Origin of the sequence: Burkholderia sp. LS-044 (assembly GCF_004803625.1) — a bacterium.
GTDB classification, from domain to species: domain Bacteria; phylum Pseudomonadota; class Gammaproteobacteria; order Burkholderiales; family Burkholderiaceae; genus Burkholderia; species Burkholderia cepacia.
The window spans coordinates 168,381-278,902 of the sequence record NZ_SSWO01000010.1 but is presented as its reverse complement, the minus strand read 5'-3'; the positions used below and the strand labels follow the sequence as shown (position 1 = coordinate 278,902).

109 protein-coding genes, 1 tRNA gene, 1 other RNA gene and 1 riboswitch (2 of these 112 cut by a window edge) are annotated in these 110,522 nt (G+C 68.1%); of the genes, 55 read left to right on the top strand and 56 right to left on the bottom strand.

All coding sequences use genetic code 11. The features are described 5' to 3' along the window. The 4 genes from nadB to radC form a co-directional block, all read right to left on the bottom strand. Positions 1–431: the 5' end (the start) of an L-aspartate oxidase gene (gene nadB / locus E9536_RS25755; RefSeq protein ID WP_027786671.1), read on the bottom strand. 1,156 nt of this gene lie to the left of the window's left edge; 431 of the gene's 1,587 nt are visible here — the first part of the coding sequence; its start codon is at positions 429–431; its stop codon lies off the left edge, out of view. A 160-nt stretch (positions 432–591) separates the two neighbouring features. Continuing rightward, complete coding sequence (gene rpmG / locus E9536_RS25750; RefSeq protein ID WP_006478046.1) at positions 592–759, bottom strand: 50S ribosomal protein L33; 168 nt, start codon at positions 757–759, stop codon at positions 592–594. A gap of 17 nt (positions 760–776) precedes the next feature. Further along, positions 777–1,010: a 50S ribosomal protein L28 gene (gene rpmB / locus E9536_RS25745; protein WP_004186391.1), complete on the bottom strand. Its 234-nt coding sequence runs from the start codon at positions 1,008–1,010 to the stop codon at positions 777–779. Between the two features lie 237 nt (positions 1,011–1,247). Next, a complete protein-coding gene (gene radC, locus E9536_RS25740; protein ID WP_124534904.1) occupies positions 1,248–2,021 on the bottom strand; it encodes a DNA repair protein RadC in 774 nt (257 codons plus the stop codon). A gap of 135 nt (positions 2,022–2,156) precedes the next feature. On the opposite strand from radC, the gene E9536_RS25735 reads away from it, so the two are divergent. The 8 genes from E9536_RS25735 to E9536_RS25700 all read left to right on the top strand — a co-directional run bounded on the left by E9536_RS25735 (position 2,157) and on the right by E9536_RS25700 (position 9,399). Continuing rightward, positions 2,157–2,612, top strand: coding sequence for a peptidylprolyl isomerase (locus E9536_RS25735; protein WP_027786673.1), 456 nt, complete (start codon positions 2,157–2,159; stop codon positions 2,610–2,612). A gap of 2 nt (positions 2,613–2,614) precedes the next feature. Continuing rightward, entirely contained in the window at positions 2,615–3,595 is a 981-nt protein-coding gene (gene ispH, locus E9536_RS25730) for a 4-hydroxy-3-methylbut-2-enyl diphosphate reductase (RefSeq protein ID WP_021160756.1), read from the top strand. Between the two features lie 204 nt (positions 3,596–3,799). Beyond that, a complete protein-coding gene (locus E9536_RS25725; protein ID WP_230947263.1) occupies positions 3,800–4,543 on the top strand; it encodes an amino acid-binding protein in 744 nt (247 codons plus the stop codon). 211 nt (positions 4,544–4,754) lie between these two features. Next, positions 4,755–5,705: a branched-chain amino acid ABC transporter permease gene (locus E9536_RS25720; RefSeq protein WP_006478051.1), complete on the top strand. Its 951-nt coding sequence runs from the start codon at positions 4,755–4,757 to the stop codon at positions 5,703–5,705. Positions 5,706–5,723: 18 nt separating this feature from the next. Then, the gene (locus E9536_RS25715) at positions 5,724–6,893 is read left to right on the top strand and encodes an ABC transporter ATP-binding protein (RefSeq protein WP_027786675.1); all 1,170 of its coding nucleotides are present in this window, start codon (positions 5,724–5,726) and stop codon (positions 6,891–6,893) included. A gap of 24 nt (positions 6,894–6,917) precedes the next feature. Continuing rightward, positions 6,918–7,694, top strand: coding sequence for an ABC transporter ATP-binding protein (locus tag E9536_RS25710; protein WP_021160760.1), 777 nt, complete (start codon positions 6,918–6,920; stop codon positions 7,692–7,694). Next, entirely contained in the window at positions 7,694–8,410 is a 717-nt protein-coding gene (locus E9536_RS25705) for an ABC transporter ATP-binding protein (protein ID WP_027786676.1), read from the top strand. The genes E9536_RS25710 and E9536_RS25705 overlap by 1 nt, the downstream gene beginning before the upstream one ends. Positions 8,411–8,727: 317 nt before the next feature. Beyond that, entirely contained in the window at positions 8,728–9,399 is a 672-nt protein-coding gene (locus E9536_RS25700; protein WP_059686583.1) for a DUF2278 family protein, read from the top strand. Positions 9,400–9,423: 24 nt separating this feature from the next. Here E9536_RS25700 and E9536_RS25695 read toward each other — a convergent pair whose 3' ends face one another. The 3 genes from E9536_RS25695 to E9536_RS25685 form a co-directional block, all read right to left on the bottom strand. Continuing rightward, positions 9,424–9,879, bottom strand: coding sequence for a GNAT family acetyltransferase (locus E9536_RS25695; RefSeq protein WP_124534902.1), 456 nt, complete (start codon positions 9,877–9,879; stop codon positions 9,424–9,426). 13 nt (positions 9,880–9,892) lie between these two features. After that, the gene (locus tag E9536_RS25690; RefSeq protein WP_136471108.1) at positions 9,893–11,077 is read right to left on the bottom strand and encodes an acetylornithine transaminase; all 1,185 of its coding nucleotides are present in this window, start codon (positions 11,075–11,077) and stop codon (positions 9,893–9,895) included. Between the two features lie 293 nt (positions 11,078–11,370). Continuing rightward, entirely contained in the window at positions 11,371–12,402 is a 1,032-nt protein-coding gene (locus E9536_RS25685) for a CDP-6-deoxy-delta-3,4-glucoseen reductase (protein WP_021160764.1), read from the bottom strand. Between the two features lie 107 nt (positions 12,403–12,509). On the opposite strand from E9536_RS25685, the gene E9536_RS25680 reads away from it, so the two are divergent. Next, entirely contained in the window at positions 12,510–13,547 is a 1,038-nt protein-coding gene (locus E9536_RS25680) for an NAD-dependent epimerase/dehydratase family protein (protein ID WP_059686585.1), read from the top strand. Here E9536_RS25680 and E9536_RS25675 read toward each other — a convergent pair. Both E9536_RS25675 and E9536_RS25670 read right to left on the bottom strand, forming a co-directional pair. Next, positions 13,530–13,718 carry a hypothetical protein gene (locus E9536_RS25675; RefSeq protein ID WP_027786681.1) on the bottom strand — a complete coding sequence of 63 codons (189 nt, stop codon included), beginning with the start codon at positions 13,716–13,718 and terminating at the stop codon, positions 13,530–13,532. The genes E9536_RS25680 and E9536_RS25675 overlap by 18 nt on opposite strands. A 105-nt stretch (positions 13,719–13,823) precedes the next feature. Next, positions 13,824–14,540, bottom strand: coding sequence for a 16S rRNA pseudouridine(516) synthase (locus tag E9536_RS25670; RefSeq protein WP_027786682.1), 717 nt, complete (start codon positions 14,538–14,540; stop codon positions 13,824–13,826). 114 nt (positions 14,541–14,654) lie between these two features. On the opposite strand from E9536_RS25670, the gene copC reads away from it, so the two are divergent. The 4 genes from copC to E9536_RS25650 all read left to right on the top strand — a co-directional run bounded on the left by copC (position 14,655) and on the right by E9536_RS25650 (position 17,689). After that, positions 14,655–15,029 (top strand): copper homeostasis periplasmic binding protein CopC, encoded by a 375-nt coding sequence (copC, locus tag E9536_RS25665; protein ID WP_136471106.1) that lies wholly within the window; start codon positions 14,655–14,657, stop codon positions 15,027–15,029. Between the two features lie 68 nt (positions 15,030–15,097). Continuing rightward, positions 15,098–15,598, top strand: coding sequence for a DinB family protein (locus E9536_RS25660; protein ID WP_124534898.1), 501 nt, complete (start codon positions 15,098–15,100; stop codon positions 15,596–15,598). Between the two features lie 179 nt (positions 15,599–15,777). Beyond that, the gene (locus E9536_RS25655) at positions 15,778–16,551 is read left to right on the top strand and encodes an SDR family oxidoreductase (protein ID WP_021160770.1); all 774 of its coding nucleotides are present in this window, start codon (positions 15,778–15,780) and stop codon (positions 16,549–16,551) included. A gap of 199 nt (positions 16,552–16,750) precedes the next feature. After that, complete coding sequence (locus E9536_RS25650) at positions 16,751–17,689, top strand: LysR family transcriptional regulator (RefSeq protein ID WP_124815392.1); 939 nt, start codon at positions 16,751–16,753, stop codon at positions 17,687–17,689. A gap of 38 nt (positions 17,690–17,727) precedes the next feature. Here E9536_RS25650 and E9536_RS25645 read toward each other — a convergent pair whose 3' ends face one another. After that, a complete protein-coding gene (locus E9536_RS25645) occupies positions 17,728–18,624 on the bottom strand; it encodes a LysR family transcriptional regulator (protein ID WP_124815389.1) in 897 nt (298 codons plus the stop codon). A gap of 106 nt (positions 18,625–18,730) precedes the next feature. Between E9536_RS25645 and E9536_RS25640 the strand changes: the two genes are divergently transcribed. After that, a complete protein-coding gene (locus tag E9536_RS25640) occupies positions 18,731–19,621 on the top strand; it encodes an alpha/beta hydrolase (protein ID WP_136471104.1) in 891 nt (296 codons plus the stop codon). Between the two features lie 22 nt (positions 19,622–19,643). Here E9536_RS25640 and E9536_RS25635 read toward each other — a convergent pair whose 3' ends face one another. Together E9536_RS25635 and E9536_RS25630 are read right to left on the bottom strand one after the other, a co-directional pair. Next, positions 19,644–20,543, bottom strand: a complete 900-nt coding sequence (locus tag E9536_RS25635; RefSeq protein WP_136471102.1) for an SDR family oxidoreductase — start codon at positions 20,541–20,543, stop codon at positions 19,644–19,646. Positions 20,544–20,584: 41 nt separating this feature from the next. Beyond that, positions 20,585–21,322, bottom strand: coding sequence for an SDR family oxidoreductase (locus E9536_RS25630; protein WP_060206978.1), 738 nt, complete (start codon positions 21,320–21,322; stop codon positions 20,585–20,587). Between the two features lie 117 nt (positions 21,323–21,439). Between E9536_RS25630 and E9536_RS25625 the strand changes: the two genes are divergently transcribed. Further along, positions 21,440–22,342 carry a LysR family transcriptional regulator gene (locus E9536_RS25625; RefSeq protein ID WP_119336924.1) on the top strand — a complete coding sequence of 301 codons (903 nt, stop codon included), beginning with the start codon at positions 21,440–21,442 and terminating at the stop codon, positions 22,340–22,342. A gap of 36 nt (positions 22,343–22,378) precedes the next feature. Here E9536_RS25625 and E9536_RS41565 read toward each other — a convergent pair whose 3' ends face one another. The 4 genes from E9536_RS41565 to E9536_RS25610 all read right to left on the bottom strand — a co-directional run bounded on the left by E9536_RS41565 (position 22,379) and on the right by E9536_RS25610 (position 25,044). Continuing rightward, entirely contained in the window at positions 22,379–22,546 is a 168-nt protein-coding gene (locus E9536_RS41565) for a hypothetical protein (protein WP_021160775.1), read from the bottom strand. A 147-nt stretch (positions 22,547–22,693) separates the two neighbouring features. Then, positions 22,694–22,778 (bottom strand) — tRNA-Leu (locus E9536_RS25620). A gap of 96 nt (positions 22,779–22,874) precedes the next feature. Next, the gene (locus E9536_RS25615; RefSeq protein ID WP_136471100.1) at positions 22,875–24,032 is read right to left on the bottom strand and encodes an ABC transporter substrate-binding protein; all 1,158 of its coding nucleotides are present in this window, start codon (positions 24,030–24,032) and stop codon (positions 22,875–22,877) included. 70 nt (positions 24,033–24,102) lie between these two features. After that, positions 24,103–25,044: a CysB family HTH-type transcriptional regulator gene (locus E9536_RS25610; RefSeq protein WP_014896306.1), complete on the bottom strand. Its 942-nt coding sequence runs from the start codon at positions 25,042–25,044 to the stop codon at positions 24,103–24,105. Between the two features lie 214 nt (positions 25,045–25,258). Between E9536_RS25610 and E9536_RS25605 the strand changes: the two genes are divergently transcribed. The 6 genes from E9536_RS25605 to cobA all read left to right on the top strand — a co-directional run bounded on the left by E9536_RS25605 (position 25,259) and on the right by cobA (position 31,475). After that, positions 25,259–26,938: a nitrite/sulfite reductase gene (locus E9536_RS25605; protein WP_027786705.1), complete on the top strand. Its 1,680-nt coding sequence runs from the start codon at positions 25,259–25,261 to the stop codon at positions 26,936–26,938. Positions 26,939–26,963: 25 nt separating this feature from the next. Further along, positions 26,964–27,515: a DUF934 domain-containing protein gene (locus E9536_RS25600; protein ID WP_027786706.1), complete on the top strand. Its 552-nt coding sequence runs from the start codon at positions 26,964–26,966 to the stop codon at positions 27,513–27,515. Then, the gene (locus E9536_RS25595) at positions 27,512–28,261 is read left to right on the top strand and encodes a phosphoadenylyl-sulfate reductase (protein ID WP_027786707.1); all 750 of its coding nucleotides are present in this window, start codon (positions 27,512–27,514) and stop codon (positions 28,259–28,261) included. The genes E9536_RS25600 and E9536_RS25595 overlap by 4 nt, the downstream gene beginning before the upstream one ends. A 76-nt stretch (positions 28,262–28,337) precedes the next feature. Further along, positions 28,338–29,300 carry a sulfate adenylyltransferase subunit CysD gene (gene cysD, locus E9536_RS25590; protein WP_027786708.1) on the top strand — a complete coding sequence of 321 codons (963 nt, stop codon included), beginning with the start codon at positions 28,338–28,340 and terminating at the stop codon, positions 29,298–29,300. 22 nt (positions 29,301–29,322) lie between these two features. Next, positions 29,323–30,639 (top strand): sulfate adenylyltransferase subunit 1, encoded by a 1,317-nt coding sequence (locus tag E9536_RS25585; protein ID WP_021160781.1) that lies wholly within the window; start codon positions 29,323–29,325, stop codon positions 30,637–30,639. A gap of 86 nt (positions 30,640–30,725) precedes the next feature. Continuing rightward, the gene (cobA, locus tag E9536_RS25580; protein ID WP_027786710.1) at positions 30,726–31,475 is read left to right on the top strand and encodes a uroporphyrinogen-III C-methyltransferase; all 750 of its coding nucleotides are present in this window, start codon (positions 30,726–30,728) and stop codon (positions 31,473–31,475) included. 105 nt (positions 31,476–31,580) lie between these two features. Here the strand turns inward: cobA and E9536_RS25575 are convergent, their stop codons facing one another. The 3 genes from E9536_RS25575 to lptF are packed head-to-tail and all read right to left on the bottom strand — an operon-like array spanning position 31,581 to position 34,235. Then, entirely contained in the window at positions 31,581–31,964 is a 384-nt protein-coding gene (locus tag E9536_RS25575; RefSeq protein ID WP_027786711.1) for a CbiX/SirB N-terminal domain-containing protein, read from the bottom strand. A 27-nt stretch (positions 31,965–31,991) separates the two neighbouring features. Then, positions 31,992–33,140 (bottom strand): LPS export ABC transporter permease LptG, encoded by a 1,149-nt coding sequence (gene lptG / locus E9536_RS25570; protein ID WP_027786712.1) that lies wholly within the window; start codon positions 33,138–33,140, stop codon positions 31,992–31,994. A 3-nt stretch (positions 33,141–33,143) separates the two neighbouring features. Beyond that, complete coding sequence (gene lptF / locus E9536_RS25565) at positions 33,144–34,235, bottom strand: LPS export ABC transporter permease LptF (RefSeq protein ID WP_021160785.1); 1,092 nt, start codon at positions 34,233–34,235, stop codon at positions 33,144–33,146. Positions 34,236–34,357: 122 nt separating this feature from the next. Here lptF and E9536_RS25560 point away from each other — a divergent pair, with 122 nt between their 5' ends. Genes E9536_RS25560 through E9536_RS25550 form a run of 3 tightly spaced genes read left to right on the top strand, consistent with a single transcriptional unit; the run spans position 34,358 to position 37,128 of the window. Beyond that, entirely contained in the window at positions 34,358–35,869 is a 1,512-nt protein-coding gene (locus E9536_RS25560; RefSeq protein ID WP_021160786.1) for a leucyl aminopeptidase, read from the top strand. A 34-nt stretch (positions 35,870–35,903) separates the two neighbouring features. Beyond that, positions 35,904–36,320, top strand: a complete 417-nt coding sequence (locus E9536_RS25555; RefSeq protein ID WP_021160787.1) for a DNA polymerase III subunit chi — start codon at positions 35,904–35,906, stop codon at positions 36,318–36,320. A gap of 25 nt (positions 36,321–36,345) precedes the next feature. Beyond that, positions 36,346–37,128: a DUF2486 family protein gene (locus tag E9536_RS25550; RefSeq protein WP_136471098.1), complete on the top strand. Its 783-nt coding sequence runs from the start codon at positions 36,346–36,348 to the stop codon at positions 37,126–37,128. Between the two features lie 141 nt (positions 37,129–37,269). On the opposite strand, the gene E9536_RS25545 is transcribed toward E9536_RS25550, so the two are convergent. Both E9536_RS25545 and ilvD read right to left on the bottom strand, forming a co-directional pair. Beyond that, positions 37,270–37,596, bottom strand: coding sequence for a c-type cytochrome (locus E9536_RS25545; RefSeq protein ID WP_136471096.1), 327 nt, complete (start codon positions 37,594–37,596; stop codon positions 37,270–37,272). Between the two features lie 127 nt (positions 37,597–37,723). Then, complete coding sequence (gene ilvD, locus E9536_RS25540) at positions 37,724–39,397, bottom strand: dihydroxy-acid dehydratase (protein WP_136471094.1); 1,674 nt, start codon at positions 39,395–39,397, stop codon at positions 37,724–37,726. A 135-nt stretch (positions 39,398–39,532) separates the two neighbouring features. Here ilvD and E9536_RS25535 point away from each other — a divergent pair, with 135 nt between their 5' ends. Together E9536_RS25535 and lgt are read left to right on the top strand one after the other, a co-directional pair. Then, on the top strand, positions 39,533–40,447 hold the full coding sequence (locus E9536_RS25535) for a LysR substrate-binding domain-containing protein (protein ID WP_136471092.1): 915 nt from the start codon (positions 39,533–39,535) through the stop codon (positions 40,445–40,447). Between the two features lie 89 nt (positions 40,448–40,536). Further along, positions 40,537–41,427: a prolipoprotein diacylglyceryl transferase gene (gene lgt, locus E9536_RS25530; RefSeq protein ID WP_027786718.1), complete on the top strand. Its 891-nt coding sequence runs from the start codon at positions 40,537–40,539 to the stop codon at positions 41,425–41,427. Between the two features lie 110 nt (positions 41,428–41,537). On the opposite strand, the gene E9536_RS25525 is transcribed toward lgt, so the two are convergent. The 5 genes from E9536_RS25525 to E9536_RS25505 form a co-directional block, all read right to left on the bottom strand. Further along, positions 41,538–42,278, bottom strand: a complete 741-nt coding sequence (locus E9536_RS25525; RefSeq protein ID WP_048022579.1) for an SIMPL domain-containing protein — start codon at positions 42,276–42,278, stop codon at positions 41,538–41,540. 180 nt (positions 42,279–42,458) lie between these two features. Further along, the gene (locus E9536_RS25520) at positions 42,459–42,920 is read right to left on the bottom strand and encodes an EVE domain-containing protein (protein ID WP_136471090.1); all 462 of its coding nucleotides are present in this window, start codon (positions 42,918–42,920) and stop codon (positions 42,459–42,461) included. Between the two features lie 71 nt (positions 42,921–42,991). Continuing rightward, positions 42,992–43,173, bottom strand: a non-coding RNA gene (gene ssrS / locus E9536_RS25515) — 6S RNA. Positions 43,174–43,254: 81 nt separating this feature from the next. Beyond that, the gene (locus tag E9536_RS25510; RefSeq protein ID WP_011352906.1) at positions 43,255–43,569 is read right to left on the bottom strand and encodes a cell division protein ZapA; all 315 of its coding nucleotides are present in this window, start codon (positions 43,567–43,569) and stop codon (positions 43,255–43,257) included. Further along, positions 43,566–43,916, bottom strand: a complete 351-nt coding sequence (locus E9536_RS25505) for an ATPase (RefSeq protein WP_136471088.1) — start codon at positions 43,914–43,916, stop codon at positions 43,566–43,568. The genes E9536_RS25510 and E9536_RS25505 overlap by 4 nt, the downstream gene beginning before the upstream one ends. Positions 43,917–44,070: 154 nt before the next feature. After that, a riboswitch (cobalamin riboswitch) is annotated at positions 44,071–44,325 on the top strand. A 64-nt stretch (positions 44,326–44,389) separates the two neighbouring features. On the opposite strand from E9536_RS25505, the gene E9536_RS25500 reads away from it, so the two are divergent. Genes E9536_RS25500 through cobC form a run of 6 tightly spaced genes read left to right on the top strand, consistent with a single transcriptional unit; the run spans position 44,390 to position 48,861 of the window. Next, positions 44,390–44,611, top strand: a complete 222-nt coding sequence (locus E9536_RS25500) for a hypothetical protein (protein WP_136471086.1) — start codon at positions 44,390–44,392, stop codon at positions 44,609–44,611. Next, positions 44,608–45,606: an iron ABC transporter permease gene (locus E9536_RS25495; protein ID WP_060372177.1), complete on the top strand. Its 999-nt coding sequence runs from the start codon at positions 44,608–44,610 to the stop codon at positions 45,604–45,606. Before E9536_RS25500 ends, E9536_RS25495 begins: the two co-directional genes overlap by 4 nt. Further along, positions 45,603–46,418, top strand: coding sequence for an ABC transporter ATP-binding protein (locus E9536_RS25490; RefSeq protein WP_060372178.1), 816 nt, complete (start codon positions 45,603–45,605; stop codon positions 46,416–46,418). The genes E9536_RS25495 and E9536_RS25490 overlap by 4 nt, the downstream gene beginning before the upstream one ends. Positions 46,419–46,470: 52 nt before the next feature. Continuing rightward, positions 46,471–47,526 carry a nicotinate-nucleotide--dimethylbenzimidazole phosphoribosyltransferase gene (gene cobT, locus E9536_RS25485; RefSeq protein ID WP_059697712.1) on the top strand — a complete coding sequence of 352 codons (1,056 nt, stop codon included), beginning with the start codon at positions 46,471–46,473 and terminating at the stop codon, positions 47,524–47,526. Beyond that, a complete protein-coding gene (locus tag E9536_RS25480; protein ID WP_136471120.1) occupies positions 47,516–48,292 on the top strand; it encodes an adenosylcobinamide-GDP ribazoletransferase in 777 nt (258 codons plus the stop codon). Before cobT ends, E9536_RS25480 begins: the two co-directional genes overlap by 11 nt. Next, on the top strand, positions 48,277–48,861 hold the full coding sequence (gene cobC / locus E9536_RS25475; protein ID WP_136471084.1) for an alpha-ribazole phosphatase: 585 nt from the start codon (positions 48,277–48,279) through the stop codon (positions 48,859–48,861). Before E9536_RS25480 ends, cobC begins: the two co-directional genes overlap by 16 nt. Positions 48,862–48,953: 92 nt before the next feature. Here cobC and E9536_RS25470 read toward each other — a convergent pair whose 3' ends face one another. Genes E9536_RS25470 through cobU form a run of 4 tightly spaced genes read right to left on the bottom strand, consistent with a single transcriptional unit; the run spans position 48,954 to position 52,372 of the window. Further along, positions 48,954–49,871 (bottom strand): cobalamin-binding protein, encoded by a 918-nt coding sequence (locus E9536_RS25470; protein WP_124534872.1) that lies wholly within the window; start codon positions 49,869–49,871, stop codon positions 48,954–48,956. Next, entirely contained in the window at positions 49,868–50,887 is a 1,020-nt protein-coding gene (gene cobD, locus E9536_RS25465) for a threonine-phosphate decarboxylase CobD (RefSeq protein WP_136471082.1), read from the bottom strand. The genes E9536_RS25470 and cobD overlap by 4 nt, the downstream gene beginning before the upstream one ends. Continuing rightward, a complete protein-coding gene (gene cbiB, locus E9536_RS25460) occupies positions 50,880–51,824 on the bottom strand; it encodes an adenosylcobinamide-phosphate synthase CbiB (protein ID WP_027786727.1) in 945 nt (314 codons plus the stop codon). The genes cobD and cbiB overlap by 8 nt, the downstream gene beginning before the upstream one ends. After that, on the bottom strand, positions 51,818–52,372 hold the full coding sequence (gene cobU / locus E9536_RS25455) for a bifunctional adenosylcobinamide kinase/adenosylcobinamide-phosphate guanylyltransferase (protein ID WP_027786728.1): 555 nt from the start codon (positions 52,370–52,372) through the stop codon (positions 51,818–51,820). The genes cbiB and cobU overlap by 7 nt, the downstream gene beginning before the upstream one ends. Before the next feature lie 74 nt (positions 52,373–52,446). Between cobU and E9536_RS25450 the strand changes: the two genes are divergently transcribed. From E9536_RS25450 to E9536_RS25440, 4 genes are all read left to right on the top strand, one after another. Further along, positions 52,447–53,958, top strand: a complete 1,512-nt coding sequence (locus E9536_RS25450) for a cobyric acid synthase (protein ID WP_136471080.1) — start codon at positions 52,447–52,449, stop codon at positions 53,956–53,958. Between the two features lie 81 nt (positions 53,959–54,039). Further along, positions 54,040–54,180: a hypothetical protein gene (locus tag E9536_RS41560; RefSeq protein ID WP_166741928.1), complete on the top strand. Its 141-nt coding sequence runs from the start codon at positions 54,040–54,042 to the stop codon at positions 54,178–54,180. Positions 54,181–54,329: 149 nt separating this feature from the next. Continuing rightward, complete coding sequence (locus E9536_RS25445; protein WP_027786730.1) at positions 54,330–54,743, top strand: DoxX family protein; 414 nt, start codon at positions 54,330–54,332, stop codon at positions 54,741–54,743. Between the two features lie 145 nt (positions 54,744–54,888). Further along, positions 54,889–55,557: a ParA family protein gene (locus tag E9536_RS25440; RefSeq protein ID WP_136471078.1), complete on the top strand. Its 669-nt coding sequence runs from the start codon at positions 54,889–54,891 to the stop codon at positions 55,555–55,557. Positions 55,558–55,700: 143 nt separating this feature from the next. Here E9536_RS25440 and panD read toward each other — a convergent pair whose 3' ends face one another. The 4 genes from panD to E9536_RS25420 form a co-directional block, all read right to left on the bottom strand. Then, positions 55,701–56,087 (bottom strand): aspartate 1-decarboxylase, encoded by a 387-nt coding sequence (panD, locus tag E9536_RS25435; RefSeq protein WP_021164250.1) that lies wholly within the window; start codon positions 56,085–56,087, stop codon positions 55,701–55,703. Positions 56,088–56,131: 44 nt separating this feature from the next. After that, on the bottom strand, positions 56,132–56,971 hold the full coding sequence (gene panC / locus E9536_RS25430) for a pantoate--beta-alanine ligase (protein ID WP_136471076.1): 840 nt from the start codon (positions 56,969–56,971) through the stop codon (positions 56,132–56,134). Between the two features lie 285 nt (positions 56,972–57,256). Further along, entirely contained in the window at positions 57,257–58,129 is an 873-nt protein-coding gene (locus E9536_RS25425) for a ScpA family protein (protein WP_021164248.1), read from the bottom strand. Between the two features lie 4 nt (positions 58,130–58,133). Next, a complete protein-coding gene (locus E9536_RS25420; RefSeq protein WP_006478107.1) occupies positions 58,134–58,322 on the bottom strand; it encodes a DUF3460 family protein in 189 nt (62 codons plus the stop codon). A gap of 266 nt (positions 58,323–58,588) precedes the next feature. Here E9536_RS25420 and E9536_RS25415 point away from each other — a divergent pair, with 266 nt between their 5' ends. Together E9536_RS25415 and E9536_RS25410 are read left to right on the top strand one after the other, a co-directional pair. Continuing rightward, complete coding sequence (locus tag E9536_RS25415) at positions 58,589–60,403, top strand: autotransporter assembly complex family protein (RefSeq protein WP_060083238.1); 1,815 nt, start codon at positions 58,589–58,591, stop codon at positions 60,401–60,403. 25 nt (positions 60,404–60,428) lie between these two features. Continuing rightward, the gene (locus tag E9536_RS25410) at positions 60,429–64,520 is read left to right on the top strand and encodes a translocation/assembly module TamB domain-containing protein (protein WP_136471074.1); all 4,092 of its coding nucleotides are present in this window, start codon (positions 60,429–60,431) and stop codon (positions 64,518–64,520) included. Between the two features lie 67 nt (positions 64,521–64,587). On the opposite strand, the gene metG is transcribed toward E9536_RS25410, so the two are convergent. Together metG and E9536_RS25395 are read right to left on the bottom strand one after the other, a co-directional pair. Next, positions 64,588–66,741 carry a methionine--tRNA ligase gene (gene metG / locus E9536_RS25405; protein ID WP_059686614.1) on the bottom strand — a complete coding sequence of 718 codons (2,154 nt, stop codon included), beginning with the start codon at positions 66,739–66,741 and terminating at the stop codon, positions 64,588–64,590. A gap of 376 nt (positions 66,742–67,117) precedes the next feature. Beyond that, positions 67,118–67,762: an OmpA family protein gene (locus E9536_RS25395; protein WP_021163796.1), complete on the bottom strand. Its 645-nt coding sequence runs from the start codon at positions 67,760–67,762 to the stop codon at positions 67,118–67,120. Between the two features lie 351 nt (positions 67,763–68,113). Between E9536_RS25395 and apbC the strand changes: the two genes are divergently transcribed. The 5 genes from apbC (at position 68,114) to E9536_RS25370 (ending at position 73,745) form a co-directional block, all read left to right on the top strand. Then, positions 68,114–69,205, top strand: coding sequence for an iron-sulfur cluster carrier protein ApbC (apbC, locus tag E9536_RS25390; RefSeq protein ID WP_021163794.1), 1,092 nt, complete (start codon positions 68,114–68,116; stop codon positions 69,203–69,205). Between the two features lie 133 nt (positions 69,206–69,338). Next, complete coding sequence (gene sodC / locus E9536_RS25385) at positions 69,339–69,875, top strand: superoxide dismutase [Cu-Zn] (RefSeq protein ID WP_027786736.1); 537 nt, start codon at positions 69,339–69,341, stop codon at positions 69,873–69,875. A 112-nt stretch (positions 69,876–69,987) separates the two neighbouring features. Further along, entirely contained in the window at positions 69,988–70,557 is a 570-nt protein-coding gene (dcd, locus tag E9536_RS25380; protein WP_006398615.1) for a dCTP deaminase, read from the top strand. 81 nt (positions 70,558–70,638) lie between these two features. Next, a complete protein-coding gene (locus E9536_RS25375; RefSeq protein WP_021163792.1) occupies positions 70,639–72,918 on the top strand; it encodes an arginine/lysine/ornithine decarboxylase in 2,280 nt (759 codons plus the stop codon). Then, the gene (locus E9536_RS25370) at positions 72,918–73,745 is read left to right on the top strand and encodes a lysozyme inhibitor LprI family protein (RefSeq protein ID WP_059590462.1); all 828 of its coding nucleotides are present in this window, start codon (positions 72,918–72,920) and stop codon (positions 73,743–73,745) included. The genes E9536_RS25375 and E9536_RS25370 overlap by 1 nt, the downstream gene beginning before the upstream one ends. Positions 73,746–73,827: 82 nt before the next feature. On the opposite strand, the gene E9536_RS25365 is transcribed toward E9536_RS25370, so the two are convergent. From E9536_RS25365 to E9536_RS25355, 3 genes are all read right to left on the bottom strand, one after another. Next, positions 73,828–74,511: an HAD family phosphatase gene (locus E9536_RS25365; RefSeq protein ID WP_124815311.1), complete on the bottom strand. Its 684-nt coding sequence runs from the start codon at positions 74,509–74,511 to the stop codon at positions 73,828–73,830. Positions 74,512–74,605: 94 nt separating this feature from the next. Then, a complete protein-coding gene (gene argH / locus E9536_RS25360) occupies positions 74,606–76,015 on the bottom strand; it encodes an argininosuccinate lyase (RefSeq protein WP_027786739.1) in 1,410 nt (469 codons plus the stop codon). A 138-nt stretch (positions 76,016–76,153) separates the two neighbouring features. Beyond that, entirely contained in the window at positions 76,154–76,963 is an 810-nt protein-coding gene (locus E9536_RS25355; RefSeq protein WP_136471072.1) for a helix-turn-helix transcriptional regulator, read from the bottom strand. A gap of 218 nt (positions 76,964–77,181) precedes the next feature. On the opposite strand from E9536_RS25355, the gene E9536_RS25350 reads away from it, so the two are divergent. Then, positions 77,182–77,934: a class I SAM-dependent methyltransferase gene (locus tag E9536_RS25350; protein WP_060083242.1), complete on the top strand. Its 753-nt coding sequence runs from the start codon at positions 77,182–77,184 to the stop codon at positions 77,932–77,934. Positions 77,935–78,069: 135 nt separating this feature from the next. On the opposite strand, the gene ppc is transcribed toward E9536_RS25350, so the two are convergent. Further along, complete coding sequence (ppc, locus tag E9536_RS25345) at positions 78,070–81,096, bottom strand: phosphoenolpyruvate carboxylase (RefSeq protein WP_136471070.1); 3,027 nt, start codon at positions 81,094–81,096, stop codon at positions 78,070–78,072. A gap of 207 nt (positions 81,097–81,303) precedes the next feature. On the opposite strand from ppc, the gene hemC reads away from it, so the two are divergent. From hemC to E9536_RS25325, 3 genes are read left to right on the top strand one after another with little or no spacing between them, the layout of a single operon-like run. Then, positions 81,304–82,308, top strand: coding sequence for a hydroxymethylbilane synthase (hemC, locus tag E9536_RS25335; RefSeq protein ID WP_027786743.1), 1,005 nt, complete (start codon positions 81,304–81,306; stop codon positions 82,306–82,308). Beyond that, positions 82,308–84,278, top strand: coding sequence for a fused uroporphyrinogen-III synthase HemD/membrane protein HemX (gene hemDX, locus E9536_RS25330; protein ID WP_136471068.1), 1,971 nt, complete (start codon positions 82,308–82,310; stop codon positions 84,276–84,278). The genes hemC and hemDX overlap by 1 nt, the downstream gene beginning before the upstream one ends. Before the next feature lie 2 nt (positions 84,279–84,280). After that, complete coding sequence (locus E9536_RS25325) at positions 84,281–85,468, top strand: heme biosynthesis protein HemY (protein WP_011352869.1); 1,188 nt, start codon at positions 84,281–84,283, stop codon at positions 85,466–85,468. Positions 85,469–85,582: 114 nt separating this feature from the next. On the opposite strand, the gene E9536_RS25320 is transcribed toward E9536_RS25325, so the two are convergent. The 5 genes from E9536_RS25320 to E9536_RS25300 form a co-directional block, all read right to left on the bottom strand. After that, on the bottom strand, positions 85,583–86,809 hold the full coding sequence (locus E9536_RS25320) for an alpha/beta fold hydrolase (RefSeq protein ID WP_136471066.1): 1,227 nt from the start codon (positions 86,807–86,809) through the stop codon (positions 85,583–85,585). Continuing rightward, complete coding sequence (locus E9536_RS25315; RefSeq protein ID WP_136471064.1) at positions 86,806–87,219, bottom strand: helix-turn-helix domain-containing protein; 414 nt, start codon at positions 87,217–87,219, stop codon at positions 86,806–86,808. The genes E9536_RS25320 and E9536_RS25315 overlap by 4 nt, the downstream gene beginning before the upstream one ends. A gap of 228 nt (positions 87,220–87,447) precedes the next feature. Beyond that, on the bottom strand, positions 87,448–88,752 hold the full coding sequence (locus E9536_RS25310) for an MFS transporter (protein WP_027786748.1): 1,305 nt from the start codon (positions 88,750–88,752) through the stop codon (positions 87,448–87,450). A 125-nt stretch (positions 88,753–88,877) separates the two neighbouring features. After that, positions 88,878–89,636, bottom strand: coding sequence for an SDR family oxidoreductase (locus E9536_RS25305; protein WP_027786749.1), 759 nt, complete (start codon positions 89,634–89,636; stop codon positions 88,878–88,880). 91 nt (positions 89,637–89,727) lie between these two features. Then, positions 89,728–91,167 (bottom strand): aldehyde dehydrogenase family protein, encoded by a 1,440-nt coding sequence (locus tag E9536_RS25300; protein ID WP_027786750.1) that lies wholly within the window; start codon positions 91,165–91,167, stop codon positions 89,728–89,730. Between the two features lie 233 nt (positions 91,168–91,400). On the opposite strand from E9536_RS25300, the gene ppa reads away from it, so the two are divergent. Then, the gene (ppa, locus tag E9536_RS25295) at positions 91,401–91,928 is read left to right on the top strand and encodes an inorganic diphosphatase (protein WP_027786751.1); all 528 of its coding nucleotides are present in this window, start codon (positions 91,401–91,403) and stop codon (positions 91,926–91,928) included. 56 nt (positions 91,929–91,984) lie between these two features. On the opposite strand, the gene E9536_RS25290 is transcribed toward ppa, so the two are convergent. Together E9536_RS25290 and E9536_RS25285 are read right to left on the bottom strand one after the other, a co-directional pair. Beyond that, the gene (locus tag E9536_RS25290) at positions 91,985–92,869 is read right to left on the bottom strand and encodes a GIY-YIG nuclease family protein (protein WP_136471062.1); all 885 of its coding nucleotides are present in this window, start codon (positions 92,867–92,869) and stop codon (positions 91,985–91,987) included. 49 nt (positions 92,870–92,918) lie between these two features. After that, complete coding sequence (locus E9536_RS25285; protein WP_124839275.1) at positions 92,919–93,953, bottom strand: AraC family transcriptional regulator; 1,035 nt, start codon at positions 93,951–93,953, stop codon at positions 92,919–92,921. 150 nt (positions 93,954–94,103) lie between these two features. Between E9536_RS25285 and E9536_RS25280 the strand changes: the two genes are divergently transcribed. Continuing rightward, positions 94,104–96,362 (top strand): glycoside hydrolase family 3 C-terminal domain-containing protein, encoded by a 2,259-nt coding sequence (locus E9536_RS25280; RefSeq protein WP_059697669.1) that lies wholly within the window; start codon positions 94,104–94,106, stop codon positions 96,360–96,362. 85 nt (positions 96,363–96,447) lie between these two features. Here E9536_RS25280 and E9536_RS25275 read toward each other — a convergent pair whose 3' ends face one another. Next, positions 96,448–97,626 (bottom strand): GNAT family N-acetyltransferase, encoded by a 1,179-nt coding sequence (locus E9536_RS25275; RefSeq protein WP_027786755.1) that lies wholly within the window; start codon positions 97,624–97,626, stop codon positions 96,448–96,450. 110 nt (positions 97,627–97,736) lie between these two features. On the opposite strand from E9536_RS25275, the gene E9536_RS25270 reads away from it, so the two are divergent. Beyond that, positions 97,737–99,446 carry an NAD+ synthase gene (locus E9536_RS25270; protein WP_136471060.1) on the top strand — a complete coding sequence of 570 codons (1,710 nt, stop codon included), beginning with the start codon at positions 97,737–97,739 and terminating at the stop codon, positions 99,444–99,446. 83 nt (positions 99,447–99,529) lie between these two features. Beyond that, positions 99,530–99,868 (top strand): P-II family nitrogen regulator, encoded by a 339-nt coding sequence (locus tag E9536_RS25265; protein ID WP_006398637.1) that lies wholly within the window; start codon positions 99,530–99,532, stop codon positions 99,866–99,868. 136 nt (positions 99,869–100,004) lie between these two features. Here the strand turns inward: E9536_RS25265 and E9536_RS25260 are convergent, their stop codons facing one another. Both E9536_RS25260 and E9536_RS25255 read right to left on the bottom strand, forming a co-directional pair. Continuing rightward, the gene (locus E9536_RS25260) at positions 100,005–101,084 is read right to left on the bottom strand and encodes a porin (RefSeq protein WP_034195856.1); all 1,080 of its coding nucleotides are present in this window, start codon (positions 101,082–101,084) and stop codon (positions 100,005–100,007) included. Between the two features lie 563 nt (positions 101,085–101,647). After that, the gene (locus tag E9536_RS25255) at positions 101,648–102,574 is read right to left on the bottom strand and encodes a LysR family transcriptional regulator (RefSeq protein ID WP_060174821.1); all 927 of its coding nucleotides are present in this window, start codon (positions 102,572–102,574) and stop codon (positions 101,648–101,650) included. Positions 102,575–102,707: 133 nt separating this feature from the next. Here E9536_RS25255 and E9536_RS25250 point away from each other — a divergent pair, with 133 nt between their 5' ends. Beyond that, positions 102,708–103,205, top strand: a complete 498-nt coding sequence (locus E9536_RS25250) for a GNAT family N-acetyltransferase (RefSeq protein WP_021158490.1) — start codon at positions 102,708–102,710, stop codon at positions 103,203–103,205. 76 nt (positions 103,206–103,281) lie between these two features. Here E9536_RS25250 and E9536_RS25245 read toward each other — a convergent pair whose 3' ends face one another. The 4 genes from E9536_RS25245 to E9536_RS25230 all read right to left on the bottom strand — a co-directional run bounded on the left by E9536_RS25245 (position 103,282) and on the right by E9536_RS25230 (position 106,503). Next, positions 103,282–104,061, bottom strand: coding sequence for an ABC transporter ATP-binding protein (locus tag E9536_RS25245; protein ID WP_027786759.1), 780 nt, complete (start codon positions 104,059–104,061; stop codon positions 103,282–103,284). 18 nt (positions 104,062–104,079) lie between these two features. Further along, positions 104,080–104,793, bottom strand: coding sequence for an ABC transporter permease (locus tag E9536_RS25240; protein WP_027786760.1), 714 nt, complete (start codon positions 104,791–104,793; stop codon positions 104,080–104,082). Then, on the bottom strand, positions 104,790–105,479 hold the full coding sequence (gene hisQ, locus E9536_RS25235; protein ID WP_027786761.1) for a histidine ABC transporter permease HisQ: 690 nt from the start codon (positions 105,477–105,479) through the stop codon (positions 104,790–104,792). Before hisQ ends, E9536_RS25240 begins: the two co-directional genes overlap by 4 nt. Positions 105,480–105,720: 241 nt before the next feature. Beyond that, a complete protein-coding gene (locus E9536_RS25230; RefSeq protein WP_021158492.1) occupies positions 105,721–106,503 on the bottom strand; it encodes an ABC transporter substrate-binding protein in 783 nt (260 codons plus the stop codon). A gap of 369 nt (positions 106,504–106,872) precedes the next feature. On the opposite strand from E9536_RS25230, the gene E9536_RS25225 reads away from it, so the two are divergent. Beyond that, positions 106,873–107,568, top strand: coding sequence for a pirin family protein (locus tag E9536_RS25225; RefSeq protein WP_060083252.1), 696 nt, complete (start codon positions 106,873–106,875; stop codon positions 107,566–107,568). 73 nt (positions 107,569–107,641) lie between these two features. On the opposite strand, the gene E9536_RS25220 is transcribed toward E9536_RS25225, so the two are convergent. After that, positions 107,642–108,193 carry a periplasmic heavy metal sensor gene (locus E9536_RS25220; protein ID WP_027786763.1) on the bottom strand — a complete coding sequence of 184 codons (552 nt, stop codon included), beginning with the start codon at positions 108,191–108,193 and terminating at the stop codon, positions 107,642–107,644. Positions 108,194–108,417: 224 nt separating this feature from the next. Here E9536_RS25220 and E9536_RS25215 point away from each other — a divergent pair, with 224 nt between their 5' ends. Together E9536_RS25215 and E9536_RS25210 are read left to right on the top strand one after the other, a co-directional pair. Next, on the top strand, positions 108,418–109,143 hold the full coding sequence (locus E9536_RS25215; RefSeq protein WP_021158495.1) for a response regulator: 726 nt from the start codon (positions 108,418–108,420) through the stop codon (positions 109,141–109,143). Continuing rightward, the gene (locus E9536_RS25210; RefSeq protein ID WP_059697659.1) at positions 109,127–110,443 is read left to right on the top strand and encodes an ATP-binding protein; all 1,317 of its coding nucleotides are present in this window, start codon (positions 109,127–109,129) and stop codon (positions 110,441–110,443) included. The genes E9536_RS25215 and E9536_RS25210 overlap by 17 nt, the downstream gene beginning before the upstream one ends. A 42-nt stretch (positions 110,444–110,485) precedes the next feature. Here E9536_RS25210 and E9536_RS25205 read toward each other — a convergent pair whose 3' ends face one another. Further along, positions 110,486–110,522 carry the end of a hypothetical protein gene (locus tag E9536_RS25205; protein ID WP_027786765.1) on the bottom strand. 230 nt of this gene lie beyond the right edge of the window, so only the last 37 of its 267 coding nucleotides appear in the window; its start codon lies beyond the right edge, outside the window; it ends in the stop codon at positions 110,486–110,488.

Sequence of the window (110,522 nt, the reverse complement as noted above, 5' to 3'; positions counted from 1 at the left end):
GGATGCTGGCGCGCCCGCGCCGACAGCGTCGCGAGCACCGCGTGGCCGGTCGCGTCGGCCGCGTGGATGATCCGGCGGTGGCTGTGGCCGCCTTCGCGCGTGAGGTGGAAGCCGAGCTCGGCTGCGTCGTCCTTCGTGAACGGCACGCCCTGGGAGATCAGCCATTCGATCGCTTCGCGGCCGTGCTCGACGATGTAGCGCGTCGCGCCTTCGTCGCACAGCCCGCCGCCGGCGACCAGCGTGTCGTCGACGTGGTTCTCGATGCTGTCCGCCGAATCGAGGACGGCCGCGATGCCGCCTTGCGCGTTATCGCTTGCTCCCTCCATCATCGAACGTTTCGCGATCAGCGCGACACGTCGCGTGCTGGCCAGGTTGAGTGCGACCGACAGCCCTGCCAGGCCGCTGCCGACGATCGCCACGTCGAATTTCATGCTGCATCTCCATCGTTACGCTTTTGATCTTGTGCGTTCCGGCGGCCGCAGCCGCGGAAAGGGGAGAGCATACCGCGTCGCGCCGGAGCGTGCGCGCAAAACAAAAAGCCCCGCATGTGCGGGGCTTTTCGGTCGCCGTCAGGCTGGCAGAAACCGGAGATTACTTGATCTTGGTTTCTTTGTATTCCACATGCTTGCGGACGACGGGATCAAACTTCTTGATCGCCATCTTTTCCGGCATGTTGCGCTTGTTCTTCGTGGTCGTGTAGAAGTGACCCGTACCAGCGGTCGACTCGAGCTTGATCTTGTCGCGTGCGCCTTTTGCCATGATTGTGCTCCTTGGGCTTAGGCTTCGCCGCGTGCGCGCAGGTCAGCGAGCACGGAATCGATGCCGTTCTTGTCGATCAGGCGCAGGCCGGCGTTCGAGACGCGCAGGCGCACCCAGCGGTTTTCGCTCTCCACCCAGAACCGGCGGTTTTGCAGGTTCGGCAGGAAGCGGCGCTTCGTCTTGTTGTTGGCGTGGGAAACGTTGTTGCCGCTCATCGGCGCTTTCCCAGTTACTTGGCATACGCGTGCCATGAGAGCACTCCTAATACGCTAAATTCGGGGTTCGATCGCCGATGAAGGTTCCATCGTACCGCCACGTGATCCATGGCTGCACTCAGAACGCCGAAGCCCTTACAGACAAGGCCCTTCGATGGCTAGAACTGGTTGGAAAAAAGACAGACGGCGATTCTAGCAGAAAAAGTTCAGAAAAATCAAACCTAATTTCGCATCGCCGTTGCGGCGCCCTCAGGCGGGCCGCAACCGCACAGTCTACAGCCAACCGGCCCGTGCGAACGAAAAAGTATCACTGGTGCCGATGACGACGTGATCGAGCAGCTGAACGTCGACGAGCGCGAGCGCGTCGTGCAGCACGCGGGTCAGGCGCCGATCCTCCGCGCTCGGCTGTACCGCGCCGGACGGATGGTTGTGCGCGACGATCAGCGCCGCGGCGTTGTGCACCATCGCGCGGCGTACGATCTCGCGCGGGTAGACGGCCATGCGCGTCAGCGAGCCGCGCGTGATTTCCTCGGTGTCGATCAGGCCATGGCGCGCGTCGAGGTAGACCGCGGCGAACACTTCGTGCGGGCGCGCACCGATCTTCATCCGCAGATAGTCCTCGACCGCGCCGGGCGAATCGATCAGCCTCTTCTCGCGCGCTTTCTCCTTCAGCACGCGCCGCGCGATCTCGGTGACCGCAACCAGCCGCGCGGAGCGCGCGGGGCCGATGCCGGGGTGCGCCTCGAAATCGTCGGCGGTTGCCTCGAGCAGCCCGCGCAACGTCTTGAACTGCCCGACCAGCGCGCGGGCCGTGACGAACACGTCGTGCCCCGGCTTGCCGGTGCCGAGCAGCAGGGCGATCAGTTCGTCGTCGGTCAGCGCGGCCGACCCGCGCTCCAGCAATCGCTCGCGCGGCCGCTCGGGCCGCCAGTCGCGCGGGCGGCGCTTGCGCCGGCGGATCGGGAGGCCGCGGCCGGGCGGAGCGGCAGGCAGATCGGCGGTGTCGCGGCATTCGACGGGCGACGGGGTGAGGCAGGGTGACAGCATGCTCGAAACTCCATTGGCGGCGGGCGGTGTGCGCGACGTCGTCGCACTTTCCGCCTTGCGCGCTCAGGTGACTTACAATATTGGCTTTGCGCCGGGCCTTTCGGCCGTATCGGGCGCCGACCGAACGAGTAATTCATGAGCCTCATCGATCTATCCGAAGTGAAGCCCGGTTCCCACGTCACGTTGCATTACCGGCTGGCACTGGCCGACGGCGCCGACATCGTCAACACCTTCACCGACAAGCCGGCCACGCTGCTGCTCGGCGCGGGGCAACTGGCGCCGTCGCTGGAACAGATTCTGATCGGGCTCAGGGTCGGCGACCATTCGACTTTTCAGCTAACGCCCGAACAGGGGTTCGGTCCCCGCAATCCCGACATGCTCCAGCGCGTCACGCTGTCGACGCTGCGCGAGAACGGGATGGTCGGCGACGATTTCACGCCGGGCGAACTGATCGAGTTCAATGCGCCGGACGGCGGCCGGTACGCGGGGGTGCTGAAGGAAGTCAGCGAAACCTCGGCACTGTTCGACTTCAATCATCCGCTCGCGGGCCAAGCGCTCACGTTCGAAGTGAAAATCATCGGAATCCTGTAATCATGAGCACCACCGATACGCTGTCCGGGCAGACCGTCGCAGCCGACGCCGAAATCCTGTTGGCCCAGCCGCGCGGTTTTTGCGCGGGTGTCGATCGCGCGATCGAGATCGTCGAGCGCGCAATCGCGATGCACGGTGCGCCGATCTACGTTCGTCACGAAATCGTCCACAACAAGTACGTGGTCGAGGATCTGAAGAAGAAAGGCGCGATCTTCGTCGAGGAACTCGAGGAAGTGCCGGCCGGCAATACCGTGATCTTCAGTGCGCACGGCGTGTCGAAGGCCGTGCGCGACGAGGCCGACGTGCGCGGGTTGCGCATTTACGACGCAACCTGCCCGCTCGTCACGAAGGTGCACGTCGAAGTGGCGAAGATGCGCCAGGACGGCGTCGACATCGTGATGATCGGCCACAAGGGCCATCCGGAAGTCGAAGGCACGATGGGGCAGGTCGAACGCGGCATGCATCTCGTCGAGAGCGTCGAGGACGTGCAGAAGCTCGAGCTCGCCGATCCCGAGCGCATCGCGCTCGTCACGCAGACGACGCTGTCCGTCGACGATGCAGCCGAGATCATCGGCGCGTTGAAGGCCAAGTATCCGAAAATCCGCGAGCCGAAGAAGCAGGACATCTGCTACGCGACGCAGAACCGCCAGGACGCAGTGAAGTTCATGGCGCCGCAATGCGACGTCGTGATCGTCGTCGGCAGCCCGAACAGCTCGAATTCGAGCCGCCTGCGCGAAGTGGCCGAGAAGCGCGGCGTGGACGCCTACATGGTCGATGCACCCGACCAGATCGACCCGGCATGGGTCGCGGGCAAGCGCCGCATCGGCGTGACGGCCGGCGCGTCGGCACCCGAAGTGCTCGCCCAGGCCGTGATCGCGCGCCTGCGCGAGCTCGGTGTGCGCAACGTCCGCGCGCTCGAAGGCATCGAGGAAAACGTGTCGTTTCCGCTGCCGCGCGGGTTGAACCTGCCGCCCGCCGCGTGATTGACGCAGCGCACCTGCGGACACACCGAAGCGCGCCTCCCGGCGCGCTTTTTTTTACCCGTCGGAATTGCAATCGCAACCATTCTCCGCATTCATGGTGCAACCGGGTTGCTCCTGTCGTTTTCAAGCGTCTCTCAAAATTGGTTGCAATGCAGGAAAACCCCATCGAATCAGGATTATTGGCGTCCTATAAATGGAGTTACAATGCGCCCGTTTTCAGGCCTGAATGGCTTTGAAATCGGGTTTTGGCAAGGCGCGGGAGACCATTCGATGCATGTGAAGTTGGCTTACGCCGTGTCCGTCGCCGCACCGGTTGCAATGCTTGCCGGCTGCAGCAAAAAGAGCGACGGCGGGGCGGGGAGGGAGGCTGCGGTGTTCGCGGCACCGCCGGCCAGCGGCGTGCGCGTCGCCGGAACCGTTCGTGCGGCACCGTTCGCGTGCCGCATCGCGCAATTGGGCAAGGACAAGGAAAACGGGGCACGTTTGGCGATCGAGGAAATCAACGCGCTTGGCCTGGCGAACGGTCAGGCAGCGGGCACGCAGGTTGCAATGCAGCAAGCCGCCGGTCGTGGCGTGACAGCGACCGTGCGCGCCGATCGACGCAGGCCGGCCATGGTGCCCGGCGCTGCGGGCAGCGTGCCGATGTCGCCGGCCCCCTTTCATTTCGATTCGACGAAACAGCGCGTTGCCGCGAGCAATGGTGTCGCGGCGCGCGGCCTGATTCGTACGATGGATTCCGACGCAGTCCTGACGAATGTCGGGCACGGCGTTCGCGGTGCCTCGCGGGGCGGCGCGACACGGAATCCGATCTGCCCGGATGCGGGGCTCGCCTCGCACCGGACGGGAAAAGGCACGGATGCCGGGCAACCGGACGATGGCCGTCTCGGCATGCTGCCCTACGACTTCAAGGAGGCCACGAACACCGTCCTCGATGTCGTGACGATTTAGCGACGGGACTCATGACGGCACCGGAACAGTGCGGTGCCGTTTCTGTATCCGCTCCGGCGGCAAGTCCGGCCGTACAGGCCGGGCGGCGCGCGCCGGGACGATCCACCCTTACCGGTATCGACTAGTACCCGCAGTGTCGCCGAGAAGGCGCGATTCCTCGCTTACCCGCGGGGCGCACCGTCCTCCGGCAGCACGGGCCAAGGAGCTTTAAATGGATATTTTCGTCCAGCAGGTTCTCAACGGGCTGGTGCTCGGCAGTGTCTACGCCATCATCGCGTTGGGCTACACGATGGTGTACGGCATTCTCGGCATCATCAACTTCGCGCACGGCGACGTGCTGATGATCGGCGCGATGGTCGCCTTGTCGGCCATCACCGTGCTGCAGAACCATTTCCCCGGACTCGGCAACGTCGCGACGCTGACGATCGGCCTGGGCATCGCCGCCGTCGTCTGTGCGTTCGTCGGCTTCACGATCGAGCGGGTCGCATACCGGCCGCTGCGCCGCGCACCGCGCCTCGCCCCGCTGATCACCGCGATCGGCGTGTCGATCCTGCTGCAGACCGCCGCGATGATCATCTGGTCGCGCAACCCGCTGCCGTTCCCCCAATTGCTGCCGACCGATCCGATCAACGTGATCAAGGCGACCGACACGACGCCCGGCGCCGTGATCTCGGTTACTGAAATCGTGATCATCGCGGTGGCGTTCATCGTGATGGGCGGCCTGCTGCTGCTCGTGCACAAGACCAAGCTCGGCCGCGCGATGCGCGCGATCGCCGAAAGCCCGAACACCGCGAGCCTGATGGGCGTGAACCCGAACTTCGTGATCTCGGCGACGTTCATGATCGGCTCCGCGCTCGCCGCGCTGGCCGGCGTGATGATCGCGTCCGAATACGGCAACGTGCACTTCTACATGGGCTTCATCCCCGGCATGAAGGCATTCACGGCCGCGGTGCTGGGCGGGATCGGCAACCTCGGCGGCGCAATGGTCGGCGGCGTGCTGCTCGGCCTGATCGAGCAGCTCGGGGCCGGCTACATCGGCAACCTCACGGGCGGTGTATTCGGCAGTAACTACCAGGACGTGTTCGCCTTCGTCGTGCTGATCATCGTGCTGGTGTTCCGTCCGTCCGGCCTGTTGGGCGAACGTGTCGCGGATCGCGCGTAACGGAAGGGAGCAAACAACATGACATCCATTCAACCGATTGAATCCTCGACGTCGCTCGTCGAAGAGCGCAACACCGCCAAGACCGTCATCATCGGCATCCTGACCGCTGCGTTCGTGATCGCCGCGCCGATCATCATCGGCTCGGCCGGCGGCAACTACTGGGTCCGCGTGCTCGACTTCGCGATGCTGTACGTGATGCTCGCGCTGGGCCTGAACGTGGTGGTCGGCTTCGCCGGCCTGCTCGACCTCGGCTACATCGCGTTCTACGCGGTGGGCGCGTACACGGCGGCATTGCTGAGCTCGCCGCACCTGACCTCGCAGTTCGAGTGGATCGCGGCGCTCGCGCCGAACGGCCTGCACATCCCGTTCCTGATCATCGTGCCGATCGCGATGGCGCTGGCGGCGACCTTCGGGATCCTGCTCGGCGCGCCGACGCTGCGCCTGCGCGGCGACTACCTGGCGATCGTGACGTTGGGCTTCGGTGAAATCGTCCGGATCTTCATGAACAACCTCGACCGTCCGGTGAACATCACCAACGGCCCGAAGGGGATCACGGGCATCGATCCGGTGCACGTCGGCGGCTTCAACCTGTCGCAGACGCACTCGCTGTTCGGCCTGCAGCTGCCGTCGGTCTACATGTATTACTACCTGTTCGTGCTGTGCTCGCTGCTGGTGATCTGGGTGTGTACGCGCCTGCAGCACTCGCGTATCGGCCGTGCCTGGGCAGCCATCCGCGAAGACGAAATCGCGGCGAAGGCGATGGGCATCAACACCCGCAACGTGAAGCTGCTTGCGTTCGCGATGGGCGCGTCGTTCGGCGGCCTGTCGGGCGCGATGTTCGGTGCGTTCCAGGGCTTCGTGTCGCCCGAGTCGTTCACGTTCTGGGAATCGATCGTCGTGCTCGCCTGCGTGGTGCTCGGCGGCATGGGCCACATCCCGGGCGTGATCCTGGGCGCGGTGCTGCTCGCGATCTTCCCGGAATTCCTGCGCTCGACGATGAGCCCGCTGCAGCATGCGCTGTTCGGTCACGACGTCGTCGATACGGAAGTGATCCGTCAGGCGCTGTACGGCCTCGCGATGGTGGTCATCATGCTGTACCGCTCGGAAGGCCTGTGGCCCGCGCCGAAGCATGAGGACAAGATCGCGAAACTGGCGAAGCGCAACAGCAAGAAGCCGGTGCGCGCTTAACCTACGGACACAGGGGATATACACATGAGCGACAAGCAAATCCGACTGTCCGTCAAGGGCGTGAACAAGCGCTTCGGTGGCCTGCAGGCGCTGTCCGACGTCGGCCTCGAGATCAAGGAAGGCGAGATCTACGGGCTGATCGGCCCGAACGGCGCCGGCAAGACGACGTTCTTCAACGTGATCACGGGCCTCTACACGCCGGACTCCGGCGAGTTCAAGCTCGACGGCTCGGAATACAAGCCGACCGCGGTGCATCAGGTCGCGAAGACGGGCATCGCGCGCACGTTCCAGAACATCCGCCTGTTCGGCGGGATGACGGCCCTCGAGAACGTGATGGTGGGCCGCCACGTGCGTACCAAGCACGGGCTGCTCGGCGCGGTGTTCCAGACGCCGGCCGAACGCCAGGAAGAGCGCGAGATCAAGGAACGCGCGATCGAGCTGCTCGAATACGTCGGTGTGCTGCAGTACGCCGACTACACGTCGCGCAACCTCTCGTACGGCCACCAGCGCCGTCTCGAGATCGCGCGCGCGCTGGCGACCGACCCGAAGCTGCTCGCGCTCGACGAGCCGGCGGCCGGGATGAACGCGACCGAAAAGGTCGAACTCACGCGCCTGCTCGACAAGATCCGCTCGGACGGCCGCACGATTCTGCTGATCGAGCACGACGTGAAGCTCGTGATGGGGTTGTGCAACCGGATGACGGTGCTCGATTACGGCAAGGTGATCGCCGAGGGTCTGCCGCAGGACGTGCAGAAGAATCCGAAGGTGATTGAGGCATATCTCGGCGCAGGGGTGCACTGATGGCAGCGGCAATGTTGAAAATCAAGGGCTTGCAGGTCAACTACGGCGGCATCCAGGCCGTCAAGGGCGTTGACATGGAAGTCCGTCAGGGCGAGCTCGTGACGCTGATCGGCGCGAACGGCGCAGGCAAGACCACGACGATGAAGGCGATCACGGGTCTCAAGCCGTATTCGGCGGGCGACATCGAGTACGACGGCAAGTCGATCAAGGGCGTGCCGACCCACGAGCTGCTCAAGCGCGGCCTCGCGATGGTGCCGGAAGGTCGCGGGATCTTCGCGCGGATGTCGATCGTCGAGAACATGCAGATGGGTGCGTACCTGCGCAATGACACCGAGCAGATAAAGAAGGACGTCGACCGCATGTTCGGCTTCTTCCCGCGTCTGAAGGAGCGTGCGACGCAGCTCGCGGGCACGCTGTCGGGCGGCGAGCAGCAGATGCTGGCGATGTCGCGCGCGATCCTGTCGAAGCCGAAGCTGCTGCTGCTCGACGAGCCGTCGATGGGCCTGTCGCCGATCATGGTCGAGAAGATCTTCGAAGTGGTGCGCGAGATCTCGAAGGAGGGCATCACGGTGCTGCTCGTCGAGCAGAACGCACGCCTCGCGCTGCAGGCGGCCGACCGCGGCTACGTGATGGATTCGGGCACGGTCACGATGGAAGGCGATGCGAAGCAGATGCTCGACGATCCGAAGGTGCGTGCCGCGTATCTCGGTGAATGAGTGAGTGAATGAGCGGGCCCGGTGGCGCGCGACGGCAGGTGCCGGGCGCGTCGCGCACGGGCTATCGAAAGGCTGTCACGGGATGCCGTGACAGCCTTTTTTTTCGTGTCATGCGATCCGGGGCGAACTTGTGCGTGCGGGCGCGACTCCATTCGACTGTTGCGCCGCGCACGCGACGCGGGAACGATGGGGCAGGGCCGCCCGAAGCCGGTCGCCCGAAGCCGGTCGCCCGACGCCGGTCGCCCGACGCCGGTCGCCTGCAAACCGACACACGGGCCGTGTAGCATCGACGGCCCATCGGGACACGGAGAGCACGCATGAGTCTGGACTACGGTTTCGTGAAGGCGAAGGTGACATCGGTGGCGAAGCTGAAGGGCTCGCCGCACGGCAGCGAGATCCAGTATCACATCCACCTGACGCTGGCGTTGCCGGGCGGCAACTGGGACGTCGCGATCAACGTCGGCACCAGCGACGCGGACGACTTGCTGAACTACAAGCTCGTCTACGATTTCCACCACCCGATCACGCAGACGCTCGCGGCCGCGGCCGAAGGCTATACCGACCTGACGGGGCAGGCCGCATTGCCCGCGCTCGACTACCTGCGCAGCGACATCCTGAACGAAACGGGAGCGTGGCGCGCGAGCGCCGTGATGGACGGCACGGAGAATCCGGAGCCGATCCCGTCGCTGCTGCGGCTCGTGAACGCCGCGCAGTCGCAGGGGCTCGACGTCGTCGTGTTCGGCCGCTCGTATGCCGAAGGCAACGGCATCCACGACACGCACATGAACCAGGGTTCGACCGGCTCGAACTACGTGCACCGTGCGGGCGACGACCACAACGACCACAACGACATCTGGCAGGACGGCGCGCTGATCGTGCGCGTGAGCGACACGCAGTGGGCCGCATATTTCGCCGCGTTCGAGCAGCAGGCCGTGCCGACCGACGCGCTCGGCAATCCGCTGCCGGGCGCGGGGCCGATCACGCGCTGAGATCGCCGGCGGCCGGCTTTCGCGTCATGCGGCCGGCAGCGTCTTGCCGAACGAGATGCGTTCCTCGACGCGGTAGCCGAGCGCCGCGTAGAAGCGGCACGCATCGTCGTTGCCCGGCAGCACCTGCAGGTTGATCTTCAGGCAGCCGCGCGCGGCGAGCGCGCGTTCCGCATGCGCGATCAGCGCGCGGCCGATGCCGAGCCGCCGCGCGTCGTTCGATACGCCGAACGAGTAGAGCCAGCCGCGATGTCCGTCGAAACCCGCCATCAGCGTGCCGACGACGCGTGCGCCGCTGGTCGCGACGAAAAACAGCTCCGGCTGCGTCGCGAGCTTCAGCTCGATCGATCGCATCGGATCGCGGTGCGGCGGCGCACTGGCTTCGTCGTACTGCGGGAACGCGTCGCGCCATACCGCGAGCACGGCATCGGTGTCGGCGCGTTCGAACGGGCGGATTGCGACAGCATCGGCGGCGGCATCCATCGGCGGGCTCTCCTCAGAGCGTGTCGAGAACCGACCGCAGCATCGCCATCATCTGGTCGATCTCTTCGGTCGTCACGTTCAGTGCGGGCATGAAGCGCAGCAGGTTCGGCCGCGCGGCGTTCAGCAGCAGGCCGTCGGGCTGCATGTCGCGTGCCTTCTCGACGATCTGCAGGCCGATGTCCTTGCCGAGCAGCAGCGCGCGCAGCAGGCCTTCGCCGCGTTCGCCTTCGAAGCCGCGCTCTTCCGACAGCTCGAGCAGCTTGCGCTTCAGGTATTCGCTGCGCGCGCGCACGCCTTCGAGGAAGCCGGGCGCGACGAGCTGCGAGATCACCGAATAGCCGACCGCCGTCATCAGCGGGTTGCCGTTGTACGTGCCGCCCTGGTCGCCGGCCTCGAACACCGCGACCTCGGCCTTCGACAGCAGCGCGCCGAGCGGAGCGCCCCCGCCGATGCCTTTCGCGAGCGTCATGACGTCCGGCTCGATGCCGGACAGCTCGTACGCGAACAGCGTGCCCGCGCGGCCGCAGCCGCTTTGCACCTCGTCGACGATCAGCAGCAGGTTGTGCTGCTTCGTCAGCGCGCGCAGCGCCTGCATGAATTCGCGCGTCGCCGGAATCACGCCGCCTTCACCCTGGATCGGCTCGAGCATCACCGCGACGGTCTTGTCGGTGATCAGCCTCTCGACCGAGTTGATGTCGTTGAGCTCGGCCTTCGGGAAGCCCGGCACCTGCGGTGCGTAGATCGTGTCCCAGCCCGGCTTGCCGCTGGCCGACATCGTCGCGAGCGTGCGGCCGTGGAAGCTGTGGTCGAACGTGATGATCTCGTAGGCGCCGTTCTTGAACTTGCGGCCCCACTTGCGCGCGAGCTTGATCGCGCCTTCGTTTGCCTCCGCGCCGCTGTTCGTGAAGAACACCTTGTCGAACACGCTGTGCTGCGTGAGCAGGCCCGCGAGCTTCGCCATCGGTTCGTTGTAGAACGCGGGCGACGGGTTCAGCAGCTTTTCCGCCTGCGTCTTCAGTGCTTCGACGATGCCGTCGTTGCAGTGGCCGAGGCTGTTGACGGCCCAGCCCTGGATGAAGTCCAGATAGCGCTTGCCCGTGTGATCGTAGAGCCACGAACCCTTGCCGTGCGTAAACACGATGTCGGGGCGGTTCGTGATGTACATCAGCGAGTCGATCGGATAATCGTTCAGGGGCATGGCAGCAGACTCCAGCGGGCGTTGAAAGGGAAACAGGCAATAAAAAAGCCACGGAAGGCCGTGGCTGGTGGGTCGAACAGCTTGTGCGTAACCGGTGAGGCGGTGTGGGGGTTACGCGCGAGTCCGTGACGAGTCTGCGGCATCCGGGCGGAGCGGCGAGCGGCGACGTCGAAGGGCGGACAGGAAGCAGTTCATGTGCGCAAGCATAAGGCATCCCGCGCCTCACTGTAAACCGCCGCGATGCCACGGATGTGACATCGCGGTGCGCAACGCGGGACGCGGGTGCGCGGGTGTCAGACCGGATGCGCGAGATCGGCGGCGCTCGTGAACGAGTCGGCGTAGAACTCGTCAGCCGGCAGCGCGTGGTGCTGCGTGAAGTCGCGCTGCGCGGATTCGACCATCACCGGCGCGCCGCACGCGTACACCTGGTAGCCCGACAGGTCGGGCAGATCCTCGATCACCGCGCGATGGACGAAGCCGGTGCGGCCCGTCCACTGGTCGCCGGCGTCCGGCTCGGAGAGCACCGGCACGTACTTGAAATTCGGGATCTCGCGTGCCCACTGCTCGGCGAGCTCGTCGAGGTAGATGTCCTTCTTGCGGCGCGCGCCCCAGTAGAGCGTCATCGGGCGCGTGATGCCCGTGTGCTTCACGTGCTCGATGATCGCCTTGATCGGTGCGAAGCCCGTACCGGATGCGAGCAGCACGATCGGCTTGTCGGAATCCTCGCGCAGGAAGAACGTGCCGAGCGGGCCCTCGAAGCGCAGGATGTCGCGCTCCTTCATCGCGCCGAACACGTGGTCGGTGAACTTGCCGCCCGGCATGTGGCGGATGTGCAGCTCGATCGGGCCTTCCTCGTGCGGCGCGTTCGCCATCGAGTAGCTGCGGCGCGAGCCGTCCTTCAGGATGAACTCGACGTACTGGCCCGCGAGATACTGCAGGCGTTCGTTGGCGGGCAACTGCAGCTTCACGACCATCACGTCGTCGGCCTTGCGTTCGAGCGCGGCGATCCGGCACGGCAGCTTCTTGACCTGCACGCCGTCGACGCCGGCGATTTCGCGCACGTCGATTTCGAGATCGCACTGCGCCTTCGAGCAGCACAGCAGCGCGAGGCCGCGCGTGCGCTCGTCGTTGGACAACGCCGACGCGGCGTGCGGGCCCTGTTCGATCTGGCCCGACACGATCTGGCCCTTGCAGGAGCCGCACGCGCCGTTCTTGCAGCCGTACGGCAGATGGACGTTCTGGCGCAGCGCAGCCGCCAGCACGGTTTCATCCGACTCGACCTGGAATTGCCGGCCGCTTTGCTTGAGAGTGACGTTGAATGCCATAGAACCAAACTAGAACAAAATGTGGGGACCGTGCATGTCGAGCACGGCAGCTACAATGCAAGCCCGTTGCGCGTCGCGCAACGGTGGCTACTGATTTCGCAACCAACATGATCGCGACTCGAATCCTGCGCCGGCCGCGCGCATTGATCGTCGGCTGCGGCGACGTCGGCATGCGCTGCGTCGCGCAATGGCGCGACACGCATCGCAACCTGCGGATCTTCGCGCTGACGAGCCACCCGGCCCGCCGCGACGAACTGCGTGCCGCGGGCGCGACGCCGATCGTCGGCGACCTCGATCGCCGGGCGACGCTCGGCCGCCTCGCGGGCCTGGCCCGCACGATCCTGCATCTCGCGCCGCCGCAATCCGACGGCCGCGACGACCGGCGCACGCGTGCGCTGATCGCCGCAACGACCGTGCCCGCACGTCGTCCATCGACTCCGCCGGCACCGGCGGTCGGCCGGCTCCGAACGCTGCGCACCGCTGCACGGCAGGCCGGCGCACCCGTTCGGGGAGCGCGTATTGTACCCGACGGCCTTCGCGCGCCGAGGCTCGTCTACGCGAGCACGACGGGCGTATACGGCGACTGCGGCGGCGCGCGCATCGACGAGACGCAGCCCTTGCGCCCCGCGAATCCGCGCGCGTTCCGACGCGTGTCGGCGGAGCGGCAACTGCGCGCGGCGACGGTGCGCGGCGTGCTGTCCGCGCGCATCGTGCGCATTCCGGGCATCTACGCGGCGAACCGCCTGCCGGTCGCACGGCTCGAGCGCGGCACGCCGGCACTCGAGCCGGCCGACGACGTCTACACGAACCACATCCACGCGGACGATCTCGCGGCGATCCTGCGCCGCGCGGCCGAACGCGGCAAGCCGGCGCGCGCCGTGCACGCGTCGGACGACAGCGAACTGCGGATGGGGGAGTATTTCGACCGGGTCGCGCAGGCGCTGGGCCTGCCGAGGCCGCCACGCGTCAGCCGCGCCGACGCCGAGCGTCAGCTCGAACCGACCCTGCTGTCGTTCATGCGCGAGTCGCGGCGCCTGTCCAACGCACGGCTCAAGGCCGAATTGTGCGTGACGTTGCGGTATCCGACCGTAGACGATTTCCTTCAAACGCTCGCGCCGGGCAGCGCGTCAGGTCAGCGCCGGTAATGCCTCGATCAGCAGGAAGCACAGCAGCGCGCCGATCAGCGCGCCAATCAGGTTCGGATGATATTTGTGCTTCAGGTGCATCGCGGCCAGCAGGCCGCCGATCACGATGACACCGATGACCGCGAACGCGATCATCATGTACGACAGTTCGAAAGTATGGTTGATGTTCATGATGTCTCCCCTGCATCGCTGCTCGTACAGCTTGTCATTTCAGTATAGCGGGGGAACATGCGGCAGGGATGCGGCCGGACGTCGAACGGTCGTGCGGATTTTCCCTTACAGGGTTTCGACGGAATTGCGCAGCGCTGAAAGGTCGGCGTCATCGAGCCAGCGCCACGCACCTGGGGCGAGATCGCCCGGCAGCGCGAAGCCGCCGATGCTTTCGCGATGCAGCGCTTCGACGCGATTGCTCGCCGCCGCGACCATGCGCTTGACCTGGTGATACTTGCCTTCGAGGACGGTCAGCGCGAGCGCGTGCGGTGCGCGCGCGTCGGCGGCGACCGCCGCGATCGGCTTCGGCTCGCCGTGCAGCTGCACGCCGGTGCGCAGCGCATTCAGCTGCGCATCGTCGAGCGGATGGCGCACGGTGGCCACGTAGGTCTTCGGCACCTTGCGCTTCGGCGACGTGTACGCGTGCACGAACTGGCCGTCGTCCGACAGCAGCAGCAGGCCCGTCGTGTCCTGGTCGAGACGTCCGACGCACTGCACGCCGCGCGCGACGAGCGGCGCGGGCAGCAGGCTGAACACGCTCGCGTGGTGTTGCGGATCGCGCGAACACTCGTAGCCGGCCGGCTTGTTGAGCGCGAGATACGCGCGCGCGTGGAACGGCCACGCCGTATCGTCGACCGAGAACACAAGGCCGTCGGTATCGAACGCGGCGTCGGGGTCGGCCGCGCGCGCGCCCGCCACGCTGACGCGGCCCGCTTCGATCAGGCCGCGGCACTGGCGGCGCGAGCCGAAGCCCTGGGTGTAGAGAATGCTTTCGAGATCCATAGCGCGCGCATTCTATCAAGCGGCGGCGCGCGGCCGGCGTGAACCCGCATGCGCTGGTAAGCTGCCGGTACGCCGCGCGGGGTGCGGCGCCCGTTCATTCTTCACGGAAAGTCCATGCCTTTCGCTTCGTTCCCGTTCGGCCGCAAGGCTGCCGCCGTCATCCTCGCCGCAACCGTCTCGTCGGTTGCGTTCGCGCACGCGCATCTCGCGAAGAGCGACCCGGCGGCAGGCGCGGCAGTGGCCGTCGCACCGGCTGCCGTCACGATCGACTTCACCGAGCCGCTGGAGCCGGCGTTCAGCTCGATCGTCGTCGTCGACGGCAACGGCAAGACGGTGTCGGACGGCCGTGCGCGCATCGACGCGTCGAACCGCAAGCGGATGACGGTGCCGCTCACGGCGGTCGGCACGGGCGCCTATACGGTGAAATGGGTGGCCGTCGCGACCGACGGGCACCGCACGCAGGGCGCGTACGGCTTCAGCGTGAAGTGACGTGACGCAACGGCGGCGGCAGGCCCGTGCCAGGGCTGCCGTCGCTTCCATTCGACAGGGAGTCCCGCATGAATCCGACGACGCTCGACGCACTCGCCGATTTTCCCCGTCAGCTCGAAGCTCATTTCGCGGCCGTCCCCGACGGCTACGCGCGCTGGACGCCCGACGACTGGACCGGAATCCCGAGCGAGCACTTTTCGCCGCTCGGACAGCTCTGCCACGTGCGCGACATCGAGACCGACGGTTATCACGTGCGGCTGCGGCGGATGCTCGAGGAAGACCGGCCGCTGCTCGTGTCGATCGATGGCGACGCGCTCGCGATCGAGCGCCGCTACAACGACGCGTATGCGTCCGACGTGCTCGCGGCGATCCGCGAAGCACGGCGCGAGACGCTGGACCTCGTGGCGCGCCTCACGCCCGAGCAGCTCGCACGCACCGGGGCGTTCGACGGTTACGGCTCGCTGACCGTGCGCGGGCTCGTCCACTACCTGTGCAGCCACGACCAGCAGCATCTGGCCGGCATGCAATGGCTGCTCGGCAAGATCGACGCGGCGCTGTACGCGCGCTGAGCCGGCCGGCATCCGCGGAATCGAGTGGCGATTCCGGAAATTTTGTCGGTGCGGCAGGCCACATTGCCTTGCGGCGATTGGACCGATTTTCTGGATAATCCATCCAGCCGCGACCGGCTGACCGGTGCGTCGCGCGTGCCTACACTCCAGGATTCGTTCATCGAGAAAAGGAGTCCACCGTGGCAATTCATACGCTCGCAGACAAGGTCGTCCTGATCGCAGGCGGCGCAAAGAATCTCGGCGGCCTGATCGCCCGGGATTTGGCGAGCCACGGCGCGAAGGCAGTGGCAATTCATTACAACAGCGCCGCATCTCAGGCACAGGCCGAGGAGACGGCCGCCGCGGTGCGCGCGGCCGGCGCGGAGGCTGCCACGTTCCAGGGCGACCTGACGACGGCCGCCGCGGTCGAGAAGCTGTTCGACGACGCTAAACAGCGCTTCGGCAAGATCGACATCGCGATCAACACGGTCGGCAAGGTGCTGAAGAAGCCGTTCACCGAGATCAGCGAGGCCGAGTACGACGAGATGTTCGCGGTCAACAGCAAGTCGGCGTTCTTCTTCATCAAGGAAGCGGGGCGGCACCTCGAGGATCACGGCAAACTCGTCACGCTCGTGACGTCGCTGCTCGGCGCGTTCACGCCGTTCTATGCGGCGTACGAAGGATCGAAGGCGCCGGTCGAGCATTTCACGCGTGCGGCGTCGAAGGAATACGGCGCGCGCGGGATCTCGGTGACGGCCGTCGGGCCGGGTCCGATGGACACGCCGTTCTTCTATCCGGCCGAGGGCGCCGATGCGGTCGCGTATCACAAGACGGCGGCCGCGCTGTCGCCGTTCAGCAAGACGGGCCTGACCGACATCGAGGACGTCGTGCCGTTCATTCGCCATCTCGTCACCGACGGCTGGTGGATCACGGGCCAGACGATCCTGATCAACGGCGGCTACACGACCAAGTAATCGACCAAGTAATCGTTCGGGCAACGCGCCGCTTCGGCGGACGTCGCGGGGTGCGGCGTGCACCGCAATGGCGCGTTTGCGTGGACAATGGACGGGCGCGCGGCCTCGCGGCTGCGCGCCCGTTTTTCTGTGCCGCCGGACCTTGCCGCGACGCGCGACATCCGGCGACGACGCGCTTCCGAACCTACGCTCCCTGCCGATGGACAAGCTGGATCAGGTCAGAATCTTCCTGCAGGTTGCCGAGATGGGCAGCTTCATCAAGGCCGCACACGCACTCGACGTGCCGCGCGCGACCGTGTCGGCGGCCGTCCAGCAGCTCGAGACGGGGCTCGGCACGCGCCTCCTGCATCGCACGACGCGCCAGGTGCAGCTGACTGCCGACGGCGCGTTGCTGCTCGAACGCGGCCGGCGCCTGCTCGCGGAAGCCGACGAACTCGACCGCCTGTTCCGCCGCCGCGACCGCGACGTGATCGGCCGGCTGAACGTCGACGTGCCGAGCCGGATCGCGCGGCGCATGGTGGCGCCCGCGCTGCCGTCGCTGTTTCGCCGTCACCCGAAGCTGCAACTGTCGCTCGGCTCGACGGATCGGTCGATCGATCTGGTGCAGGAGGGCGTCGACTGCGCGATCCGCGTCGGGCGGCTCGCGGACAGCAGTCTCGTCGTGCGGCCGCTCGGGCAGTTCACGCTGATCAACTGCGCGAGCCCCGACTACCTGCGCGAATGCGGCGTGCCCGAGCATCCGGATGCGCTCGCGCACGGACACTGGGCGATCGGTTATGCGTCGCCGACGACCGGGCGTGAACTCGACTGGGAATACTGCTCGGACGGCCAGCGGTACACCCTCACGCTGCCGAGCCGCGTGATCGTCAACAACGCCGAAACCTATATCGCCAGCTGCATCGCCGGGATGGGGCTGATCCAGATTCCGCGCTTCGATGTCGAGCATCTGCTCGACAGCGGGGCGCTGGTCGAGGTGATGCCGGGCCATCGGGCCGCGCCGATGGACGTGTCGGCCGTGTATCCGCACCGGCGCCATCGTTCGCGCCGGCTCAATGCATTCGTCGAGTGGTTCGGCGAGCTGATGGCGAGCGCGCTGACGAGAGGTGGGGAGGGCCGGGAGGACGGAGAGGGCGACTGACCGGCGCGCGGTTCGCGTCGCGTGCCGCCGCGCCGGGTTCAGCCGGGCGGCGCCGCGAACCGCCGGCTGCGCCCGGTATCCCGCACCGCATCGATCAACGCCGCACCCGCGCCGTCCGGTTTTGCCGCGAACGCGTAGAAGCGCGCGGCCGGGAGTGCCGGCAGACCGTCTTGCGGCCCGCATTCGCGCAAGCCGTCGCGCAGCTGGCTGCGCGCCAGCGCGGTGACCGCGAAGCCGGCGAGCGCGGCGGACACGCAGCCGGCCATGCTGCCGCTCTCGAACAGCACGCGAAACGGGCGCAGCGAGGCGGCGAGTGCCGCGACGGCGGCTTCGCGATAAACGCACGGCTGCGGAAACAGCGCGAGCGGCACCTCACCTTCGGCGTCGAGCGTGCGATCCGACGCGAACGCCCACACGAGCGGCTCTTCCCACAGCAGTTCGCCCGGCGTGTCGACCTGCCGGCACTGCTTGCCGAACACGACGTCGAGCCGGCCGAGCGTCTGCTCGCGCAGCAGCGACGCGGTGATGCCGACCTTCAGTTCGATCGACGTGCGCGGGTGGCGGTCGCGAAACGTGCGCAGCACGTGCGGCAGCCACGCACCCGCGAAATCCTCCGACGCGCCGACCCGCAGCGGCCCGTGCGCCGGCGCGCCGCGCAGCCTCGCGCGCACTTCGCGCTCCATGTCGACGATGTTGCGCGCGTACGCGTACAGCGTGTCGCCGGCCGGCGTGAGCGCGATGCGGCGCGTCGTGCGCGCGAGCAGCACCGTGCCGGCTGCCTGCTCGAGCCGCTTGATGTGGCCGCTGACCGCCGACGGCGTCAACGCAAGCCGTTCCGCGGCCGGCGCGAACCCGCGGCTGTCGACGACTTCGAGGAAGGTGCGCAGCAGCGTGATGTCGAGCGCGGTCGACGCGGGATCGGTCAGCGGTTCCATGGTTCGATTCAACACAATACGCGAAGAGTGAACAATGATACTCCGCGAATCGTGATGAACGACCGGCCTACCATCGTGCACTCGGATCGACCCAACGGAGTGCACGATGACGACCTACGCACATGCGACGACCGCGTCGCTCGATATTGCCTATCTCGAATGGAACCCGCGCGGCGAGCGCGTGGCGGTACTGCTGCACGGCTGGCCGGACAGCCCGATCGGCTGGGACGCCGTGGCGGCGACCCTTGCCGCGCGCGGCTACCGCGTGCTCGCGCCTGCGCTGCGCGGCTTTGCGCCGACGCGCTTTCGTGACGCATCCGTGCCGCGCAGCGGCCAGCTCGCGGCGCTCGGACGAGATGTGCTCGACTTCGTCGATGCGCTCGGTCTCGAGCGGCCCGTGCTGGTCGGGCACGACTGGGGCGCCCGGGCGGCCGCGAACGCGTGCGGGCTGCGCGATGACGCCGCATCGCATCTCGTGATGCTGTCGGTCGGATACGGCACCAACGACCCCGGGCAGCCGCTGTCGCTGCAGCAGGCGCGCAATTACTGGTATCACTGGTTCATGGCGACGCCGCGCGGCGAGCAGGCGTTGCGCGACGATCGCCGCGCGTTTGCCCGTCTGATGTGGGACACGTGGTCGCCACCGGGCTGGTATCGCGACGGCGATTTCGAGGCGGCGGCAGACGCGTTCGACGGGCCCGACTGGATCGACGTCGTCCTGCATTCGTATCGGCATCGGTGGGGATTCGTGCCGGGCACGCCGGCCCATGCCGATGACGACGCGCGCCTGAATCCCGCGCCGGTGCTGGCATTGCCGACGCTGGTGCTGCACGGCGGCGCGGATACCTGCAATCACCCGGACAGCTCGGCCGGGCGTGAGCGCTTCTTCGCGGGCCGCTACGCGCGGCAGGTGCTGGACGGCGTCGGCCACTTTCCGCAGCGCGAGGCGCCGGCGGCGGTTGCGGAAGCGATCCTCGGGTTCTGCGAGCCGCGCTGATGCGCGCCGGGCGCGCACCGGATCAACTGCCGACGCGGGCGGCCAGCAGGTCGGCGAGGCCGATGTTCCTGAACATCTCGCGGCGGACGCGATCGCCGACGCGGAACACTTCCTCCGCGCCGTCCTGCGACGGATCGACGAATACGCGGTACGGGCGCTTGCCGGCGGGTGCGGCGACGATGTCGGCAATCGCCGTCGCGACGGTGCCGGCATCGGCGTCTGCCGGTTCGAGCGCGGCGAGGCCCTGCAGTGCCTGCCCGGCGACGCCCGCATAGGGGCCGTCGTCGTAGGCGGCCTGCACGGCCGCATCGGCCGGCTTGCCCGCGTGGGCGAAGTGATTCGTGCCCTGGGTGAAGGCGCCCGGCACGACGATCGACGTCTCGATACCCCAGCGGGCGAGTTCGGCGGCATAGGACACCGCGAGCGAATCCATCGCGGCCTTCGCGGCGAAGTAAGGGGCGAGGAACGGCGGCGTACCGCCGCGTGCGGACGACGACGACACCCAGACGAGCAGGCCGCGGCCCTGACGGCGCAGGTGCGGCAGCGCCGCGCGGTTGACGCGCTGGGTCGACACGACGTTGATGTCGTAGAGCTGGGCGATCTGCTCGGGCGTGAACGCTTCGGCCGGACCGAACACCATGTGGCCGGCATTGTGGACGATGACGTCCAGGCGGCCGTTGTCCGCGATCACGCGATCGATGGCGGCACCGACGGACGCGTCGTCGCCGACGTCGAGCTCGACGGTGCGCAGGTCGACCCCGTGCTCCTGCGCGTAGGCGGCAATGGAGGCGACGCGCGGCGCGTTGCGGCCGGTGCTTTCGCGCATCGACGCGTAGACGGTATGGCCGGCGCGGGCGAGCGCCTGGGCCGTCAGCAGGCCGAAGCCGCTGGACGCACCCGTGACGAGAATGACTTCCTTCATGATCGATCTCCGGTAAGCGGGGGGGCGAGGCAGGCGGCCCGTCAGCACATGCCGCCGTTGGCGCGCAGGATCTGGCCGTTGATCCACGCGCCGTCGGGGCCGGCGAGGAATGCGACGACGCGCGCGATGTCGTCGGGCTGGCCGAGCCGCTCGAGCGGGTTCAGCTTCGCGAGCCGATCGACGAGTTCGGGACTCTTGCCCTGCAAGAACAACTCGGTCGCGACCGGTCCCGGCGCGACGGCATTCACGCGGACGCCGCGCCCGCGCATTTCCTGCGCGAGCACCTGCGTCAGGCTTTCGACTGCCGCCTTGCTGGCGACGTACACGCCGTAAGTCGGCATGCGCATGCCGATCACGCTGGTCGACAGGTTGATGATGCGTCCCCCGTCGCGCACCCGCCTGGCCGCTTCGCGGCATACGTTGAACGTGCCTTTCACGTTGGTGGCGATCGTTTCGTCGAAGAGCGCATCGTCGCAGTCGGCGATGGTCGCCAGCTTCATCACGCCCGCGGAATTGACCACGACATCCACGCCGCCGAATGCAGCTTGCGCGGCGTCGAACAGCGCGGCGACGGCCGCCGGGTCGGCGACGTTCGCCTGCACCGCGACGGCATGGCCGCCGTCGGCGACGATCGCGTCGACCACTTCGCGGGCCGGGCCGGCGCTCCCGGCATAGTTGACGATGACCCGGAAGCCGTCCCGGGCGAGCTGGCGCGCGATTTCCGCGCCGATGCCGCGCGATGAACCCGTGACGAGGGCGACCTGTTCCGATGTGCTCATGTCCTGCTCCTTGGTTCGTGAGTGCCGAGCGATCCGGCGACAGGACTAATGTAGGCTTCCTCGGTCAATAAAAATAATGAATAATGAGAAGATCAAGAATGACTAAAAGTATGTCTTATGGCATTCGACAGCAGGCTTTTGAGCGGGATCGGCGTGCTCTCCGCGGTGATCGAGGCCGGCACCTTCGCGCGGGCCGGCGAAGCGATGGGATTGACGCAGCCGGCGGTGAGCCGTGCCGTCGCCCGGCTGGAAGAGCGCGTCGGCATCCGGATCTTCAACCGCACGGCGCGCGCGATCACGCTGACCGACGAGGGCCGGCGTTTCTATGAGGCGGTCGCGCCGCTGCTGGCCGGCATCGAGGAGGCGGCGATCGACGCCGGCCAGTCGAAGGCGCGTGTCAGGGGGCGGCTGCGCGTCAATGTCGACGCGACCTTCGGCCACTACGTGCTGGCGCCGAAGATGGCCGAGTTTCTCGAGCGCTTCCCCGACCTGTCCGTCGAGATCAGCGTGCGCGACCGGATGGGCGACCTCGTCGCCGACGGGTTCGACGTGGCCGTGCGATTCGGCATTCCGGAACCGTCGTCATATCGTGCGCGGCTGCTGCTGGAAACGCGCGTGCTCACCTGCGCGTCGACCGCCTATGTCGCGCGTCATGGCGAACCGCGGCATCCGCGCGACCTCGCGGACGGGCACCGTTGCGTGCTGATCCGCGACCCGGTGACGGGGCGGCCGTTCGAATGGGAATTCCATCGCGGCAAGGAAGTGGTGCCGTTCGATGCCGCTGGCCGGCTGATGGTCAACGATACGGGCATGCTGCTCGGTGCGTGCCTGGGCGGCGCGGGGATTGCGCAATTGCTGGAGCTCTATGCGCGGGACATCCTGGCTGAAGGGCGGCTGGTGCTGCTGTTGCCGGAATGGGCGGACGAGACGTTTCCGCTTTACGCGTATCACCACGCGTCAAACCTCGTCTCGGCGAAGGTGAGGGTGTTTCTCGACTTCGTTCGCGAACTGATGGCCTGAGCGCGAGACGCGGCCGGCGGCAGGACGGCCGGCGCTTCATTCGGTGCGATGCGGGATGTTGTCCGGGAACGGATACGGTGCGTGCGGACCCGGCCAGTCAGGCACCGGCGGCGCGGTGAGGACGTCGCATCCGCCCAGCACGAGCACGAGCGCCACGGCGAGCACGCGGCGGCGGAGCGGGGATGAAATCGTGCGCATGGACATGGCGCGCCTCCGTGCCGCGCATCCTCATGATGCTTGGACTGTTGCGCGGGCGCGCGCGTTGCGGCGCGTGCGGCAAAAACAAAAAACCCGCGAAGCGGCGAGCTTGCGCGGGTTTCGACAGATGCAGCGCACGACGCTGCGAAATACTGGTGCCCAGGGCCGGAATCGAACCGGCACGCCTTGCGGCGGGGGATTTTGAGTCCCCTGCGTCTACCAATTTCACCACCTGGGCTTGATCCTGGCCGCGCATGCGATTGTGCGCGGCGAAACGCGAATTATGTCTGAAATCCCGGCGCCGGGCAAGCTGCCCCGGTGCCGGTCGTGCACGTCACTGGCTCAGATAGACGAACCGGCCCTGCTTGACGATCCCCATCACGCTCGCGCGCTGATCGAGCCCCACATGATCCTTGTCGCTGGTATTGACGACGCCGTTCGGCACGACGAGCTCGTGCGCGCGTTCCAGTTCGCGCCGCAGCGCCGTGCGGAACGCGGGCGTGCCGGGCTGAGCGGCCTTCAGCGCGCGGCCGACCGCATCGGCAAGGCGCGGGTACACGCCCGCCGCGTCGCCCGCGAACTGCGTGACCGTGCCGGCGCCGTATTTCGCCTCGTACGCGTCGACGAACACGAGCGCGGCCTTGCGGGCCGGATGATCGGCCGGCAGCGTGCGCGCGACGACCACCGGCTGGGTCGGGAACAGCGTCCCGTCGACGTCCTTGCCGCCGAGCTTGATGAATTCCGGCGTCGCGATCCCGTGCGTCTGGTAGACCGGGCCCTTGTAGCCGCGCTCGATCAGCGTGCGCTGCGGCAGGACGGCCGGCGTGCCCGAGCCCGCGATCAGGATCGCGTCGGGCTTTGCCGCGATCAGCTTCAATGCCTGACCCGTGACGCTCGCGTCGGTGCGGTTGTAGCGCTCGGTCGCGACGACGCGGATCTTGCGCAGGTCCGCGAAGCGCGTGAACTCGTTCAGCCAGCTGTCGCCGTAGCTGTCCGCGAAGCCGATGAAACCGACCGTCTTCACGCCGTGGTTGGCCATGTAGCGCGTCATCACGTCGGCCATCGCGCGGTCGCTCTGCGCCATCTTGAACGCCCAGGTCCGCGCGCCTTCCTGCGGCTCGACGATCGCGCCGGAGCCGACCAGCGTGATCATCGGCGTCTGCCCGGCCGCGACCGCGTCGAGCGCCGCGAGCGCGGCCGGCGTGATGTTCGGCCCGACCACGACGTCGACGTGATCCTCGTCGACCAGCTTGCGGATGTTGCGCACCGCGGTGCCCGGGTCGGATGCATCGTCGAGCACCGTCACCTGCACGGGCTGCCCGGCGATCGTCTTCGGCCACATCAGGATGGCGTTCTTGCTCGTGATGCCGATCGCGGCGGCCGGGCCGGTCGACGACAGGTCGACGCCGACCTTCAGGTCGGCATGGGCGGCGGCACAGGCGAGCGCGAGCGCGCCGGCGGCGGCGCGGCGCAACAGGGCGGGAAGCGTCATGCGGGATTCTCCGTCGGGCAACGAAAAGGGGCGCGGTTCAGATTCGCGCCCCTGTGTTTATACAGGCCGGTCAAAGCTCGTACGATTCGGATTCGCCCTTGAGCGCCTGTTCGATCAGCTTGCGGTTCAGCGTCGGCGACAGCAGTTCGACGAGCGTATACACATAGCTGCGCAGGTAGGCGCCCTGCTTGAGCGCGACACGCGTCACGTTGCTGCCGAACAGGTGGCCGACCGGGATCAGCCGCAGGTTGCGGTCGCGCTCGGGATTGAACGCGATGTCGGCCATGATCCCGACGCCCAGGCCGAGTTCGACGTAGGTCTTGATCACGTCGGCGTCGATCGCCTCGAGCACGATGTCCGGCGACAGCCCGCGCAGTGCGAACGCATGGTTGATCTTCTTGCGGCCCGCGAACGCGTCGTCGTACGTGATCAGCGGGTACTGGGCGAGATCGTCGAGCGTGACCGGCTTGCGTTCGAGCAACGGGTGGTCGGCCGGCACGACGGCCGCGTGATGCCACTGGAAGCAGGGCAGCGACACGAGCTCCTTGTAGTCGGAGATCGCCTCGGTCGCGATCGCGAGATCGGCCTGGTCGTGGATCACCATCTCGGCTACCTGCGTCGGGCTGCCTTGCAGGATCGACAGGTGCACCTTCGGAAAGCGCTTCTTGAATTCGGCGATCGCGGCCGGCAGCGAGTAGCGGGCCTGCGTGTGGGTCGCGGCGATGGTCAGGTTGCCCTGATCCTGTGCTGCGTAATCTTTCCCGACCCTTTTAAGGCTTTCAACCTCCTGAAGAATCCGCTCGACCGACGCGAGGATGATCCTGCCCGGCTCGGTGAGCGAGCGCACGCGCTTGCCGTGCCGCGTGAAGATCTCCACGCCGAGCTCGTCCTCGAGCTCGATGATCGCCTTCGATACCCCCGGTTGCGACGTGTAGAGCGCCTTGGCGGCCTCGGTGAGGTTGAAATTCTGCCGGACGGCCTCGCGCACGAAGCGAAATTGGTGCAGGTTCATTTATAACCCTTCCGCATATCAACAGAATTTTTTAGTCGTTTGAAATATAAGGCGAGTTTATTACGATTCACCGGAGTTTTTCAAATATGGATATCTGTTTTCGTCATTAGCAATCCAGCCGCCAGCGGTTGGGGGCGGTGACGGCGGAACGGAGATTCGGGCGCGACGTGGCTAGGACGTCGCGCGGTCACCACGAAAACCCTGGGGTCCCCGAATGTATCAGTACGACCAATACGACCAGACGATCGTCGACGAGCGTGTCGCGCAGTACCGCGATCAGGTGCGCCGCCGGCTGTCGGGCGAGTTGAGCGAAGAAGAATTCCGTCCGCTGCGCCTGCAGAACGGCCTGTACATGCAGCGCCACGCGTACATGCACCGCATCGCGATTCCGTACGGCAACCTGCGCAGCGACCAGCTCCGGATGCTGGCGCGCATCGCCCGCGAACACGACCGCGGCTACGGCCACTTCTCGACCCGCTCGAACATCCAGTTCAACTGGATCCAGCTCGAGGAAACGCCCGAGATCCTCGCGAAGCTCGCGTCGGTGCAGATGCACGGCATCCAGACGTCGGGCAACTGCATCCGCAACATCACGGCCGACCAGTTCGCCGGCGTCGCCCAGGACGAAGAGATCGATCCGCGCCCGTGGTCGGAAATCCTGCGCCAGTGGTCGACGTTCCATCCCGAATTCGCGTGGCTGCCGCGCAAGTTCAAGATCGCGGTGTCGGGCTCGAAGGACGACCGCGCGGCCGTGCAGATTCACGACCTCGGCGTGTACCTGAAGAAGAACGCGCAGGGCGAAGTGGTCGCGAGCATCCTCGCGGGCGGCGGCCTCGGCCGTACGCCGATCATCGGCGCGGTGATCAAGGAAGACCTGCCGTGGCAGCACCTGCTGACCTACTGCGAAGCCGTGCTGCGCGTGTACAACCGCTACGGCCGCCGCGACAACCTGTACAAGGCGCGCATCAAGATCCTCGTGAAGGCGCTGTCGCCCGCGAAGTTCGCGCAGCAGGTCGAGGAAGAGTGGCAGCACCTGAAGGACGGCCCGTCGACGCTCACGCAGGCGGAAGTCGATCGCGTGTCGCAGTACTTCCAGCCGCCCGTCTACGAGAAGCTGGCCGACACCGACGCATCGTTCGAACAGCACCTGCTCGAGAACAAGGCGTTCGCGCGCTGGGTCGAGCGTAACGTCGCACCGCACAAGGTGGCCGGTTATGCAGCCGTCACGCTGTCGCTGAAGGATCACCGCATCGCGCCGGGCGATGCGACCGACCAGCAGATGGACCTGGTGGCCGACTGGGCCGACGCCTATTCGTTCGGCGAGCTGCGCGTGTCGCACGAGCAGAACCTGATTCTCGCGAACGTGAAGAAGCGCGACCTGTTCGAGGTCTGGGAAAAGGCGAAGGCGGCCGGTTTCGCGACGCCGAACATCGGCCTGCTGACCGACATCATCGCGTGCCCGGGCGGCGACTTCTGCTCGCTCGCGAACGCGAAGTCGATCCCGATCGCGCTGGCGATCCAGCAGCGTTTCGACGATCTGGACTACGTGTACGACCTCGGCGACCTGTCGCTGAACATTTCCGGTTGCATGAACTCATGCGGTCACCACCACGTCGGCAACATCGGCATCCTCGGCGTCGACAAGGACGGCGCCGAGTGGTACCAGGTGTCGCTCGGCGGCGAGCAGGGCACGGGCCGCAACGGCGCGCGCCTCGGCCGCGTGATCGGGCCGTCGTTCTCGGCGGAGGAAGTGCCCGACGTGATCGCGAAGCTGATCGACACGTTCGTCGAATCGCGCGTCGACGGCGAGCGCTTCGTCGACACGTACGACCGCATCGGCATCGCGCCGTTCAAGGAGCGCGTGTATGCGGCGCGCCAGGCAGTGAACGCGTAACCAACCGGGTAGAAGGAATTAGCAGATGGCTTCGATTATCAAGAACCGCGCAGTGATCGACGATGCATGGCAGGTCGTGCGCGCGGCGGAAGACGGTGCACTGCCCGCGGTCGACGCGTTGCCGGCCGGCAAGGTGCTGGTGCCGTTCGCGTTGTGGCAGGCCGAGCGCGCGGCGCTCGTCGCCGCGAAGACGAAGGACGAGCTCGGCGTGTGGCTCGCACCGGACAGCGAGCCGGCCGATCTCGTGGCCGACTTCGGCGCGATTTCGCTGGTCGCCGTCGACTTCCCGCGCTTCGCGGACGGCCGCGGCTACAGCATCGCGCGCCTGCTGCGCGAGCGCCACGGCTGGACGGGCGAACTGCGCGCGATCGGCGACGTGCTGCGCGACCAGTTGCTGTACATGTCGCGTTGCGGCTTCGACGCATTCGCGGTGCGCGCCGACAAGGACATCCACGACGCGCTGAACGCGTTCACGGAATTCACGCAGCGTTATCAGGGCGCGTTCGACCAGCCCGAACCGCTGTTCCGCCGCCGTGCCGCGGCGGCCGGCGTGGCGCAAGCGAAGGTGGGCGCATGAGCACCGCCGCCGCCACCGCGCTGAGCCCGGAACTCGCCGCGAAGGTCGAGCGCCTCGACGCGCTGCTCGCGCAGATCGGGGCGCGTCACGAGAAGGTGAAGTTCGCGAGCAGTCTCGCGGCGGAAGACATGCTGCTGACGCACGCGATCCTGTCGAAGGGCGTCCGGATCGGCATCTTCTCGCTGAACACGGGCCGCCTGCACGCGGAAACGCTCGGCATGATCGACCGCGTGCGCGAGCGCTACGGCTACGAGATCGAGCAGTTTCACCCGCAGCAGGACGCGGTCGACCAGTACGTCGCCGAGCACGGCCTGAACGCGTTCTACGAAAGCGTCGAGCTGCGCAAGTCGTGCTGCCACATCCGCAAGGTCGAGCCGCTGAATCGCGCGCTGGCCGACGTCGGGGCATGGGTCACGGGCCAGCGCCGCGAGCAGTCGGTCACGCGTGCCGAGCTGCACGAGGAAGAGCAGGACGAAGCGCGCGGGATCGCGAAGTACAACCCGCTCGCCGACTGGACGGAAAGCGACGTGTGGGCGTACCTTAACGCGTTTGACGTGCCGGTGAACCCGCTGCATGCGCGCGGCTATCCGAGCATCGGCTGCGAGCCCTGTACGCGGGCGATCCGCCCCGGCGAGGACAGCCGCGCGGGCCGCTGGTGGTGGGAGTCGCGCGACACGAAGGAATGCGGCCTGCACATCACGATCACGCCGATTCCCGCGGACGCCGTTGCCGGCGCCACGCACTGAAAGCCTGACAAGAAACTGAATATTGCGCCGCCCGCGACAGCGGGCGGCACGAACCCAGAAGAGAAGGACTGAAATCATGAGCACGACGCTCGAGCAATCCGCCTTTGCCCCGCCCGCCGGTGCCGACAAGCGCATGGGCCACCTCGACTGGCTCGAAGCCGAGTCGATCCACATCCTGCGCGAATTGGTCGCCGAATGCAGCAAGCCGGCGCTGTTGTTCTCGGGCGGCAAGGATTCGGTCGTCGTGCTGCATCTGGCACTGAAGGCGTTCGGCCTCGGCGCGAACCGCAAGACGACGCTGCCGTTCCCGCTCGTGCACATCGACACGGGCCACAACTACGAAGAAGTGATCGACTTCCGCGATCGCCGCGCGAAAGAACTCGGCGCCGAGCTGGTCGTCGGTCACGTCGAGGATTCGATCAAGCGCGGCACGGTCGTGCTGCGCCGCGAAACCGATTCGCGCAACGCCGCACAGGCCGTCACGCTGCTCGAGACGATCGAACAGCACGGCTATACGGCGCTGATCGGCGGTGCGCGCCGCGACGAAGAGAAGGCACGTGCGAAGGAGCGGATCTTCTCGTTCCGCGACGAATTCGGCCAGTGGGATCCGAAGGCGCAGCGCCCGGAACTGTGGAGCCTGTACAACGCCCGCCTGCACAACGGCGAGCACCTGCGCGTGTTCCCGATCTCGAACTGGACGGAACTCGACGTGTGGCAGTACATCGCGCGCGAGAACCTCGAACTGCCGTCGATCTACTACGCGCACCAGCGCGAGATCGTGCGCCGCAACGGCCTGCTCGTGCCGGTCACGCCGCTCACGCCGATGCGTGACGGCGAGACGAGCGAGCTCGCGCAGGTGCGCTTCCGTACCGTGGGCGACATCAGCTGCACGTGCCCGGTCGAGAGCGACGCGGACGACGTCGAGAAGATCATCGCCGAGACGGCGGTGACCGAGATCACCGAGCGCGGCGCGACCCGGATGGACGACCAGGCCTCCGAAGCCGCGATGGAACAGCGCAAGAAGCAAGGTTATTTCTGAAGCACACGAGGACATTCACATCATGAGCATCATCGAGAACACCGAAGACCTCGGCGTGTTGCGCTTCATCACCGCAGGCAGCGTCGACGACGGCAAGAGCACGCTGATCGGCCGCCTGCTGTACGACAGCAAGGCCGTGCTGTCCGACCAGCTGTCCGCGCTGTCGCGCGCGAAGAACAAGCGCACGGTCGGCGACGAGCTCGACCTCGCGCTCCTGACCGACGGTCTCGAAGCCGAGCGCGAGCAGGGCATCACGATCGACGTCGCGTACCGCTACTTCGCGACCGCGAAGCGCAAGTTCATCATCGCCGATACGCCGGGCCACGAGCAGTACACGCGCAACATGGTGACGGGCGCATCGACCGCGCATGCGGCGATCATCCTGATCGACGCGACGCGCGTGACGGTCGAGAACGGTGTCGCCGACCTGCTGCCGCAGACCAAGCGTCACAGCGCGATCGTCAAGCTGCTCGCGCTGCAGCACGTGATCGTCGCGATCAACAAGATGGACCTCGTCGACTACAGCGAAGCGCGCTTCAACGAGATCCGCGACGCGTACGTCACGCTGGCGAAGCAGCTCGGCCTCACCGACGTGCGCTTCGTGCCGGTGTCGGCGCTGAAGGGCGACAACATCGTCGGTGCGAGCGAACGCATGCCGTGGTACGCGGGCGAACCGCTGCTCGACGTGCTCGAATCGCTGCCGGTCGAGACGCAGGCGCATGACGCGCTGCGCTTCCCGGTGCAGTGGGTTGCGCGCCAGGACGGCAGCTCGGCCGACGATTTCCGCGGCTACATGGGCCGTATCGAGTCGGGCGAAGTGAAGGTCGGCGACGAGATCGCCGTGTTGCCGTCGAACCGCACGGCAACGGTCGCCGAGATCGTCGCGCCGGTGCCGGGCGGCACCGCGTCGGTTGCGCACGCGTTCGCGGGCCAGACCGTGACGATCCGCCTCGCGGAAGACGTCGACGTGTCGCGCGGCGACATGTTCGTCACCTCCGGCGAGCCGGTTGCACCGGCGAAGAAGCTCGAAGCCGATCTGTGCTGGTTCGACGAGACGCCGCTGTCGCCGCAGCGCAAGTACCTGCTGAAGCAGACCACCAGCACGGTGTTCGCGAAGATCGGCGGCGTCAAGCAGGTGCTCGACGTGCACACGCTGTCGCATGCGACCGACCGTCACGACCTGAAGATGAACGACATCGGCCGTGTCGCGCTGACGCTGCAGAAGCCGATCGTCTGCGACACGTACGACGCGCATCCGGGTACCGGTGCGTTCGTGCTGATCGACGAGGCGACGCATCACACGGTCGCCGCGGGCATGATCCGGGCGTTCTCGGCGTAATCGTCAATCTGCGCGGCAAACCGCGCTGCCACACGGCGGCGCGGGCCGTATGCAAACGTCCGCATGGACGAAGCGAAGCGACAAACATGGGCAAGGTGTATCTGATCGGAGCAGGGCCGGGCGCGGCGGACCTCATCACGGTGCGCGGCGCGCGGCTGCTCGCGCAGGCGGATGTCGTGCTGCACGACGCGCTCGTCGAGCCCGCGATGCTCGACTACGCGCCGAACGCGCACCGGATCGCGGTCGGCAAGCGCTGCGGGCAGCGCTCGACCGCGCAGCACTTCATCAACAAGCAGATCGTCGATGCGGCGCGCGAGCACGCGTGCGTCGTGCGGCTCAAGGGCGGTGACCCGATGCTGTTCGGTCGTGCCGAAGAGGAGATGCGCGCGCTGGAAGCGGCCGGCATCGACTACGAGGTCGTGCCGGGCATCACCGCGGCACTGGCCGGCGCGGCGACGCTGAAGCGTTCGCTGACGCTGCGCGGCGTGTCGCGCAGCGTCGCGTTCGCGACGCACAGCCGCGCGCCGGGCAGCGACGAGATCCGCGAAGCCGCGCGCGCCGATTCGATCGTGTACTACATGGGCCGCGACAGCGCGCCCGGCATCGCGCAGGAACTGATCGACGCAGGCCGTGCGCCGGCGACGCCCGTGGCGATCGTCGAGGCGTGCAGCACCGCGCGCGAGCGCACGCTGACGCTGACGCTCGCGCAGATGGCGGCGGGCGACGCGCAGGCGTGGCTCGATCCCGCGGAACCGAGCCTGCTGATGATCGGCGATGCGTTCGCCGAGCGCGCCGGACAGGCGAAAGAGGGCGATTCGCTGCGAAATGCGGCCTGAGCGGGGCGGCCTGAGCGGGATCCCGCCGCAGTCCGAAACAAAAAAGCGCCGGCTTCATCAAGCCGGCGCTTTTTCTTTGTGCACGCTAACCGCTAACCGCGCGGCTTACGCGTTGCCGTCGATCTGGTCGATACAGTAGCGCGCGATCGCGTCGAGCACGCCGTCGTCTTCGCCGACGGCCGTCGCGCAACGGATCTCGATGCCCGGATGCGCGGCGCGGCACGCATCGACGAGTTGCGGCAGATCGCGGCGGACATGGCCGCCCTGGCCGAAGAACACGGGCACCACGGTGATGTGCGAGCAGCCGGCCGCGACCTGCGCGGCGACCGCGTCACCGAGCGTCGGCGTCATCAGTTCGAGGAACGCGAGCGATACGTGGGCCGCGGGGGAGGCGGCGCCGCGCAGCCGCGTGGCGAGCCGCTCGAACGGCTCGGCCCAGCGCGGGTCGCGGGCGCCGTGGCCGAACAGGACGATGCCGTGCGAACTCATGTCGAAGCCTCCGTCGTGACGCGGCGCTCAGTGCCGGTCGACCCACTTGAGCGCAAACAGGCCGAGCGCGAGATAGATCAGGCCCGGCGTCGCGGCAGTGAGCGGCGCGGGCCACGTGTTCAGCGTGCCGATGTGCGAGAACAGCGTGTTGAGGAGCTGGAAGCTCATGCCGAGCATGATGCCGCCGAACACCTTCACGCCGACCACGCCAGCCCGCGTGTGCAGGTAGGCGAACGGCAGCGACAGCACGAGCATCACGAACACGGCGAACGGATACAGCAGCTTGCGCCACAGTGCGATGTCGTAGCGCTGCGTGTCCTGCTGGTTCTCGCGCAAGTGCTGGATGTAGCGGAACAGGTTGATGAGCGACATGCGCTCCGGCGACACGAGCAGCACCGACAGGATCTGCGGCGTCAGGTCCGAACGCAGCCGGTATTCGGGCAGCGATACCTGCTGCGACCGGTACACCGGGTTGAGCGCGTCGGCCGGCTGGCCGCTGATCGGCTTGATCGGCGTCAGCTCGGTTTCGGAGACGCCCTTCAGCAGCCAGTGGCCGGGCGGCTCGTAGCGCCCCGTCTGCGCGATCCGTACATTCTGCAGCTGGAATTTCGAGTCGAATTCGTAGATGCGCACGTTGCTGATCGTCGAGTCGGGCGACAGGCTGCCGACGTTGACGAAACGCGTGACCTGCTCGCCGTTTTCGCGGGCCGCGAGCGTGTCCTTCACCCACACGCCCGACTGGAAGTTCGACGATACCGATGCGCCGAGCGCCTGCAGCCGCACGCGCTCGGACAGCTGATCGGCGTACGGGCCGACGAATTCGCCGATCAGGTAGGTGACGATCACGAGCGGAATGCCGATCTTCAGCAGCGAGCGCAGCGCCTGGTTGGTCGCGAGACCCGACACGCGGAAGATCGTGAATTCCGAGTTCGCGGCCATCTGCGCGAACACGTAGATCGCGCTGATCAGCGCGGCGACCGGGATGATCTCGTAGAAGCGCGACGGGGTCTGCAGCGCGACGCGCAGCACCGCGTAGCCGAACTTGTAGTTGCCGTGCCCGACCGAGTTCAGTTCGCTGATCAGGTCGAAGAAGAAGAACAGGCCCGAGAACGCGAACAGGATGAAGACGAACGTGACGTAGATCTGTCGCGCGAAGTACTTTTCATAGAGCCGCATCGATCATGCTCCCGAGCGGCCGAACAGCGCGCGTGTAAACAGCGGACGATTGCGCACGCGCAACCAGAAGATGAACGCGACGATCGCGGCGACGACGAGGTGCAGGCCGACCAGGCCGACGCCGAACGACATCTTGCCCTGCTCGATCTGCGCCTGCACGACGTTCAGCAGGTTCGAGTACGTGAGGTAGATCAGCACGGCCATCACGAGGTTGATCGTGCGGCTGCGGCGCGGGTTCTGGTACGACAGCGGAATGCCGAGCACCAGCAGGTTGATCGCGATCAGCGGCAGCCCCGCGCGCCACGCGAATTCCGCGAGGTTGTCGCGCGTCGGGTTGCGCAGCAGGTCCGGCGTCGGCGTGCTGTTCGTGGTCGGCACGTTGGTGACCGGCGTGCTCGTGATCTTCACGCCGTAGCGCTCGAACTCCATGATCTTGAAGTTCGGCTGGCCGGGCGTGCCGTCGTAGCGGCGGCCGTCTTCCAGGACGACGAAGCGGCTGCCGTCGCGCGTTTCCGTGTGACCCGTCTGCGATACGACCACGTTGACCTTGCCGTTCTCGGTCGACGTGACGAACACGTTCTGCACCTTGCTCTGGTCGGGCGTCATCTTCTCGATGAAGAACACGCGGTGGTTCGTGGCCGACTCGCGGAACTGGCCCGGCGCGAGCAGCGAGATCTCGTCGCGTTGCTGGAAGCGTGCCTTGATCATCTTGCTTTGCTGGTTCGACCACGGCCAGCCGACGAACGCGAAGAAGGCGATCAGCAGGATGATCGGCGTGGCGAACACGCCGATCGGCTTGATGAGGCGCGTGAGGCTTACGCCCGACGCGAGCCACACGACCATTTCGGAGTCCCGGTACCACCGGGTCAGCACGAACAGGATCGACACGAACAGCGTGACGACGAGCATCACGGCGAGGTAGCCGATCACGGTGAGGCCGATCAGCACGAGGACATCCCGCGGATCGATTTCACCGGACGCGGCGTAACCGACGATGCGGATCATCATCGTCGTGAGCATGATCGTGAGCAGCACCATGAACACGGCGCCAGCCGTATACGCAAGCTCGCGCTGGAGGGAGCGTTCGAAGATCATTCTTGATGAGAAGAGGGCGGGAGGCTGCGCACGCGTAGCGGAGCGCTCGCGCCGCCACGGGAAAAATAGCGGATAATTGCGGCTTTCATCCTTAGCCCAGATTTTATCCGAGGACAAGCGCGATGGACTTTAGCATAAAAGGCTGTGATTGGAGCAAAGGCGAGGCGAAGGGGTTCCTGACCGGGAAGTCCGATTGCATCGTGCTCGGCATCTTCGAGGCGCAGACCCTCTCGGGCGCGGCGCTCGACATCGACACGGCCACCAAGGGACTGATTTCGCGCGTGGTGAAGGCCGGCGACATGGACGGCAAGCGCGGCAAGACGCTGTTCCTGCACGAAGTGTCGGGCATCGGCGCGTCGCGCGTGCTGCTCGTCGGCCTCGGCAAGCAGGATGCTTTCAACCAGAAAGCCTATAACGACGCAGCGACGGCCGCGTGGCGCGCGCTGCTGGCGACCAAGGTCGTCCAGGTCACATTCACGCTCGCGCAACTGCCGGTCGACGAGCGCAGCTCCGACTGGGGCGTGCGCGCGGCGATTCTCGCGCTGCGCAACGAGACCTACCGCTTCACGCAGATGAAGAGCAAGCCGGAACCGGCGTCGCACACGCTCAAGCGCGTCGTGTTCAGCGTCGATCCATCCGACGAAAAGGCCGCGAAGGTCGCGGTCAAGCAGGCCGTCGCGCTTGCGAACGGGATGGATCTCACCCGCGACCTCGGCAACCTGCCGGGTAACGTCTGCACGCCGACCTACCTCGGCAACACCGCGAAGAAGATCGCGAAGGATTGGGGCCTGAAGGCGGAAGTGCTCGGGCTCAAGCAGATCCAGGCGCTGAAGATGGGCTCGTTCCTGTCGGTCGCGCGCGCGTCGGTCGAGCCGCCGCAGTTCATCGTGCTGCACTACCAGGGCGCCGCCGCGAAGGCCGCGCCGGTCGTGCTGGTCGGCAAGGGCATCACGTTCGACACGGGCGGCATCTCGCTGAAGCCGGGCGAGGGCATGGACGAGATGAAGTACGACATGTGCGGCGCCGGTTCGGTGCTCGGTACGATGCGTGCGGTCGCCGAGATGGGCCTGAAGATCAACGTCGTCGCGATCGTGCCGACCTGCGAGAACATGCCGGGCGGCAACGCGACGAAGCCGGGCGACATCGTCACCAGCATGAAGGGCCTGACGATCGAGGTGCTGAACACCGACGCCGAAGGGCGCCTGATCCTGTGCGACGCGCTCACGTATGCCGAGCGCTTCAAGCCGGCCGCCGTGATCGACGTCGCAACGCTGACGGGCGCGTGCGTGATCGCGCTGGGCGGCCACAACAGCGGCCTGTTCTCGACGAACGACGCGCTCGCGGGCGAACTGCTCGACGCGTCGCGCGAGGCGAACGACCCGGCATGGCGCATGCCGCTCGACGACGAGTACCAGGATCAGCTGAAGTCGAACTTCGCGGATCTCGCGAACATCGGCGGGCGCCCGGCCGGCGCCGTGACCGCCGCGTGCTTCCTGTCGCGCTTCACCGACAGCTATCCGTGGGCCCACCTCGACATCGCGGGCACCGCGTGGAAGGGCGGTGCGGCGAAGGGGGCGACGGGCCGTCCGGTGCCGTTGCTCGCGCAGTTCCTGATCGACCGCGCCGGCCAGTGATGGCGGTGTTGACGACGCTGCGGGTACGCGGGCAATGACGCGGATCGATTTCCACTCGAACGTCGGCGATTCGCTCGCGTACGCGTGCCGGCTGCTGCGCAAGGCCTACCAGGCCGGGCAGCCGGTCGTCGTGCTCGCCGAGCCCGCGCGCCTGCGCGCGCTCGACGAGCGGCTCTGGACGTTCTCGCCGCTCGATTTCATCCCGCATTGCGGTGTCGACAGCGAGCACGCAGCCGGCACGCCGATCGTGCTGGCCGCGGATCTCGACCGCGCACCGCATCATCACGTGCTGCTGAACCTCGGCGCGGCCGTGCCCGCGCAGTTCGCCCGCTTCGAGCGCCTGCTCGAAGTGGTCGGCAACGCGCCGGACGAGCTGGCCGCGGGCCGCGACCGCTACCGGTTCTACCGCGACCGCGGATACGCGCTGAACAACTACAAGCAGGGCAGCTAGCCGCAACCGTCGACGGAGTGTTCCCGTGACAGAAGCCGATTCATCCTCGATCCCGACGCTGACCGACGTGCTGGTGCCGGGCAAGCCGGTGCCGGCGCGCGCGCCCGCGCCCGACGCTCCGCAGCCGCTTGCCGGCGCGGCGATTCCGGTGCTGACCGACGTGGTCGCGCCACGCACCACGGGTGCGGCGCCGGCCGATTCCATGCCCGACGCACTCGACCCCGATTCCGTCGTGGTCGAACCCGTGCCGACGCCGCACGTGCCGGCGGTCGAACTGCCCGGAGACGAGGCGGTGGTGACTGCGACTGTCGTCGCCGCCGCGCTTGGCGAGACCGATGCGCCGGCGGAGCCCGGCGCTGCGGAGCACGTGGTTGCCGAAGACTCGGCGGCGATGAGTGCGCCGCTGCGCTCGTCGCTGGCCGACGACGATGTGCTGCCGCATGCGTTCGCCGCGGGGGCGCGTGAGGCGGTCGGGCACGCGCGTGAAGCACACATGCCGGAGGCCGCCGCAGTGGCCGCAGCGGCCGCCGCGCCGCAGCAGGATGCGCAGGCCGTGGCCGGGCTGACGCCGGAAGATGCCCAGCACATCGCCGAGCGCCTGCGCAATCGCCTGACGAACTATCTGACCGGGGAAGGGCGCGACGCCATCGAGGCCCGTTGTCGCGACGCGCTGCATGAGCATTCGGCCTGGCTGGTCGGCCAGATCACGCGCGAAGTGGCGCTGGCGCTGGAAACCGAGGTGATGGACTGGGTTCGCGACGCGGTCGACGAAGAAATCGCACGCCGCCACGCCGGTCATGCCGGTTGAGTGCGCGACCGTTCAGGTGAAAAACAGGGTGCGATTCCAGTAAGGGCCGGCCAAGCGGCCGGCGAGGTGCGGGTCAGCCTCGGCGGGCCCGCCTGCCGGTGGAACCCCGCGCGACGGCGGTTTCCGCCCGTTGCGCCCGGATCAGCGCACCGACAGCGCCCATTGCGCGAGCGTGTGGGCTTCGGCGCTCGTCAGTTGCGTATTGGCGGGCATCGGCACACTGCCCCATACGCCGACGCTGCCTTTCACGATCGATTGGGAGAGGTAATCGACGGCGTCGCCGCGCGCCGCATACTTGCCGGCGATGTCGCGGAACGACGGACCCATCAGCGGTTTGCCGATCGCGTGGCAGGCCATGCAGTTCTTGCGCTGGGCAAGCGCGAGCCCGTCGGCCTGGTCGGCGCGCGCCGCCGCCCCGCTGCCGATCAGCAGCGTGGCGAGCAGGACGCGCAATATCGAGTGTTTCATGCGGTTCTCCGCCGGCGGGGACGGCCGGCTTCATGACCCGCGCATTATAAAAGCAAAGGGAAAGCGCGTTTTGCGCGTTCCCCCGGCGGCCATGTTTAACGGGGTCGCATGCGGCGATGCACCCGTGTCAACCCGTGACGGCACCCTGGTTCGCGGGCCGGGCGAGGGCCGCGAATTTCGCGAGCACGCCTCGCGTGTAGCGCGGTGCCGGCTGCTGCCACGCGGCGCGGCGGCGCGCGAGTTCCGTGTCGTCCACGTTCAACTGCAGCAGCAGCCGGTGCGCGTCGATCGTGATCGAGTCGCCTTCCTGCACGAGCGCGATCGTGCCGCCGACGAACGCCTCCGGTGCGACATGGCCGACCACCATGCCCCAGGTGCCGCCCGAGAAGCGGCCGTCGGTGATGAAGCCGACCGATTCGCCGAGCCCCTTGCCGATGATCGCGGACGTCGGCGCGAGCATTTCGGGCATGCCGGGGCCACCCTTCGGGCCGAGATAACGCAGCACGAGGATGTCGCCTGCCTGGATCCGGTCGCCGAGAATCGTATCCATCGCGCTCTGCTCGTCGTCGAACACGCGCGCCGGGCCCGTGATCACGGGGTTCTTCAGGCCGGTGATCTTCGCGACCGCGCCGTCTTCCGCGAGATTGCCTTTCAGGATCGCAAGGTGGCCTTCCTTGTACAGCGCGCGGTCGATCGGGAAGATCACGTCCTGGTCCGCGCGCGGCACGGCGGGCACGTCCTTCAGTTCGTCGGCGATCGTGCGGCCGGTGATCGTCATGCAGTCGCCGTGCAGCAGCCCCGCGTCGAGCAGGATCTTCAGCACCTGCGGAATCCCGCCGGCCCGGTGCAGGTCGGTCGCGACGTACTTCCCCGACGGCTTGAGGTCGCAGATCACGGGCACGCGCTTGCGGATGCGCTCGAAGTCGTCGATCGTCCAGTCGACCTCGGCCGCGTGCGCGATCGCGAGATAGTGCAGCACGGCATTGGTCGAACCGCCCGTCGCCATGATCACCGACACCGCGTTCTCGATCGATTCCTTCGTGATGATGTCGCGCGGCTTCAGGTCGCGCTTCACGGCCTCGACCAGCACGCGCGCCGACTCGGCGGCCGAATCGACTTTCTCCTGGTCGGGGTTGGCCATCGTCGACGAGTACAGCAGCGACATCCCGAGCGCCTCGAACGACGAACTCATCGTGTTCGCGGTGTACATCCCGCCGCACGAACCCGACGTCGGGCATGCGTTCTGCTCGACCCCTTCGAAATCCTCCTGCGACATCCGGCCCGCGGTGAATTCGCCGACGGCCTCGAACGACGAGACGATCGTCAGGTCCCGGCCTTTCCAGTTGCCGGGGCGGATCGTGCCGCCGTACACGTAGATGCCCGGCACGTTCAGGCGCGCGAGCGCGATCATCCCGCCCGGCATGTTCTTGTCGCAGCCGCCGACGACGACCACGCCGTCCATCCATTGCCCCTGCACGCAGGTCTCGATGCAGTCGGCGATCACCTCGCGCGACACGAGCGAGTACTTCATGCCTTCGGTGCCCATCGACATGCCGTCCGAAATCGTCGGCGTGCCGAAGATCTGCGGGTTCGCATCGGAAGCCTTCACGGCCGCGACGGCTGCGTCCGACAGGCGCTGCAGGCCCGAATTGCACGGCGTGATCGTCGAATGGCCGTTCGCGATGCCGATCATCGGCTTGTCGAAATCGTCCTTCTGGTAACCGAGCGCGTAATACATCGAGCGATTCGGCGATCGGGCCACGCCTTGCGTGATGTGCCTCGAGCGGCGGTTGTAAGCCATGGGGGACTCCATCGTTGTCTGGGCGGCGCCGGTGAACGGCGCGCCGGTTCGGATCAGTCAAGCATGGAGTTTCCGGATTGGGATGTCCAATATATTATTTGTCGCCTATTAAGTCGTTTCCTGAATGAAAGACGCATGGCTGATCCGACTCCCGACCTGCGCCAGTGGCGCTATTTCGCGACCGTTGCGGACGAGCGCCATTTCGGCCGCGCGGCCGAACGCCTGTCGATGACGCAGCCGCCGCTGTCGCAGGCGATCCGCGCGCTCGAGGACACGCTCGGCGTCGCGCTGTTCGTGCGCAGCAAGCGTTCGGTGGCGCTGACGGCGGTCGGGGCCGCGCTGTTGCCCGATGTGCGCCGGCTGCTTGCGGCGGCCGATGCGTTGCCGCCGCTGGCGCGACGGCTCGCGCGCGGCGAGGCCGGCTCGTTGTCGCTCGCGTTCGTGTCGACCGCCGATTACGGGCTGCTGCCTTCGCTGCTGCGAGCGTTCGGCGCGCGTTATCCGCAGGTGCGCCTGCAACTCGCGGAGGCGACGAGCGACGTGCAGATCGACGAACTCGTCGCCGGCCGCATCGACGCGGGGCTCGTCATTCCGCCCGTGCCGCCGCGCCACGCGGCCGGGCTGTCGTACCTGCCCGTCCTGCGCGAGCCGCTGGTGATCGCGATGCCGGCGGCCGCGAGCGACGCGCCTGAAGACGAGCCCGTCCATCTCGCGGAAGTCGCCGCGTTGCCGCTCGTGATCTTTCCGCGTCGTTTGGCGCCCGGCTTTTATGACATCATTACGGGCTGCTACGGCGCGGCGGGGGAAACCCCGTGCATCGGCCAGGAGGCGATCCAGATGCAGACGATCGTCAGCCTCGTGTCGGCCGGCATGGGCGTCGCACTGGTGCCGCAATCGCTGCGTAACTTGCGGCGCACCGGCGTGGTCTACCGGCCGCTCGCCGGTCACGCGCCGGTCGTCGAGACGGGCCTCGTGTGGCGTACCGGCGACGTGAGCCCCGTGCTGGCCGGCTTCCTCGACGTCGTGCGCGCGCAGGGGCTCGCCCCGTGACGTGAACGATGGCGCGCCGGTGCCGTCCAACGCGCGGTGCTGCGCGTGTGCGACGGCCGCACCGCATTCGAAAACTTCTTCGCTAACCCATGATCATTCACCCGAATTTCGACCCCGTTGCGATCCATCTCGGGCCGCTGGCCGTGCGCTGGTACGGGCTCATGTATCTCGTCGGCTTCATCGCGGCGATCGTCGTCGGCCGGATCCGCCTGAAGCTGCCGCACGTCGCGGCGCAGGGCTGGACCGTGAAGGACATCGACGACATGATGTTCTACGGCGTGCTCGGCACCGTGCTCGGCGGCCGCCTCGGCTACGTGCTGTTCTACAAGGCCGATTTCTACTTCTCGCATCCGCTCGACGTGTTCAAGGTGTGGGAGGGCGGCATGTCGTTTCACGGCGGCTTCCTCGGCGTGACGCTCGCGATGGCGCTGTTCGCGTGGCAGCGCAAGCGCCATTGGCTGCAGGTCACCGATTTCGTCGCGCCGATGGTGCCGACGGGGCTCGCGGCCGGGCGGCTCGGCAACTTCATCAACGGTGAACTGTGGGGCCGCGTGACCGATCCGTCCGCACCGTGGGCGATGCTGTTCCCGGGCGCGATGCGCGACGATGCGGCATGGTTGCCGAAGCACCCGGAACTCGTCGAGAAGTGGCATCTCGCCGACGTGTTCATGCAATACCAGATGCTGCCGCGTCATCCTTCGCAGCTCTATGAAATTGCGCTCGAAGGCATCGTGCTGTTCTTCGCGCTGTTCTTCTTCGCGCGCAAGTCGCGGCCGATGGGCGCCGTGTCCGCGCTGTTCTTGATCGGCTACGGGCTCGCGCGCTTCACGGTGGAGTTCGCGCGCGAACCCGACGACTTCCTCGGCCTGCTCGCGCTCGGCCTGTCGATGGGGCAGTGGCTGTCGCTGCCGATGATCATCGCGGGCATCGCGTTGATGGTCTGGGCGTATCGCCGCCGCGCGGCGAATGCCGTTGCGTGATGTGATGACGATGCACGCGCGATCGACGCGTGCATCGGCCCACGCATTGAAATGAAAAACGCCGGCTCGAAGGCCGGCGTTTTTCATTTCGGACTGCCGCGCGCTGCGCGTTACTTCATCTGCACGGAACCGTTGACGGTGACCGACACGGTGGCCTTGCCGCCTTCGACCGCGATCGGCGCACTCATCTTTGCGCTGTCCATCGGTGCCGCGGCCATCGCCATCATGCGCGGATACGGCTGCACGTTGCGGCCGCCGCCGACGTTCACGTCGCGGATCGTGTAGCTGCTGTAGCCGAATGCCTTCGCGGCTTCGTCCGCGCGGGCGCGGAACGACTTGATCGCCTCGGTCGTCAGCTTCTGCTCGGCTGCGCGCTGCGCTTCGGGCGACAGCGAGAACTCGACGTTCGCGACCTGCATCAGGTTCGACAACTGGCCGGCCAACTTCGACGCCGCGGCGAAATCGCGCGATTCGAGCGCGACCTCGGTGCGGCCGCGCCATGCGGAAATCTTGCCGTCGCGATCGGTGCTCGGATAGACGGAGAATGCGCCCGTGTGTGCCGTGACGCCCGATACGCTTTTCGCTTGCGACAGGGCGGCGTCGGCGCGCTGGTTCAACTGCGCGGTGAGGCTGCCCGGATCCTTGGCCTGCTGCTCGTAGAACAGCGTGATGTGGATGATGTCCTGCGGCACGTCGGCGCTGGCTTGCGATGACAGCGACAGCACGCCTGCCGGCTCCGGAAAGTGCGGGTTCGCGGCCTGCGCGTGCGCGGCGGGTGACGCGAGCGTCAGCGCGACGGGAACGGCGGCGGCAAGGGCGAGCGACAGCGCGAGTGCGGATTTCTTGGTCATTGTTGGACTCCTTGTGCGAGGGCGCGCACGCGGATCACGCGTGCGCGACGCGGGCGTACCGCGCGACAAAAAAACGACGGCCGGCTTGATCGGCCGGCAGCGGTTGCTTAGGCCGCGCGAAAGTGCCGCGAGTTCCGTGGCGGCGGCGCGTACTGACCAGATTTGACGTTTGGCGTGCGCCTACTTCATCAGCTTTTCGGTGATGAACCGCCATTCGGCGCGCGTGACGGGCGTGATCGACAGCCGGTTGCCGCGTGCGAGCACGCGCATGTCGGCGAGTTCGTCGTGTTCGCGCAGCGCGGCGAGCGGCACGAGCGGCGATTTTTTCACGTAGCGCACGTCGACGAGCAGCCAGCGCGGCGCTTCCAGGGTCGACTTCGGATCGTAATAGGGGCTTTTCGGATCGAACTGCGTGGGGTCGGGGTAGGGCGTCGACGACACTTCGGCGAGGCCCGCGATGCCCGGCTCGGGGCAGCTCGAGTGATAGAACAGCACGCCGTCGCCGATCTTCATCGTGTCGCGCATGAAATTGCGCGCCTGATAATTGCGCACGCCGGTCCACGGCAGCGAGCGCTGCGGTGCGTTGGCGAGATCGTCGATGCTTGCTTCGTCCGGTTCGGACTTCATCAGCCAGTATTGCATGGATCGTGATCGACGCAGAAAGAGGCTGCTACAAAAGAAAACGGCACCGGGCTTCGCCCGATGCCGTTGGATAGGCCCCCGCCTTGGCCGCTAGGCCGGCATCCTGAACCTGAGGTTCAGAATTGGTCGCAGTTAGCAGCACTTCGGGTACATCAGACAGAGTGACGCGCGCGCCCGTGCTACAAATTTCCGCAACCGTGCACATGGCATTGGTTCAAGGAATATATGACCTTGGCGAACCAGGCAGGGAAGCTGACTGAACTGTGATTCGATGCGCCAATTTGACCACCGTTGATCGCCGAGATCAAGGGGAATCGACGCATCGATTAAAACGTTACTGCGTCTCGTGCTGTGCGAGCACCGCGCCGAGCTGTTCGTTCATCTGGTGCATTGTACGACGGATTTCCTCCGCCGGAAATGCTTCACCGTGCCGCACGCTCGTTTGCAGCCGCAGCAATTCGGAAGCGAGCGACAGCGCCGCCATCACGGCGATGCGATCGGTGCCGCGTACCGAGCTGTTCGAGCGGATTTTCGACATTTCGGCGTCGACGCGCGCGACCGCTTCGAGCAGTGCCGCTTCGGTCTCGGCCGAGCAGGCGAGCCGATAGGCCTGACCGAGAATCGAGACTTCGATCTGCTTGGTGCTCATGCATGTTCTCCGTGGCTGGCCGCGTCATCGCCATCCGTACGCGCCTGCGCATCCAGCAGGTCGAGCTGGTTGTCGGCTTGCTCCGCATTTTTCGAGCGCGGCAGCTTTTCGAGAATCGCGTTCAGTTTCACCTGGGCGTCGTCGATCTTTGCCGACAGCGTGTCGCGCTCGGCCGCGAGCGCATTGCGTTCGTCGCGCAGTTGCGCGAGTTCCGCGCGGACCGTGTCCGCGTCCGCGCGCAATTGCGCGACCTGCTCCTCGAGCGCGAGCCGTTCCGAGTGATAGCGCTTGTTCAGCGAAATCAGACGGCCAATATTTTGAGATAGGGTTTCGAGTTCGTTGAGCATTTGCTGCGTCCTCTAAAGACCCAGCATTTTAGCGCGGAATAACGCGCAAACCGACATCTGTAACGTTTCCAGTCGTAACACCCCTGCTTCTTGCCGCGAATCAGCGCGTCATGTGCGTGTCCGGATGCTTCCTTGACGCTCGTGCGACCCGCTCCTAAACTGGCGCCGCCTCGGTGCTCGCGCGTGCAACGCGCGGTTAAACGGGAAGCAGGGCGCGGGCTCCGCCAGGAAGCCGCCAACCTGCGCTGCCCCCGCAACGGTAAGCGGCCGCGTTGCATGACGCAGGCCGGCTCGGGCGCGTTCCGCATGCACGTTTCGCATGCGGACGCGGGCCACTGCGCGTCTTCGCGCGGGAAGGCGAGCCGGACCGCCGCCAGCCCGGATACCGGCCGAGGCGGGGAGCCTGCACGGGCTTCGTGACGCGCGGCCTGCGGGGAAGCGGGGCGCGCAGTGCTTCACGGGATTGATCTTCGATGCTGACCCCAATCGTCGGCGGCGCCGATTTCTGCCATCTTGTTGACGTTCTCGAACCGGGCGACCACCGGAAGGTCGCCGCGCGCGTCGACCACCTGACCGCAAGGATCACGAGCTTGGGTATGCCTGCAACACGCTGCACTGCGCCGATGTCGCGCCCGGCCCGCAGCGGTAGCGCGCCGATGCGCGCAGCATCGGCCGTCGCGCGGAGGGCCGCATGAGCGCCGCGCGCGCCACCGCGATCTGGGCCGCATTGGCCGCGGCGGTCGCGTTGCTGTTCGTCGCGTCGCTGTCGATCGGCAGCGTGCCGATGTCGCCGTGGCAGGCGCTCGCGTCGCTCGTGCCGCACGGCGGCGACGCGCTGTTCGCCGACATCGTCCGCACGCTGCGCCTGCCGCGCGCGCTCGCGGGCTTCGCGTGCGGTGCGCTGCTCGCGCTGGCCGGCTCGTTGTTGCAGGTGTTGCTGCGCAACCCGCTCGCCGATCCGTACGTGCTCGGCGTGTCCGGCGGCGCGGCCGGCTTCGCGCTCGTCGCGATGATCGCGGGCGGCGCATGGTGGCTCGTCGATGTGTCGGCGTTCGCCGGCTCGCTCGTGTCGGTCGCGCTCGTGCTCGGACTCGCGCGTCGCGAGCTGGGGCGCGGCGAGTCGCGCGATGCGTCGCCGCGGCTGCTGCTCACGGGCGTCGTGATCGCGGCGGGGTGGGGCGCGCTCGTCACGCTGCTGCTGTCGCTCGCGCCCGATGCGCGGCTGCGCGGCATCATCTTCTGGCTGACGGGCGACCTGAACGGCGTGAGCACACCGTGGTTCGCGGGGGGCGCGCTGCTGCTGGCCGCGTGCATCGCACTGCCGGCCGCGCCGCAACTGAACGTGCTGCTGCGCGGCGATGCGACGGCGCTCGCGCTCGGCGTGCCCGTCGCGCGCCTGCGTGTGCGGATCTATCTCGTCGCGTCGCTGGCCGCCGCGGCCGCAGTGACGACCGCCGGCACGATCGGCTTCGTCGGCCTCGTCGTGCCGCACGCGCTGCGGCTCGCATTCGGCAACGACCAGCGGATGTTGCTGCCGGCCGCGATGCTCGCGGGCGGCGGTGGCGTGATGGCCGCCGACCTGCTCGCACGCACCGCGATCGCGCCCGCGCAACTGCCGGTCGGCGTGATGACCGCGTTGATCGGCGTGCCGGTGTTCCTGTGGATGTTGCTCAGGAGGCCGACGCGATGACCCGTGCCGCATTGCGCGCCAGCGGCGACGAGATGAGCTGCGCGGCCGTCGGCCTGACGCTGAAGGCTGGCGCGCGCACGCTGCTCGACGGCTTCACGCAGGCATTCCGTCCAGGCGAGATCTGGTGCGTCGCCGGGCCGAACGGCGCGGGCAAGACGACGCTGCTGGCGACCCTCGCGGGGCTGCAGCCGCCGGCCGGCGGACACGTCGAGATCGACGGCCGGCCGCTTTCCGCATGGCCGCCCGCGCAGCTCGCGCAGCGCCGCGCGCTGATGCCGCAGCAACTGCACGACGCATTCAGCGCGACCGTGTTCGATACGGTCTTGCTCAACCGCTTTCCGTATCTCGGCGGCTGGGGCTGGGAGCGCGACGGCGACCGCGCGGCCGCGCGCGACGCGCTGGCGACCTTCGACCTGACCGCGCTTGCGTCGCGCGACGTGCTGTCGCTGTCGGGCGGCGAGCGGCAGCGCGTCGCGCTGGCCGCGACGCTGTGCCAGGACGCGCCGTTGATGCTGCTCGACGAACCGCTCGCGCATCTCGACCTCCATCACCAGATCGATTGCCTGACCGCGCTGGCCGCCTGGCTCGACGCGGGCCCGCGCGCGGTGCTGTTCTCGTGCCATGATCTGAACCTCGCGCGGCGTTTCGCGACGCATGCGCTGTTGCTCGACGGCCGTGGCCACGCGTGGGCCGGCCCCGTGCACGACGTGCTGACGCCCGAGCGCGCGAGCGACGCGTTCGGTTATCCGCTCGTGCTGATCCGCGAGAACGGCCGCGATGCGCTGCTGCCGGCGTGGCCCGAGCGACAATGACGTTTCCTTTTCCGATGCGCGGTGCACGCCGCGCCCACGACACGGCTTCCCGATGACGACCCCGACCCACTTCCCGCCCGCGATCGCACCGCTCGACGACGTGCTGCGCAAGCGCCTGCAGCATGTGATCGACCACAAGACCAAGCCGCCCGGCAGCCTCGGCCAGCTTGAGGCGGTCGCGCTGCAGGTCGGCCTGATCCAGCACACCGAGCGGCCGGTCGTGCAGCGTCCCGTGATGATCGTGTTCGCCGGCGATCACGGGATTGCCGCCGAAGGCGTGAGCCCCTATCCGCAAGCGGTGACCGCGCAGATGGTCGCGAACTTCCTCGCCGGCGGCGCGGCAATCAACGCGTTCTCGGGCGTCTCGCAGAGCACGCTCGAGATCGTCGATGCGGGCGTCGCGTCGCCGCTGCCGCTGTCCGACCGCCTGGTGTCGCTGCCGGTCGCGCGCGGCACGCGCAACTTCGCGACGGAACCTGCGATGACGCGCGACGAGGCGATGACGGCGCTCGCGGCCGGCGCGGCGCGCGTGCGCCTGCACGCGTCGCTCGGCACGAACGTGATCGGCTTCGGCGAGATGGGGATCGCGAACACGTCGTCGGCCGCGTGCCTGATGAGCCGCCTGCTCGGCGTGCCGATCGACGCGTGCGTCGGGCGCGGCACGGGCCTCGACGACCAGGGCCTCGCGCACAAGCGCGCGGTGCTCGGCCGTGCGCTCGTCAAGCACTCGCACGCGATTGCGCCGCTCGACGTGCTCGCGACGTTCGGCGGCTTCGAGATCGCGATGATGACGGGCGCGTATCTCGCGGCCGCGAGCGAACGGATGACGATCCTCGTCGACGGCTTCATCGCGACGGCCGCATTGCTCGTCGCCGAGCGCATCGCGCCCGGCGTGCGCGACTACTGCGTGTTCTCGCATACGTCGCACGAGGCCGGGCACCGGCGCATGCTCGAGCATTTCGGCGCGAAGCCGCTGCTCGCGCTCGACCTGCGGCTCGGCGAAGGCACGGGCGCGGCGCTCGCGCTGCCGCTCGTGCGTGCGGCTGCTGCGTTCCTCACGGAAATGGCGAGCTTCGAATCCGCCGGTGTCGACGATCGTGACGCCTGATCGCGCGCGCGGCGTGCGGGCCGAACTGCGCTACTTCTTCGTCGCGCTCGGCTACTTCACGCGCGTGCCCGTGCCGCGCGCGATCGGCTACGCGGCCGGCGATCTCGACCAGGCCGCGCGATATTTCCCGCTCGTCGGCGCATGCGTCGGCGCGTGGGGCGCGCTCGTGTATCTGGTCGCGCTGCGCGCGCTGCCCGTGTCGATCGCGGTCGGGCTGTCGATGGCCGCCACGCTGCTCGCAACGGGGGCCTTCCACGAGGACGGCCTCGCCGACAGCTGCGATGCGTTCGGCGGCGGCTATACGCGCGACGACGTGCTGCGCATCATGCACGACTCGCGGATCGGCACGTTCGGTGCGGTCGCGCTCATGATCGCGCTCGGCGTGAAATGGCAGGCGCTTGCGTCGATGCTGCCGTTGCGTGCCGCATGGACGATGATCGCCGCGCACGCGGCGAGCCGCGCGGCGGCCGTGAGCCTGCTGATGACGCTCGACTACGTGCGGCCCGAAGGCAAGGCGAAACCGGTCGCGCAACGGATGGGGGCGCGCGCGGCGTGTGTCGCCGCGCTGTTCGGATTGCCGTGGCTGTTCTGGCCCGACTGGCGCATGGGCGTCGCCGCCTGCGTGGCGCTCGTGCTCGTGCGCGCGTGGGCAGCCCGCTATTTCGTGAAGCGGATCGGCGGTTATACCGGCGACTGTCTCGGCTTCACGCAACAACTGTGCGAACTGGCGATCTATCTCGTGGTGCTCGGATGGACGTCGTCCTGATCCGTCATCCGGCCGTCGGTGTCGAGCCGGGCCTCTGCTACGGACGCAGCGACGTGCCGCTCGCCGCGCCGGCCGACGCCGGCGCGCAGGCCGTGCGCGCGCATCTGTCGGTACTCGGCGCGCCGCTTCCCGAACAGGTCTGGACGAGCCCGCTGACGCGCTGCGCGTCCATTGCCGAGCGGCTCGCGCAGGCATGCGGCGTGCCGCTGCAACGCGAGGCGGACTGGCAGGAAATGGATTTCGGCGCGTGGGAAATGCGGCGCTGGGACGATATCGATCGCGCGGCACTCGATGCGTGGGCGGCCGACCTGATGCATGCGTGCGCGCATGGCGGCGAAAGCGTCGCGCGGTTCGCTGCCCGGGTCGCCCGGCAGGCCGATGCCGTCGCGCAGTTCGACCGGCCGCAATGGGCGGTCACGCATGCGGGCGTGATCCGCGTGTTCGCGGCGCATGTACTGTGCGTGCCGCTCGATACGCTGTTGTCGCGGCCGGTGCCGACCGGTGGTGTCGTCTGGCTGCGCGCGGATGCCGCCACGCGAACGTGGGAAGTGGTGCACTGGGACGAATAGGCGCACCGGCGTCCGCATCTGAACGACGCGGCGCGCGGTCGATCTGTCTCAAACACCGACAGGTGCGCGGCGCGCGCTCAAGCCGCCGGAACTCAGCGCGCCGGCCGCCGCCCACGGGCGGCTTCGAGATCCTCGCACAGCGCGGCCGCGCCCTGCGCGATCCGCGGCGACGGCCGCGTCAGCAGATCGCCGTCGATCGCGAACAGGTTGTTGCGCGCCACCGCCGTCAGCGCGGGCCACGTGCGCCAGCGCGCCAGGCTCGGCAACGGTTCGTCCGTACGCGACGCCCCCGCGCTCGTCGTGACGATCGCTTCCGGATTGGCCGCGAGCACGGCCTCGTCGGTGACGGTCGGCACGAGCGGCCTGAGCGAGGCGAACACGTTGCGGCCGCCGCACAGCTCGATCACGTCGTTGATCAGGTGCGCGCCATTGAGCGTCATCAGCGGCCGGTCCCAGACCTGGAAGAACATCGTGACGGGCGCCCGCGCGGCATAACGTGCGCGCAGCGCCGCGATGTCGCGCGTATAGGCGGCCGCGGCCGTATCGGCGGCCGGTTGCGTGCCGAGCAGCGTGCCGAGCCGGCGCAGCGACGACGATACGTCGTCGAGGTGCTTCGGTTCGCTGAAGAACAGCGGGATATGCAATGCGCGCAGCGCGTCGGTCTGCCGCTCGGCGTTGCCGTGCCGCCAGACGACGATCAGGTCGGGCTTCAGCGCGGCGATCCGCTCGAGGTCGAGCGCCTTGTTGTCGCCGACGCGCGGTATCGCCCGCGCGGCGGGCGGATAGTCGCTGTACGTGACCGTGCCGACGAGCTTCGCGCCGCCGCCGGCCGCGTAGACGAGCTCGGTCGCGTGCGGCGCGAGGCTGATCACGCGCTGCGCGGGTGCGGGCAGCGTGACGGTGTTGCCGGCGTCGTCGCGCGTCGTGACGTCGGCGTGGACGAGCGGTGCATGAGCGAGTGCGGTCAGCATCGCGACCGGTGTCAGCCGGCGCAACAGGCGCGCAATCATGCGGATTCCCGTTGCAGCAGCGGCACGCAGTGCGCGAGTGCGTTGCCGAGGCGCTGCCATTCGGCTTCGCTGCCCGGCAGGCCGACGCGTACGCTCGACGGAGTCGGGAAGTACCGCGTCCAGATCCCGCGTGCCGCGAGTGCCGCATGCAGTGCCGCTGCCCGCGGGTCGTCGGTCCAGCTGAAGAGCGGCGTCGCGCGGGCAGCGAAGCCATGCGCGCGCAGCAGTGCGGCCAGCCGCTCGCCGTCGGCCGCGAGCCGCTCGCGGGCGGCGGCCTGCCATGCGCGATCGGCGAACGCCGCGGCGACCGCATGGCGCGCGGGGCCGCCGACCGTCCAGGCGCCGAGCATGTCGCGCAGCGCGACGATCTGGCCGGGGCACGCGAGCACGAAGCCTGCGCGGATGCCGGCGAGCCCGAAGAACTTGCCGACCGAACGCAGCACGACGAGCCCCGGACAATCGACCTGCGGCGCGAGCGACTGCGTCGCACCCGTATCGGCGAACGCCTCGTCGACGATCAGCGTGCCGCCGCGCGCCGCCAGTTGCGCATGCCAGCCGAGCAGGCGTTCGGCCGGCACGAATTCGGCGGTCGGATTATTCGGATTCCCGACGATGACGTGGCGTAGCGTCGCAGGCAGCGTATCGGTGCCGACGTCGAGCGCGACGACGCGATGGCCGTGTCGCGCGAAAGCGGGTGCGTATTCGCCGTACGCGAGCGTCGCGACGCCGGCGTCGCCGGCCGGCAGCAGCGCGGGCAATGCGCGGATCGCAGCCTGGCTGCCGGCCACCGGCAGCACGTGCGCGGGATCGGGCGCATGGTAGTACTGCGCGGCGCAGGCCGCGAGGCCGTCGCCGTCGTCGGGCAGCCGGCGCCACGCGTCGGCCGGGACGGGCGGCACCGGATAGCCGACCGGATTGATGCCGGTCGACAGGTCGAGCCACGTGTCGTACGGAATGCCGTGGCGGCGTGCGGCTTCGTGCAGGTTGCCGCCGTGCGTGATGCGGGTGTCAGACATGATGGGTGGCCATGACGAGTGCGCCGCTCGCGACCAGCAGCGCGAGCCACAGGGCAAGCGTGCGCGTGACGAGCGACAACGCGGCGACGATATGGACGGCGCTCGCCGTCGCGCCGGTGCCGAGCGCGGGACGATCCTCGATCTCGCCGTGATAGACGGCCGGGCCGCCCAGCTGCACGTTCAGGCTGCCGGCGCCGGCGGCCATCACCGGGCCCGCGTTCGGGCTGTCCCAGTGGCGTGCCTGCGTGCGCCAGCAGCGCCATGCGGCGGCCGTGTCGCCGAGCAGCGCGTAGCTTGCGGCCGTCAGGCGCGCGGGAATCCAGTTGAGCGCATCGTCGAGGCGCGCGGCGGCCCAGCCGAAGGTCAGGAAGCGCGGCGTGCGGTAGCCCCACATCGCGTCGAGCGTGTTCGCGAGCCGGAACAGCAGCGCGCCGGGGCCGCCTGCGACGACGAACCAGAACAGTGCGCCGAAGATCGCGTCGTTGCCGTTCTCGAGCGCGGATTCGACGGCCGCACGCGACAGCGCGCCTTCGTCCGCGTCGCTCGTGTCGCGCGACACGATGCGCGCGGTGAGCATGCGGGCGGCGCCGAGGTCGCGCCGCAGCAGCGCCGCGGCGATCGGCGCGACGTGGTCGGCGAGGCTTTTCGCGCCGAGTGCGAACCACAGCAGGGCGATGTGCAGCGCGGCCGCGAGCGGCCATGGCAGCACGGCCGCGAGCCATGCCGCGACGGCGACCGGCGGCACGACCGCCGCGATCCATGCGGCGACGCCGATCACGCGGCCGCGCCGGCCCGTGTTCAGCGCGCCTTCGATGCGCGCGGCGAGGCGGCCGAACGCGACGAGCGGATGCCAGCCGGCCGGTTCGCCGATCGCGCGGTCGATGATCGCGGCCGCGACCGCGAACATCGCGACTACGGGCAGCGACAGCATCAGCATGACGGCGCTCCCGTCTTGAGGTCGAGCGGCAGCCCGGCGACGAGCAGCGTCACGCGCGTCGCGAGCGCGGCGACACGCTGGTTCAGGCGCCCGAGTTCGTCGACGTAGCGGCGCGTGACCGACCCGAGCGGCACGACGCCGAGCCCGATCTCGTTGCTGACGACGATCACCTTCGCGCGCGCGCCGCGCAACGCGTGCTCGAGCCGGTCGACCTGTGCCGCGTACTGCGCATCGTCGAGCGGTTCGCCGTCGGCCGGGCACAGCAGGTTCGTGAGCCACAGCGTCAGGCAGTCGACGAGCAGGCACGCGTGCGGATCGTCGAGCCGCGCGAGCGTGCCGGCGAGGTCGACGGGTGCGTCGGCGAAGCCCCAGGCGGCCGGCCGGCGCGCGCGATGGTGCGCGATGCGCTGCGCGAATTCGGCGTCGGCGGCGGTTGCGGTGGCGATGTAGGTGACGGGGCGGCCGCTGTCGGCGGCGAGGCGCTCGGCGTGCGCGCTCTTGCCCGAGCGTGCGCCGCCGAGGACGAAGGTGAGGTCGTGCGGAATCATCGCGTGATTGTAACGGCGCGGGCATACCGGCGCGGGGGATAATGCGGGCTTTGCTTCGCGACGACCTTTACACGATGAATGCACCCGAGCCGCGGCCGCGCGGCACGCTGATGATCCAGGGCACGACGTCCGACGCGGGCAAGAGCACGCTGGTCGCGGGCCTGTGCCGGCTCGCGCGCCGCGGCGGCGCGCGCGTTGCGCCGTTCAAGCCGCAGAACATGGCGCTCAACAGCGCGGTGACGGCCGACGGCGGCGAAATCGGCCGCGCGCAGGCACTGCAGGCGCTGGCCGCGGGCGTTGCGCCGCATACGGATTTCAACCCCGTGCTGCTGAAGCCGACGAGCGACCGCGGCGCGCAGGTGATCATTCACGGTAAGGCGCGCATGAACCTCGATGCACGCGCGTATCACGGCTACAAGCCGGTCGCATTCGAAGCAGTGCTCGAGTCGTACGCGCGCCTGCGCGCCGGCTACGACACGGTGATCGTCGAGGGCGCGGGGAGCCCGGCCGAGATCAACCTGCGTGACGGCGACATCGCGAACATGGGGTTTGCCGAACGCGTCGACTGCCCGGTCGTGCTCGTCGCCGACATCGACCGCGGCGGCGTGTTCGCGCACCTGGTCGGCACGCTCGCATGCCTGTCGGACAGCGAGCGCGCACGCGTGCGCGGCTTCGTGATCAACCGCTTCCGCGGCGACGTCAAGCTGCTCGAACCGGGGCTCGACTGGCTGCGTGCGCAGACGGGCAAGCCCGTGTTCGGCGTGCTGCCGTACCTGCATGGCCTGTTGCTCGACGCCGAGGACATGCTGCCCGCACAGGCGCGCAGCGCCGCCGCACGCGGCGATGCCGGCCTGCTGCGCGTCGTCGTGCCGGCGCTGCCGCGCATCAGCAACCACACCGATTTCGACCCGCTGCGCGCGCATCCGCAGGTCGAATTCACGTACTGGAAGAGCGGCCCCGTCCCGGACGCCGACCTCCTGATCCTGCCCGGTTCGAAGAGCGTGCAGCGCGATCTCGCATGGCTGCGCGACGCGGGCTGGGACACGCTGATCCGTCGCCATCTGCGCTACGGCGGCAAGGTGATCGGCATCTGCGGCGGGATGCAGATGCTCGGCCGCACGCTCGACGATCCGCTCGGCCTCGAAGGGGCGCCCGGCAGCGTGCCGGGGCTCGGGCTGCTCGATTTCGACACGACCCTGCAGCGCGACAAGACGCTGAAGAACGTGACCGGGCATCTCGCGCTGCCGGGCGGGGCGGCCGTGCGCGGCTACGAGATCCACATGGGCGACACGCACGGGCCCGCGCTCGCGTCGCCCGCGCTGACGCTGGCCGCCGACGCCGCACCCGATGCCTCCGACGTCACACGCCCGGACGGCGCGGTGTCCGCCGATGGCCAGATCCTCGCGACCTACGTGCACGGGCTGTTCGACTCGCCCGACGCATGCGCGGCGCTGCTCGCGTGGGCCGGGCTCGACGGCGCGGAGCGCATCGACTATCCGGCGTTGCGCGAGGCATCGCTCGAGCGGCTGGCCGACTCGTTCGCCGATCATCTCGATCTCGACGCGCTGTATGCCGAGTTTCGTTGACGCGGGCCGGGCCGTGCTCGCTTTTTCCGCCGGATCGCATACAACACAGGAGGGCGGATGTCCGCCTGGAGGAGTGCGACGATGAAGGCTCGATGGTGGTGGAGCGTGCTGCTCGCGGCGCTGCTGGGCGTGTCGGCGGTTGCGCACGCGTGCGATTCGTACGCACCGGGCGGCGGCCAGTCCGGTTCCGGCGACGCCACACAAGGCAAGAGCGGTTACTGAAGCAGGTCGCGGGGCATGATCGGTCATGCCCCTTTTTATGTCCTGATTGATTCCATATGGGAATCAGTTAAAGCGAATTGGCGCATTTATCGGTTGAATCGATTCGAATAGAGTGCGATCCATTCACACCACTCACGAAGGAATTCGCCATGAACCCCAATCGCCTCAACGATTTCGCCGCGACCCTGCTGCGCGTCGCGCTCGGCGTGCTGTACCTCGCGCACGTCGCGCAGAAGGTGTTCGTCTTCACGCTGCCCGGCACCGCGCAGTTCTTCGCGTCGATCGGCCTGCCGGGCTGGCTCGCGTACCTGACGACGTTCGTCGAACTGGCGGGCGGCCTGGCGCTGCTCGCGGGCTTCCGCGTGCGCGTCGCCGCGCTGGTGCTGCTGCCGTTCATGCTCGGCGCGACCGCCGCGCATCTGCCGAACGGCTGGAGCTTCGCGTCGCCGAACGGCGGCTGGGAATACCCGGCGTTCTGGGCCGTCACGCTCGCCGTGCAGGCGCTGCTGGGCGGCGGCGCGTTCGCGCTCGGCGCACGGGAAGCCGCGGTTCAGCGTGCGTAATGGGGTAAGTGGGTAAGTCGGCGTACACGGCGCGGCGCAACCCGTTCCGGTGACACCCCGTTTGCCGATATCATCGCTCCCTGTATCCGCAATCGAGCGGCGCCTGCCCTGCGGCAGGGGCCGCGCGGCTTTTTCGGGGGAATTCATGACGGTGATCGTGGTGGCGAATCCGAAGGGCGGCGTGGGGAAGAGCACGCTGTCCACCAATCTTGCCGGCTATTTCGCGGCGCAGGGCGCGTGGGTCGCGCTTGCCGACCTGGACCGGCAGCAGTCCGCGCATGCGTGGCTCGACCTGCGGCCGGCCGGACTGCCGGCAATCGAGGCATGGGAACTCGATCCGGACGCGCCGACGAAGCCGCCGCGCGGCCTCGAATATGCGGTGATCGATACGCCGGCCGGGCTGCACGGCAACCGGCTCAACGTCGCGCTGCAACTGGCCGACAAGGTGATCGTGCCGCTGCAGCCGTCGATGTTCGATATTCTGGCCACGCAGCAGTTTCTGGAGCGCCTCGCCGGCGAGAAGGCCGTGCGCAAGGGCAGCGTCGAGGTCGGGATCGTCGGGATGCGGGTCGATGCGCGCACGCGCTCGTCGGACCAGCTTCACCGGTTCGTCGAAGGGCTCGGCCTGCCGGTGCTCGGCTACGTGCGCGACACGCAGAACTACGTGCAGATCGCCGCGCACGGCCTCACGCTGTGGGACGTTGCGAAGAGCCGGGTCGAGAAGGATCTCGAGCAGTGGCGGCCGATCGCCGAATGGGCCGAACGCCGCGCGCCGAAGGCCGAGAAGACGGAGAGGGCCGCCAAGGCGTCCTGATCGCGCGGCCGCCGGGCCGGGACGCGATGAAATGAGAAAGGGCCGGATCCCGTGGCACACGGCATCCGGCCCTTCGACCCTTCAACCGCAAGCGGCACAGCCGCTCCCGCGCGCCGCGGCACGCGGGCGGCCGGTCAGTCAGGTCAGGTCCAGTTCTGCGTCGGCACGTGATCGCGGTGGCCCTTGATCTTGTTGCCGTCGTCGATGAACACGAGCTTCGGCTTCCAGCCGGCCTGAATCTCGGCTTCGTCGACCATCGCGAATGCCGCGATGATCACGAGGTCGCCGAGCTGCGCGCGACGCGCGGCCGAGCCGTTCAGCGAGATCATCCCGCTGCCGCGCTCGCCCTTGATCGCGTACGTCGAGAAACGCTCGCCGTTGTTGATGTTCCAGATGTCGATCCGTTCGTTTTCGATGAGGCCGGCCGCTTCGAGCAGGTCTTCGTCGATCGCGCACGAGCCTTCGTAGTGCAGCTCGCAGTGCGTGACGGCCGCGCGGTGGATCTTCGATTTGAGCATGTGGCGCTGCATGGTGTCTCCGTGATGCGTCGTGAGAGGCGCGGGCGGGCGGCCCGTCAGATTTCCAGGTTGTCGATCAGGCGCGTCGCGCCGAGCTTCGCGGCCGCGAGCACGACGAGCGGCTCGCCGGCTTCGAGTTCGGCGGCGCTCGGTGCGATCAGGTTCGCGCGGCGGCGGATCGCGATGTAGTCGGGCGCCCAGCCGCGCTCGGCCAGGTGCGTGCGCGCGTGATGCTCGAGCTTGCCGAGGTCGCGTTCGCCGCCGAGCACGCTGTCGCGCACGCGCTGCAGCGATTTCGCGAGTTCGGGCGCTTCCTTGCGCTCGTCGGTCGTCAGGTAGCGGTTGCGCGACGACAGCGCGAGGCCGTCCTCGTCGCGCACGGTTTCGGCCGCGATGATCTCGACCGGCAGCGCGAGTTGCTGGCACATCCGGCGCACGATCATCAGCTGCTGGTAATCCTTCTTGCCGAACACGGCGACGCGGGGCTGCACGCAGGACATCAGCTTCGTGACGACCGTGCACACGCCGGCGAAGAAGCCGGGCCGGAATTCACCCTCGAGAATCCCGCCGAGGTCGTCCGGCGGCAGCACGCGGTATTCCTGCGGTTCCGGGTACATGTCGCGCTCGGTCGGCGCGAACAGCACGTAGACGTTTTCCTGCTGCAGCTTCTCGATATCGTCCTGGAGCGTGCGCGGATACTTGTCGAAATCCTCGTTCGGGCCGAATTGCAGCCGGTTGACGAAGATGCTCGCCACGACCGGGTCGCCGTGCTGGCGCGCAAGGCGCATCAGCGACAGGTGCCCTTCGTGCAGGTTGCCCATCGTCGGCACGAACGCCGTGCGGTTCTGTCCACGCAACTGGTCGCGCAGTTCCTGGATCGAGCTGATGACTTTCATGATCGGGTAGCGGTTTCCTCGCGCATGCGCGTGTTGGCGCCGCAGCAGCGGCGTCGGGGTCGAAGCGGAGAACGCCGGCGCGCGGGCGGCGCATCGGGCGTCGGCGGATTGTAGAGGATTTGGCCGCCAAACGCATCGAAAAAAGTACGGTCGTTCACTTTTTAACCGGGCGTGCCGGCAACGGCCCGCGCAGTCGCGTCGGGCTGCGGCGAGGCGGCATGTATGCTGGAATGAATCGGGAGGGCGGGAAGGGCAGGCGCGGGCGTTACGCGGGCGCCAGGCCGGTTACGCGGGCAGGTAAGCGAGACGCACGTAGATCGGCGCGAACGGCTCGGCCTGCGTGATCTCGAGGAGCGATTCGCGCGCGAGTTCGAGCATCGCGATGAAATTCACGACGACGACCGGCACGCCGCGCGACGTGTCGAACAGCTCGGCGAATTCCATGAAACGCGCGTTCTGCAGCCGGCGCAGGATCAGGCTCATGTGCTCCCGCACCGACAGCTCCTCGCGGGAGATCTTGTGGTGCTGGACGAGCTTCGCGCGCTTGAGCACGTCGGCCCACGCGGCGCGCAGGTCGTCCGAATTCACGTCGGGGAAGCGCGGCGTGACGCTCTGCTCGATGTAGACCTCGGCGCGCAGGAAGTCGCGGCCGAGCTGCGGCAACTGGTCGAGCCGCTGCGCGGCGAGCTTCATCTGCTCGTATTCGAGCAGGCGGCGCACGAGTTCGGCGCGCGGATCCTCGGCTTCCTCGCCGGTGTCGGCCTTCTTGACCGGCAGCAGCATCCGCGACTTGATCTCGATCAGCATCGCGGCCATCAGCAGGTACTCGGCCGCGAGCTCGAGGTTCGACGTGCGGATCTGGTCGACGTAGCCCAGATATTGCGCGGTGACCTGCGCCATCGGGATGTCGAGCACGTTGAAGTTCTGCTTGCGGATCAGGTAGAGCAGCAGGTCGAGCGGGCCTTCGAAGGTCTCGAGGAACACCTCGAGCGCATCGGGCGGGATGTAGAGATCCTGCGGCAGCTTGAACAGCGGCTCGCCGTACAGGCGAGCGAATGCCGCGACACCGTCGACCGTGTCGGGCGTCGAATCGGCGCCCGCGGGCGCGGCGATCGCGTCGTCCTGGCGGGCGGCGCTGGCCTCGTCGGCGGCGCTCACGTCGTCAGAAGTTCTGGTAGTAGACGTACGACGTTTGCTTCACGCGCGATTCCTGCTGCTCGGCGCGCTCTTCGAGGTCGATCGGCTGCTTGTCCCACAGCAGGGAACGGCCCTTGCGCTGCTCTTCCTCGAGCGTCGGCTTCTGTTGCTTGAGCTGGTTCAGGAACTGCGTGACATCGGACTGGTACGGCATGGCTGGATTTTCCGTTTCGGGCGGCGCACGATGCGCCGGATTCACGATGGCGGGATTTTACCGCATCGCGGGAACGGCCGGCGGCAATCGCGCGTCGAATCCGCGGGTTGGCGCGCAGCCGGCGGCCGCAAGCGCGCCGCCGGGCATGACGCCGCGGCCACGCGTGCTCGCGCGGCGGTTTACAAACATTAAGCTTTGGCGCCGGCACGCTGTGGTCAAATACAGGGTTTTCCACAAAACCGTGACAACCGAGGGCGAGGTCATATTTGGCGGGGCAGTCGAACCAGCAAGCACATCCGGCACATGACGCGGGCCCGCGCGTGGAACGCAATCGCGCCGGCGCCGCGGCCCGTGCCGCGCGGGCGACCCTCGCGGGTTGCCTGGCCGCGTGCTTCGCGCTGCCGGCCCACGCGAAGTACGACGTCGACATCGACGCGCCGCGCTCGGTTCGCAAGCTGCTCAAGACGCACCTCGACATCGCGCGCTTCGCGAAGCGCGACGACATCAGCGACGACCAGTTCGACTTCCTCGTGACGGCCACCCCGCAGCAGGTGCGCGACCTGACCGCGACGGCCGGGTATTTCTCGCCGGTCGTGCGCACCGACGTGCGCACGCGCGACGGCAAGCGCGACGTGCGCATCGCGGTCGATCCGGGCAAGCAGACCGTCGTGTCGAGCGTCGACCTGACCTTCAAGGGGCCCGTCGACACCGAGGACCCGAAGCAGGAAGCCGCGACCCGTTTCGCGTTTTCGCTGAAGCCAGGCGACCCGTTCACGCAGTCCGACTGGGACGGCGCGAAGGGCGCGGCGCTCAGGCAACTGCAGTCGCGTCGTTATCTCGGCGCGAAGATCGCGTCGTCGGAGGCGCGCATCGACCCGCGCACGCAGCGCGCGACGCTCGCGGTCACGTTCGACAGCGGTCCGACGTTCACGATCGGCAAGGTCGACGTCGACGGTGTGCGGCGCTATCCGGAGAAGATCGTCACGAACGTCAATCCGCTGTCGGAAGGCGAGATCTACGACGTGCAGCGGATCACCGAATTGCAGCGGCAGTTGCAGAACACGCCGTACTACGCGAGCGTCGCGATCGACGTCGGCGACGATACGGCGAAGCCCGAGCGCACGCCCGTGCACGTGAAGGTCAGCGAGTTCCCGTACAACAACATCCGCGGCGGCGTCGGCTTCGCGACCGACACCGGGCCGCATGTGCAGGGCTCCTACACGTATCTCGACACGTTCGGCGCCGCGTGGCCGCTGACCGTGTCGGGCCGGCTCGACCAGATCCAGCAATACGGGCAGGTCCAGCTGTCGATGCCGCCGGGCGAGAAGGGGTGGACCAACAGCGTGCTCGCGTCGTACACGAACACCAACGTGTCGGATACGCGCATCTACAGCGCGCGGGTCGGCGTGCAGCGCACGCGCACGGGCCAGTTCATCGACTATTCGTATTCGCTGATGTACTACCAGGACCGGCTCGACCAGAACAGCGCGGGGCCGACCACGAGCCGCGCGCTCGTGCCGCAATGGGCATGGACGCGCCGCAACGTCGACGATCCGCTGTTCCCGCGTTCGGGCAACCTGATCCACGCGGAGGCCGGCTTCGCGGTCAAGGGCGTGCTGACCGACCAGACCTTCATCCGGGGCTACGCGCGCGGCCAGCAGTACCTGCCGGTCGGCAAGCGCGACCTGTTCGTGTTCCGCGCGGAGCTCGGCGGCGTGTTCACGAGCGGCAGCTCGACCGGCGTGCCGGCATCGCTGCTGTTCCGCGCGGGCGGCTCGAACTCGGTGCGCGGCTACGGTTACCAGAGCATCGGCAACAGCGTCGACGGTTCCGTCCTGCCGACCAAGTACCTGATGACGGGCACCGCCGAATACCAGCACTGGTTCAACCGCGACTGGGGCGCCGCGACGTTCTTCGACATCGGCACGGCCACCGATGCGTGGGGCGAACGCGTGTTTTACCCGGGCGTCGGCGTCGGCGCGCGCTGGCGCAGCCCCGTCGGCCCGATCAACGTCGACGTCGCGTACGGGTTGCGCAACCATAGCGTGCGCCCGTACCTGACGCTCGGCATCGCTTTCTGAACGTACCGCTTCATCGACGAACCGCATGACGAAGGACCCGAACGATACGAACGACACGCCGCCGCCTGGCGATCCGGACACGCCCGGCGGCGCGCCCGACGCGCCGCCGCGCGCGCCGCGCCGCGGGCCCGTCGCGCGCATCGGGCGGTTCGTCGCATGGACGCTTGCGACGGTCGTGCTGCTCGTCGTGCTGGCCGTCGGGCTCGTGCTGGCCGCGGTGACGACCGAGCACGGCACGCGGCTCGCGTGGCAGGTGGCGGAGCGCGTGCTCGGCGCGCGGCTCGCGGGCACGCTCGACGGCGGCTCGCTCGCGACCGGCGTGCGGTTGCGCGGGTTCGCCTGGACGAGCCCCGACGGCACCGGTACCGAAATCCGCATCGACCGGCTCGACGGTCGCTGGGCATTGACCCGCGCGCCGTGGCGTCTGTCCATCGCGTATCTTCGGGCCGGCACGATCGACGTGCGGATCCCGCCGGGGCCGTCGACGCCGAGTACGACGCCGCAGGACCTGAGCCTGCCGCTGCAGTTGCGGATCGACGACCTGCGCGTCGATCGCCTGGCGATCCACGACGGCGGCTCGACGACGCAGCTCGACCATCTCGCGCTGAACGGCCGCAGCGACGGTCGTCACCATGAACTCGTGCTCGACGGCGTCGATACGCCGTACGGCGCGCTGACCGCGCGCGCGAAACTCGACGGTGTGAAGCCGTTCGCGCTGACGGGGGAGGCCACTTACTCAGGCAAGCTGGCCGACGAGCCGGTCGATGCGCGCGCTCGCGTGTCGGGCTCGCTCGAGGCGCTCGTCGCGGAAGTCGACGCGAGCGGGATGAAGCTGAACGGGCGCGCGCACGTCGAGGCCTCGCCGTTCGGCGCGGTGCCGCTCACGCGCGCGTCGCTCGCGTTCGATCACGTGAACCCGCAGGCGCTCGCGCCCGGCGCGCCGGCCGCCGATCTCGCGGTGCGCGCGGAACTCGCACCCGTGACCGCGCCGGCCGGCTCGGCGCCCGCAAAGGGGTTCGCGGTGACGGGCCCGGTGTCGATCGTCAACGCGAAGCCCGGCACGCTCGGCGACCACCTGTTGCCGGTGATCGACGCGCACGCGAACGTGCATCTCGACGCGCACGCGCAGCGGATCGACGCGCTCGCGCTGAAGCTGATCCGTGACGGCAGCGTGACGGGCAACGGCACGCTGACGGGCGGCAAGGGCCGCTTCGACCTGAAGGTCGCGAACCTCGACCTGAACGCCTTCGTCGCCGAGCTGCGGCCGATGCGCCTGGGCGGCCCGCTCGGCGTGACGCTCGCGGCCGGCGTGACGACCGTCGACTTCAACCTGAACGATCCGAAGCTCGCGCTCGGCGCACGCGCGAAGGTTGCGCTGACGCCGCAGCAGACCGTGCTGACCGACGCGCGCGTGACGGCGGGCAAGGGCCGCATCGACCTGACGGGCGTGTTCCGCCACGATGCGCATTCGAGCTACGACGCGAAGGCGACGCTGACCGGATTCGATCCGCTGCTGCTCGCCGCGCAGAGCGCGCCGAAGGCCGGCAGCGGCAAGGCGCCTGTCAAGGTCGCGAAGGCGCCGCCCAGGCGCGGCGAGACGCGCGTGTCGGGCACGCTGACGGCGTCGGGCGCGTTCGCGCCGCAGGTGTCGACGAAGGCGACCTTCAAGCTCGGCGACAGCCTGTACGACGGCGTGCCGCTGACCGGCGCCGGCGTCGTGCAGCTCGCCGGCTCGCGGATCCTGCCGAGCAACGCGAACCTGTCGATCGCCGGCAATCATGTCGACCTGCGCGGCAGCTTCGGGGCACCCGGCGACCGGCTGCGCTTCGTCGTCGACGCGCCGCAGCTCGACCGGCTCGGCTTCGGCGTGGAAGGGCTCGTGCAGGCGCAGGGCGACCTGACCGGCAGCTTCGCGCACCCGAACGTGACGGCCACCTACAAGGCCGAGCACGTCGTCGTCGGCTCGAACCGGATCGGTGCCGCGCAGGGCCGCGCGGACATCCGCGACGGCGCGCACGGCGCCCTCGTGTTCACGGCCGACGCGACCGACCTCGCGCTCGGTTCGCTGAATCTGAAATCGCTGCGCGCGAACCTCGACGGTACGCGCGCGAAGCACACGCTCGACGCGTCGGCGCTCGGGACGGCCGGCGGCCGCGTGATCGACTTGACGCTCGCGGCGAACGGCGGCGTGGTCGAGAGCCGCGACGGGATGCGCTGGGACGGTACCGTGACGCGTCTCGCGAACCGCGGCACGCCGGCCGTCGCGCTGCAGGCGCCGCTGACCGTATCGGCCGGTGCCGGCCGCGTGACGCTCGGCGCGACGCGGCTCACGCTCGAGGGCGCGGCGATCGACCTGAAGTCGTTCGTGTTCGATCACGGCCAGATGCGCTCGGCAGGCTCCGTGAGCGGCGTGTCGGTCGCGCGTTTCCTCGAGGTCCGCCAGGAGCTGACGGGCCAGCGGCCGCCGGTGCGAACCGACGTCGTGCTCGACGCCGACTGGGATTTCTCGCTCGGCGCGAACTCGACCGGCCATGTGCAGGTGAAGCGGCGGGGCGGCGACGTGACGATCGAGAGCGGGCGCGGCATCGCGTCGCTGGGGCTGACCGACCTGTCCGCACGCGCGAACTTCACGCCCGGCAACCGGCTCAACGTGACGGCGCTCGCGAAGGCGAACCGGATCGGCACGCTCGACGCGAACGTCACCGTGCCGTTCGCGCTGCGCGACGGCATGTTCGGCGTGGTCGACGACGGCCCGCTGTCGGGCCGCATCGACGTCGACGTCCCGGCGCTGAAGACGACCGGCAACCTGTTCGGGCCGAGCTACCTGCTCGGCGGGCGCGCGGCGCTGAAGCTGACCGTCGCGGGCACGCCGTCGAAGCCGAACCTGTCGGGGATGCTGACGGGCGACGACCTGTCCGCGACGCTCGTCGACCAGGGCGTGCAGCTGAAGGACGGCATCGTGCGCATCAAGCTGTCGGAAAACCTCGTCGAATTCCAGCAGGTCGAGTTCCACGGCGGCGACGGCACGCTGCGCGCACTTGGCCGCGTGCGTCTCGACGGCGAGGCGCCCGACCTGACCGCGAGCATCGTCGCGGACAAGCTCGAGCTGTTCGCGGCGCCGGACCGGAAGCTGTCGCTGTCGGGCAAGGCGACGGTCGCGAACGACGGGCCGCGCGGCGCGTTGTCGATCGACGGCAAGTTCGTCGTCGATCGCGCGTTGTTCGACTTGCCCGAGGAGTCGGCGCCGCACCTGTCGGACGACGTGGTGATCGTGCAACCCGACGGCACGGTGCGCGGCGAGACGCCGACCGGCACCGCCGTCGCCAAGCCGAAGCCGGCCGCGGACAAACCGGCGCCGTCGCTCGCGCCGCGCGCGAACATCGACATTGGCCTCGGCAACAACTTCCGCTTCAAGGGGCACGGCGCGGATCTCGGGCTGCGCGGCACGATCACCGTGATGAGCGCGCCGGGCGTGCCGCTGCGCGCGGTCGGCAACGTGCGTGTGACCGAAGGATCGACGTACACGTCGTTCGGCCGCAAGCTCGCGATCGAGAACGGCTTCTTCACCTTCAACGGCCCCGTGTCGAACCCGGGCGTCAACATCCTCGCGATGCGGCGCAACCAGGAAGTCGAGGCCGGCGTGCAGGTCACGGGCACGATCCAGTCGCTGACGGTCAAGCTGGTGTCGGAACCGAACGTCACGGACAACGAAAAGCTGTCGTGGCTGCTGTTCGGGCACGGCACCGACCAGGGCAACAACGTCGGCCAGCAGGGCACGATGACGGCGGCGCTCGGGCTGCTCGGCAGCGTGACCGGCAAGCGCGTCGCGCAGACCTTCGGTCTCGACGAGGTCTCGGTCGGCCGCAGCGAGGTCGGCCTGACCGACCCGCAGGTCGTGCTGGTGTCGAAGGCGATCAACGAGCGGTTCGTGCTCGGCTTCGAGCAGGGGCTGCAGTCGGCGAGCAACGCGTTCAAGGCGACGATCAACCTGACGCGCTTCTGGTCCGTGTCCGCGTACGGCGGCACGTTCCAGGGCGTCGACCTGAACTACACGCGGCGTTTCGACCGGTGGTTCGGCAGCGACGCGGCGCGGGCGCGGCGTGCCGAGCAGCCATGAATGAAAAAGCCCCGCACGAAACGAATCGTGCGGGGCTTTGTTTGGCGCCAGCGGCAGCGCGTTCGGCTTACTTCACGCGCATGCCGGGCTTCGCGCCGCTGTGCGGCTCGAGGATGTAGAGGCCCGGTTCTGCCTTCTCGTCGGTGGCCGACGCGGCGAGCACCATCCCTTCGGACAGGCCGAACTTCATCTTGCGCGGCGCGAGGTTCGCGACCATCACGGTCAGCTTGCCCACGAGCTGCTCGGGCTGGTACGCCGACTTGATGCCCGAGAACACGTTGCGGGTCTTTTCCTCGCCGACGTCGAGCGTGAGCTGCAGCAGCTTGTCCGAACCCTCGACGGCCTGGCACGCGACGATCTTCGCGATGCGCAGGTCGATCTTCGCGAAATCGTCGATCGAGATGGGGGCATCGTCGGCGCCGTTCACGGCGGCCGGCTTCGCGTTCGCCTTGGCGTTCTTCGCCTCCTTGGCGGCGTTCGCGCTCGCGGCGGCTGCGCCGGTGGCCTCGGCCTGCAGCGAATCGCGGTTCGCGGCGAGCAATGCCTCGATCTGCTTCGGGTCGACGCGCGTCATCAGGTGCTGGTACGCCTTGATCGGCTGTTCCGACGACAGCGGCTTCGCGGCATCGGCCCATGCGAGCGGCGCGATCCCGAAGAACGACTCGACGGCCTCGGCCACGCGCGGCATCACCGGCTTCAGCGCGAGCGACAGCAGGCGGAAGGACTCGAGGCTCACGCTGCAGGTTTCGTGCAGCGCGACCGCGTTGGCCGGATCCTTCGCGAGATCCCACGGTTTCGCGCCGTCGACGTACGCGTTCACTTCGTCCGCGAGCTCCATCGTGTGGCGCAGCGCGCGGCCGTACTCGCGTGCTTCGTAGTGCGCGGCGATCCCGGGAATCGCATCGCGCAGCTTCACGACGAGCGGATGGTTCATCGCGCTGTCCTGCACGCGGCCGTCGAAGCGCTTGATCAGGAAGCCTGCCGCGCGGCTCGCGATGTTCACGTACTTGCCGACGAGATCGCTGTTCACGCGCGCCTGGAAATCGTCGAGGTTCAGGTCGATGTCTTCCATCGTCGCGTTCAGCTTCGCGGCGAAGTAGTAGCGCAGCCATTCGGGGTTCAGGCCCGTGTCGATGTAGCTCTGCGCGGTGATGAACGTGCCGCGCGACTTCGACATCTTCGCGCCGTCGACCGTCAGGAAGCCGTGCGCGAACACGTTGGTCGGCGTGCGGTGGCCCGAGAACTCGAGCATCGCGGGCCAGAACAGCGTGTGGAAGTACAGGATGTCCTTGCCGATGAAGTGATACTGCTCGGTGGTCGAGCCCGGGCGGATCCACGCGTCGAAGTCGACGCCGTTGCGGTCGCACAGGTTCTTGAAGCTCGCGTAGTAGCCGACCGGCGCGTCGAGCCACACGTAGAAATACTTGCCGGGCGCGCCCGGGATCTCGAAACCGAAGTACGGCGCGTCACGCGAGATGTCCCAGTCGGCGAGCTTGGCCTCGCCGGCGTCGCCGAGCCATTCGCGCATCTTGTTGGTCGCTTCGGGCTGCGCGAGGCCGCTCACCCATTCGCGCAGGAACGTTTCGCAGCGCGGATCGGACAGGCGGAAGAAGTAGTGCTTCGACGTCTTGCGCACCGGCGTCGCGCCCGACACGACCGAATACGGGTTCAGCAGTTCGGTCGGCAGGTAGGTCGAGCCGCACACTTCGCAGTTGTCGCCGTACTGGTCCTTCGCGTGGCACTTCGGGCACTCGCCCTTGATGAAGCGGTCGGGCAGGAACATTTCCTTGACGGGATCGTACGCCTGCTCGATCTCGCGCTCGGCGATGAAACCGGCTTCCTGCAGCGCGACGTAGATCTTCTCGCTCAGCACGCGGTTCTCGTCCGAATCGGTCGAGTAGAAATTGTCGAACGACACGCCGAAGCTGTCGAAGTCGCGCTTGTGCTCGGTCCACACGCGGTCGATCAGCTGCTTCGGGGTCAGGCCTTCCTTCTCCGCGCGCAGCATGATCGGCGTGCCGTGCGTGTCGTCGGCGCCGATGTAGTAGACCTCATGGCCATGCATTCGCAGCGTCCGCACCCAGATGTCGGTCTGGATGTACTCGACCAGGTGGCCGATGTGGATCTGCCCGTTGGCATAGGGCAGTGCGGACGTAACGAGGATCTGGCGGTCACCTTGCGGCGCCGCAGCCTGCACGGAAGTGAGGTCGGATGCGGACATAGGGTCTGTAGAGGAACGGCGGAAAACGACGAGAAACTGCGATTCTAGCAGGGGCGCGCGCCGGCGACGCGGGCAGGGCGCCGCTGACCGGGCGCCGGAACGGGCGGGGCCGCGCAAGCGGCGTGCCCGGCGGTGACATGCTGCAACGCAGCACGAATTCTGCGGGCAAAAAAAACCGGGGCGGATACGGCCCCGGAGCAACAACGACAAGAGGAGAATGGTGACGCGCCGGCAACACCAGCCGCGTACCGTAAATACTGACCACGGCCTGCGACAGAAGTTCGAAAATTTTTTCGATTTGTTACCGGCCCCGCCGGAAGTCTTGTCCGGCGGGGCTGCGCGGGCGGCGGGCCCGCGCCTTCCCCTCGTCGTGCGCTTACTGCGCCTGTGCTGCGCGCAGGTAGATTTCGACGCGGCGGTTCTGTGCGCGGCCGGCTTCCGTCGCGTTGTCCGCGATCGGGTTCGACGGGCCCATGCCCTGTGCCGACAGGCGGCCGCCGGCAACGCCGCGCTGCACGAGCGCGTTGACGACGCTCTGCGCACGGTTCTGCGACAGCGTCTGGTTCAGCTGCTGCGAACCCGTGCTGTCCGTGTAGCCGACGATCGATGCCGTCACTTGCGGGTTCTGGTTCAGCGTCGTCGCCAGGTCGTTCAGCAGCGGCGTGAAGGCCGGCGTGATCGCGTACTGGTTCGTCGCGAACGTCACCGAGCTCGGCACGTTCAGCTTCAGCGAGCCGTCCGGCTGCTCGGTTACCTGCGTACCCGTCTTGGCTGCCGACGGCGCGAGCTTGTTCTTGATCGCCTGCCAGTTGTAACCCGTCACGCCGCCGACCAGTGCGCCGACGCCCGCGCCGATCGCCGCGCCCTTGCCGCCGCCCGCCAGCGCGCCGATGCCTGCGCCCAGCGCCGCACCCGTGCCGGTACCGACGGCCGTATTGTTGCCTTGCTGCGTGGCGCAGCCTGCCAGCAGTGCGCCGGCCAATGCGAAGACGGACAGACGGGTCGCGATTTTCATGTTCATCTTGGATTCCTCTCTTGGTTGAACGAGTCGACAACGACGACAACAACAGTTACGGCTCCACGCGCGGGCCGCCCGAAAAAGGAGGGCAGGCCTGCGCCAGCGGCAGCCGCCGAGGTGGCCGCATGCCCTGTCCGTCAGCGTGGCTGTTCGGGCAGTGCGACGCGTCAGCCTCTACAATATAGGCGGTTGGTGGCCGATTTGGCCCCATAGCATGCCGCAGGCGAAGAGTGCGCCGGGTCGCGCGTTCGCGCAATGGCGTGCAACAGATTCTTTCACTTTTCCCGATTTTCGCAGCGTAATTTGATATTTTTTGACGTTTGCGCGCGAGAAAAACGTTTTCACGGAGTTTCGATGAGCATTGACCGGGCACAAGTCGACGCCGCTTTGGCGGCTGTCGTCGACCCCAATACCGGCCGTCCGTATGCGGCGAACAAGGGCGTGCGCAACGTCGCGATCGACGGCGACGTCGTGGCGCTCGACGTGGTGCTCGGTTATCCCGCGCGCAGCCAGCACGACGACGTGCGTGCACGCGTCACCGCGGCGCTCCAGGCCGTGCCCGGCGTACGCGATGCGCGCGTCGCCGTGTCGCAGGAGATCGTCGCGCACACGGTGCAGCGTGGCGTGAAACTGCTGCCGAACGTGAAGAACATCGTGGCGGTCGCGTCGGGCAAGGGCGGTGTCGGCAAGAGCACGACGGCCGTCAACCTCGCACTCGCGCTCGCCGCCGAAGGCGCGTCGGTCGGCATCCTCGACGCCGACATCTACGGCCCGTCGCTGCCGACGATGCTCGGCATCCACGGCCAGCGGCCCGAGTCGCCCGACAACCAGTCGATGAACCCGCTCGTCGGCCACGGGCTGCAGGCGAACTCGATCGGCTTCCTGATCGAGGAAGACAACCCGATGGTATGGCGCGGCCCGATGGCGACCTCCGCGCTCGAGCAGCTGCTGCGCCAGACCAACTGGCGCGAGCTTGACTACCTGATCGTCGACATGCCGCCCGGCACGGGCGACATCCAGCTCACGCTCGCGCAGCGCGTGCCGGTCACGGGCGCGGTGATCGTCACGACGCCGCAGGACATCGCGCTGCTCGACGCGAAGAAGGGCCTGAAGATGTTCGAGAAGGTCGGGATTCCGATCCTCGGCATCGTCGAGAACATGAGCATCCACATCTGTTCGAACTGCGGCCACGAAGAACACATCTTCGGCGCCGGCGGGGCCGAGCGGATGGCGAAGGATTACGACGTGAACGTGCTCGGCAGCCTGCCGCTCGACATCGCGATCCGCGAGCGGGCCGACAGCGGCACGCCGACGGTCGCGGCCGATCCCGAAGGCGCGCTGGCCCGTCGTTACCGCGACATCGCGCGCGGTGTCGCACTGGCGATTGCCGAGCGATCGCGCGACATGACGTCGAAGTTTCCGTCGATCGTTGTTCAAAATACGTAAAACCCTTGCGGGGCGGGGCCTCACGCTGTTTACGGCGCCGCGAGGCGCGGTATCATGGCGACTTTTCCCGGGTCCCTTTACCCGCCCGGCGCGGCCGTCGTGTCAAACGGCCGCCAGCCGGCATGAGGATCGAATGAAACAACGACATCACGGCGTGCGCGCCGGCCGCGTGCGGTACGCGCTGCTGGCCGCCGCCGCGCTGGGCCTGCTGGCCGGCTGCACCTCCTTTTCCTCGTCGCACGAAAAACGGGCCGACGCACAACTGCAGCCGACGGTCGGCTCGCAGGCGCGCGGCGCGGTGACGTTCGTCGAGCGTCCGGACGGCGTTCAGGTCACGTACAACCTGGCCGGCCTTCCGCCCAACAGCGATCACGCGCTACAGGTGCACGAACGCGGCGACTGCAACGCGGGCGACGGCTCGAGCGCCGGCCAGGTGTTCGCGCCGGCCGCCGACCGGTTGCGCGCGGGCGCCCGCGTCGCCGGTGATCTCGGCAACATCCATGCGGACGCGAACGGCGTCGCGGCCGGCTTCATCGTCGCGCCCGATCTGGCCCTCGATGGCGTGCGCTCGGCGATGAACCGCGCGGCGCTGGTGCACCGCGACTCGAGCGATCCCGCGTTTCCGCAGCATGGCGCGGGACCCGCGCTCGCCTGCGGCGTGATCCGTTGACGGCCGCCGCGTGCGTGCGCCGATGATCGCGTAAAATGTCCGCCTTTCCCGGCCGCCGTCTCGCGCGAGCGGCCCTCCCTGACCGTCACGCAGCGTTTCCAGGCGCCCCGATATGAGTATCAAGTCCGACAAATGGATTCGGCGCATGGCCGAAGAGCACAAGATGATCGAGCCGTTCGTGCCCGATCAGGTCCGCGCGTCCGAGGACGGCCGCCGGATCGTCAGCTACGGCACGTCGAGCTACGGCTACGACATCCGCTGCGCGGACGAATTCAAGATCTTCACGAACATCAACTCGACGATCGTCGATCCGAAGAACTTCGACGAGGGTTCATTTGTCGATTTCAAGGGCGACGTGTGCATCATCCCGCCGAACTCGTTCGCGCTGGCCCGCACCGTCGAATATTTCCGCATCCCGCGCACCGTGCTCACCGTCTGCCTCGGCAAGTCGACCTATGCGCGCTGCGGGATCATCGTCAACGTGACGCCGTTCGAACCCGAGTGGGAAGGCTACGTCACGCTGGAATTCTCGAACACCACGCCGTTGCCCGCGAAGATCTACGCGAACGAAGGCGTCGCGCAGGTGCTCTTCTTCGAAAGCGACGAAGTGTGCGACGTGTCGTACGCGGATCGCGGCGGCAAGTATCAGGGGCAGCGCGGTGTCACGCTGCCGAAAACCTGATCTGGTTGCATAACGTCTCACCAGTTTCCGGGTGACCGCTGCGCGTGACGCGCCGCGGTCGTTCTTTTTGGAGAATCGCCCATGAAGTTTCGTTTCCCCGTCGTCATCATCGACGAAGATTTCCGCTCCGAGAACATCTCGGGCTCCGGCATCCGGGCGTTGGCCGAAGCGATCGAGAAGGAGGGCGTCGAAGTCCTCGGCCTCACGAGCTACGGCGATCTGACGTCGTTCGCGCAGCAGTCGAGCCGCGCGTCGTGCTTCATCCTGTCGATCGACGACGACGAACTCATGCTCGGCGAAACCGGCCCGGACGGCGAACTGCCCGAACTCGCGACCGCGATCATCGAGCTGCGCGCGTTCGTCACCGAAGTGCGCCGCCGCAACGCGGACATCCCGATCTTCCTGTACGGCGAGACGCGCACGTCGCGCCACCTGCCGAACGACATCCTGCGCGAACTGCACGGCTTCATCCACATGTTCGAGGACACGCCGGAGTTCGTCGCGCGCCACATCATCCGCGAGGCGAAGGTCTATCTCGACTCGCTCGCGCCGCCATTCTTCAAGGAACTGGTGAAGTACGCGGACGAAGGCTCGTACTCGTGGCACTGCCCGGGCCACTCGGGCGGCGTCGCGTTCCTGAAGAACCCGCTCGGCCAGATGTTCCATCAGTTCTTCGGCGAGAACATGCTGCGCGCCGACGTCTGCAACGCGGTGGACGAACTCGGCCAGCTGCTCGACCACACGGGCCCGGTCGCCGCGTCCGAGCGCAATGCGGCGCGCATCTTCAGCGCGGACCACCTGTTCTTCGTGACGAACGGCACGTCGACGTCGAACAAGATCGTCTGGCACGCGACGGTCGCGCCCGGCGACATCGTGCTGGTCGACCGCAACTGCCACAAGTCGATCCTGCACGCGATCACGATGACGGGCGCGATTCCGGTGTTCCTGACGCCGACGCGCAACCACTTCGGCATCATCGGGCCGATCCCGCGCGACGAGTTCAAGCCGGAGAACATCCGCAAGAAGATCGAGGCGAACCCGTTCGCGCGCGAGGCGATGCGCCAGAACCCGGACATGAAGCCGCGCATCCTGACGATCACGCAGAGCACGTACGACGGCGTCGTCTACAACGTCGAGATGATCAAGGACCTGCTCGGCGACCTGCTCGACACGCTGCACTTCGACGAAGCGTGGCTGCCGCACGCGACGTTCCACGATTTCTACCGCGACATGCACGCGATCGGCGACGGCCGTCCGCGCACGGGCGCGCTCGTGTTCGCGACGCACTCGACGCACAAGCTGCTCGCGGGCATCTCGCAGGCATCGCAGATCGTCGTGCAGGATTCGGAGAACCGCACGTTCGACAAGCACCGCTTCAACGAGGCGTACCTGATGCACACGTCGACGAGCCCGCAGTACGCGATCATCGCGTCGTGCGACGTCGCGGCCGCGATGATGGAGCCGCCGGGCGGCACCGCGCTCGTCGAGGAATCGATCGCCGAGGCGATCGATTTCCGCCGCGCGATGCGCAAGGTCGACGCCGAATACGGCGACGACTGGTTCTTCAGCGTGTGGGGCCCGGACGAGCTGTCGGCAGAAGGCATCGGGTCGCGCGACGACTGGATGCTGAAGCCGAACGACCACTGGCACGGCTTCGGCCCGCTGGCGGAAGGCTTCAACATGCTCGACCCGATCAAGGCGACGATCATCACGCCGGGGCTCGACGTCGACGGCGAGTTCGGCGAGACCGGCATTCCCGCCGCGATCGTCACGAAGTACCTGGCCGAGCACGGGATCATCGTCGAGAAGACCGGCCTGTACTCGTTCTTCATCATGTTCACGATCGGCATCACGAAGGGCCGCTGGAACTCGATGGTGACCGAGCTGCAGCAGTTCAAGGACGACTACGACAACAACCAGCCGCTGTGGCGCGTGCTGCCGGAATTCGTCGCGCAACATCCGCGCTACGAGCGTGTCGGCCTGCGCGACCTGTGCACGCAGATCCACGACGTGTACCGCGCGAACGACATCGCCCGCCTGACGACCGAGATGTACCTGTCGGACATGGAACCGGCGATGAAGCCGTCGGACGCGTTCGCGAAGCTCGCGCACCGCAAGATCGACCGCGTGCCGCTCGACGAGCTCGAAGGCCGCGTGACGAGCATCCTGCTCACGCCGTACCCGCCGGGCATTCCGCTGCTGATTCCGGGCGAGCGTTTCAACAAGACGATCGTGAACTACCTGCGGTTCGCGCGCGACTTCAACGAGCGCTTCCCGGGCTTCCACACCGACATCCACGGCCTCGTCGCGGAAGAGGTGAACGGCCGCGTCGAGTACTTCGTCGACTGCGTGCGCGACTGATGGCGACGCACGGACGAATCCAGGCGATGCGTGCGGCGGTGGCCGCGCTCGTCGTCTGGGCGGCAGGCGTGTCTGGGCTGGCGGGCATGGGTGTCGCGCACGCGGAAGTCGCGGCGGCCGACCCGATCGACGTCGCGATGCGGCAATGCCTCGCGCGGCGCGACCGGTCTTCGCCGGCCGGCCAGATCCAGTGCATGGGCGAAGCGCAGCAGCAGTGGCAGGCCGTGATGGACGGCGCGTACCAGCGCCTGTTGAAGGATGCGCCGGCCGACGCGAAGCGCGGCTGGCAGGACAGCCAGCGCCGCTGGCTCACGTGGCGCAAGGATGAAGTGCATCTGCTGAAGGCCGTGTACGACACCACGCGCGGCACGTCGTACGCGATGTCGAGTGCCGACCTGCAGCTGCAGCCCGTGCGCGATCGCGCGCTGGCGCTGCGCGGCGCGGCCGATCGCTATGCACCGCCGCCCGCCGCCGTGCCGGTGGCGGCCACGAGCGGCGCGCAGGGCGGCACGAGCGCGGCCCAGGGTGGGGCCCGGCCGAACGGCAAGCCGGCGAACGCGCCGCGCGATCCGGCCGTGCGCCGCGTGCGCCCGTGCGAACAGGACGCCGCGTGCGAGCACGCGCTGTTCGACCTGAACCGCTATTACCAGAAGCTGCGCCGCAAGATGCCTGCGCATTCGGCCGCGACGCTCGTACGCGCGCAGCGCGCGTGGGTCGGGTTCCGCGATGCGACGGCGCCGCTCGTCGGCGAGGACGGCCGCGTCGACCTGATCGGCGCGCGCATCGCGACGATGAAACGGCTGTCGGAGACGGCGGGCAACAAGTAAGCGCAACCGCGATGCCGGTTGTTCGGCGATAGGGCAAAACGGGCACCTTCGGGTGCCCGTTTTGCATTGGGTGGCACGCGATCTAAGCGGGCCGTCGCGTATCGTGCCCGCCGAACCACGACGGCACGAGCGCGAGCGCATCGTCGAGCGAGGCGAGCACGTGCAGGCTCAGCGCGACGATCTCGGGCGTCGGCGCCTTCAGGTCGGGCACGGTGACGACCGATGCGCCCGCGCCGGCGGCCGACTGCGCACCGAAATCGCTGTCCTCGAACGCGACGCATGCGTGTGCCGGCACGCCGAGGCGTTCGGCCGCGAGCCGGTAGACGGCCGGGTCGGGCTTGCCGCGCGCGACTTCGTCGCCGCCCGCGATTGCGCGGAAGAACGGCAGCACGCCGACCGCGTCGAGCCGCGCGCGGATCACCTCGCTCGCGGACGACGATGCGACCGCGCACGGAATGCCGGCTTGCGCGAGCGTGTCGAGCAGCGCGAACGCGCCGGGCTTCAGCGGAAACTTCGGATGCGGTTCGGGCGCCGCGAGCTGCTCGCGCACGCGGGTGCGCACCGCGTCGAACGTATCGGGGTTGCCGATCAGCCGTGCCAGGATCACCTGGCCTTCGGCGAACGAGCGGCCGACGATCTGCAGGTAGTCGGCGGTGGTCAGCGTGACGCCGTGCGCATTCGACACGTCGATCCACGTGTTCATGATGGTCCGCTCGGAATCGACGAGCAGGCCGTCCATGTCGAAGAGCGCGGCGGAAAAGGTCATCGGCGGCATTCGGGAAGCGGGGAAGGCGATGGGCGGCGCGACGGCCGCCCGAATGAAAAACGGACGCCGATGGCGTCCGTCCGGAACAGCGGGCTTACCGGCCGAGCGCGGCGCGGGCTGCCTTGACCGCCGCACGCACCTGGTCGGGCGCGGTGCCGCCCGGGTGATTGCGGCTGGCGACCGAACCTTCGAGCGTCAGGTAGCCGAACACGTCTTCGCCGATCAGGTGCGCGACGTTCGGCAGTTCCTGCTTCATCTCGTCGAGCGTCAGGTCGGCCAGGTCGATGCCACGGTCGTCGCAGATCTTCACGGCGTGCGCGACGGCTTCGTGCGCATCGCGGAACGGCAGGCCGCGCTTCACCAGGTAGTCGGCGAGGTCGGTGGCGGTCGAGAAGCCCTGCAGGGCGGCCGCGCGCATCGCGTCCGGCTTCACGGTGATGCCGGCCACCATCTCGGCGAAGATCCGCAGCGTGTCGGCGACGGTGTCGACCGTGTCGAACAGCGGTTCCTTGTCTTCCTGGTTGTCCTTGTTGTACGCGAGCGGCTGGCCTTTCATCAGCGTCAGCAGCGCCATCAGGTGGCCGTTCACGCGGCCCGTCTTGCCGCGCGCGAGCTCGGGCACGTCCGGGTTCTTCTTCTGCGGCATGATCGAGCTGCCGGTGCAGAAGCGGTCGGCGATGTCGATGAAGCCGACGCGCGGGCTCATCCACAGCACGAGTTCTTCGGAGAAGCGCGACACGTGCGTCATCACGAGCGCGGAAGCCGCCGTGAATTCGATCGCGAAGTCGCGATCCGACACCGCGTCGAGCGAGTTCGCGCAGATGCCGTCGAAGCCGAGCGTCTTCGCCACGGCGTGACGGTCGATCGGGTAGCTCGTGCCGGCGAGCGCGGCCGCGCCGAGCGGCAGGCGGTTCACGCGGGTGCGGCAGTCGCGCATGCGCTCCGCGTCGCGCGAGAACATCTCGACGTACGCGAGCAGGTGGTGGCCGAACGTGACGGGCTGTGCGACCTGCAGGTGCGTGAAGCCCGGCATGATCGTGTCGGCGTTCTGTTCCGCGAGGTCGAGCAGCGCGCCGCGCAGGTCGTTCAGCAGGCCGCCGATGCGGTCGATCTCGCCGCGCAGCCACAGGCGGATGTCGGTGGCGACCTGGTCGTTGCGCGAGCGGCCCGTGTGCAGGCGCTTGCCGGCATCGCCGATCAGCGCGGTCAGGCGCGCCTCGATGTTCAGGTGGACGTCTTCCAGGTCGAGCTGCCATTCGAATTCGCCGCGCTCGATTTCACCCTTGATCTGCGCCATTCCGCGTTCGATCGCGGCCAGGTCGTCGGCGCTGATGATCTTCTGCGCGGCGAGCATGTTCGCGTGCGCGAGCGAGCCGGCGATGTCGACGAGCGCGAGGCGCTTGTCGAAAAACACCGACGACGTGTAGCGCTTGACCAGCTCCGACATCGGTTCCGAGAAGCGGGCCGACCAGGCCTCGCCCTTTTTGTGCAGTTGGGACGTCATGGCGATTCTTCGAAGGGGATGTTGGGCGGCGTGCGCCGCCGAGGGAATCCCGCGATTCTAACATTCGCGGGCCTGCCCGCCGCGGCGCGCAGCCATTCGCGGCGGCCCGCCGGCCGTGGTTCGCGCGGGCCGGCCCGTTCAGTCGCGCACGAGCACGACCAGCTTCAGGTCTTCGCGGTGCGCGGGCTTCAGCGTGATCTGCTGGTACACGAGGCGGCCGTCGGCCGGATGGTCGAATTCGCGCAGGCCGCCTTCGCGTTCGAACACGTCCTGCGATGCCCAGTACTGCGCGAAGGCGTCGCTGCCGGCGGTCAGTGCGTCGATCAGCGCACGCGTGGGCGCGTCGGTCAGGTGCCGGATCGAATCGGCGCGGAATTCGGCCGCGAGGCGCCGCGCGCGGGTTTCCCAGTCGACGATCAGCGTGCGCGCGACCGGCGACATGAACGTGAAGCGCAGCAGGTTGCGGTCGTGCTCGCCGTCGAGCCAGCCGGAAAAGAGCGCGGCGGCCGGCGCGTTCCACGCGAGTGCGTTCCATTGCCGGTCGAGCACGTAGGCGGGCGTCGCGATGGCCGCGACGGTCGCGGCGAGCGTCGGCGGCAGGTCGCCGCCCGCGACGTCGGGCTCGGCCGGGTCGCGCTGCGCGGCCAGCTCGAACAGGTACGCGCGCTCGGCCTTCGACAGTTGCAGCGCGACGGCGATCCGCGCGAGTGCGTCGGCCGACGCGGACACGGGGCGGCCCTGTTCGATCCACGTGTACCAGGTGGGGCTGACGCCGCAGAGCTGCGCGACTTCCTCGCGCCGCAGCCCCGGCGTGCGGCGGCGCGGGCCGGGCGGCAGGCCGACGGCCTGCGGCGACAGCCGCTCGCGGTGGGCGCGGATGAATTCGCCGAGCGCACGGGCGGGCGTGGCATCGAGCGGCGGGACGGGGATGGAGGACGGCTGGTTCATGCGGAAACGGCGAAGTGGAAGCGGGGATGCGGCAACGAACAGACGGGTGTATCGAATACCAGAATAACTGCTTAACTTGTACTGGTACAAGCGCGGGCCTATTGTAGCGGCTCGCGCGCTGCCAGGGGAGCGGGCGTCCCACAAAACGTGTTGCATGGGGCCGGAATGCGCACTGACGCATCCACGCCGGCCGATTGCGCAAAAGAAAGGAGAGAACGATGAAACACCACGACCAGGTCGCCGACGCATTCGGCACGACGGCCGCCGCCTACCTGACGAGCACGGTCCACGCGACGGGCGCCGACCTGCAGACGCTCGCCGACGCGGTGCGTGCGACGCCCGATGCCGCGGTGCTCGATCTCGGCTGCGGCGCCGGCCACGCGAGCTTCGCGGTCGCGCCGCACGTGCGCGACGTGGTCGCCTACGATCTCGCCGCGCAGATGCTCGCGACGGTCGACGCCGCGGCGCGCGAGCGCGGGCTCGCGAACATCCGTACGCAGCAGGGCCCGGCCGAGAAACTGCCGTTCGAGACGGCGACGTTCGACTGGGTCGTGAGCCGGATGAGCGCACACCACTGGCACGACATGCGCGCGGCGCTCGCCGAAGTGCGCCGCGTGCTGAAGCCGGGCGGCCGCGTGCTGATGATCGACATCGCCGGCAACGACCATCCGCTCCTCGATACGTACCTGCAGGCCGCGGAAGTGCTGCGCGACGCGTCGCATGTGCGCGACTACCGCGCGGACGAATGGCTCGCGATGTTCCGCGATGCCGGATTCGACGCGCACGTGCACAGCCGCTGGCGGCTGCCGATCGATTTCGATACGTGGGTCGCGCGCATCCGCACGCCGGCCGACAGCGTGACCGGCATTCGCGCGCTGTGGACGCATGCGCCCGACGAGGTGCGCGGCTATTACGCGGTGCAGCCCGACGGATCGTTCGAGCACGACGCGCTGCTGATCGACGCGCACTGAGCGTGCGGTGCGCCGGCACGGTTTCGCCGACGCCCGCAAGCATGAAAAAAGCCGCGATACGCCACCGTGCATACGGTGGGTATCGCGGCTTTCACGTCGCCGGCCGGCGCGGCATCATGCCGCGCCGCATGCGGATCAGCCCGTGTTGCGCAGGCCGGCCGCGATCCCGTTGATCGTCAGGTGAATCCCGCGGCGCAGCCGCGCGTTCGTGTCGCCCGCGCGGTGGCGCTTGATCAGCTCGACTTGCAGGTGGTTCAGCGGATCGAGATACGGGAAACGGTTCTTGATCGAGCGCGCGAGCAGCGGGTTGGTCGCGAGGCGGCCTTCGTGCCCGGTGATTTCCGCCAGCGCCTGCGCTGTGCGCTCCCATTCCCCGACGATCCGCTCGAACACGTGCTTGCGCAGCTTGCGGTCGGAGACGAGCTGCGCGTAGCGCGACGCGACCGCGAGGTCGGTCTTCGCCAGCACCATGTCCATGTTCGACATCAGGTTCGAGAAGAACGGCCAGGTCTTGTTCATCTTCTTCAGCAGCGCGACGCGCTTCGTGCGCTCGGCTTCATCCTGCGCGCCGTCGAGATATGCACTCACCGCGCTGCCGAAGCCGTACCAGCCCGTCAGCAGCAGCCGGCACTGGCCCCACGAGAAGCCCCACGGAATCGCTCGCAGGTCCTCGATCTTGCGCTGCTTCGGATCCTGCAGCTTGCGCGAGGCCGGGCGGCTGCCGATGTTCAGCTCGGCGATCTCGGTGATTGGCGTCGACGAGAAGAAATAGTCGGTGAAGCCCGGGGTTTCGTAGACGAGCGCGCGGTACGCGGCCATCGCCGAATCGGACAGCGTCTGCATCGCGGCCTCGAACGCCGGCAGCTGCGCGGGGGCGTTGTTCTGCGGCAGGAGCGTTGCCTCGAGCGTCGCGGCGACGACCGTCTCGAGGTTCCGGCGGCCGATCTCCGGGTTCGCGAACTTGCTCGCGATCACCTCGCCCTGTTCGGTCAGGCGGATCTGGCCGTTCACGGTGCCCGGCGGCTGCGACAGGATCGCCTGGTAGGTCGGGCCGCCGCCGCGGCCGACCGTGCCGCCGCGGCCGTGGAACAGCCGCAGCGTGATCTTGCGGTCGCGGAACAGGTCGACGAGCGCGAGTTCCGCGCGATACAGCTCCCAGTTCGACGTGAGGAAGCCGCCGTCCTTGTTGCTGTCCGAATAGCCGAGCATCACTTCCTGCTCGGCGCCCTGGTGCGCGATCAGCGCGTCGATGCCCGGCAGCGCGAAGTATTCGCGCATGATGCGCGCGGCGTCGCGCAGGTCGGGAATCGTCTCGAACAGCGGGATCACCATCAGGCTGTTGCGGGCGTTGCTGCCGGGCACGCCGAGCGCGCCTTCGAGCAGGCCCGTTTCCTTCTGGAGCAGCAGCACCTCGACGAGGTCGCTGACGGTTTCCGTATGCGAAATGATGTAGTTGCGCACCGCGCGCGGGCCGAATTGGGCGCGCACGTCGCGCGCCTTCTCGAACACGCCGAGTTCGCTCTGGGCGAGCGCGGAGTATTCGAGGTACGGCGAGCGCAGCGGACGCGGATCGGCGAGCGCGGCGAGCAGCACGCGCAGCTTGTCTTCCTCGGCGAGCGCCGCGTAGTCGGCCTCGACGCCCGCGCGCGCGAACAGCTCGGCGACCACGGCTTCGTGGATGTCGGAGCTCTGGCGCAGGTCGATGCTCGCGAGATGGAAGCCGAACACTTCGGCCGCGCGCACGAGCGGCGCGAGGCGCGGTGCGGCGAGCGACGTGCCGTGGTGTTCGTCGAGCGATGCGGTCAGCACCTTCAGGTCGGCGACGAACGCTTCGGAATCCGCATACGGGATCGCGCGCACGGGCGGCGCGCCGCGGCCCGCGCTGCGCACGGGCACCGTGCCCTCGCCGAGACGCACGCGCGCGCTCGCGGCGAGCCGCGTGTAGATGCCGATCAGCGCGCGACGATACGGCTCGTCGACGCGGTGCGGCGACTGGTCGGGCGACGCGGCCGCAAGCGCCTTCACGGCGTCGTTCGCGCCGACGAGCAGGTTCGACACGGACAGTTCGGCGCCGAGCTTGTGCACCTGTTCCAGATAGTGCTCGAGGATCACCGCGGCCTGGCGGTTGATCGCTTCGTCGAGCGTCGACGCGGTCACGTTCGGGTTGCCGTCGCGGTCGCCGCCGATCCAGCTGCCCATCTGGAAGAACGCGGGTACGCGCGCGGACAGGCCGTGCTCGGCGAGCGCGGCCTCGATGTCGCCGTACAGCGCCGGCAGTTCGTCGAGGAACGTCGCGCGGTAGTACGACAGCGCGTTCTCGATTTCGTCGCCGACCGTCAGGCGCGCGTCGCGCAGCATGCGGGTCTGCCACAGCGTGGTGACGCGTGCGCGCAGCATCGATTCGTTGTACTGGCGCTCGCGGCTGGTCAGCTCCTGGTCGCGCTCGGCGAGCAGGCGCGCGATGTCGTGCTGCGCGTCGAGGATGCTCTTGCGCTGCACTTCGGTCGGGTGCGCGGTCAGCACCGGCACGATCAGCGCATCGTCGAAGAAGCGCTGCAGCAGTCGCTTCGACGCGTTGCCGGTCGTTTTCAGCTGCTCGAGTGCGTACGCGACGGTGCCGGGCTGCGACGCGGAGCCGGCCAGCGCGTGGATGCGGCGGCGGCGGTTGTGGTGGCGATCTTCCGCGATGTTCGCGAGGTGCGAGAAATAGCTGAACGCGCGCACGACGCTCACCGTCTGCTCCGGCGTCAGCTTGCGCAGCTTCTTCTCGAGCGTCTGCGCGGCTTCGCTGTCGTCCTCGCGGCGGAACTTGACGGCGGTCTGGCGGATCGTCTCGACGACGTCGAACACGGTGTCGCCTTCCTGCTCGCGCACGACGTCGCCGAGCAGGCGGCCGAGAAAGCGGATGTCGTCGAACAGCGGGCCGTCCTTGTCGTCGCGCGTGCGGGTGCCGGCCTTCGTCGCACCGGCCGTGCGGGCCGCGGTGCGGGCGGCCGGGCCGGCGGCTTTCGCCGTGCGTTTTGTCTGACGTATCGGGTCTTTCGGTTTCGTTGCCGTTTTCGCACGGCCGTTCGCGGCGGTGGCGACGGTGTCCGTCGAGGCGTCGGAGGAGGACAGGGCAGCATTGCGGCGCGCCGTACGCGCCGATCCGGAAGACTTCACGATGGGTTTCCTTGGGAAAGCTCGAGTCAAAAGGAACTGCGGAAACTGCGAAACTGCGGTCAAGCAACCAGCTACGTGCGGCACATCCGCACATCGGCGCCGCGACCCGCCCGGCGGCAGGCCGGACGCAGGCTCCGGGCCCGGGCGGGCGGGGGCGTGCGTGCTACCATTGTTCGATCTTCAATCCCGTCCTTCGATGTTCCAGCAATGAATTCCGAGACTCCTGCGGCCGGGCCGCAACAGGCACAGCCGCCCGCGACGTTGACGATTGCTTCGCGCGAGAGCCGCCTGGCGATGTGGCAAGCCGAACATGTGCGTGATGCGCTGCGCAAATTATATCCAGCTTGTGACGTGAAAATCCTCGGAATGACGACGCGCGGCGACCAGATTCTCGATCGCACGCTGTCGAAGGTCGGCGGCAAGGGCCTGTTCGTGAAGGAACTGGAGGCCGCGCTGGCCGACGGCCGCGCCGATCTCGCCGTGCATTCGCTGAAGGACGTGCCGATGGCGCTGCCGGAAGGCTTCTCGCTTGCCGCGATCATGGAGCGCGAAGACCCGCGCGATGCGTTCGTGTCGAACGACTACGCGTCGCTCGACGCGCTGCCGGCCGGCGCCGTGGTCGGCACGTCGAGCCTGCGCCGCGAGGCGATGCTGCGCTCGCGCTACCCGCACCTGGACGTGCTGCCGCTGCGCGGCAACCTCGACACGCGCCTGGCGAAGCTCGATCGCGGCGATTACGCGGCGATCATCCTGGCGGCCGCCGGCCTGAAGCGCCTCGGCCTCGAAGCGCGGATCCGCGCGCTGCTCGACGTCGACGCGAGCCCGCCCGCCGCGGGCCAGGGCGCGCTCGGCATCGAGATCGCGTCGCACCGCGACGACGTCGCCGCGTGGCTCGCACCGCTGCACGACCCGCAGACCGCGCTCGCGGTCGAGGCCGAGCGGATGGTGTCGCGCGCGCTCGGCGGCAGCTGCGAGGTGCCGCTCGCCGCGCATGCGGTGTGGCGCGCGGGCGAGCTGTACCTGACGGGCCGCGTGTCGACGACCGACGGCAAGCGCGTGCTGACCGCCGAGGAGTGCGGGGCCGTCATGAGCGTCGCCGATGCGCTCGCGCTCGGCCGCGCCGTGTCCGACGAACTCGAGGCGCAAGGCGCGCTCGAGATCGTCCAGGCGCTGCTCGCGGGCTCGCAGGCCGCCGGCAAGGGCGACGCCTGATGGCGGGCGGCGCGCGCGCGTTCACCGCTGTCCTGACGCGCCCGGACGGCCAGTCCGGCGCGCTCGCGTCGCAACTGGCCGAGGCCGGTTGCGACGTGCTCGAATTCCCGTTGATCGATATTGCGCCCGTCGACGATCCGGCGCCGCTCGACGCCGCGTTCGCGGCGCTCGCCGATTACGCGCTGGTGATTTTCGTGTCGCCGAACGCGATCGACCGCGCGCTCGCGCAGTACGGCGCGATCTGGCCGAACGCGCTGCCGGTCGGCGTGGTCGGGCCCGGCAGCGTCGCGGCGCTCGAGCGTCACGGCATCGCGGCGCCCGCGCATCGCGTGATCGCGCCGCAGGCGCCGGCCGACGGCGGCGTACCCCATTACGATTCGGAAAGCCTGTTCGCGTGCATCGAGGCCGAATTCGGCGGCGCGCCCGCGCTGGCGGGCAAGCGCGTGCTGATCGTACGCGGCGACGGCGGGCGCGAATGGCTCGCCGACCGGCTGCGCGAAGCCGGCGCGGACGTCACGCTCGTCGCCGCGTACCGGCGCGTCGTGCCCGAGCCGCGCGTCGGCGCATGGGAGCGCGTGCATGCGCTGCTCGACGGCGAACCGCATGCGTGGCTCGTCACGAGCTCGGAAGGCGTGCGCAACCTGCACGAACTCGCGCGGACGCATCTGAACGATGCCGAGATCGCCGCGCTGAAGCATGTGCCGCTCGTCACGCCGCATCCGCGAATCGAGCAGACCGCGCGCGCATTGGGTTTTGATAGGATTACGCTGACCGGCGCGGGCGATGAGCGCATCGTCCGCGCGTTTCGAACGATGGCCGACGAGGCCGTCCAACCGGCGACAGCCGCACCGGTGACTAAACGCATGACAGATACCAACGATTCCAAAAGCGTCGCTTCCCAGCCGGCCGCTGCATCCGCACCGCCGTCCCGTCCCGCCTATTTGGCGTCCGAACCACCCGCGCGCCGCGGCGGCAGCGCGGTGCTGTGGTTCGTCGTCGTCGTGCTCGGCTGCGCGGCGGGCGTCGGCGGCTACGCGCTGAACCGCAAGATCGACCGGCTCGACGGCACGTTCGTCGCGCGCCAGAAGGCGCTCGACGCGCAGACGGCCGAAACGCGGATGAAGACCGAGCAGGCGCTGGCGAGTACGCACCAGGTCGACACGCAGCTCGCGCAGCTCGACGGCAAGCTCGCCGACGCGCAGAGCGCGCAGCAGGCGCTGCAGCAGCAATACCAGGACCTGTCGCGCAACCGCGATGCGTGGATGCTCGAGGAAGTCGACCAGATGCTGTCGAGCGCGAGCCAGCAGCTTCAGCTGACCGGCAACACGCAGCTCGCGCTGATCGCGCTGCAGAATGCCGACGCACGCCTCGCCACCTCGCAGAGCGCGCAGGCCGTCACGGTGCGCAAGGCGCTCGCCCTGGACATCGAGAAGCTGAAGGCCGCACCGGCGGCCGACCTCACGGGCCTCGCGATCAAGCTCGACGACGCGATCGCGAAGATCGACGCGCTGCCGCTGTCCGGCGAGGCGATCGTCCCGCACGAAGCGCCGAAGGCCGCGCCGGCCGTGGCCGCATCGTCGGCCGTGGCCGGCGAGCCGCGCTGGAAGGTGTGGTGGCACGACTTCTCGGCCGGCCTCGGTCAGCAGCTGAAGGGGCTCGTGCAGGTGCGCCGGATCGACAACGCGGACGCGATGCTCGCGTCGCCCGACCAGGGCTACTTCGTGCGCGAGAACGTGAAGCTGCGCCTGCTGACCGCGCGCCTGTCGCTGCTCGCGCGCAACGACGGCGCGATGAAGGCCGACCTGCACGCCGCGCAGGCGTCGCTCGGGAAGTATTTCGACCAGGCATCGAAGGACACGCAGACCGTCGAGGATCTGCTCAAGCAGGTTGACGGCGCATCGCTGACGGTCGCGGTGCCGAACCTGAACACGAGCCTGAACGCCGTTCAGCAGTTCAAGAGCCGGGGGTAACGATGACGCTTCGAGGAATCGTCTGGCTCGCGGTCCTGTTCGCGATCGCCGCTGCGCTCGCCACCGTCGGCCGTTTCGACGCGGGGCAGGTGCTGCTCGTCTATCCGCCGTACCGGATCGACGTGTCGCTGAACCTGTTCGTGATCGCCATCGTCGTGCTGTTCATCGTCGTGTATGCGCTGCTGCGCATCGTGCGCAACATCTGGCGTATGCCGCAGCGGGTCGCCGCGTATCGTGCGCGTTCGCGCAACGAGAAGGCGCAGGCATCGCTGCGCGACGCGATCGCGAACCTGTACGCGGGCCGCTTCTCGCGCGCGGAGAAGGCCGCGCGTGAAGCGCTGTCGGTCGACGCGAACCAGGGCGCGGCGAGTCTCGTCGCGGCGACTGCCGCGCACCGGATGCACGAGTACACGCGTCGCGACGACTGGCTGTCGAAGGTCGACGCACCCGAGTGGCAGGACGCACGGCTGCTCGCCGCGGCCGACATGCGCGCGGACGCGCGCGATGCCGACGGTGCGCTCGCCGCGCTGGCCGACCTGCAGGCGGGCGGCAAGCGTATCCATGCGCAGCAGGTTGCGCTGCGCGCGCAGCAGCAGCTGAAGAACTGGGCCGAGGTGCTGAAGCTCGCGAAGGCGCTCGAGAAGCGCGAGGCGCTGCATCCGGCCGCAGCCGTGCGGCTGCGCCAGCAGGCTGCGGAAAACCTGCTGCGCGAACGCCGGCACGACCCGGACGCGCTGCTCGAGGTGTGGCAGTCGCTGTCGCCGGTCGAGCGCCAGTCGCCGCGTCTCGCCGATCTCGCGGCCGATCTTCTCGTTCCGCTCGAGCGCCGCAACGAAGCACGTCGCATCGTCGAGGACGCGCTTGCCCACAACTGGGATGCGCGCCTGCTGCGCCGTTATCCGGATACGGCCGGCGCCGATGCGCTGCCGCTGATCCAGAAGGCCGAAGGGTGGAAGAAGGATCACCCGGAGGATGCCGACCTGCTGTTCGCGCTCGGCCGCCTGTGCCAGCAGCAGCAGCTGTGGGGCAAGGCGCAGTCGTTCCTCGAATCGGCGCTGAAGCTCGCCGACAACGAGGCGCTGAAGGTGCGTGCGCATCGTGCGCTCGCACGCCTGTTCGAGCATCTCGGCGAAACCGACAAGGCCGCGAAGCACTACCGCGAAAGCGCGCTCGCGATCACCGTGGTCTGACGCGGGCGGCGTGGCTGCCTGCCGCAGGCGGCCCGCGCAACCCGCGCAAGAAAGCCCCGAATGCCGGAAGGCCTTCGGGGCTTTTTTTCGTCCAGGGCGGGCCTGGACGACACGTCATGCGTCTAGCTTGCGCAGCAGGTCGTCCTCGCTGGCGACGAACCACACCGATTGCCCGCGATTCGATTCGCGCACGAGTGCGCGGAACGCTTCGCTGCGGGTGAGCCAGCGCTCGATGTCGCCGACCACGCCGAGCCTGACGCCGTAGTTGACGAGCTTCTGCAGGACGGCGCCCGCGAGGCCGCTTTCGAGCCGGTAGAAGTCGTCGTGCAGCGCGTCCGCGGGCACCGCGATCCAGTCGGCTTCGTGCTCGTGCGCGAGGGCGACGAGGTCGAGCGCATCGCTTTCCCGCTGCACGACGGCGGCGGAGGGATCACGGACCAGCACGCGGCGGCCGGCTGCCTGAACGATTCGGTGGGGCATGTCGATGGTTTCCGTCGACGCGAGAAACGCGAGTACGGTGTCGCGTTGCCCGCGGATGAAGTGGGGCTGCTCGGGAAGAAACAGGATCTGCGCGTGCGGCACGAGACGCGTCAGGCGCTCACGCGTGTCGCGCGAGTCGAGCATCACGTCGCGGCCGCCGACGATCGCCAGCGTGGGCACCGACAGCGTGCGCAGCACGTTGTCGGCGAACACCGGAATCGGTTCGATGCGAGGGCGAAACCCGCGGTCGACGGCGTGCATCAGCGCGAGCGTGTCACGTTCGGCCGCCGTCGACGCGGGCGGCAGGCGGCCGAGCACGCGCCGTCGCACGCATGCGCGCCCGGCATCGCCGAGCAGCAACAGCGGCAGCGCCCACCACAGAAACCGCTTCTGCCGGCCGATGCCGGACGGGCAGAGCAGCGCGAGCCGCGTCACGCGTGCCGGCCGCCGCAACGTGAAGTCGAGCGCCGTTCGCGCCCCGAGCGAGATGCCGACGAACGCGGCACGTGACACCTGCAGGCCGTCCAGCACGTCGTCGAGCCACTGCGCATGCGCGTCGCCCGCAAGCGGCAGTCGCGACGGCGCGCTCGGTCCTGCTTCGCCGATCACGTCGATCGCATGGAGCCGGAAGTGAGTCGACCATTGCGCCGCGTAATGCTGCCAGCTCGCCGCCGTCGTCTGCGCGCCGTGGATCAGCACGACCGGCGGCGCGTGCTCGGGGCCGCAGGCGATCACGTGCGTCGCGCCATGGCGCGTCTGCACCGTGACGCGCCGATGCCCGGCCGGCCAGTGCGACAGCGCGGCGTCGTAAGCCGCGCGAATGGCGCGTGCATGGCGCGGCGACCTGAAGATCGCGCTCATGTCCCGCTTTGCTGCAGCAGCGCCTCGAGCGACGACATCAGCACGGCCGTGTCGGCCGGCGTCGCGGCGACGATGATCTTGACCTGGCTCGCGGCGGGATCGAACGTGACGTCGATCCGCACGGGGTCGACGTACGACGTGCGGCCGGACGCCATCGCATGCAGCGATCGCGACAGGTACTGGTGCAGCGACTGCGACGCGTCCGGAATGTCGACGATGCTGGTGACGCGCACCGCACGCGGCACGGGCGCGGGCGGCTCGGTTTGCGCGAACGCGGCGAGGTCGGCGTCGAGGATGCGGTAGGCGCGGCCGACCCGCGTCGCACGCAGCTTGCCCTCGCGGATGAAGCGCAGGACGGTCTTCGGGTGGAGGCGCAGGCGGGCGGCGGATTCGTCGACGGTATGGAACATGATCGGCTCGTGATGCTCAATATGCTCCCTATTGTTCCATGAAATTGGGATCGTTAGGGTGCATTGTGGATATTATGGCATCAGCATTGGCGGGATGCCGAGCCGGCATCGTCCGGGCGGCACGCATGTGGAAGCAGAAACGCCCCGCTGGCCGGAGCGGTTCCGGCCAGCGGGGCGTTTCCGGGGCGGACCGTCCGCCGGCAGGGGGGGGCGCAGATGCGCCCCGCGTCATTTGTCGACCAGCCGCTTCGGCACCGACAGCGCGAGCAGCCCGCCGAGCACGAGGAACCCGGCGAGCATGTACATGCCCGAATCGTTGGCGCCCGTCGCCTGCTTGAGCCAGCCCATCAGGTACGGGCTCAGGAAGCCGGCGAGGTTGCCGATCGAGTTGATCATCGCGATGCCGGCCGCGGCCGCCGTGCCGCCGAGGAACGCGGTCGGCAGGCTCCAGAACAGCGGCAGCGTGGTCAGGATGCCGATCGTCGCGAGCGTGAGGCCGAGCATCGCGAGCGCGGTCTGGTGCGCCCAGACCACCGACAGCACGAGCCCGAGCGCGCCGATCGCGGCCGGAATCGCGACGTGCCAGCGGCGTTCGCGGTGCCGGTCCGCGCTGCGCGCGATCAGGATCATCGCGACCACCGCGGCTGCATACGGAATTGCCGACAGCAGGCCGATCATGAACGTGTCGGTCACGCCGGTGGCCTTGATGATCGTCGGCAGCCAGAAGCCGACGCCGTAGAGCCCCATCACGAACGAGAAATAGATCAGCGCCATCAGCCACACGCGCGGGCTCGACATCACGGTGCCGAGCGGCAGGTCTTCCTTGGTCGCTTCCTCCGCGTCGACGTTGCGGGTGAGCAGCGCCTTTTCCTCGTCGGTCAGCCACTTCGCCTTCGAGATCCGCTCGTCGAGCGAGAAGAACACGAGCACGCCGGCGAGCACCGACGGGATGCCTTCGAGCAGGAACAGCCATTGCCAGCCGTGCCAGCCGCTCACGCCGTCGAACGCCTTCAGGATGAAGCCCGAGATCGGCCCGCCGATCACGCCGGACAACGCGACCGCCGTCATGAAGAACGTCGTCATCCGGCCGCGCCGGTGCGCGGGATACCAGTAGGTGAGGTAGAGGATCACGCCGGGGAAGAAGCCTGCCTCGGCGACGCCGAGCAGGAAGCGCATCACGTAGAACATCGCGGGCGTCGTGACGAACATCGTCAGGATCGAGATCACGCCCCACGTCGCCATGATGCGGGCGATCCACACGCGCGCGCCGACCTTGTGCAGGATGATGTTGCTCGGCACTTCGAAGAGGAAATAGCCGAAGAAGAAGATCCCGGCGCCGAGCCCGTAGACGGTGTCGCTGAGATTCAGGTCGCTCGCCATCTGCAGCTTCGCGAAGCCGACGTTCACGCGGTCGAGATACGCGACCACGTAGCACAGCAGCAGGAGCGGCACGAGCCGCCACGACACCTTGCGATAGGTTGCTTCCTCGAATGCGCCGGACGAGCCCGGCAGCGACTGCGTCGATGTTGCCATGTTGTCTCCTGTCCTTGTAATTGGCCGGAGAAGGCGTAGCGGTGCCTCGTCCGGAGTCGTGCGAAGCCATGCGCGTGTGCCGCGGCGGTTGCCGGTCGCGGCACGCTGCGGCAAGGGGGATACGGCTAGATGCAGCGCCCGCCGTCGACTTCGAGACAGACGCCCGTGATGAACTCGGCCTCGTCGGATGCCAGGTACAGCGCCGCGTTCGCGATGTCCTGCGGCGTCGAGAAGCGGCCGAGCGGGATCGTCGCGAGGAAGCGGCTGCGGTTCTCGGGGGTATCCTCGCAGCCCATGAACTCCGTCATCAACGCGGTTTCGCCGAGCACGGGGTTGATGCAGTTCACGCGGATGCGGTCGGCGCCGAGTTCGGCCGCGAGCGACTTGCTCGCGGTGATCATCGCGCCCTTCGTGCTGTTGTACCAGACGAGGCCCGGCCGCGGCCGCACGCCGGCCGTCGACGCGACGTTCACGAACACGCCGCCGCCCCGCTCGCGGAAGTACGGAACGAAGGTCTGCACGCACCAGAACAGGCTTTTCATGTTGACCGCGTACACGCGGTCGAATTCGGCTTCCGACACGTCGAGCACCGGCTTGTTGCGGTGCGTGGTGCCCGCGTTGTTCACGACGATCTGCACCGCGTGGAAATCGTCGAGCGTCGCCTGCAGCAGCGCGTGCCAGTCGTCCTGCCGCGACACGTCGCCGGCCACCGCGATTGCCTTGCCGCCCGCGAGCGCGATCTCGCTCGCGACACGCTCGGCCGCCGCGCCGTTCAGGTCGTTGACGACGACGTTCGCGCCTTCGCGCGCATATGTCTTCGCGATGCCTTCGCCGAACCCCGAGCCGCCGCCCGTGACGATGGCCGTCTTGCCGCTCAACCGCATGGTGTGTCTCCTGTGCTGGATTTAGTGTCGTCGTGCTTCGGCATGCGGCCGCGCGCTGCCGGCCGCATGCCGCGTCCTGCTTGTCGCGCGTTCAGCCGTGCCGGATCGCGATCGTTTTCAGCGCGGTGAAGCCGTACAGTGCCTCGAAGCCTTTCTCGCGGCCATGCCCCGAATGGCCGACACCGCCGAACGGCAGCTCGACGCCGCCGCCCGCGCCATAGTTGTTGATGAATACCTGGCCGGCCCGCAGGCGCCGCGCGATACGCATCTGGCGTGCGCCGTCGCGCGTCCAGATGCCCGCGACGAGGCCGTACGGCGTGCCGTTCGCCAGCGCGACGGCTTCGTCTTCGTCGACGAAACGCATCGCGGCGAGCACGGGGCCGAACACTTCCTCCTGCGCGAGCCGGTGCGACGGCGGCACGTCGCGCAACAGCGCGGGTGCCTGGTAGAAGCCGCTTTCGGGTGCCTCGGCGACGACCTGCCCATGCGCGGCCATCGGAATGCCGTCGTGCTGCGCGTCGGACAGGAAATCCCACACGCGCTGCTGCTGCTTCGCGTTGATCAGCGGGCCGCAGTCGAGGTCGGCGCGGCTCGGACCGACGCGCAGCCCGTTGAACGCGGTGGCGAGCCGCTCGACGAGCGGCTCGTACACCGCGCGCTCGATCAGCACGCGGCTGCCGGCCGAGCAGGTCTGCCCGCCGTTCTGCACGATCGCCGACACGAGCACGGGCAGCGCCGCCTCGAGGTCGGCATCGGCGAACACGATCTGCGGCGACTTGCCGCCGAGTTCGAGCGTGACGGGTACGTGGTTCTCGGCCGCCATCTGCGTGACCAGCTTGCCGGTGGCCGGGGAGCCCGTGAACGAGATGTGGTCGATGCCGGGATGGCGCGCGAGCGCGGCGCCGGCCTCATGACCGTAGCCGGTGACGATGTTCAGCGCGCCGGCCGGCAGCCCGGCCTCGGCGGCCAGCTCGGCGACGCGCAGCAACGACAGGCATGCATCCTCGGCCGGCTTGACGACGCATGCGTTGCCGGCCGCGAGCGCGGCGCCGACGCTGCGCCCGAAAATCTGCATCGGGTAGTTCCACGGCACGATGTGGCCCGTGACGCCGTGCGGCTCGCGCACCGTCAGCACGGTGTAGCCGGCTTGGTAGGGAAGGGTTTCGCCGTGCAGCTTGTCGGCCGCGCCTGCGTAGAACTCGAAGTAGCGCGCGAGCGCGGCGGCATCCGCGCGTGCCTGCTTGAGCGGCTTGCCGGTGTCGCGTGCCTCGATCGTGGCGAGTTCCTCGAGGGAATCGGCCACGCGCGCCGACAGCCGCATCAGCACGCGGCCGCGCTCGGCGGCGCTTTTGGCGCCCCATGGGCCCGCGAACGCGTCGCGGGCCGCGGCGACCGCGCGCTCGATGTCGGGCGCCGTGCCGCGGGCAATGGCTGCGAACGGCTGGCCGTCGGACGGATCGACGACCGCGATGGTTTCCAGTTGCGCAGGCAACGTCCATTCGCCTGCGATGAAGTGCTTCGCCTCTTCCATGCGTGCTCCTGTCTTCGCGTCGACCGGCGACGGCGCCCCGGTGCCGACGCCGATTCCATGCAACGCGGCCGGTGGTTCGACGGCCGGACATCGGGAACGATTATCGCGCCGATCGTCATCCGGACGCCACCGGTCGATTGGCTATAATGGCGCATTCCGCTGGGGGACGCCTGCGGCGATGCATCGGCCGCGGCGCCCTGTCCCGAATTCCCATCGACCTACAGAGAGTGCTCATGAGCTTCAACCATGTTCCGGCCGGCAAGGACCTGCCGCAAGATTTCAACGTGATCATCGAGATTCCCGCGCAAAGCGACCCGGTGAAGTACGAGGCGGACAAGGAACTGGGCCTCCTCGTCGTCGACCGTTTCATCGGCACGGGCATGCGCTATCCGGTGAACTACGGCTACATCCCGCAGACGCTGTCGGGCGACGGCGATCCGGTCGACGTGCTGGTGATCACGCCGTTCCCGCTGCTGGCAGGCTCGATCGTGCGTTCGCGCGTGCTCGGCATGCTGCAGATGACCGACGAGTCGGGCGTCGACGCGAAGCTGGTCGCGGTGCCGCACGACAAGGTCTGCCCGATGACGGCCAACCTGAAGTCGATCGACGACGTGCCCGAGTACCTGAAGGACCAGATCAAGCACTTCTTCGAGCAATACAAGGCGCTCGAGAAGGGCAAGTGGGTGAAGGTCGAAGGCTGGGCCGGCATCGAAGCCGCGCACAAGGAAATCGCCGACGGCGCAGCGAACTACAAGAAGTAAGCCGGCTGGCCGGCCTCGCGGCCGGTTCGTTCGGAACGCAAACCGCGCGTGTCTCGTCAGGAGGCCGCGCGGTTTTGTTTTGTGCGCGGGCCGGCGCCCGGGGTGGCCTTCTTTCGGGGGCGCGCGGGGGCCGGCGCAGGCAGGGCGGTCGCGTTCGATGCGCTTCTCGCACGATTCGCGCGCGTGGCGCGGCCGGTGGCGGTGACCGGATTCGCCGGGGTTTCGACCGCGTCGGCGGTGGTCTTTGTTGCCGATGCACGGCTGCGCGCCGGCGCGGCAGCAACGTCGGTGCGTGGTTTGGCGACGGACTTGCCGCCGGCTGCCGGCGCTTTCCGCTTCGGTGCGGCCTTCGTGGCCTTCGTGGCCGCCTTGCCGCGAGACGGGCCCTTTTTCACTTCGGCTGCGTCGTCGGTCTTCGCACGCTTCGTGGCAGGCGTGGCCTTGGTCTTCTTGGGCGCTTGCGCGGCCTGTCCGCGCTTCACGGTTTTTGCGGGCACGGACGCTTTCCCGTCATTCCCGGCCTTCGCGGCTTTCTTGACGGGCTTGTCCGTTTCAGCGGCCTGCGTCGCGATGTCGACAGACTGCGCCTTCGCCTTCTTCTGCCCGCGCTTACCGGCCTTCAACCCTGCCTTCAACCCGGCCGCATCGACGTTCCCGTCGATCGACATCCCGGCCGGCAACACCGACTCGAGCGTCCGGATCCCGGCCGCCAGTTCGCGTTTCTGCGCGGCCGTGAGCCGCTTCACCCAGTACTCGGCACGCGATGCGATCGACCGGTCGGGCAGCGGGAACGACGCGAGCACCGCGCGCGGCTTGCGCGAGCGCGTGTAGCGCGCGCCCTTGCCGGACGCGTGCTCGTCGAAGCGCGCGGCGACATCGGTCGTGATGCCCGTGTAGACGCTGTCGTCGGCGCATTCGATCAGGTACAGAAACCAGGACATGGCAGGGCGGCGGGATGCGAAGCCGCCAGTGTCTCAGAAAAGGCGCGTGTCAACGCCATCGATCGCCGTGCCCGTCGCGAAAACGGCTCGGCGCCGCGCCGAGTTCGCGCGTGAAGAAGCGCGTGAACGCGCTCGTCGAACGGAAGCCGACGCGCACGCCGATCTCGCCGATCGGCAGTTGCGTATTCAGCAGCAGGTCGCGCGCCTCGCCGAGCCGCGCCTGCGCGACGAGCGCATGAAAGCCGACCGCCTCGCGATGCAGCCGCCGGCGCAGCGTCCAGCGCGACATCGCGAAGCGCGTGCACACGTGCTGCATCAGCGTGTCGGTCGGTACATCGGCTTCGTCGGCGGTACGCAGCCAGTCGCGCACGCATTGCTCGACCGACGAGCCGAACGTCGAGCGCACGCGTACACGCTCGCGCACGGCGTCGGCCGCGTGACGCTGAATGCCGGCGAGCGGCGCGTTGTAGCGTTCGAACGGCGTGTCGAAGTGCGCGGAGCGCAGCACGATGCGGTTGTGCGCGGCATCGAACGACATCGGTGCGCCGAGCATGTCGCGCAGCGCGGCGGTGGGTGCGAACGCGCGGCCGGCGAAGGCGGCGTCGTCGACGCACACGTGCGGATCGTACAGGCGGGCGAGCGCGGCGAGGATCGCGAGGTTCGCGAATGCGCTGCCCGCGTGCCGGCCGTCGCCTTCGTTCACGTATTCGAGCGCGATCGCGTCGCCGTTCTCGTGCGCGAACACCCAGTCGACGTTGCCGATCAGCTCGCGATAGTGCAGGTAGCCGTGCAGCGCGTCGCGCAGTGTCGCCGCGTTGCACGTGACGCCCGCGAGTTCCGGGAACGGCGCGAGCCACGGCACGACCTGCGGCGGCGGGCAATGCCACGACAGCGGCCATGCGCTCGTGAGCCGCATCGCGGCGACGTGCCGGTCGCCCGCGATGCGGCGCGTGTCGTCGGCAAGCTCGGCCGGACCGATGCCGAGCGTGTCGTAAAGCGGTGCGAGATCGATGCCGTTCGCGCGCGCGTCTTCGCACAGCCAGCGGTAGATCCGCACGGATACCGATTTCTGTTGCAACTCCATGTCTGTCCCCCTTCGTCATGCCGTTCGGGTTTGTCCCCGCTGCGAGAGGTCAACGCATGCTCCTGCCGGTCAAGCGTGGTGACCGGTCAATTTTTAGACTCGGACGCTGGAGTGTGGCGACAAGTACAACAGAACGATTCAGGAGGATCAATGAAAACTTCGCTGTTCCGGTGTTCGACGATTGCGTCCGCGTGTGCGCTCACGGTGCTGCTCGCGTCGTGCGGCGGCGACGACATCCACGCGGGTCCGGCCGCGCCGGCCGACCCCGATGCCGCGGCCGACCAGCGCGCGGCCGCGCTCGTCGCGCAACTGACGACCGACGAGAAACTGCAGCTCGTGCACGGCACGGGCCTGCCGGCGCTCGACCTGGGCGGCCCGTTCCCGGCCGACGCACTCAATGGCGCGAGCTACATCCCTGGCGTGCCGCGGCTCGGCATTCCGGCCGTCAGCAGCGCCGATTCGGCGGGCGGCGTGAACGTGAAGAACGCGCGCGTGACCGCGCTGCCCGCACCGGTCGCGCTCGCGGCAACGTGGGACCCGGCGCTCGCCGGCACCTACGGCACGCGCATCGCGCTCGAACTGCGTGCGCTCGGGTTCGCGGAAGGGCTCGGCGGCGGCGTGAACCTCGCGCGCGAGCCGCGCAACGGCCGCACGTTCGAATACATGGGCGAGGATCCGGTGCTCGCGGGCACGCTGAGCGCCGCGCGCACGCAAGCGACGCAGGCGCAGAAGGTGATCGCGACGATCAAGCATTTCGCGTTCAACGACCAGGAAACCAACCGGATGACGATCGATTCGGTCGTCGACGAGCGGACCATGCGCGAGGCCGAACTGCTCGCGTTCGAGATCGGCGTGAAGGACGGCCAGCCGGGCAACGTGATGTGCTCGTACAACAAGCTGAACGGCGTGTACGCGTGCGAGAACCCGTATCTGCTGACCACGGTGCTGAAGAACGAATGGGGCTTCAAGGGCGTCGTGCAGTCCGACTGGGGCGCGACGCATTCGACGGTCGCGGCCGTGCAGGCGGGGCTCGACGAGGAGGAACCGGGCGCGGCGGACGACAACAACGCGCCGCTCGGCTCGTTCTTCAACACGAAGCTGCGTGCGGCGCTGCAGGCCGGCAGCGTGTCGGCCGCGCGGCTGAACGACATGGTGCAGCGCAAGCTGCGCACGCTGATCCGCATCGGCGTGATGGACGCACCGCCGAAGCCGGGCGGCGCGATCGACGAAGCGGCCGGCAACGCCGATGCGCTCGCGATCGCGCGGCAATCCGCGGTGCTGCTGAAGAACGCGGCCGCGCCCGGCGATGCGCAGCCCGTGCTGCCGCTGGCGGCCGGCGCGCTGAAGTCGGTCGTCGTGATCGGCGGGCATGCGGACGCGGGCGTGCTGTCGGGCGGCGGCTCGGGCGCGGTGCCGGCGATCGACGGCAATGCGGTGACGACCTGCCAGCAACCCGCCGACACGCTGTTCGGCGGCTGTGCGACGTGGTACAAGTCCGCGCCGCTCGCGGCGATTCGCGCGAAGGCGCCGAACGCGGCGGTCAGCTACCTCGACGGAACCGACGCGAATGCCGCGGCGAGCGCGGCCGCGCAGGCCGATGTCGCGATCGTGTTCGCGACGCAGTGGCAGACGGAAGGGCTCGACCTCGCGAGCCTGTCGCTGCCCGATGCGAAGGCCGATCCGTACAACCAGCAATACGACCAGAACGCGCTGATTGCGGCGGTCGCGGCGAAGGCGAAGCGCGTGATCGTCGTGCTCGAGAACGGCAGCCCCGTGCTGATGCCGTGGCTCGCGAACGTGCATGGCGTGCTCGAAGCGTGGTATCCCGGCGCGCAGGGCGGCCAGGCGATCGCCGATCTGCTGTTCGGCGATGCGAACCCGTCGGGCCGGCTGCCGCTGACGTTCCCGAAGCAGGAGGCCGACCTGCCGCAGCCGGCGATCGATCCGTCGCGCACGCAGACCGTCTACGCGGAAGGGCTCGCGTACGGCTATCGCTGGTTCGACGCGAAGGCGATCGAGCCGCTGTTCCCGTTCGGCTACGGGCTGTCGTACACGACGTATGCGTTGTCGGCGATGTCCGCGCGGGCCGATGCGGCAGGCAACGTGACGGTCGGCGTGACGGTGACGAACACCGGCGCGCGGGCCGGTGCGCAGACGGTGCAGATCTACGCGGCACTGCCCGCGTCGCTCGGCGAACCGCCGAAGCGCCTCGTCGGCTGGACCAAGGTCGCGCTGCAGCCGGGCGAGGCGCGTACCGTCAGCGTTGCGGTGCCGGCGCAGCGCTTCGCGGTGTGGGATGCGAATGCGCATGCGTGGCGGATCGCCGCGGGCAGCTACGGGCTGTCGGCGGCGGCTTCGTCGCGTGACCCGCAGGCGCAGTCGACGACGGTGACGCTCGCCGCGCACTGAGCCGGGCGGCCACGCGGCATGCGGCGTGGCCGGTCGCGGTCTCGCCGCATGCCGGCACGTACCGGCACGTTCCGGCGCGCAGTCGTTACCCGGCGCCGCGCCGGAACGGATCGTGTTCGCGCAATTCGTCGACGTACGCGTGGATATGCTCGGTCTCGCGTTCGAGAAAGCGCGCGACGGCGTCGGAGAATGCCGGGTGCGCGAGCCAGTGCGCGGAGTGCGTGACGGTCGGCAGGAAGCCGCGCGCGAGCTTGTGTTCGCCCTGCGCGCCGCCTTCGAACGTGTCGAGCCCGGCCTCGATGCAGAATTCGAGCAGCTGGTAGTAGGCCGTCTCGAAATGCAGGCACGGCACGTGCTCGACCGCTCCCCAGTAGCGGCCGTACAGCGTGCCGCCGCCGTTCTCGCCGCGCCGGTAGACGGCGAGTGCGCTCGCGATCGGCTGGCCGCCGGCTTCCGCGATCACGAGCAGCAGGTTCTCGGGCATCGTCGCACCGATCGTGCGGAAGAAGTCGAGGTTCAGGTACGGGCTCGAATAGTGTTCGCGATAGGTCTGCCGGTAGCAGCGCGAGAAGAAGCGCCAGTCGGCGTCGGTGATCCGGTCGCCGGTCAGCCGCCGGAACGTCACGCCCGCCTCGTGCACCTTGCGCCGCTCCGCGCGGATGTTCTTGCGCTTCTTCTGCTCGAGCGTGCCGAGGAAATCGTCGAAGTGGCGGTAGCCGTCGTTGATCCAGTGGAACTGCACGCCTTCGCGCAGCATCATGCCCATCGATTCGAGGAGCGCCGCTTCGTCGCCGGTCGGGAACAGCACGTGCAGCGACGACACGTCGCTCTGCTCGGCGAATGCGAGCAGCGTGGCCGCGAGGCGGCGGCGCGCATCGTCGTCGGCCGCGAGCAGGCGCGTGCCCTGCACGGGCGTGAACGGCACCGCGCACAGCAGCTTCGGGTAGTACGGCAGGTCGTTGCGCTGGTACGCGTCGGCCCAGGCCCAGTCGAACACGTATTCGCCGTACGAATGCTGCTTCGCGTAGACGGGGGCGGCGGCCGCGAGGCGGCCGGTGCGCTCGTCGGTCAGCGTGACGAAATGCGGCGACCAGCCGGTGTCGTCGACCGCGCAGCGCGCGACGTGCAGCGCGTCGAGGAATTCGTGGCGCAGGAAGGGCGTCGGCTGCGCGTCGCGGGCGAGCAGCGCGTTCCATTCGTCGGCCGGGACCTCCGCGGGAGACGACAGGATGCCCGTGCGATAATCGATGCGTTCGTGTTTCAAGCGTGAATCCGTACCGTTCTGTGTCGCCGGATGCGAGGGCCTGCGTGGCCCGCACCGGGACGATTTCGTCAGCCGTTCAGGGCGCGCCGCCGGGCTGCGCCAATCCCGCCATGAAGACCCGACTCGCTCTCGCCCAGATCAACGTCACCGTTGGCGATTTCGCCGGCAACGTCGCGCGGATCATCGCGGCCGCGCGCGCCGCGCACAACGATGGTGCGCAGTTGATGGTCGCACCCGAACTTGCGCTGTCCGGCTATCCGCCGGAAGACCTGCTGCTGCGGCCGGCGTTCTACGCGGCGGCCGCGGCCGCGCTCGACGCGCTCGCCGGCGCCTTGAAGGCGTTCGACGGGCTCGCGGTGCTGGTCGGCCATCCGTTGCGCGGCGCGCCGGGCGGCGATCCGCATGCGCCAGCCGTCGATGGTAATGCAAACCGCCCGATCGAGCGCGGCGTGCCGCCCACCGATACCTACAACGCGGTATCGCTGATCGTCGGCGGCGAGATCGTCGGCACCTACCGCAAGCAGGACCTGCCCAACACCGAGGTGTTCGACGAGAAGCGCTACTTCGCGACGGACGCCGAGCCGCTCGTGTTCGAGCTGAACGGCGTGAAGTACGGCGTGATCATCTGCGAGGATGCGTGGCATGCATCGGCCGCGCAGATCGCGAAGGCGGCCGGCGCGCAGGTGCTGCTGATCCCGAACGGCTCGCCGTACCACATGAACAAGGAAGCGGTGCGCGTCGACATCCTGCGCGCGCGGATTCGCGAAACCGGGCTGCCGATGGTGTACGTGAACCTCGTCGGCGGCCAGGACGAACTCGTATTCGACGGCGGCTCGTTCGTGCTCGACGCGCAGGGCGCGCTCGTCGCGAGGATGCCGCAGTTCGACGAAGGGCACGCGATCGTCGAATTCGACGGCGCGCGGCCGCTGCCCGGCGCGATCGCGCCCGAGCTGTCGACCGACGCGCAGGTGTACCGCGCGCTCGTGACCGGCGTGCGCGACTACATCGGCAAGAACGGCTTTCCGGGCGTGCTGATCGGGCTGTCGGGCGGTGTCGATTCGGCGCTGGTGCTCGCGGTCGCATGCGATGCGCTCGGACCCGGGCGCGTGCGCGCGGTGATGATGCCGTCGCGCTTCACGGCCGACATCTCGACCACCGATGCGGCGGACATGGCGCGGCGCGTCGGCGTGCGCTACGACGAGATCGCGATCGCGCCGATGTTCGACGCATTCCGCGCATCGCTCGCGGGCGAGTTCGCGGGCCGCGCGGAAGACGCGACGGAAGAGAACATCCAGGCGCGCATCCGCGGCACGCTGCTGATGGCGCTGTCGAACAAGTTCGGCTCGATCGTGCTGACGACCGGCAACAAGAGCGAGATGGCGGTCGGCTACTGCACGCTGTACGGCGACATGGCCGGCGGCTTCGCGGTGATCAAGGACATCGCGAAGACGCTCGTGTACCGGCTCTGCCGCTATCGCAACGAAACGGCCGACTATGCACTGCGCGACGTGATCCCCGAGCGGATCCTCACGCGTGCGCCGTCGGCCGAGCTGCGCGAGAACCAGACCGACCAGGACAGCCTGCCGCCGTACGACGTACTCGACGCGATCATGCGGATGTACATGGAAGAGGATCGGCCGCTCGCCGAGATCGTCGCGGCCGGTTATGCGCAGGCGGACGTCGAACGCGTGACGCGGCTCATCAAGATCAACGAATACAAGCGCCGCCAGGCGCCGATCGGCATTCGCGTCACGCATCGCGCATTCGGGCGCGACTGGCGCTACCCGATCACGTCACGTTTTACCGAACGCCTCGACTGAGCCGTGATGGGCCGCATGCGGCTCGCAGGCTTACAATCGGGGTCGCGATTTTTCATCCAAACGAGCATTGGGGGACAACCACCATGAAACGCATCACTGCCATCATCAAGCCGTTCAAGCTGGACGAAGTCCGCGAAGCGCTCGCCGAAGTGGGTCTCACGGGCCTGACCGTGACGGAAGTGAAGGGCTTCGGCCGCCAGAAGGGGCATACCGAGCTGTATCGCGGCGCCGAATACGTCGTCGACTTCCTGCCGAAGATGAAGATCGAGGTCGTCGTCGCGGAAGCGCAGGTCGACCAGGTGATCGACGCGGTGATCGGCGCGGCGCGCACCGGCAAGATCGGCGACGGCAAGATCTTCGTGTCGGATGTCGAGCGCGTGATCCGCATCCGCACCGGCGAAGAGAACGAAGCGGCCGTCTGAGCGCCGTATTCGTCAGCGGGCCGTTTCAGGCCCCGCCAATAAAAAACGGTGCGATACCCGGTTGGGTACCGCACCGATACGCGCCTCTCGCAGCAGCGTGGAAAGTGTTGCCGAATCGTTCTTTGACGGCGCCTGATCAGAACAGGTGCTGGATGCCGGCGTAGACGCCGGTCTGGCTGCCGCCCGGATTCGGGTTGCCCGTCGACACGGCCGTACCGGCGCCGTTCGCGTTCAGGCCGAAGTTGGCGTTCTTGCTGTTGCGCACCGTCGCGACCTGCAGGTCGAACAGCGTGCGCTTCGAGATGTTGTACGAGCCGCCGACGGTGTAGATGTTCGCGTTGCCGCCGCCGTGGTTCGCGTTCACGTGATACACGGCCGCGATCAGCGCCGCTGCCGGCGTTGCCTGCCACGTCACGCCGCCCCAGACCTGCTGGGTGCCCGTCACGCCGGCGTTCACTGCCGGGCCGCCGCTGCCGTCCGCGCGCGAGGCCTGGTAAGCGGCCTGAACCTTGAACTGGCCGAGGAACACGTTCACGCCCGCGAAGTATTCACGCGAGTAGTTGAACACGTCCGAGAAGCGGCCGTTGCTGTCGCGCGTTTCGTCGTAGATGCCGCGCAACTGGAACAGCGAATTCGTATAGGTGACCTGTGCGCCGGCTGCACGGCCCGGTTGGCCGGCCGTCGTGTTGCCGTTGAAGCTGGTCGAGTTGGAGAACGAGAACTGGCCGTAGAAGTCGAGGCCGTAGAACTGCGGCGACTGGTACGACACGTTGTTGCTGGTCTTGTTCCAGTTGCGGCCGCGCACCAGCGAGGCCGTCGACCAGGCCGACTGGCCGAACGGGTCGAAGTCCCACACGCCGTTGGCGATTGCGAGTTCACGACCCAGCAGCAGCGTACCGTAGCGATCGTTCGAGATACCGACCGTCGCATAACGATCCCAGATCGAGCCGCTGAAGCCGCCCGTCATCGTATTGAACGCACCTTCGAGGTGGAACAGGATCTTGTTGCCGCCGCCGATGTCTTCGGTGCCCTTCAAGCCCCACAGGCTGGTGCCCCAGTCGCCGCTTTCCGCGCGCACCTGGTGGCCGTTTTGCAGGCCGTTCAGGTACTCGAGGCCGGCATCCAGGCGACCATACAGCGTGACGCTGCTCTGCGCGTGCGCCGTCACCACCCCAGCAGCCATCAGCGCGGCCGCGACCAAAGCTTTCTTCATCATCTCCTCCATACCCTGTCAAAAAGTCAACCCAGACTGCACGAGATGCCCGGAGCGCGAGCGCCGGGCAAAAGCGGGATAACCAGGGAGACCTCGTGCAGGGCCGGTAAGCGCAGCACGCGGGCAAGCGGACGGAAAACCGTTGAGCGGTCCCGCGCAGCCGGGTCGGCCTGCGGGGTCTCCTTGTAGTGTCGTGAAGCTAAACTACATTTCACGAACTTCGTTTTGCTACTTTGGTTACTAATTTAGCAAAAATACAATTTTGTGGCGATGGAAATCGTTGTTTGACTAACACCTGTCGCCAAATTGCCATGCAACACGGTAGGCAACAGGTGCGCCGAGGGTTTGCAATTAACGGAAAACCCTTGTCCCACAAGGGAGACACGGCTTTCGCAAACATGGATCAAGGATTGCCACTATTGACGTTGCAGGGGCCGCGGGCGTAAGCGCCATACAAGAGGAATTGGTAAGTATTTCGTAATGAATGGGCGGGCACCGGACGTCGCCGGCCCGTGCCTGTCGCGCTGGCACGGCAACCCGCGACGCGGTGCGCCGGCGCGCCCCGGTCAGGCAGGCTCCGGCCTCGCTTCGAGCAACTGCGTGCGAATCCAGCGATGCGCATCGGTGCGCGCGTGCTTCGCGTGCGAGTAGACCTTCACGGTGTAGCGCGGGATCTCGAACGGCGCCGGAAAGATGCGGATCGGCGCCGCGTGCCGCAGCGCCTGCGCGGCGCGGTTCGGCACGGTCATCAGCAGCGCGGATTCCGCAATCAGGAACGGCGCGGCCAGCACGGTCGGCAACTGCACGGCGACTTGCCGTGCGAGGCCGAGCCGGTCGAGCACGTGGTCGACGACGCCGCGCGACTCGTTCCACGGCGTGACGACCACGTGGCGTGCCGCCAGGTACTGGTCGAGCGTGAGCCGCCGGCGGACGTCCGGATGCGCGGCGCTCGCGATGACGACGTAGTCGTCGGAGAACCAGTCGAAGTCCTCGATGCCCGGCGCGTCGGCCGCCGATTCCTCGTGGTAGCCGAGCGCGAAATCGATGCGGCCGGCCGCGAGTTCGTCGACGGAAATCTTCCGGTCGGAATGCACGACGCGGATCCGCAACCGCGGCGCGACATGCTGGATGCGCGCGAGAAACGCCGGCAGCACCGCGAATGCCGTGTAGTCGGTCGCCGCGAACACGAACGTGCGGTCGCTTTGCGCGGGATCGAAGCGGCGCGCGCGGGCAAGCCCCTTCGACATCGCGTCGAGCGCGTCGCCGGCCCAGGTGGCGATGTCGTCGGCGCGCACGGTCGGCTGCATCTCGTTGCCGAGGCGCACGAACAGGGCATCGCCGATCGCGTCGCGCAGCCGCGCGAGCGCGTGGCTCAGCGCGGACGGGCTCAATGCGAGCTCGTGCGCGGCCGCGGCGACGGACCGGTGGCGGTACAGCGCGTCGAACACGAGCAGCAGGTTCAGGTCGAGACGGCGCAGGTCGGGATGCATCATGTTCAGGTCAGGATGAAAAACCTGCACTTCCTGCAGGCGCTGCGTGAACGTAGCATGACGATCTGATTGGCGCCAGCGCGGCTGCGCGGCGCCGCTTTCCGTTTCAAGTCCGGGCCGGAGGAGGGCTCATCCCGTGCAAATCGACATTCGTTCCGCCACCGTCGCCGACGTGCCGCAGATCCTGCGTTTCATTACCGAACTGGCCGTCTACGAGAAGGCGGAGCACGAAGTGGTCGCGACGCCCGCGTCGCTCGAGCGCAGCCTGTTCGGCGACGGATCGCCGGCGCGTGCGCTGATCTGCGAGGTCGACGGCGAGCCGGCCGGCTTCGCCGTGTATTTCTTCTCGTATTCGACGTGGCTTGCCCGGCAGGGGCTGTATCTCGAGGACCTGTACGTGTCGCCGCGTTTTCGCGGCGCGGGCGCCGGGCTGCGGCTGCTGAAGGCGCTCGCGCGGATCGCGGTCGAGTCGGGCTGCGGGCGTTTCGAGTGGAGCGTGCTCGACTGGAACGAGCCGGCGATCCGCTTCTACGAGAGCGTCGGCGCGGCGCCGCAGAGCGAATGGGTGCGCTACCGGCTCGCGGGCGACGAACTGCGCGCGTTCGCCGACAGCGCGCCGGTAAGCGCCGCATGAACGCCACGTAAATGCCACGTAAACGCAAAACGGGCGCCGCGAGGCGCCCGTTCGAACGTCGTGCGTTTCGTGCGCGTTACTTGAGGCTGCCGGACAGGAACCCGCGCAGGCGTTCGCTCTTCGGGTTCGCAAACACCTCGGACGGCACGCCTTCTTCCTCGACGCGGCCCTGGTGCAGGAACATCACGTGGTTCGACACGTTGCGCGCGAAGCCCATCTCGTGCGTGACGACGATCATCGTGCGGCCTTCCTCGGCGAGCTTCTGCATCACCTTCAGCACTTCACCCACCAGTTCCGGGTCGAGCGCCGACGTCGGTTCGTCGAACAGCATCACGTCCGGATGCATCGCCAGCGCGCGCGCAATCGCGACACGCTGCTGCTGGCCGCCCGACAGGTGTGACGGATACTGCTTCTCGACGCGCGGCGCGAGGCCGACTTTCTCGAGATACGCGCGCGCACGCTCCTCGGCTTCCTTCTTCGGGATGCCGAGCACGTTCACGGGCGCTTCCATCACGTTCTCGATCACGTTCATGTGCGACCAGAGATTGAAGTGCTGGAACACCATCGACAGCTTGGTGCGCACGCGCTGCAGCTGCTTCGTATCGGCCGCGCGCAGCGCGCCCGTCTTGTCGAGCGCGGTGCGCACTTCCTCGCCGTCGACGAAGATGCGGCCCGCATTCGGCTGCTCGAGGAAGTTGATGCAGCGGAGCATCGTGCTCTTGCCGGAGCCGGACGAGCCGATCACGCTGATCACGTCGCCCGAGTTCGCCTTCAGCGACACGCCCTTGAGCACCTCGTTGTCGCCGTATCGCTTGTGCAGATCGTCGACGAAAAGCTTCTGAGTCTGGGAATTCATCAATAGTCCTGCGAAAACTTACTTGCCTTGCGGGCGCAGATACGCGAGCCAGCGACGCTCGGCCTGGCGGAACAGCCACACGAGCGTGAACGAGATCACGAGGTAGAGCAGGGCGGCGATGCCGAACGCATGGAACGACATGTAGGTCGCCGAGTTCACGTCGCGGGCGATCTTCAGGATGTCCGGTACGGTCGCGGTAAAGGCGACGGTGGTCGCGTGCAGCATCAGGATCACTTCGTTGCTGTACAGCGGCAGCGCGCGGCGCAGTGCCGACGGCAGGATCACGCGGCGATACATCGTGAACGTGGACATCCCGTAGGCACGCGCGGCTTCGATCTCGCCGTACGACGTCGCCTTGATCGCGCCCGCGAAGATCTCGGTGGTGTACGCGCAGGTGTTCAGCGTGAACGCGAGCAGCGTGCAGTGCATCCCGTCGCGGAAGAACGCGTCGAGCATCGGCGTGCCGCGCACGGCCTGCAGGCTGTAGAGGCCCGTGTAGCAGAGCAGCAGCTGCACGTAGAGCGGCGTGCCGCGGAACACGTACGTGTAGAGCCACACGGCGCCCGACAGCCACTTCTTCTTCGACACGCGCGCGACGGCGAGCGGCACCGACAGGCAGAAGCCGAGGCCGATCGACACGACCAGCAGCCACAGCGTGATCGCGACGCCGGTGATGCGGTAGCCGTCGGTGTAGAGGTAGTTGCGCCAGTATTCTTGGATGAGGTCGATCATAGGTCAGCCTTGCGGACGCCGGTCGAGTAGCGCTTTTCGAGCCACATCAGCACGAAGTTCGAGATCGTCGTGATCGCGAGGTAGACGGCACCGGCGATCAGCGTGAAGAAGAAGAACCGCAGCGTGCCCTTGCCGGCGTCCTGCGACGCCTTCACGACATCGGCCAGGCCGATGATCGACACGAGCGCGGTCGACTTCACGAGCACCTGCCAGTTGTTGCCGATGCCCGGCAGCGCGAAGCGCATCATCTGCGGGAACATGATCCGCGTGAACACCTGCCAGCTGGTCATCCCGTACGCGCTGCCGGCCTCGAGCTGGCCGCGCGGCACCGACAGGAACGCACCGCGGAAGGTCTCGGTGAAGTACGCGCCGTAGATGAAGCCGAGCACGAGCACACCGGCGAGGAACGGGTCGATGTCGATCTGGTCCCAGCCGAGCGCGTCGGTCGCCATGTTCAGCCAGATCTGCAGGCTGTAGAACAGCAGCAGCATCAGCACGAGGTCGGGCACGCCGCGGATCAGCGTGGTGTAGACGGTGCCGACGCCGTTCGTGAAGCGGTTGCGCGACAGCTTCGCGCCCGCGCCGAGCAGCCCCAGCAGGAACGACAGCGCAAGCGAAAGCACCGCCAGTTTGACGGTTTGCCAGGTGCCAGCGAGGATCAGCGGGCCGTAACCTTGTAGAAACATATGTGGTCCCTGGTGTGGTCCCTAGTGGGGTCCCGTAGGGCGCACGCGGTGCGCCGCGAAAGACGCGCCCGCCAAGCTGCGCGGAACGCCCCGTGCGTATCATGACCGTCCGCCCCGGCATCGGTGCCGGGCCAGCCCGTCGCGCGAGCGGCGGGCGAGGGGGCGGGCGGCGCGTGGTCGACTGCCTGTACTGCCCGGACACGGGGCCGCCCCCGCATCCGTTGCCTCTTCTTTTCGACGCTCAGCGGGCCGAAGCCGAATAGACGCTGAACGCGAAATACTTGTGCGACAGCCGGTCGTACGTGCCGTCCTTGTGCATGTCGGCCAGCGCCTTGTTGATCTTGAGCTTCAGGTCCGTATCTTCCTTGCGCAGGCCGATCGCGGTGCCGTCGCCGATCGTCTTCGGATCCTTCACTTCCGGCCCGGCGAACGCGAAGCCCTTGCCGCGCGGCGTGCGCAGGAAGCCGTAGTCGGCTTGCAGCTCGTCCTGCAGCGTCGCGTCGAGGCGGCCCGAGCCGAGATCGGCATAGACCTGGTCCTGGTTCTGGTAAGGAATGATCGTCACGCCCTGCGGCTCCCAGTACGCCTTCGCGTAGGTTTCCTGCGTCGAGCCCTGCTCGACGCCCACGCGCTTGCCCTTCAGCGAGGCGATCGTCGGCAGCAGCGGCGAACCGGCCTTCGCGATCATCCGCGCCGGCGCGTCGTATACCTTGTCGGAGAAGTCGATCTGTTCGCGGCGCTTGTCCGTGACGGTCAGCGACGACACGATGACGTCGTACTTCTTCGCCTTCAGCGCCGGGATGATCCCGTCGAGATCCTGCGCCACCCACACGCATTTCACGTTGATTCGCTTGCAGATTTCCTTGGTGAGATCGACGTCGAACCCGACGATCTCGCCGCTCGGCGCGGTCGACTCGAACGGCGGGTAGCTGGCGTCGACGCCGATCCGCACGGTCTTCCACTCCTTCGCGAAGGCGCTGCCCGCCACGAGGGCGAGGGCGGCGCACAGGGCGGCCTTCTTCATTTCGATCCTTCTGTTGCTGACTTTCCGGGGGCGCTCGCGGCCGGTCGGACCGGGCGCCGCGGCGTATTCTAGACGGCCAAAATTCGCCGATCGGCGCTCTGGCGATGGCGGCCGCCGGAACGGCGAACGCCAAAAGGGCGGTATTTTACCCGAACGCGAAACCCGGAAACCGGCAATCCGGGCCGACCGATCGATTCTTCGAGGCATTGATCCGGCTGTTGCGATAATCGCCGCATTCGCAGCGGGCATTGGGTCAATTGCATCCGCAGATGCAACGATGCAGTGCGCGAGCGGTGGATTGTGGCGCGATTGGCACACTCATACAGTGACGGCATACCAGAACAGCGCCTCTCACGGAGTGTCCGTCCCATGTTCCAGATCCGCCGCGCCGCCGATCGCGACCAGCGCAGCCATGGCTGGCACGAATTCCTTCACAGCTTTCCTTGCGCGTCCGCCCGGAGCGGGCCGCCGGTCTTCGGCGCGTTGCGCGAACTGAACGAGGAATGCATCGCGCCGACCCGCGGCTACGGGATGCGGCCGTACCGGGATGCGGAAATCGTCACCTACGTGCTCGACGGCGCGCTCGCGCACCGCGACAGCCTCGGCAACGGGGCAATCGTGCGTGCGGGCGGCGTGCAGCGCTTGAGCGCCGGCACCGGCGTCATGCTCAGCGAAGCCAACGCGTCGTGCGACCAGCCGCTGCGCCTGCTGCGGATCTGGCTCGCGCCGGCCGGGGCGGGCGGCCGGCCCGGCTACGCGCAGACGCGCTTTGCCGACGGCGAGAAGCGCGGGCGGCTGCGGCTCGTCGCGGCGCCCGACGGCGGCGGCGGCGCGCTGCCGTTGGGCGCGGACGCACGCATCTTTGCGGGACTGATCGACGGTGACGAGGCGGCGGCGTTCGACCTGCCGGCCGGGCGCCGCGCCTATGTGCACGTGGTGCGCGGTGACGTCGCGGTGAACGGCCGCGCGCTGGCCGCGGGTGACGGCGCGCGGATCGGCGGCGTGGACGCGGTGGCGTTCGCACGCGGCCGGGCGGCCGAGGTGCTGCTGTTCGACGTCGCCTGAAACGCAAAAGGGGACGCAGGGCGGTGCCCGCGTCCCCTTCGAGGATGCCGCTCCGCGGAGCGGCCCCGCCGGCTTACTGCGCCGGTGCCGACGCGGCCTTGGCCGCGCGGTGCTGCTGCCAGCGCTCCTTCATCTTCTCGTGGCGCTGTTCCATCTTCGCGAACTGCTGCTTGAGCGCCGTGCTGACCGTGGTCTTCTGCTGGTCGTTCAGGCCGTTGTAGAACGCGAGCCACGCGGCGGACGTCTGCTCGCGCAGTTGCGCGTTCTGCTGCTCGGCCTGCTGGCGCGCGGCGTGCATCGCGCTGAGATCGAGGATCGGCTGGTTCTGCTGCGCCTTGAACTGCTCGCGCATCTGCTCGTGGCTCTTGCGCATCGCGTCATGGTTCTGCTTCATCGTGTTGACGGCGGCCTGCCACTGCTGTTCCTGCGATGCGTTGAGCTTCAGCTGGTCGTGCAGTTTCATGATCACGCCGAACGGGCCGCCGTCGTGCCCGCCGTGCATCTGGTGGGCGCCGGGGCCGCCCGGAGGCGGCATGTCGCCGGGTTGCGCGGCGTGCGCGGTGCCGAATGCGAGAGCGAGCACGGTGGCGGCCGCGATGGCCACGCGGGAAGTCTTCTTATACATTTCAGAAACTCCTTGTATCCAAAGGGTCCGGCGATGCGGTGCCGGGAAAGCCGTGTACCGCATCCGGTAAGACGCAGGTTAGCGAGGCAGGCCCCGGCCGGTGTTACGTGGCGCGGTGGCCGGGTTACCGCGCATTACAGTTCCCTTGCGCGGTAACCCGCAGTAACCCTTTCGTCCCTTTGTTTCGTTCTTCGACTCCGCCCTCGCGCGGTAAACTTCGAGCCATGACTACCCAGATCCTCATCGTCGACGACGACCAAGAACTCCGAGACCTGCTGCGCGACTATCTCGTGCGCCAGGGGATGGAAGTGTCCGTGCTGCACGACGCGGCGACGCTCGAGAAACGCCTCGAGCGCGAGCGGCCCGACCTGATCGTGCTGGACCTGATGATGCCGGGCGTCGACGGCCTGACCGCGCTGCGCCAGTTGCGCGCGGCCGGCGACGACATCCCCGTGATCATGCTGACCGCGCGGGCGGACGACGTCGACCGCATCGTCGGGCTCGAGCTCGGCGCGGACGATTACCTCGGCAAGCCGTTCAACCCGCGCGAGCTGCTCGCGCGCGTGCAGGCCGTGCTGCGCCGCCGCCGCGCGACGCCGTCGGCGGCGGCGCCCGAGCAGCGCGAGCCGTTCGGATTCGGCCGCTTCGTGCTCGACTTCCAGGCGCGTACGCTGTCGGTCGACGGCAAGCCGGCCACGCTGTCGAGCAGCGAATTCGCGCTGCTGAAGATCTTCGTGAACCATGCGCTGCGCACGCTCACGCGCGAGCGGCTGCTCGAGCTGCTGCACGGGCCCGAGTACGACGGCACCGACCGCGGCATCGACGTCCAGGTGTGGCGCCTGCGCCGCATTCTCGAAACGGATCCGTCGACGCCGCGCTTCATCCAGACGGTGCGCGGGCGCGGCTACGTGTTCGTGCCCGACGGCGAGGCCCATGCGCAAACCCATTGATTCACTGTTCGGGCGGCTGGCGCTGCTCGTCGTGGGTGTCCTGCTCCTGTCGCACTTCGCGTGGTTTTTCGCGATGCGGCTCGAGCGCAGCCAGATGCAGACGCGCTACGCGGTCGAAGAGGCCGCGTTCCTGGTCGACGCGGTGCGCCAGCACGTCGAGCGCACGCCCGACCAGCCGTTGCCGTCGCGTGTGCGGCTCGTGGCGCCGGACAGCGCCGACGTGCCGAACGGCGATCCGTCGAGCCTGCCGGCGGCGCTCAGGCGGTTCCGCGACGACGTGAGCGAGCGGATGCCGCCCGGCACGCGCGTCGAGCTCGGCGCACCCGGCCATCCGCCGGTGCTGTGGGTGAAGGAGCCGACCGACCGCAACTGGATCGTGGTGCCGGTGCAGCCGCTGCGGCCGCCGCGCTCGCTCGACCGGATGCTGCTGTGGCTCGGCACAATCTTCTCGGCCGGCGTGATTGCCGCGCTGTTCGCGGCCTGGCAGCTGCAGCAGCCGTTGCGTTCGCTTGCGCGCGCGGTCGCGCGCTTCGGCCGCGGCCAGCCGGTGCCGCCGTTGCGCGAGCGCGGCCCGCGCGAGCTGCGCCAGCTCACGCACGGCTTCAACCAGATGGTGGAGCAGGTGTCGCAGGCCGAAAGCGACCGTGCGGTGATGCTGGCGGGCGTGGCGCACGACCTGCGCACGCCGCTTGCGCGGATGCGGCTGCGGGCGGAAATGATGGACGACGTCCGGCTGCGCGATGGCGTCGTGCGCGACGTCGATTCGATGTCGCACATCGTCGACCAGTTTCTGGTGTTTGCCCACGGCGGGTCCGATCGCAGCGAGCCGGTGCCGGTCGATCAGGCGTGCGAGCGGATCGCACGCAGCTATCGCGCGGTCGCGCCGAACGCGCCGACGGTCCAGACCCGGCTCGACGCCGATCCGGGCTTCCGCCTGCCGACGGCGACGCTCGACCGGATCCTGTCGAACCTGCTGGACAACGCGCATGCGTACGGTGCGCCGCCCGTGCTCGTCGAGACGGCGCGCACGCCGGCCGGCTATGTGCTGTCGGTCAGCGACAGCGGCGGCGGGATCGCCCCGCGCGATCTCGCGGCGGCGACGCGGCCGTTCGTGCGGCTCGATCCCGCACGCGGCGGGAACGGCCACAGCGGGCTCGGGCTCGCGATCGTCGAGCGGCTCGTACTCAGGCTGGGCGGGGCGTGCGACATCGGCAACCGCCCCGAAGGCGGCCTGCGTGTCGCGATGACGTTCCCGTTCGAGGCCGTGCCGAAGGACGAACCCCACGCACAGGCCGCGTGAGCGGCTGCGGCGCCGGCCCGGCCGGGCTGGCGCCGCGTGGCATCATTCGCCGAACAGCGTGCCGAGCGTCTCGGCCGCG

What these genes read in the sequence shown, in the direction of transcription:
- E9536_RS25445 (WP_027786730.1), top strand. Translation starts at nt 54,330, where the DNA reads ATGAACCCCAATCGCCTCAACGATTTCGCCGCGACCCTGCTGCGCGTC.
- E9536_RS25525 (WP_048022579.1), bottom strand. Translation starts at nt 42,278, where the DNA reads ATGACCAAGAAATCCGCACTCGCGCTGTCGCTCGCCCTTGCCGCCGCC.
- E9536_RS25635 (WP_136471102.1), bottom strand. Translation starts at nt 20,543, where the DNA reads ATGAAGGAAGTCATTCTCGTCACGGGTGCGTCCAGCGGCTTCGGCCTG.
- E9536_RS25720 (WP_006478051.1), top strand. Translation starts at nt 4,755, where the DNA reads ATGGATATTTTCGTCCAGCAGGTTCTCAACGGGCTGGTGCTCGGCAGT.
- E9536_RS25265 (WP_006398637.1), top strand. Translation starts at nt 99,530, where the DNA reads ATGAAACGCATCACTGCCATCATCAAGCCGTTCAAGCTGGACGAAGTC.
- argH (WP_027786739.1), bottom strand. Translation starts at nt 76,015, where the DNA reads ATGACGTCCCAACTGCACAAAAAGGGCGAGGCCTGGTCGGCCCGCTTC.
- E9536_RS25510 (WP_011352906.1), bottom strand. Translation starts at nt 43,569, where the DNA reads ATGAGCACCAAGCAGATCGAAGTCTCGATTCTCGGTCAGGCCTATCGG.
- E9536_RS25685 (WP_021160764.1), bottom strand. Translation starts at nt 12,402, where the DNA reads ATGGCATTCAACGTCACTCTCAAGCAAAGCGGCCGGCAATTCCAGGTC.
- cobA (WP_027786710.1), top strand. Translation starts at nt 30,726, where the DNA reads ATGGGCAAGGTGTATCTGATCGGAGCAGGGCCGGGCGCGGCGGACCTC.
- lgt (WP_027786718.1), top strand. Translation starts at nt 40,537, where the DNA reads ATGATCATTCACCCGAATTTCGACCCCGTTGCGATCCATCTCGGGCCG.
- E9536_RS25585 (WP_021160781.1), top strand. Translation starts at nt 29,323, where the DNA reads ATGAGCATCATCGAGAACACCGAAGACCTCGGCGTGTTGCGCTTCATC.
- E9536_RS25355 (WP_136471072.1), bottom strand. Translation starts at nt 76,963, where the DNA reads ATGAACCAGCCGTCCTCCATCCCCGTCCCGCCGCTCGATGCCACGCCC.
- E9536_RS25650 (WP_124815392.1), top strand. Translation starts at nt 16,751, where the DNA reads ATGGACAAGCTGGATCAGGTCAGAATCTTCCTGCAGGTTGCCGAGATG.
- E9536_RS25420 (WP_006478107.1), bottom strand. Translation starts at nt 58,322, where the DNA reads ATGCCGTACCAGTCCGATGTCACGCAGTTCCTGAACCAGCTCAAGCAA.
- radC (WP_124534904.1), bottom strand. Translation starts at nt 2,021, where the DNA reads ATGCTGTCACCCTGCCTCACCCCGTCGCCCGTCGAATGCCGCGACACC.
- ppa (WP_027786751.1), top strand. Translation starts at nt 91,401, where the DNA reads ATGAGCTTCAACCATGTTCCGGCCGGCAAGGACCTGCCGCAAGATTTC.
- E9536_RS25560 (WP_021160786.1), top strand. Translation starts at nt 34,358, where the DNA reads ATGGACTTTAGCATAAAAGGCTGTGATTGGAGCAAAGGCGAGGCGAAG.
- E9536_RS25735 (WP_027786673.1), top strand. Translation starts at nt 2,157, where the DNA reads ATGAGCCTCATCGATCTATCCGAAGTGAAGCCCGGTTCCCACGTCACG.
- ilvD (WP_136471094.1), bottom strand. Translation starts at nt 39,397, where the DNA reads ATGGCTTACAACCGCCGCTCGAGGCACATCACGCAAGGCGTGGCCCGA.
- E9536_RS25715 (WP_027786675.1), top strand. Translation starts at nt 5,724, where the DNA reads ATGACATCCATTCAACCGATTGAATCCTCGACGTCGCTCGTCGAAGAG.
- E9536_RS25450 (WP_136471080.1), top strand. Translation starts at nt 52,447, where the DNA reads ATGAATGCACCCGAGCCGCGGCCGCGCGGCACGCTGATGATCCAGGGC.
- apbC (WP_021163794.1), top strand. Translation starts at nt 68,114, where the DNA reads ATGAGCATTGACCGGGCACAAGTCGACGCCGCTTTGGCGGCTGTCGTC.
- E9536_RS25375 (WP_021163792.1), top strand. Translation starts at nt 70,639, where the DNA reads ATGAAGTTTCGTTTCCCCGTCGTCATCATCGACGAAGATTTCCGCTCC.
- E9536_RS25300 (WP_027786750.1), bottom strand. Translation starts at nt 91,167, where the DNA reads ATGGAAGAGGCGAAGCACTTCATCGCAGGCGAATGGACGTTGCCTGCG.
- E9536_RS25545 (WP_136471096.1), bottom strand. Translation starts at nt 37,596, where the DNA reads ATGAAACACTCGATATTGCGCGTCCTGCTCGCCACGCTGCTGATCGGC.
- E9536_RS25410 (WP_136471074.1), top strand. Translation starts at nt 60,429, where the DNA reads ATGACGAAGGACCCGAACGATACGAACGACACGCCGCCGCCTGGCGAT.
- E9536_RS25210 (WP_059697659.1), top strand. Translation starts at nt 109,127, where the DNA reads ATGCGCAAACCCATTGATTCACTGTTCGGGCGGCTGGCGCTGCTCGTC.
- E9536_RS25610 (WP_014896306.1), bottom strand. Translation starts at nt 25,044, where the DNA reads ATGAACCTGCACCAATTTCGCTTCGTGCGCGAGGCCGTCCGGCAGAAT.
- E9536_RS25500 (WP_136471086.1), top strand. Translation starts at nt 44,390, where the DNA reads ATGCTGACCCCAATCGTCGGCGGCGCCGATTTCTGCCATCTTGTTGAC.
- E9536_RS25230 (WP_021158492.1), bottom strand. Translation starts at nt 106,503, where the DNA reads ATGAAGAAGGCCGCCCTGTGCGCCGCCCTCGCCCTCGTGGCGGGCAGC.
- E9536_RS25260 (WP_034195856.1), bottom strand. Translation starts at nt 101,084, where the DNA reads ATGATGAAGAAAGCTTTGGTCGCGGCCGCGCTGATGGCTGCTGGGGTG.
- panD (WP_021164250.1), bottom strand. Translation starts at nt 56,087, where the DNA reads ATGCAGCGCCACATGCTCAAATCGAAGATCCACCGCGCGGCCGTCACG.
- E9536_RS25325 (WP_011352869.1), top strand. Translation starts at nt 84,281, where the DNA reads ATGACGCTTCGAGGAATCGTCTGGCTCGCGGTCCTGTTCGCGATCGCC.
- E9536_RS25595 (WP_027786707.1), top strand. Translation starts at nt 27,512, where the DNA reads ATGAGCACCGCCGCCGCCACCGCGCTGAGCCCGGAACTCGCCGCGAAG.
- E9536_RS25705 (WP_027786676.1), top strand. Translation starts at nt 7,694, where the DNA reads ATGGCAGCGGCAATGTTGAAAATCAAGGGCTTGCAGGTCAACTACGGC.
- copC (WP_136471106.1), top strand. Translation starts at nt 14,655, where the DNA reads ATGCCTTTCGCTTCGTTCCCGTTCGGCCGCAAGGCTGCCGCCGTCATC.
- E9536_RS25270 (WP_136471060.1), top strand. Translation starts at nt 97,737, where the DNA reads ATGAAGACCCGACTCGCTCTCGCCCAGATCAACGTCACCGTTGGCGAT.
- dcd (WP_006398615.1), top strand. Translation starts at nt 69,988, where the DNA reads ATGAGTATCAAGTCCGACAAATGGATTCGGCGCATGGCCGAAGAGCAC.
- E9536_RS25535 (WP_136471092.1), top strand. Translation starts at nt 39,533, where the DNA reads ATGGCTGATCCGACTCCCGACCTGCGCCAGTGGCGCTATTTCGCGACC.
- E9536_RS25680 (WP_059686585.1), top strand. Translation starts at nt 12,510, where the DNA reads ATGATCGCGACTCGAATCCTGCGCCGGCCGCGCGCATTGATCGTCGGC.
- E9536_RS25350 (WP_060083242.1), top strand. Translation starts at nt 77,182, where the DNA reads ATGAAACACCACGACCAGGTCGCCGACGCATTCGGCACGACGGCCGCC.
- E9536_RS25575 (WP_027786711.1), bottom strand. Translation starts at nt 31,964, where the DNA reads ATGAGTTCGCACGGCATCGTCCTGTTCGGCCACGGCGCCCGCGACCCG.
- E9536_RS25600 (WP_027786706.1), top strand. Translation starts at nt 26,964, where the DNA reads ATGGCTTCGATTATCAAGAACCGCGCAGTGATCGACGATGCATGGCAG.
- E9536_RS25505 (WP_136471088.1), bottom strand. Translation starts at nt 43,916, where the DNA reads ATGCTCAACGAACTCGAAACCCTATCTCAAAATATTGGCCGTCTGATT.
- E9536_RS25660 (WP_124534898.1), top strand. Translation starts at nt 15,098, where the DNA reads ATGAATCCGACGACGCTCGACGCACTCGCCGATTTTCCCCGTCAGCTC.
- E9536_RS25490 (WP_060372178.1), top strand. Translation starts at nt 45,603, where the DNA reads ATGACCCGTGCCGCATTGCGCGCCAGCGGCGACGAGATGAGCTGCGCG.
- metG (WP_059686614.1), bottom strand. Translation starts at nt 66,741, where the DNA reads ATGTCCGCATCCGACCTCACTTCCGTGCAGGCTGCGGCGCCGCAAGGT.
- cbiB (WP_027786727.1), bottom strand. Translation starts at nt 51,824, where the DNA reads ATGCTGATGCTGTCGCTGCCCGTAGTCGCGATGTTCGCGGTCGCGGCC.
- E9536_RS25470 (WP_124534872.1), bottom strand. Translation starts at nt 49,871, where the DNA reads ATGATTGCGCGCCTGTTGCGCCGGCTGACACCGGTCGCGATGCTGACC.
- E9536_RS25670 (WP_027786682.1), bottom strand. Translation starts at nt 14,540, where the DNA reads ATGGATCTCGAAAGCATTCTCTACACCCAGGGCTTCGGCTCGCGCCGC.
- cobC (WP_136471084.1), top strand. Translation starts at nt 48,277, where the DNA reads ATGGACGTCGTCCTGATCCGTCATCCGGCCGTCGGTGTCGAGCCGGGC.
- hisQ (WP_027786761.1), bottom strand. Translation starts at nt 105,479, where the DNA reads ATGTTTCTACAAGGTTACGGCCCGCTGATCCTCGCTGGCACCTGGCAA.
- E9536_RS25440 (WP_136471078.1), top strand. Translation starts at nt 54,889, where the DNA reads ATGACGGTGATCGTGGTGGCGAATCCGAAGGGCGGCGTGGGGAAGAGC.
- E9536_RS25690 (WP_136471108.1), bottom strand. Translation starts at nt 11,077, where the DNA reads ATGCCCCTGAACGATTATCCGATCGACTCGCTGATGTACATCACGAAC.
- E9536_RS25305 (WP_027786749.1), bottom strand. Translation starts at nt 89,636, where the DNA reads ATGCGGTTGAGCGGCAAGACGGCCATCGTCACGGGCGGCGGCTCGGGG.
- E9536_RS25625 (WP_119336924.1), top strand. Translation starts at nt 21,440, where the DNA reads ATGGCATTCGACAGCAGGCTTTTGAGCGGGATCGGCGTGCTCTCCGCG.
- E9536_RS25245 (WP_027786759.1), bottom strand. Translation starts at nt 104,061, where the DNA reads ATGAATTCCCAGACTCAGAAGCTTTTCGTCGACGATCTGCACAAGCGA.
- cobU (WP_027786728.1), bottom strand. Translation starts at nt 52,372, where the DNA reads ATGATTCCGCACGACCTCACCTTCGTCCTCGGCGGCGCACGCTCGGGC.
- E9536_RS25220 (WP_027786763.1), bottom strand. Translation starts at nt 108,193, where the DNA reads ATGTATAAGAAGACTTCCCGCGTGGCCATCGCGGCCGCCACCGTGCTC.
- hemC (WP_027786743.1), top strand. Translation starts at nt 81,304, where the DNA reads ATGAATTCCGAGACTCCTGCGGCCGGGCCGCAACAGGCACAGCCGCCC.
- rpmB (WP_004186391.1), bottom strand. Translation starts at nt 1,010, where the DNA reads ATGGCACGCGTATGCCAAGTAACTGGGAAAGCGCCGATGAGCGGCAAC.
- E9536_RS25285 (WP_124839275.1), bottom strand. Translation starts at nt 93,953, where the DNA reads ATGGAGTTGCAACAGAAATCGGTATCCGTGCGGATCTACCGCTGGCTG.
- cobT (WP_059697712.1), top strand. Translation starts at nt 46,471, where the DNA reads ATGACGACCCCGACCCACTTCCCGCCCGCGATCGCACCGCTCGACGAC.
- ispH (WP_021160756.1), top strand. Translation starts at nt 2,615, where the DNA reads ATGAGCACCACCGATACGCTGTCCGGGCAGACCGTCGCAGCCGACGCC.
- lptG (WP_027786712.1), bottom strand. Translation starts at nt 33,140, where the DNA reads ATGCGGCTCTATGAAAAGTACTTCGCGCGACAGATCTACGTCACGTTC.
- panC (WP_136471076.1), bottom strand. Translation starts at nt 56,971, where the DNA reads ATGAAAGTCATCAGCTCGATCCAGGAACTGCGCGACCAGTTGCGTGGA.
- E9536_RS25290 (WP_136471062.1), bottom strand. Translation starts at nt 92,869, where the DNA reads ATGTCCTGGTTTCTGTACCTGATCGAATGCGCCGACGACAGCGTCTAC.
- E9536_RS25520 (WP_136471090.1), bottom strand. Translation starts at nt 42,920, where the DNA reads ATGCAATACTGGCTGATGAAGTCCGAACCGGACGAAGCAAGCATCGAC.
- E9536_RS25315 (WP_136471064.1), bottom strand. Translation starts at nt 87,219, where the DNA reads ATGTTCCATACCGTCGACGAATCCGCCGCCCGCCTGCGCCTCCACCCG.
- cobD (WP_136471082.1), bottom strand. Translation starts at nt 50,887, where the DNA reads ATGTCTGACACCCGCATCACGCACGGCGGCAACCTGCACGAAGCCGCA.
- E9536_RS41565 (WP_021160775.1), bottom strand. Translation starts at nt 22,546, where the DNA reads ATGTCCATGCGCACGATTTCATCCCCGCTCCGCCGCCGCGTGCTCGCC.
- E9536_RS41560 (WP_166741928.1), top strand. Translation starts at nt 54,040, where the DNA reads ATGAAGGCTCGATGGTGGTGGAGCGTGCTGCTCGCGGCGCTGCTGGGC.
- sodC (WP_027786736.1), top strand. Translation starts at nt 69,339, where the DNA reads ATGAAACAACGACATCACGGCGTGCGCGCCGGCCGCGTGCGGTACGCG.
- rpmG (WP_006478046.1), bottom strand. Translation starts at nt 759, where the DNA reads ATGGCAAAAGGCGCACGCGACAAGATCAAGCTCGAGTCGACCGCTGGT.
- E9536_RS25710 (WP_021160760.1), top strand. Translation starts at nt 6,918, where the DNA reads ATGAGCGACAAGCAAATCCGACTGTCCGTCAAGGGCGTGAACAAGCGC.
- E9536_RS25495 (WP_060372177.1), top strand. Translation starts at nt 44,608, where the DNA reads ATGAGCGCCGCGCGCGCCACCGCGATCTGGGCCGCATTGGCCGCGGCG.
- E9536_RS25365 (WP_124815311.1), bottom strand. Translation starts at nt 74,511, where the DNA reads ATGACCTTTTCCGCCGCGCTCTTCGACATGGACGGCCTGCTCGTCGAT.
- E9536_RS25695 (WP_124534902.1), bottom strand. Translation starts at nt 9,879, where the DNA reads ATGGATGCCGCCGCCGATGCTGTCGCAATCCGCCCGTTCGAACGCGCC.
- E9536_RS25555 (WP_021160787.1), top strand. Translation starts at nt 35,904, where the DNA reads ATGACGCGGATCGATTTCCACTCGAACGTCGGCGATTCGCTCGCGTAC.
- E9536_RS25280 (WP_059697669.1), top strand. Translation starts at nt 94,104, where the DNA reads ATGAAAACTTCGCTGTTCCGGTGTTCGACGATTGCGTCCGCGTGTGCG.
- E9536_RS25615 (WP_136471100.1), bottom strand. Translation starts at nt 24,032, where the DNA reads ATGACGCTTCCCGCCCTGTTGCGCCGCGCCGCCGCCGGCGCGCTCGCG.
- E9536_RS25370 (WP_059590462.1), top strand. Translation starts at nt 72,918, where the DNA reads ATGGCGACGCACGGACGAATCCAGGCGATGCGTGCGGCGGTGGCCGCG.
- E9536_RS25255 (WP_060174821.1), bottom strand. Translation starts at nt 102,574, where the DNA reads ATGATGCATCCCGACCTGCGCCGTCTCGACCTGAACCTGCTGCTCGTG.
- E9536_RS25645 (WP_124815389.1), bottom strand. Translation starts at nt 18,624, where the DNA reads ATGGAACCGCTGACCGATCCCGCGTCGACCGCGCTCGACATCACGCTG.
- E9536_RS25215 (WP_021158495.1), top strand. Translation starts at nt 108,418, where the DNA reads ATGACTACCCAGATCCTCATCGTCGACGACGACCAAGAACTCCGAGAC.
- E9536_RS25225 (WP_060083252.1), top strand. Translation starts at nt 106,873, where the DNA reads ATGTTCCAGATCCGCCGCGCCGCCGATCGCGACCAGCGCAGCCATGGC.
- cysD (WP_027786708.1), top strand. Translation starts at nt 28,338, where the DNA reads ATGAGCACGACGCTCGAGCAATCCGCCTTTGCCCCGCCCGCCGGTGCC.
- E9536_RS25700 (WP_059686583.1), top strand. Translation starts at nt 8,728, where the DNA reads ATGAGTCTGGACTACGGTTTCGTGAAGGCGAAGGTGACATCGGTGGCG.
- hemDX (WP_136471068.1), top strand. Translation starts at nt 82,308, where the DNA reads ATGGCGGGCGGCGCGCGCGCGTTCACCGCTGTCCTGACGCGCCCGGAC.
- E9536_RS25395 (WP_021163796.1), bottom strand. Translation starts at nt 67,762, where the DNA reads ATGAACATGAAAATCGCGACCCGTCTGTCCGTCTTCGCATTGGCCGGC.
- E9536_RS25240 (WP_027786760.1), bottom strand. Translation starts at nt 104,793, where the DNA reads ATGATCGACCTCATCCAAGAATACTGGCGCAACTACCTCTACACCGAC.
- E9536_RS25640 (WP_136471104.1), top strand. Translation starts at nt 18,731, where the DNA reads ATGACGACCTACGCACATGCGACGACCGCGTCGCTCGATATTGCCTAT.
- E9536_RS25630 (WP_060206978.1), bottom strand. Translation starts at nt 21,322, where the DNA reads ATGAGCACATCGGAACAGGTCGCCCTCGTCACGGGTTCATCGCGCGGC.
- E9536_RS25725 (WP_230947263.1), top strand. Translation starts at nt 3,800, where the DNA reads ATGCGCCCGTTTTCAGGCCTGAATGGCTTTGAAATCGGGTTTTGGCAA.
- E9536_RS25605 (WP_027786705.1), top strand. Translation starts at nt 25,259, where the DNA reads ATGTATCAGTACGACCAATACGACCAGACGATCGTCGACGAGCGTGTC.
- E9536_RS25310 (WP_027786748.1), bottom strand. Translation starts at nt 88,752, where the DNA reads ATGGCAACATCGACGCAGTCGCTGCCGGGCTCGTCCGGCGCATTCGAG.
- E9536_RS25675 (WP_027786681.1), bottom strand. Translation starts at nt 13,718, where the DNA reads ATGAACATCAACCATACTTTCGAACTGTCGTACATGATGATCGCGTTC.
- lptF (WP_021160785.1), bottom strand. Translation starts at nt 34,235, where the DNA reads ATGATCTTCGAACGCTCCCTCCAGCGCGAGCTTGCGTATACGGCTGGC.
- E9536_RS25320 (WP_136471066.1), bottom strand. Translation starts at nt 86,809, where the DNA reads ATGAGCGCGATCTTCAGGTCGCCGCGCCATGCACGCGCCATTCGCGCG.